This is a genomic window from Bacillus vallismortis, from assembly GCF_004116955.1.
Taxonomy (GTDB): Bacteria; Bacillota; Bacilli; order Bacillales; family Bacillaceae; genus Bacillus; species Bacillus vallismortis.
Map to the genome: position 1 here is coordinate 2359201 of NZ_CP026362.1, position 114554 is coordinate 2473754.

116 protein-coding genes and 4 pseudogenes (2 of these 120 only partly in view) are annotated in these 114554 nt (G+C 45.9%); 58 read left to right on the top strand and 62 right to left on the bottom strand.

The window, feature by feature from the left end:
- From BV11031_RS12735 to BV11031_RS12745, 3 genes are all read right to left on the bottom strand, one after another.
- On the bottom strand, positions 1–204 hold the start of the coding sequence (locus tag BV11031_RS12735; protein WP_010329314.1) for a peptidase S8. It extends 2478 nt beyond the left edge of the window; only the first 204 of its 2682 coding nucleotides appear in the window; it begins with the start codon at positions 202–204; its stop codon lies off the left edge, out of view.
- Between the two features lie 173 nt (positions 205–377).
- Positions 378–734 carry a YisL family protein gene (locus BV11031_RS12740; protein WP_010329313.1) on the bottom strand — a complete coding sequence of 119 codons (357 nt, stop codon included), beginning with the start codon at positions 732–734 and terminating at the stop codon, positions 378–380.
- A gap of 114 nt (positions 735–848) precedes the next feature.
- The gene (locus BV11031_RS12745) at positions 849–1754 is read right to left on the bottom strand and encodes a fumarylacetoacetate hydrolase family protein (protein WP_010329312.1); all 906 of its coding nucleotides are present in this window, start codon (positions 1752–1754) and stop codon (positions 849–851) included.
- A 154-nt stretch (positions 1755–1908) separates the two neighbouring features.
- Here BV11031_RS12745 and BV11031_RS12750 point away from each other — a divergent pair.
- The 8 genes and pseudogenes from BV11031_RS12750 (at position 1909) to BV11031_RS12785 (ending at position 5489) form a co-directional block, all read left to right on the top strand.
- Positions 1909–2831 (top strand): annotated as a pseudogene (locus BV11031_RS12750) (CotH kinase family protein).
- Between the two features lie 144 nt (positions 2832–2975).
- A complete protein-coding gene (locus BV11031_RS12755; protein ID WP_010329310.1) occupies positions 2976–3146 on the top strand; it encodes an aspartyl-phosphate phosphatase Spo0E family protein in 171 nt (56 codons plus the stop codon).
- 409 nt (positions 3147–3555) lie between these two features.
- Positions 3556–3777: a spore germination protein gene (locus tag BV11031_RS12760; RefSeq protein ID WP_010329309.1), complete on the top strand. Its 222-nt coding sequence runs from the start codon at positions 3556–3558 to the stop codon at positions 3775–3777.
- A 13-nt stretch (positions 3778–3790) separates the two neighbouring features.
- Positions 3791–4024, top strand: a complete 234-nt coding sequence (locus tag BV11031_RS12765; protein WP_010329308.1) for a spore germination protein GerPB — start codon at positions 3791–3793, stop codon at positions 4022–4024.
- A gap of 23 nt (positions 4025–4047) precedes the next feature.
- Entirely contained in the window at positions 4048–4665 is a 618-nt protein-coding gene (gene gerPC, locus BV11031_RS12770; RefSeq protein WP_010329307.1) for a spore germination protein GerPC, read from the top strand.
- Complete coding sequence (locus BV11031_RS12775) at positions 4662–4838, top strand: germination protein GerPD (protein ID WP_010329306.1); 177 nt, start codon at positions 4662–4664, stop codon at positions 4836–4838. Before gerPC ends, BV11031_RS12775 begins: the two co-directional genes overlap by 4 nt.
- The gene (locus tag BV11031_RS12780) at positions 4838–5239 is read left to right on the top strand and encodes a spore germination protein GerPE (RefSeq protein WP_010329305.1); all 402 of its coding nucleotides are present in this window, start codon (positions 4838–4840) and stop codon (positions 5237–5239) included. The genes BV11031_RS12775 and BV11031_RS12780 overlap by 1 nt, the downstream gene beginning before the upstream one ends.
- Positions 5240–5270: 31 nt before the next feature.
- Complete coding sequence (locus BV11031_RS12785; RefSeq protein WP_010333667.1) at positions 5271–5489, top strand: spore germination protein; 219 nt, start codon at positions 5271–5273, stop codon at positions 5487–5489.
- Positions 5490–5525: 36 nt separating this feature from the next.
- Here BV11031_RS12785 and BV11031_RS12790 read toward each other — a convergent pair whose 3' ends face one another.
- The 6 genes from BV11031_RS12790 to BV11031_RS12815 all read right to left on the bottom strand — a co-directional run bounded on the left by BV11031_RS12790 (position 5526) and on the right by BV11031_RS12815 (position 19635).
- Entirely contained in the window at positions 5526–5828 is a 303-nt protein-coding gene (locus BV11031_RS12790; protein WP_129550771.1) for an HNH nuclease-like protein HlpB, read from the bottom strand.
- A gap of 13 nt (positions 5829–5841) precedes the next feature.
- Complete coding sequence (gene sbcC / locus BV11031_RS12795; protein WP_129550772.1) at positions 5842–9234, bottom strand: exonuclease subunit SbcC; 3393 nt, start codon at positions 9232–9234, stop codon at positions 5842–5844.
- A complete protein-coding gene (sbcD, locus tag BV11031_RS12800) occupies positions 9231–10406 on the bottom strand; it encodes an exonuclease subunit SbcD (RefSeq protein WP_010329300.1) in 1176 nt (391 codons plus the stop codon). Before sbcD ends, sbcC begins: the two co-directional genes overlap by 4 nt.
- 73 nt (positions 10407–10479) lie before the next feature.
- Positions 10480–14184, bottom strand: a complete 3705-nt coding sequence (gene addA, locus BV11031_RS12805) for a helicase-exonuclease AddAB subunit AddA (protein ID WP_010329299.1) — start codon at positions 14182–14184, stop codon at positions 10480–10482.
- Entirely contained in the window at positions 14171–17671 is a 3501-nt protein-coding gene (gene addB, locus BV11031_RS12810) for a helicase-exonuclease AddAB subunit AddB (RefSeq protein ID WP_129550773.1), read from the bottom strand. The genes addA and addB overlap by 14 nt, the downstream gene beginning before the upstream one ends.
- 236 nt (positions 17672–17907) lie before the next feature.
- A complete protein-coding gene (locus tag BV11031_RS12815; protein WP_010329298.1) occupies positions 17908–19635 on the bottom strand; it encodes an SgrR family transcriptional regulator in 1728 nt (575 codons plus the stop codon).
- Between the two features lie 115 nt (positions 19636–19750).
- Here BV11031_RS12815 and BV11031_RS12820 point away from each other — a divergent pair, with 115 nt between their 5' ends.
- The 3 genes from BV11031_RS12820 to BV11031_RS12830 all read left to right on the top strand — a co-directional run bounded on the left by BV11031_RS12820 (position 19751) and on the right by BV11031_RS12830 (position 22438).
- Complete coding sequence (locus tag BV11031_RS12820; RefSeq protein WP_010329297.1) at positions 19751–20953, top strand: MDR family MFS transporter; 1203 nt, start codon at positions 19751–19753, stop codon at positions 20951–20953.
- Positions 20954–21060: 107 nt separating this feature from the next.
- A complete protein-coding gene (locus BV11031_RS12825; protein ID WP_010329296.1) occupies positions 21061–22215 on the top strand; it encodes an AbrB family transcriptional regulator in 1155 nt (384 codons plus the stop codon).
- Between the two features lie 19 nt (positions 22216–22234).
- A complete protein-coding gene (locus tag BV11031_RS12830) occupies positions 22235–22438 on the top strand; it encodes a hypothetical protein (protein WP_041952561.1) in 204 nt (67 codons plus the stop codon).
- Between the two features lie 24 nt (positions 22439–22462).
- On the opposite strand, the pseudogene BV11031_RS12835 reads toward BV11031_RS12830, so the two are convergent.
- From BV11031_RS12835 to BV11031_RS12845, 3 genes and pseudogenes are all read right to left on the bottom strand, one after another.
- Positions 22463–22546, bottom strand: a pseudogene (locus tag BV11031_RS12835) (MarR family transcriptional regulator); the annotation flags it as partial.
- Positions 22547–22621: 75 nt separating this feature from the next.
- Entirely contained in the window at positions 22622–23128 is a 507-nt protein-coding gene (gene lepB, locus BV11031_RS12840) for a signal peptidase I (RefSeq protein ID WP_010329294.1), read from the bottom strand.
- Between the two features lies 1 nt (position 23129).
- Positions 23130–23753, bottom strand: a complete 624-nt coding sequence (locus BV11031_RS12845) for a TVP38/TMEM64 family protein (RefSeq protein ID WP_082022488.1) — start codon at positions 23751–23753, stop codon at positions 23130–23132.
- A 151-nt stretch (positions 23754–23904) separates the two neighbouring features.
- On the opposite strand from BV11031_RS12845, the gene BV11031_RS12850 reads away from it, so the two are divergent.
- The 3 genes from BV11031_RS12850 (at position 23905) to BV11031_RS12860 (ending at position 26156) form a co-directional block, all read left to right on the top strand.
- On the top strand, positions 23905–24267 hold the full coding sequence (locus BV11031_RS12850; RefSeq protein ID WP_010329292.1) for a YhjD family protein: 363 nt from the start codon (positions 23905–23907) through the stop codon (positions 24265–24267).
- 222 nt (positions 24268–24489) lie between these two features.
- Positions 24490–24690, top strand: a complete 201-nt coding sequence (locus BV11031_RS12855; protein WP_010329291.1) for a DUF3311 domain-containing protein — start codon at positions 24490–24492, stop codon at positions 24688–24690.
- A complete protein-coding gene (locus BV11031_RS12860; protein ID WP_010329290.1) occupies positions 24687–26156 on the top strand; it encodes a sodium:solute symporter family protein in 1470 nt (489 codons plus the stop codon). The genes BV11031_RS12855 and BV11031_RS12860 overlap by 4 nt, the downstream gene beginning before the upstream one ends.
- Positions 26157–26202: 46 nt before the next feature.
- On the opposite strand, the gene BV11031_RS12865 is transcribed toward BV11031_RS12860, so the two are convergent.
- Positions 26203–26472: an excalibur calcium-binding domain-containing protein gene (locus BV11031_RS12865; protein WP_010329289.1), complete on the bottom strand. Its 270-nt coding sequence runs from the start codon at positions 26470–26472 to the stop codon at positions 26203–26205.
- Between the two features lie 205 nt (positions 26473–26677).
- Here BV11031_RS12865 and BV11031_RS12870 point away from each other — a divergent pair, with 205 nt between their 5' ends.
- Positions 26678–27577 carry an SDR family oxidoreductase gene (locus BV11031_RS12870; RefSeq protein WP_010329288.1) on the top strand — a complete coding sequence of 300 codons (900 nt, stop codon included), beginning with the start codon at positions 26678–26680 and terminating at the stop codon, positions 27575–27577.
- 49 nt (positions 27578–27626) lie between these two features.
- Here the strand turns inward: BV11031_RS12870 and comK are convergent, their stop codons facing one another.
- Positions 27627–28205 carry a competence transcription factor ComK gene (comK, locus tag BV11031_RS12875; protein WP_010329287.1) on the bottom strand — a complete coding sequence of 193 codons (579 nt, stop codon included), beginning with the start codon at positions 28203–28205 and terminating at the stop codon, positions 27627–27629.
- Between the two features lie 292 nt (positions 28206–28497).
- On the opposite strand from comK, the gene BV11031_RS12880 reads away from it, so the two are divergent.
- Positions 28498–28731 (top strand): IDEAL domain-containing protein, encoded by a 234-nt coding sequence (locus BV11031_RS12880; protein ID WP_010329286.1) that lies wholly within the window; start codon positions 28498–28500, stop codon positions 28729–28731.
- A 27-nt stretch (positions 28732–28758) separates the two neighbouring features.
- Here BV11031_RS12880 and BV11031_RS12885 read toward each other — a convergent pair whose 3' ends face one another.
- On the bottom strand, positions 28759–29616 hold the full coding sequence (locus BV11031_RS12885; RefSeq protein WP_010329285.1) for an SDR family oxidoreductase: 858 nt from the start codon (positions 29614–29616) through the stop codon (positions 28759–28761).
- A 111-nt stretch (positions 29617–29727) separates the two neighbouring features.
- On the opposite strand from BV11031_RS12885, the gene BV11031_RS12890 reads away from it, so the two are divergent.
- The 4 genes and pseudogenes from BV11031_RS12890 to phoE all read left to right on the top strand — a co-directional run bounded on the left by BV11031_RS12890 (position 29728) and on the right by phoE (position 33461).
- On the top strand, positions 29728–31257 hold the full coding sequence (locus tag BV11031_RS12890; protein WP_129550774.1) for an FAD-dependent oxidoreductase: 1530 nt from the start codon (positions 29728–29730) through the stop codon (positions 31255–31257).
- A gap of 254 nt (positions 31258–31511) precedes the next feature.
- Positions 31512–31889, top strand: a pseudogene (locus BV11031_RS23380) (protoglobin domain-containing protein); the annotation flags it as partial.
- A 6-nt stretch (positions 31890–31895) separates the two neighbouring features.
- Positions 31896–32693, top strand: a complete 798-nt coding sequence (locus BV11031_RS23385; protein ID WP_411813458.1) for a methyl-accepting chemotaxis protein — start codon at positions 31896–31898, stop codon at positions 32691–32693.
- 186 nt (positions 32694–32879) lie between these two features.
- Complete coding sequence (gene phoE / locus BV11031_RS12900; protein WP_010329282.1) at positions 32880–33461, top strand: phosphatase PhoE; 582 nt, start codon at positions 32880–32882, stop codon at positions 33459–33461.
- Positions 33462–33493: 32 nt separating this feature from the next.
- On the opposite strand, the gene BV11031_RS12905 is transcribed toward phoE, so the two are convergent.
- The 3 genes and pseudogenes from BV11031_RS12905 to BV11031_RS12915 form a co-directional block, all read right to left on the bottom strand.
- On the bottom strand, positions 33494–34450 hold the full coding sequence (locus BV11031_RS12905; protein ID WP_010329281.1) for an ABC transporter substrate-binding protein: 957 nt from the start codon (positions 34448–34450) through the stop codon (positions 33494–33496).
- Positions 34451–34710: 260 nt separating this feature from the next.
- The gene (locus tag BV11031_RS12910) at positions 34711–35703 is read right to left on the bottom strand and encodes an NADPH:quinone oxidoreductase family protein (protein ID WP_010329280.1); all 993 of its coding nucleotides are present in this window, start codon (positions 35701–35703) and stop codon (positions 34711–34713) included.
- Between the two features lie 71 nt (positions 35704–35774).
- Positions 35775–36229 (bottom strand): annotated as a pseudogene (locus BV11031_RS12915) (GNAT family N-acetyltransferase).
- 440 nt (positions 36230–36669) lie between these two features.
- Here BV11031_RS12915 and BV11031_RS12920 point away from each other — a divergent pair.
- Positions 36670–37815, top strand: coding sequence for a S8 family peptidase (locus BV11031_RS12920; protein WP_010329279.1), 1146 nt, complete (start codon positions 36670–36672; stop codon positions 37813–37815).
- A gap of 38 nt (positions 37816–37853) precedes the next feature.
- Here the strand turns inward: BV11031_RS12920 and BV11031_RS12925 are convergent, their stop codons facing one another.
- On the bottom strand, positions 37854–39131 hold the full coding sequence (locus tag BV11031_RS12925; RefSeq protein ID WP_010329278.1) for a M48 family metallopeptidase: 1278 nt from the start codon (positions 39129–39131) through the stop codon (positions 37854–37856).
- A 145-nt stretch (positions 39132–39276) separates the two neighbouring features.
- Here BV11031_RS12925 and BV11031_RS12930 point away from each other — a divergent pair, with 145 nt between their 5' ends.
- On the top strand, positions 39277–39672 hold the full coding sequence (locus tag BV11031_RS12930) for a YhfM domain-containing protein (RefSeq protein ID WP_010329277.1): 396 nt from the start codon (positions 39277–39279) through the stop codon (positions 39670–39672).
- A gap of 39 nt (positions 39673–39711) precedes the next feature.
- Here the strand turns inward: BV11031_RS12930 and lcfB are convergent, their stop codons facing one another.
- From lcfB to BV11031_RS12950, 4 genes are all read right to left on the bottom strand, one after another.
- A complete protein-coding gene (lcfB, locus tag BV11031_RS12935; RefSeq protein WP_010329276.1) occupies positions 39712–41253 on the bottom strand; it encodes a long-chain-fatty-acid--CoA ligase LcfB in 1542 nt (513 codons plus the stop codon).
- Between the two features lie 117 nt (positions 41254–41370).
- Positions 41371–42015: an SDR family oxidoreductase gene (locus BV11031_RS12940; RefSeq protein WP_010329275.1), complete on the bottom strand. Its 645-nt coding sequence runs from the start codon at positions 42013–42015 to the stop codon at positions 41371–41373.
- 64 nt (positions 42016–42079) lie between these two features.
- Positions 42080–43075, bottom strand: a complete 996-nt coding sequence (lplA, locus tag BV11031_RS12945) for a lipoate--protein ligase (protein ID WP_010329274.1) — start codon at positions 43073–43075, stop codon at positions 42080–42082.
- A 12-nt stretch (positions 43076–43087) separates the two neighbouring features.
- Positions 43088–43822: an MBL fold metallo-hydrolase gene (locus BV11031_RS12950; protein ID WP_010329273.1), complete on the bottom strand. Its 735-nt coding sequence runs from the start codon at positions 43820–43822 to the stop codon at positions 43088–43090.
- 157 nt (positions 43823–43979) lie between these two features.
- Here BV11031_RS12950 and yhfH point away from each other — a divergent pair, with 157 nt between their 5' ends.
- Positions 43980–44117 (top strand): protein YhfH, encoded by a 138-nt coding sequence (gene yhfH, locus BV11031_RS12955; RefSeq protein WP_010329272.1) that lies wholly within the window; start codon positions 43980–43982, stop codon positions 44115–44117.
- Positions 44118–44382: 265 nt separating this feature from the next.
- Positions 44383–45672 carry a glutamate/proton symporter GltT gene (gene gltT, locus BV11031_RS12960; RefSeq protein ID WP_010329271.1) on the top strand — a complete coding sequence of 430 codons (1290 nt, stop codon included), beginning with the start codon at positions 44383–44385 and terminating at the stop codon, positions 45670–45672.
- 36 nt (positions 45673–45708) lie between these two features.
- On the opposite strand, the gene BV11031_RS12965 is transcribed toward gltT, so the two are convergent.
- Positions 45709–46116 (bottom strand): ASCH domain-containing protein, encoded by a 408-nt coding sequence (locus BV11031_RS12965; RefSeq protein ID WP_010329270.1) that lies wholly within the window; start codon positions 46114–46116, stop codon positions 45709–45711.
- 12 nt (positions 46117–46128) lie between these two features.
- Positions 46129–47169 carry a M42 family metallopeptidase gene (locus BV11031_RS12970; protein ID WP_010329269.1) on the bottom strand — a complete coding sequence of 347 codons (1041 nt, stop codon included), beginning with the start codon at positions 47167–47169 and terminating at the stop codon, positions 46129–46131.
- Between the two features lie 138 nt (positions 47170–47307).
- Between BV11031_RS12970 and BV11031_RS12975 the strand changes: the two genes are divergently transcribed.
- A complete protein-coding gene (locus BV11031_RS12975) occupies positions 47308–47499 on the top strand; it encodes a hypothetical protein (RefSeq protein ID WP_026014476.1) in 192 nt (63 codons plus the stop codon).
- A gap of 83 nt (positions 47500–47582) precedes the next feature.
- Here BV11031_RS12975 and BV11031_RS12980 read toward each other — a convergent pair whose 3' ends face one another.
- Entirely contained in the window at positions 47583–48359 is a 777-nt protein-coding gene (locus BV11031_RS12980; RefSeq protein ID WP_010329267.1) for a YhfC family intramembrane metalloprotease, read from the bottom strand.
- 130 nt (positions 48360–48489) lie between these two features.
- On the opposite strand from BV11031_RS12980, the gene fabHB reads away from it, so the two are divergent.
- Positions 48490–49467, top strand: coding sequence for a beta-ketoacyl-ACP synthase III FabHB (fabHB, locus tag BV11031_RS12985; RefSeq protein ID WP_010329266.1), 978 nt, complete (start codon positions 48490–48492; stop codon positions 49465–49467).
- Between the two features lie 247 nt (positions 49468–49714).
- Here the strand turns inward: fabHB and BV11031_RS12990 are convergent, their stop codons facing one another.
- The 6 genes from BV11031_RS12990 to BV11031_RS13015 form a co-directional block, all read right to left on the bottom strand.
- Positions 49715–52042: a YhgE/Pip family protein gene (locus BV11031_RS12990; RefSeq protein ID WP_010329265.1), complete on the bottom strand. Its 2328-nt coding sequence runs from the start codon at positions 52040–52042 to the stop codon at positions 49715–49717.
- A gap of 70 nt (positions 52043–52112) precedes the next feature.
- On the bottom strand, positions 52113–52688 hold the full coding sequence (locus BV11031_RS12995) for a TetR/AcrR family transcriptional regulator (protein WP_010329264.1): 576 nt from the start codon (positions 52686–52688) through the stop codon (positions 52113–52115).
- Between the two features lie 145 nt (positions 52689–52833).
- Entirely contained in the window at positions 52834–54246 is a 1413-nt protein-coding gene (gene hemY / locus BV11031_RS13000; protein WP_010329263.1) for a protoporphyrinogen oxidase, read from the bottom strand.
- A gap of 14 nt (positions 54247–54260) precedes the next feature.
- The gene (gene hemH, locus BV11031_RS13005) at positions 54261–55193 is read right to left on the bottom strand and encodes a ferrochelatase (protein ID WP_010329262.1); all 933 of its coding nucleotides are present in this window, start codon (positions 55191–55193) and stop codon (positions 54261–54263) included.
- Between the two features lie 72 nt (positions 55194–55265).
- Positions 55266–56327, bottom strand: a complete 1062-nt coding sequence (gene hemE / locus BV11031_RS13010; protein ID WP_010329261.1) for a uroporphyrinogen decarboxylase — start codon at positions 56325–56327, stop codon at positions 55266–55268.
- 126 nt (positions 56328–56453) lie between these two features.
- Positions 56454–58598, bottom strand: a complete 2145-nt coding sequence (locus tag BV11031_RS13015) for a transglycosylase domain-containing protein (RefSeq protein WP_010329260.1) — start codon at positions 58596–58598, stop codon at positions 56454–56456.
- A gap of 122 nt (positions 58599–58720) precedes the next feature.
- Here BV11031_RS13015 and hmoB point away from each other — a divergent pair, with 122 nt between their 5' ends.
- From hmoB to BV11031_RS13035, 4 genes are all read left to right on the top strand, one after another.
- Positions 58721–59221: a heme-degrading oxygenase HmoB gene (gene hmoB / locus BV11031_RS13020; protein WP_010329259.1), complete on the top strand. Its 501-nt coding sequence runs from the start codon at positions 58721–58723 to the stop codon at positions 59219–59221.
- Between the two features lie 43 nt (positions 59222–59264).
- Positions 59265–59585: a hypothetical protein gene (locus BV11031_RS13025; RefSeq protein ID WP_010329258.1), complete on the top strand. Its 321-nt coding sequence runs from the start codon at positions 59265–59267 to the stop codon at positions 59583–59585.
- Positions 59586–59652: 67 nt separating this feature from the next.
- Positions 59653–61044 carry a hypothetical protein gene (locus BV11031_RS13030; protein WP_082246325.1) on the top strand — a complete coding sequence of 464 codons (1392 nt, stop codon included), beginning with the start codon at positions 59653–59655 and terminating at the stop codon, positions 61042–61044.
- Between the two features lie 67 nt (positions 61045–61111).
- Positions 61112–62302: a M20 family metallopeptidase gene (locus BV11031_RS13035; RefSeq protein ID WP_010329256.1), complete on the top strand. Its 1191-nt coding sequence runs from the start codon at positions 61112–61114 to the stop codon at positions 62300–62302.
- Positions 62303–62319: 17 nt separating this feature from the next.
- On the opposite strand, the gene BV11031_RS13040 is transcribed toward BV11031_RS13035, so the two are convergent.
- Genes BV11031_RS13040 through ecsA form a run of 3 tightly spaced genes read right to left on the bottom strand, consistent with a single transcriptional unit; the run spans position 62320 to position 65013 of the window.
- Positions 62320–63030 carry an EcsC family protein gene (locus BV11031_RS13040; protein ID WP_010329255.1) on the bottom strand — a complete coding sequence of 237 codons (711 nt, stop codon included), beginning with the start codon at positions 63028–63030 and terminating at the stop codon, positions 62320–62322.
- Positions 63031–63050: 20 nt separating this feature from the next.
- A complete protein-coding gene (locus BV11031_RS13045; RefSeq protein WP_010329254.1) occupies positions 63051–64277 on the bottom strand; it encodes an ABC transporter permease in 1227 nt (408 codons plus the stop codon).
- Entirely contained in the window at positions 64270–65013 is a 744-nt protein-coding gene (gene ecsA / locus BV11031_RS13050) for an ABC transporter ATP-binding protein EcsA (RefSeq protein WP_010329253.1), read from the bottom strand. The genes BV11031_RS13045 and ecsA overlap by 8 nt, the downstream gene beginning before the upstream one ends.
- A gap of 484 nt (positions 65014–65497) precedes the next feature.
- On the opposite strand from ecsA, the gene BV11031_RS13055 reads away from it, so the two are divergent.
- From BV11031_RS13055 to BV11031_RS13065, 3 genes are all read left to right on the top strand, one after another.
- Positions 65498–65935, top strand: a complete 438-nt coding sequence (locus tag BV11031_RS13055; protein WP_010329252.1) for an HIT family protein — start codon at positions 65498–65500, stop codon at positions 65933–65935.
- A 146-nt stretch (positions 65936–66081) separates the two neighbouring features.
- Positions 66082–67161, top strand: coding sequence for a phosphoserine transaminase (gene serC / locus BV11031_RS13060; protein ID WP_010329251.1), 1080 nt, complete (start codon positions 66082–66084; stop codon positions 67159–67161).
- Between the two features lie 123 nt (positions 67162–67284).
- Positions 67285–67803 (top strand): tryptophan transporter, encoded by a 519-nt coding sequence (locus tag BV11031_RS13065; protein ID WP_010329250.1) that lies wholly within the window; start codon positions 67285–67287, stop codon positions 67801–67803.
- Between the two features lie 73 nt (positions 67804–67876).
- Here the strand turns inward: BV11031_RS13065 and yhzF are convergent, their stop codons facing one another.
- On the bottom strand, positions 67877–68068 hold the full coding sequence (gene yhzF / locus BV11031_RS13070) for a membrane protein YhzF (RefSeq protein WP_010329249.1): 192 nt from the start codon (positions 68066–68068) through the stop codon (positions 67877–67879).
- A gap of 129 nt (positions 68069–68197) precedes the next feature.
- Here yhzF and BV11031_RS13075 point away from each other — a divergent pair, with 129 nt between their 5' ends.
- Both BV11031_RS13075 and BV11031_RS13080 read left to right on the top strand, forming a co-directional pair.
- The gene (locus tag BV11031_RS13075) at positions 68198–68554 is read left to right on the top strand and encodes a YtxH domain-containing protein (RefSeq protein WP_010329248.1); all 357 of its coding nucleotides are present in this window, start codon (positions 68198–68200) and stop codon (positions 68552–68554) included.
- Between the two features lie 178 nt (positions 68555–68732).
- A complete protein-coding gene (locus tag BV11031_RS13080) occupies positions 68733–69344 on the top strand; it encodes an HTH-type transcriptional regulator Hpr (protein WP_010329247.1) in 612 nt (203 codons plus the stop codon).
- Here the strand turns inward: BV11031_RS13080 and BV11031_RS13085 are convergent.
- Positions 69341–69682: a YhaI family protein gene (locus tag BV11031_RS13085; RefSeq protein ID WP_010329246.1), complete on the bottom strand. Its 342-nt coding sequence runs from the start codon at positions 69680–69682 to the stop codon at positions 69341–69343. The two genes, BV11031_RS13080 and BV11031_RS13085, sit on opposite strands and share 4 nt — an antisense overlap.
- A 207-nt stretch (positions 69683–69889) precedes the next feature.
- Here BV11031_RS13085 and BV11031_RS13090 point away from each other — a divergent pair, with 207 nt between their 5' ends.
- Together BV11031_RS13090 and BV11031_RS13095 are read left to right on the top strand one after the other, a co-directional pair.
- Entirely contained in the window at positions 69890–70408 is a 519-nt protein-coding gene (locus BV11031_RS13090; RefSeq protein ID WP_010329245.1) for a DUF3267 domain-containing protein, read from the top strand.
- Between the two features lie 107 nt (positions 70409–70515).
- Positions 70516–70698: a hypothetical protein gene (locus BV11031_RS13095; protein WP_082022485.1), complete on the top strand. Its 183-nt coding sequence runs from the start codon at positions 70516–70518 to the stop codon at positions 70696–70698.
- A 55-nt stretch (positions 70699–70753) separates the two neighbouring features.
- On the opposite strand, the gene yhzE2 is transcribed toward BV11031_RS13095, so the two are convergent.
- Positions 70754–70840 carry a sporulation protein YhzE2 gene (yhzE2, locus tag BV11031_RS13100; protein ID WP_003155248.1) on the bottom strand — a complete coding sequence of 29 codons (87 nt, stop codon included), beginning with the start codon at positions 70838–70840 and terminating at the stop codon, positions 70754–70756.
- Positions 70841–70963: 123 nt separating this feature from the next.
- Positions 70964–71050 (bottom strand): sporulation protein YhzE1, encoded by an 87-nt coding sequence (yhzE1, locus tag BV11031_RS13105; protein WP_003327753.1) that lies wholly within the window; start codon positions 71048–71050, stop codon positions 70964–70966.
- A 159-nt stretch (positions 71051–71209) separates the two neighbouring features.
- Here yhzE1 and BV11031_RS13110 point away from each other — a divergent pair, with 159 nt between their 5' ends.
- Complete coding sequence (locus tag BV11031_RS13110) at positions 71210–72076, top strand: peptidylprolyl isomerase PrsA (RefSeq protein ID WP_010329244.1); 867 nt, start codon at positions 71210–71212, stop codon at positions 72074–72076.
- A gap of 40 nt (positions 72077–72116) precedes the next feature.
- Here the strand turns inward: BV11031_RS13110 and yhaL are convergent, their stop codons facing one another.
- The 6 genes from yhaL to BV11031_RS13140 all read right to left on the bottom strand — a co-directional run bounded on the left by yhaL (position 72117) and on the right by BV11031_RS13140 (position 79855).
- A complete protein-coding gene (yhaL, locus tag BV11031_RS13115; protein WP_010329243.1) occupies positions 72117–72329 on the bottom strand; it encodes a sporulation protein YhaL in 213 nt (70 codons plus the stop codon).
- Positions 72330–72453: 124 nt separating this feature from the next.
- The gene (gene yhaM / locus BV11031_RS13120; protein ID WP_010329242.1) at positions 72454–73398 is read right to left on the bottom strand and encodes a 3'-5' exoribonuclease YhaM; all 945 of its coding nucleotides are present in this window, start codon (positions 73396–73398) and stop codon (positions 72454–72456) included.
- Between the two features lie 73 nt (positions 73399–73471).
- Positions 73472–76369, bottom strand: coding sequence for an ATP-binding protein (locus BV11031_RS13125; RefSeq protein WP_082246332.1), 2898 nt, complete (start codon positions 76367–76369; stop codon positions 73472–73474).
- A 4-nt stretch (positions 76370–76373) separates the two neighbouring features.
- Positions 76374–77600 (bottom strand): metallophosphoesterase family protein, encoded by a 1227-nt coding sequence (locus BV11031_RS13130; protein WP_026014475.1) that lies wholly within the window; start codon positions 77598–77600, stop codon positions 76374–76376.
- A 106-nt stretch (positions 77601–77706) separates the two neighbouring features.
- Positions 77707–78966 carry an ABC transporter permease gene (locus BV11031_RS13135; protein ID WP_010329239.1) on the bottom strand — a complete coding sequence of 420 codons (1260 nt, stop codon included), beginning with the start codon at positions 78964–78966 and terminating at the stop codon, positions 77707–77709.
- A complete protein-coding gene (locus BV11031_RS13140; RefSeq protein WP_010329238.1) occupies positions 78959–79855 on the bottom strand; it encodes an ABC transporter ATP-binding protein in 897 nt (298 codons plus the stop codon). Before BV11031_RS13140 ends, BV11031_RS13135 begins: the two co-directional genes overlap by 8 nt.
- Before the next feature lie 126 nt (positions 79856–79981).
- On the opposite strand from BV11031_RS13140, the gene BV11031_RS13145 reads away from it, so the two are divergent.
- Positions 79982–80167, top strand: coding sequence for a YhzD family protein (locus tag BV11031_RS13145; RefSeq protein ID WP_010329237.1), 186 nt, complete (start codon positions 79982–79984; stop codon positions 80165–80167).
- A gap of 20 nt (positions 80168–80187) precedes the next feature.
- On the opposite strand, the gene BV11031_RS13150 is transcribed toward BV11031_RS13145, so the two are convergent.
- Positions 80188–80955 carry an enoyl-CoA hydratase gene (locus BV11031_RS13150; protein ID WP_010329236.1) on the bottom strand — a complete coding sequence of 256 codons (768 nt, stop codon included), beginning with the start codon at positions 80953–80955 and terminating at the stop codon, positions 80188–80190.
- A gap of 187 nt (positions 80956–81142) precedes the next feature.
- Here BV11031_RS13150 and BV11031_RS13155 point away from each other — a divergent pair, with 187 nt between their 5' ends.
- From BV11031_RS13155 to khtU, 3 genes are all read left to right on the top strand, one after another.
- Complete coding sequence (locus BV11031_RS13155) at positions 81143–81460, top strand: hypothetical protein (RefSeq protein ID WP_010329235.1); 318 nt, start codon at positions 81143–81145, stop codon at positions 81458–81460.
- Between the two features lie 61 nt (positions 81461–81521).
- Entirely contained in the window at positions 81522–82019 is a 498-nt protein-coding gene (khtT, locus tag BV11031_RS13160) for a K(+)/H(+) antiporter subunit KhtT (protein WP_010329234.1), read from the top strand.
- A gap of 7 nt (positions 82020–82026) precedes the next feature.
- Complete coding sequence (gene khtU / locus BV11031_RS13165; protein WP_010329233.1) at positions 82027–83244, top strand: K(+)/H(+) antiporter subunit KhtU; 1218 nt, start codon at positions 82027–82029, stop codon at positions 83242–83244.
- Positions 83245–83465: 221 nt separating this feature from the next.
- Here khtU and BV11031_RS13170 read toward each other — a convergent pair whose 3' ends face one another.
- Together BV11031_RS13170 and BV11031_RS13175 are read right to left on the bottom strand one after the other, a co-directional pair.
- Positions 83466–84971, bottom strand: a complete 1506-nt coding sequence (locus BV11031_RS13170; protein ID WP_010329232.1) for a coproporphyrinogen III oxidase — start codon at positions 84969–84971, stop codon at positions 83466–83468.
- 111 nt (positions 84972–85082) lie between these two features.
- Positions 85083–85949, bottom strand: a complete 867-nt coding sequence (locus tag BV11031_RS13175) for a Cof-type HAD-IIB family hydrolase (RefSeq protein ID WP_010329231.1) — start codon at positions 85947–85949, stop codon at positions 85083–85085.
- Positions 85950–86436: 487 nt separating this feature from the next.
- On the opposite strand from BV11031_RS13175, the gene BV11031_RS13180 reads away from it, so the two are divergent.
- Complete coding sequence (locus BV11031_RS13180) at positions 86437–87510, top strand: DNA alkylation repair protein (RefSeq protein WP_010329230.1); 1074 nt, start codon at positions 86437–86439, stop codon at positions 87508–87510.
- A 43-nt stretch (positions 87511–87553) separates the two neighbouring features.
- On the opposite strand, the gene BV11031_RS13185 is transcribed toward BV11031_RS13180, so the two are convergent.
- Positions 87554–87907 (bottom strand): YlbF/YmcA family competence regulator, encoded by a 354-nt coding sequence (locus tag BV11031_RS13185; protein ID WP_010329229.1) that lies wholly within the window; start codon positions 87905–87907, stop codon positions 87554–87556.
- Positions 87908–87999: 92 nt separating this feature from the next.
- The gene (locus tag BV11031_RS13190) at positions 88000–89133 is read right to left on the bottom strand and encodes a DUF445 domain-containing protein (RefSeq protein ID WP_010329228.1); all 1134 of its coding nucleotides are present in this window, start codon (positions 89131–89133) and stop codon (positions 88000–88002) included.
- Between the two features lie 269 nt (positions 89134–89402).
- Between BV11031_RS13190 and spaC the strand changes: the two genes are divergently transcribed.
- The 6 genes from spaC to BV11031_RS13225 all read left to right on the top strand — a co-directional run bounded on the left by spaC (position 89403) and on the right by BV11031_RS13225 (position 93517).
- On the top strand, positions 89403–90494 hold the full coding sequence (gene spaC / locus BV11031_RS13195; RefSeq protein ID WP_010329227.1) for a spore coat associated protein SpaC: 1092 nt from the start codon (positions 89403–89405) through the stop codon (positions 90492–90494).
- Positions 90484–91845 (top strand): YheC/YheD family endospore coat-associated protein, encoded by a 1362-nt coding sequence (locus BV11031_RS13200; RefSeq protein WP_010329226.1) that lies wholly within the window; start codon positions 90484–90486, stop codon positions 91843–91845. Before spaC ends, BV11031_RS13200 begins: the two co-directional genes overlap by 11 nt.
- Positions 91846–91994: 149 nt before the next feature.
- Positions 91995–92213 carry a YheE family protein gene (locus tag BV11031_RS13210; protein ID WP_082022484.1) on the top strand — a complete coding sequence of 73 codons (219 nt, stop codon included), beginning with the start codon at positions 91995–91997 and terminating at the stop codon, positions 92211–92213.
- Positions 92214–92423: 210 nt separating this feature from the next.
- Positions 92424–92627, top strand: a complete 204-nt coding sequence (gene sspB, locus BV11031_RS13215) for a beta type acid-soluble spore protein SspB (RefSeq protein WP_010329225.1) — start codon at positions 92424–92426, stop codon at positions 92625–92627.
- Between the two features lie 105 nt (positions 92628–92732).
- Positions 92733–92858, top strand: coding sequence for a hypothetical protein (locus BV11031_RS13220; RefSeq protein WP_082022483.1), 126 nt, complete (start codon positions 92733–92735; stop codon positions 92856–92858).
- Positions 92859–92896: 38 nt separating this feature from the next.
- On the top strand, positions 92897–93517 hold the full coding sequence (locus BV11031_RS13225; RefSeq protein ID WP_010329224.1) for an NAD(P)-dependent oxidoreductase: 621 nt from the start codon (positions 92897–92899) through the stop codon (positions 93515–93517).
- A gap of 44 nt (positions 93518–93561) precedes the next feature.
- On the opposite strand, the gene bmrD is transcribed toward BV11031_RS13225, so the two are convergent.
- The 3 genes from bmrD to BV11031_RS13240 form a co-directional block, all read right to left on the bottom strand.
- A complete protein-coding gene (gene bmrD / locus BV11031_RS13230) occupies positions 93562–95583 on the bottom strand; it encodes a multidrug resistance ABC transporter ATP-binding protein/permease BmrD (RefSeq protein WP_010329223.1) in 2022 nt (673 codons plus the stop codon).
- Complete coding sequence (gene bmrC, locus BV11031_RS13235; RefSeq protein WP_010329222.1) at positions 95580–97337, bottom strand: multidrug ABC transporter ATP-binding protein BmrC; 1758 nt, start codon at positions 97335–97337, stop codon at positions 95580–95582. Before bmrC ends, bmrD begins: the two co-directional genes overlap by 4 nt.
- A 100-nt stretch (positions 97338–97437) precedes the next feature.
- Complete coding sequence (locus tag BV11031_RS13240; protein ID WP_026014474.1) at positions 97438–97623, bottom strand: hypothetical protein; 186 nt, start codon at positions 97621–97623, stop codon at positions 97438–97440.
- A 159-nt stretch (positions 97624–97782) separates the two neighbouring features.
- On the opposite strand from BV11031_RS13240, the gene BV11031_RS13245 reads away from it, so the two are divergent.
- A complete protein-coding gene (locus BV11031_RS13245; RefSeq protein WP_010329220.1) occupies positions 97783–98283 on the top strand; it encodes a universal stress protein in 501 nt (166 codons plus the stop codon).
- A gap of 124 nt (positions 98284–98407) precedes the next feature.
- On the top strand, positions 98408–99769 hold the full coding sequence (nhaC, locus tag BV11031_RS13250) for a Na+/H+ antiporter NhaC (RefSeq protein ID WP_010329219.1): 1362 nt from the start codon (positions 98408–98410) through the stop codon (positions 99767–99769).
- Between the two features lie 40 nt (positions 99770–99809).
- Here the strand turns inward: nhaC and dat are convergent, their stop codons facing one another.
- Complete coding sequence (gene dat / locus BV11031_RS13255) at positions 99810–100661, bottom strand: D-amino-acid transaminase (RefSeq protein WP_010329218.1); 852 nt, start codon at positions 100659–100661, stop codon at positions 99810–99812.
- Between the two features lie 284 nt (positions 100662–100945).
- Between dat and BV11031_RS13260 the strand changes: the two genes are divergently transcribed.
- Positions 100946–101794, top strand: a complete 849-nt coding sequence (locus BV11031_RS13260) for a polysaccharide deacetylase family protein (protein WP_010329217.1) — start codon at positions 100946–100948, stop codon at positions 101792–101794.
- Positions 101795–101819: 25 nt separating this feature from the next.
- Here the strand turns inward: BV11031_RS13260 and BV11031_RS13265 are convergent, their stop codons facing one another.
- The 3 genes from BV11031_RS13265 to BV11031_RS13275 all read right to left on the bottom strand — a co-directional run bounded on the left by BV11031_RS13265 (position 101820) and on the right by BV11031_RS13275 (position 104010).
- Complete coding sequence (locus BV11031_RS13265) at positions 101820–102563, bottom strand: NAD-dependent protein deacylase (RefSeq protein WP_010329216.1); 744 nt, start codon at positions 102561–102563, stop codon at positions 101820–101822.
- A gap of 72 nt (positions 102564–102635) precedes the next feature.
- Positions 102636–103751, bottom strand: a complete 1116-nt coding sequence (locus BV11031_RS13270; RefSeq protein ID WP_010329214.1) for a mechanosensitive ion channel family protein — start codon at positions 103749–103751, stop codon at positions 102636–102638.
- 151 nt (positions 103752–103902) lie between these two features.
- A complete protein-coding gene (locus tag BV11031_RS13275) occupies positions 103903–104010 on the bottom strand; it encodes a YhdX family protein (RefSeq protein ID WP_003224203.1) in 108 nt (35 codons plus the stop codon).
- Positions 104011–104244: 234 nt separating this feature from the next.
- Here BV11031_RS13275 and BV11031_RS13280 point away from each other — a divergent pair, with 234 nt between their 5' ends.
- Genes BV11031_RS13280 through crcB form a run of 3 tightly spaced genes read left to right on the top strand, consistent with a single transcriptional unit; the run spans position 104245 to position 105711 of the window.
- Positions 104245–104976 carry a glycerophosphodiester phosphodiesterase gene (locus tag BV11031_RS13280; RefSeq protein WP_010329213.1) on the top strand — a complete coding sequence of 244 codons (732 nt, stop codon included), beginning with the start codon at positions 104245–104247 and terminating at the stop codon, positions 104974–104976.
- Positions 104963–105358 (top strand): fluoride efflux transporter FluC, encoded by a 396-nt coding sequence (locus tag BV11031_RS13285; protein WP_010329212.1) that lies wholly within the window; start codon positions 104963–104965, stop codon positions 105356–105358. Before BV11031_RS13280 ends, BV11031_RS13285 begins: the two co-directional genes overlap by 14 nt.
- Positions 105355–105711: a fluoride efflux transporter CrcB gene (gene crcB, locus BV11031_RS13290; RefSeq protein WP_010329211.1), complete on the top strand. Its 357-nt coding sequence runs from the start codon at positions 105355–105357 to the stop codon at positions 105709–105711. The genes BV11031_RS13285 and crcB overlap by 4 nt, the downstream gene beginning before the upstream one ends.
- A gap of 13 nt (positions 105712–105724) precedes the next feature.
- Here the strand turns inward: crcB and BV11031_RS13295 are convergent, their stop codons facing one another.
- A complete protein-coding gene (locus BV11031_RS13295; protein WP_010329210.1) occupies positions 105725–107110 on the bottom strand; it encodes a hemolysin family protein in 1386 nt (461 codons plus the stop codon).
- Between the two features lie 286 nt (positions 107111–107396).
- Positions 107397–108578, bottom strand: a complete 1182-nt coding sequence (locus BV11031_RS13300) for a pyridoxal phosphate-dependent aminotransferase (RefSeq protein ID WP_010329209.1) — start codon at positions 108576–108578, stop codon at positions 107397–107399.
- A 157-nt stretch (positions 108579–108735) separates the two neighbouring features.
- On the opposite strand from BV11031_RS13300, the gene cueR reads away from it, so the two are divergent.
- From cueR to BV11031_RS13315, 3 genes are all read left to right on the top strand, one after another.
- Entirely contained in the window at positions 108736–109167 is a 432-nt protein-coding gene (cueR, locus tag BV11031_RS13305; RefSeq protein ID WP_026014473.1) for a Cu(I)-responsive transcriptional regulator, read from the top strand.
- 60 nt (positions 109168–109227) lie between these two features.
- Entirely contained in the window at positions 109228–110562 is a 1335-nt protein-coding gene (locus BV11031_RS13310) for a hemolysin family protein (RefSeq protein WP_010329207.1), read from the top strand.
- 159 nt (positions 110563–110721) lie between these two features.
- On the top strand, positions 110722–111621 hold the full coding sequence (locus tag BV11031_RS13315) for an NAD-dependent epimerase/dehydratase family protein (protein WP_010329206.1): 900 nt from the start codon (positions 110722–110724) through the stop codon (positions 111619–111621).
- Between the two features lie 19 nt (positions 111622–111640).
- Here the strand turns inward: BV11031_RS13315 and BV11031_RS13320 are convergent, their stop codons facing one another.
- The 3 genes from BV11031_RS13320 to BV11031_RS13330 form a co-directional block, all read right to left on the bottom strand.
- Positions 111641–112762: an NAD(P)/FAD-dependent oxidoreductase gene (locus tag BV11031_RS13320; protein WP_010329205.1), complete on the bottom strand. Its 1122-nt coding sequence runs from the start codon at positions 112760–112762 to the stop codon at positions 111641–111643.
- 100 nt (positions 112763–112862) lie between these two features.
- The gene (locus BV11031_RS13325; RefSeq protein WP_010329204.1) at positions 112863–113462 is read right to left on the bottom strand and encodes a 1-acylglycerol-3-phosphate O-acyltransferase; all 600 of its coding nucleotides are present in this window, start codon (positions 113460–113462) and stop codon (positions 112863–112865) included.
- Between the two features lie 132 nt (positions 113463–113594).
- Positions 113595–114554: the 3' portion of an aldo/keto reductase gene (locus tag BV11031_RS13330; RefSeq protein ID WP_010329203.1), read on the bottom strand. Its footprint extends 36 nt past the window's final position; only the last 960 of its 996 coding nucleotides appear in the window; the start codon falls outside the window, past its right edge — the gene reads right to left on this strand; it ends in the stop codon at positions 113595–113597.

Here is a 114554-nt window from a genome sequence, read left to right on the forward strand (position 1 = left end):
AATATCCGCTTTTCCCGGGGTCACTTTGTACCATTTCACCTGTTCCGGTTCCTTCATAGTGCCTGTTTGTTCTTTGCCGTTTTCCAGAGCAGCCGCCTGATCGATCGCACCGGCTGCCGCTTTGGTTCCCGGAGAAAAAAGACTGAAGATCAGTGCAAAAATGAGCACTGCGGCTACAAACGAGCTCCATTTTCTGCGTTTCATGATATCCCTCCTGTAAAATGATGAATCTTCTTGAAGGTATCACAATTTCATAGAACGAGATACCGTTCACAGGTAATTTTAAGGTTATTTTAAATGTTTTTGGGATATTAGGAAAATAGTAACAAAAACCCAGCTCCATTCATAGAGCCGGGTTCACGTTCGCACTGTTTCTATTAAAATAAGTGAAAGCCGATTGGCAAATGCAGGCCGAGCAGCACTGTCAGCACAAGGACAATGACGAAACCGATCCAGAGGCCTCCGGTTGATTTGCCTTTTTTCTTGCGGATGAGGAGCATTTCCATCAGGCCGATGGTAATAATGCCAAGAATCATTTTCCCAGCGTATTCTCCGTTCCAGTTGGCGAATTGTATAAACAGCCAAGCTCCTGTCCAAATAATTAGGATATAGAATAGCCGCAGAATCATATGGGTGATTTTGGCGCCCTTCGCACTTCTTGACGAATACAGTGAGTAGCTGACGAAAAGCAGAATCAGCGCTACCACCCATGTTGTAATATGTAAGTGTGTCATACAGGTTCCCCCTATCAGATAATTTACCCCACCTATCGTACCATGAACTTATCCTCTGCCACAAAGATGAATCACAGAAAAAACGGGCGGGTCCGCGTCCGCCCTTCTGTTGATTCAGCCGATATGATTTGACAGCGTTCCGATCGGATCAATCGTAATGTCGATTTTGTCACCTGGCCGCAAGAATTTTGGCGGCGTAAATCCCTTTCCGACGCCAGACGGCGTACCAGTGGCAATGATATCTCCCGCTTCAAGCGTCATCCCCTTGGAGAGGGTTTCAATTAATTCCGGAATGGAAAAGATCATATCGCTCGTAGAACCGGATTGGCGCAGCTCGCCGTTGACTCTTGTTTCAACCTTGAGACGCTCAGGCTCCTGAATCGATGATTGATGGACAAGGACAGGTCCCATCGGACATGTGGTATCCAGGCTTTTGCCGATAAAAAACTGCTTATGCCTTTTTTGCAGATCACGCGCCGTGATATCATTCACAATCGTATATCCGAAAATATGGTCATTGGCATTTTCTTTTGAAATGCGGGTGCCGCTTTTTCCGATGACAACAGCAAGTTCTCCTTCATAATCGAGCTGAGAAGTGACCTCTTCATGGCTGTTTACGGTATCACCATGCCCTGTAACCGTTACCGGCGATTTTGTAAACACCATCGGATGTTCCGGAATGTCAGCCTCGCTTCCCATTTCAATCGCGTGATCCCTGTAGTTTTTGCCGATGCAGATGATATTTTTTGATGGCTTAGGAATTGGTGCATGGAGCTTCACCTCAGATAAAGAATAGATAAATGATCCCAGCTCATCATTCGGTTTTTTTGCCCACTCGGCCAGCTGCCTTGCATGTGAAACGAATTTATCCCCTTCTGCGATACATTCAATCAGCGAGCCCGGAATCGTCTCTAATTCAAACAGTTTTTTTTCAGCCTTTTGCAAATCCATGATTTTCTCATCATCAATGATCAGGCCGACAAACATTCGGTTGTAAAGTTCCCCTGTCGCAAATTTCATGTTATTCCTCCATCGTCTTTTAAATCAGAATGCTCCTTCATGTATTCTCTGTCGAATGCTGAAATCCCTTTTTCTCACGACCGTTTCATTTCGTTTCAGGACGGGCTTTCAGTACATATCATGGGAATGTCGTTTTGAGGAGGAGGAAAAAGGTATGGAGAGCGTCCATTTATTTTTTCATCGGCAACAGCTTAAGGGTAAAGGTACTGCCAAGGGGCTTCTGGTGACAGACCGATCAGTTTCTCCCATTCTTCTCACACAGCGTGACAAAGCGGAAAAGACATCCTATGAAATCAGCTGGGAAAAGGCTCTGCTAGGTGAAAGCACACTTTTTTTGAATGCGGAACCAGATGATCCGTCCCTGATGCGGCGCAGGCTCGCTTATTGTTTTTTTGACGAGATCGGCATTCCCGCTCCCGCCGTCTCGTACATCTTCCTGACCATCAATGGCGAGCCAGAAGGCATTTATTTGAACATCAAGAACCGTCAGCTAGCCGGCAAGACAGGTTACCGAGTAAAGGCAGCCGATCCAAGGGTTCCGCTGTCCGTTTTTAAACATGAATCTTCCCCCTTTTTACATGATTTTTTTACGCTGATTCACACAGCTGAAGATGCCGAAATAGCTGAACACATTAAAATGTATCTCGATGTCAAATCGTTTTTTTTGTGGCTGATCGGCAACGCTTGCACCAATCAAGGCTTTTATTACACATTTTGTGTAAACGACTCCGGCCGGCTCTATGTTACCCCGCTGGAGACAAGAGCACTGGCGATACCCGTCACATTTGACGAAGATCCTCTGCTGACGAAAGGACGGTCGCTTGCGTCAAAGCTGCTTTCCATCCCCGCCTTCCGGTCGCAATATCACACATTAATGAAAAATGTGCTGAACCGGTCGTTTACCATTGAACGGCTGTCTCCTATCATCAGCAAATGGCACCTTGACATTTGTCAAAGGTCTGTTGAGGATCCTTTTATAAAAAAAGCCCCTTTCACTTCGAAAAGGAGCAGGCAAATATCCTTAGAGAAATTGAGGAGCGGCAGGACTTTTTGCAAGCACACTTAGCCAGACTATAGTCCTTCCTTATATGAAAAAAGGCCGCAGCAAAAATTGTCGCTTTTTTAGTCAAATTGACGAAAGGCAACCTTTTCAGCAAAAATAGGTTATACTAACGATATCCTCTGTTTATGAAAATAAATTCTAGAATTGGAGATAGGGCAATGAATAGTAAAATTGAAGAAATGAGAATCACACTAATTGAAACAGCACAAAAATACGGCATGAATTCAAAGGAAACGATTCAATGCAGCCAAGAGCTGGACAGTCTTCTGAATACCCGAATTAAAGAAGAAATGATTTTTGGGGGATATCCTGACAATCCCCGTATGTGAATCATTTTCTATAACGCTTGAATTCGCCGCATGCCATTCCGCTTTTTGCTCAGCACTTCTGGGATCATACCTCAGGGCGAGAATAGTCCGCCCAAAAATGAATTACCGCAGCACGACATACTCCAAAAAAAGCTTTTCTACAAGCAAAACACCAAAGAAACTAAAACAAATACACGCAGGCGGATCGCGGCACCCATCGCCGCATTTCCGCTCAGTTTGTCCATTACCCGCTTTTTTTAAAAATGAAACATAACGGCTGAAAAAATGTAAAAAGCTGATATGTCCCCTTTACATTTTCCTCACACAAATATGTGTCTGTCATAAACTATCGTGAATCGCCCAATGAAAATCAATTTCTATTTTAACTCTACCTTCATTTTTTCAATTTTACAACAAAGGATGTGCTCGTATGCCGGCCATTGTCGGAGCGTTTAAAATTAATGCGATTGGTACGAGCGGAGTCGTTCACATCGGGGACTGCATTACAATTTCTCCGCAGGCACAGGTCAGAACGTTTGCCGGTGCGGGCAGTTTTAATACCGGTGACAGCCTCAAGGTGACAAATTATAAAAACGCGACGAACGTGTATGACAGCGATGCAGTTGATCAGCCGATCGCAGGGAATGCATAAAGGAGTGTGGCCCATGAATTTCTATGTGAATCAAACGATTCAAATTAACTATCTTCGGCTCGAATCAATCAGCAACTCCTCTATTCTGCAAATCGGAAGCGCCGGATCAATCAAATCTTTGTCAAACTTGTATAATACGGGCAGTTATGTAGAACCTGCACCAGAGGTAACCGCCTTGGGGCAGCCAGTCGAATTGCAGGAGCCTGATACAGGTGCCTTGGTTCCGCTCCAGCCTCCTGGCCGTTAATCATATGAAAGAGGTGAAAGACCATGTATGATCAATCTGTTTCCTCTTACTTGCAAAACTTGAACTCCTTCGTTCAGCAGCAGGCGCTTCATATTCAGCAGCTCGAACGCCAGCTGAAAGAGTTTCAAACTGAAATGGATACAATGAAACAACGGCCGGCTACAACCATTGAGCGTGTGGAGTATAAATTTGATCAGCTGAAAATTGAGCGCCTCGACGGCACCCTAAATATCGGCTTAAATCCGGCCGACCCGAACAGCGTCCAAAATTTTGAAGTCAGCCAAACCACACCTGAAATCGGGATGATGCAGCAGGAAGAGAGCGCCCAGCTCATGCAGCAGATCCGACAAAATGTCGATATGTTTTTAACTGAAGAAATCCCAGATGTTCTGGAACAGCTTGAAAACCAATATGACAGCAGGCTTGACGATACCAACAGGCATCATGTCATTGAAGACATCAGAAAACAAATGGACAGCCGAATTCAGTATTATATGTCCCATATCAAAAAAGAAGAACACACGCCGCCTAAACAATATGCGGAACATATCGCTGAACATGTGAAGCGGGATGTCATCCGTGCTGTAGAACATTTTCTGGAGCATATCCCATCCGAAATAAAAGGAGATGAGCAAGCATGATTTTCACAGTCGTCAACCGTAATCTGGAGGTCGGGGATATCCGAATGAACGGTGTGTCCAGCTCCTCTATATTTCACATCGGAGACACTGAAGCGATCTATCTTTCTTCTATTTTCGACACTCCGCCTGAATCTCTTATTATCGGGCCGCTTGCCCCGCTGTCGCCGGCATAATGCTTAAGCGCATATCCCGCATCAGAACGATTAAATTTAACTCTCTTGGGATCGCAAGTGTGTTTCAAGTTGGCGACACAAACGAAATCGATATGAGTATAAAAGTATTCGCTGTACAACGCTCACTGCCTACGTTTTACAATAATGAAGGCTCATTCAGCAGAAAGGATTATCCGATCTTTCAGCAGCAGGCCGTGTTGCCGACTCCGGAAACAAGGGTGCAAAGCGCATTTTGCCACGAGGTGCCGATCATTCAGGTCCGCAACATCAAAATTCAAGGGGTCTCATCTTCCTCAGTCTTTCATGCGGGGGCCGTTTCCCTTGTCCGCGGCGATGCGAGAATCAAACATATCAGGCAGATTCAGTCACCTCGCTCACAATCGCCAGACAAGAGCATATAATAAACAGAGACTTCGATAAAGGGTGTCGTTTATGCCAGCAATTGTCGGGCCTATAGCTATCAATTCCATATCGGGCGGAGTCGTTAACTTTGGTGATTCCTTTTACCTTTCTCCGAAAAGCTCTTCAAAATCTGCGCTCGGTTCAGGAGCAGGGAACACGGGAGACTTCCTTCTATTAAATAATGCCGTCAATGCGACAAATTATATAGACCCCGATGTCAGCGATCAAGATATGGTTGGAAATGGATAAAAGCAGCCGCTCTGCAAACAGAGGGCTGCTTTTTCGTCATTTTTTCTTTTTTCGTTCATTCGATTTCTTTGTTTTGATCAGCTTCTCAGGCGGCTGTTTTCTGATCCATTTGACAAATCGGGCAAGCTGCGTATCGTTTCTCAGTTCATCTATTCCGTTTAAGCGAACGGCAAGCTCTTGATTGCTATATAAAGCATGAATTTGCTTATGGCAAGGAATACAGAGCATCGCTGTCGGCAGGAACGTTCCACCTTCCTCTTTCGGTGTGAGGTGGTGCTCTGTCAGCTGGACATCACTCCGGCCGCACAGCTCACATATCCCGACAGTCTGCTTTGCCATATCCGCTTCCCCCTTACATCAACTCAAGTGATACCCGTGTACCGCGGCCGGTCGGTTCAGCCGGATGAACGATCAGCTTTTTCGGAAGCCGTGCCCGCAGTTCCTGCACATGGCTGATCACACCGACAGACAGATTGTCTGACTGCATTTTTTCCAAGGCTGTCACAACCGTATCCAGCAGATCTTGATCCAGAGTGCCGAACCCTTCATCTAAGAAAAAGAACTGCAGCGGGTATTCCCCGCGAAGCTGGATCTGCGCAGACAGCGCAAGAGCGAGAGAAAGCGAGGTGAGGAACGTCTCTCCTCCAGACAAGCTGGATACTGGTCGTTTGACGCCTCCATTCGCGTCATCGCGCATCACAAATCCGCCTTCTGAATCCACTTCGATGGCATAGCGCTGTCTCGTCAGCATGCCAAGTCTTGCTGATGCGTCCCTCGCAACGCTTTCAAGCTGCTCTTCAGCTAAAAATTCGACAAAGGTATTGCCTTTAAACACTGCTTGCAGCTTGTCCAGCCTGTCGATATGCGTCTGCCATTTCTTCAATTCAGCTTCAATTTCGTTAAACCGTTTATGATGGTCGCGAATGACGGCCAGCGCTTTCGCAGCCGCGCCTTTTTCTTCTATCGCAGCGCCAAATGCGTCCTCGGCTTCTTGTAATGCTGTAACGGTTTTGCTCCATTCGCCCTCTGACAAGGCACGGTCGGCAAGTATCTCTGCTACACGTTTTAAGTTTGCGGCATTCTGCTTCCTTTTATCCATAAACTGGTCGATTCTGGTTTTTATCTTGTCAAGCTCATCGGCTGGGATAAGGCTTCGCTCCACCTCTTCAGTCCGGGTAAAGCAGGTGCTTTTCGCATGCTCAAGCCAAGCGGCTTCCGCTTTTTCCAAGCTGTCCTTCGCCTCTTTCAAGGTGAGCGCGCTTGCTGAAGCGCGGCTGTTCGCCTGATTCAGCATCGTTTGGGCGCTTTGGAGTTCTTCATATAGAGATTGCTCTTTCTCCTTTAACAGCTTTAGATCCTGCTGGACAGAGCGAAGTTTGATCTCGATTGAGTCTCCTTTTGCGTAATCTCCGAGTTCGTGCTCATAATCCGCGATCACACTTTTGATGCGTTCAGCCGCATAATGAAGCTCCAGCTTTTCCCGTTCAAGCTGGTGTCCCGACTCCCGCAGCTTTTCCTTTTGTGCTTCATGTTCTGAAAGAAACGCGATGCTCTTCTCAATTCGCTTCTCGCATTCTTCTGCAGCCCGGTCTTTTTCTTCGATGGCTTGTTGCCATTTTTCCGCTTCATCCACCGATTGATCCCCAAACGCTTCGTTAAATTGTTTCATACGGCTGTCCATTGAGGACCGAAGTTCGGCGATGATGCTTTCAATGCGGTCAGCCTCTCTTTTTTCAAAACCGATCTTTTCATTAAGCTGCTCGGCCTTTTTTAAAGACTCCTGATAGGCGCTGATCATTTGAGCCATTCGTGTTTTAACAGATAGAATATCCTGCTTGACTCGCTTCCATTCTAATTGGGCAGTTTCAAAAGCTTCATACACCGGCTGATTCTCGTAAGAAGCTGCCGCTTCAAGGTTCGATGCTTGAATCGTTTGCAAAAACGGACACTGTTCAATAAACCGCGCGGATTGTTCTTCAAGCGTGATTTTGGCTGAAAGAATCTCCTGGCTTAGAGATGCAGCTTCCGTCAAAATCACATCCGTCTGTTTGATGTCCTCTTCAAGATTGCCGTCAAGCTCATATGTTTCATGCGCTGAGGCAGATGGATCATGATAGGTTGAACCGCAGACTGGACAGGGCTTTCCAGCGGTCAGTTTTTCAGACAATTCTTTTGTAAGCAGCGCCATTCTCGCTTTTTCACGCTGCGCGTGAAGCGTTTGCTGTCTCTTTTTCCCCTGCTCTGTCATACGCGTTAACGAACGTTCCGCCTCGCACACCATATGGTACACAGTTTGTACAGCCTCATATGCCTGAATGATGTTGTTTTTTTCCGCTTCCGTCTTATGAACGAGTGTACTCTTCTCCTCATTCATCTTCTGCAGCACGAGGTTTAATGCGTCACTTCGTTTTTTCTCTTTTCTGATTTGCTCTTCAGTCTGCCTGATGCGCAATGCCATTTCTGCGGCCTGCTGGCAGCTTTTTCGCTCATCGGAAGTCACCTGCAGGGATTTGAGCTGCTGCTTCAATTCCGTCTGTCTGTTTTGCCCTCGTGACAGACGGTCTGTTACAGTCTCCAATTCATTCACGACAGATTGAAGGGACTCTTCTTTCTGCTGGAGTTCAGCCTTTTTGCGTTCTTCCTCTTGCTTGGCCTCACTCAGTTTGATTTCGATCTCCTGCAAACGGGAAAGCTGCTCCTGCTCGGTTAAAAGCTCAGGCTCTTTCTCGCTTTTATGCCTGCGCCACGCTTCATACTCTTCATGTTTTTGATGACAGAACACTGTCCGGTCTGCTAAATCCTTTTCGGCAAGCGTTTGTTCCTTTGCAGCCTTCTCCTCTTGCTGGATCGCTTCTGCGTACCGGTCCGCATAGGGCTTCAGTGCTGCGGCTGTTTCTGCTTTCAGCAGGCGTTTTTGCATGCTGTCTACGTGCGGCTGTTCTTCTTCGAGACGTCTTTTCTCTTCTTCATAAGCTGATTGTTCCTTTTGGACATTCCAAATTTCCTGATGTTCTGTAAACCGCTCTTTTGCCTGATCACGATTTTTCTTCATCGTTTCCAACTGGGCTTCGGCTTGTTCGAGAGCCTTTTCCGCCTGCTCAACCGCTTCTGAACTCGCCTCGCCGAGACCGGACTGTTCAGCAAGCATTTCATTTTTTCTCGCGTTGGCTTCCTGCGCCTGCCGTCTCAGCTTTTTCACCAGCCGGTCTCCATACTGCTCCAAATGAAATAAACGCTGAAGCATATGCCTGCGCTCCGCTCCCTTTAAAGACAGAAATTCGGCAAATTTCCCTTGAGGCAGCACCACCGCTCTTGTAAAGTCGTCGATCGTCAGCCCCAAAAGCTCCTCCACTCTTTTATTCACTTCGCCGGCCTTATCAGCCAGCACCTTATGCTCGTCTTTGATTTCGATGAAGCGGCAAAGTGCTGTTTTCACCTTCATCTCATCGGTTCTCTTAAACACGCGCTCGACTTTGTAAGAGATTTGATGGTTCGTTTGAAGCGCAAAGGTAAAGGAAACAGAAAGCGTATCTTCCGCATGGTTTAAGATGCCGTGTGTATTATTTGCCGCCCGCTCCACCTTTCCGTATAAAGCAAGCGTCATTGCGTCGAGGATAGAGGATTTGCCGCTTCCCGTCGGGCCGAAAATGCCGAAAACCCCGGCACCGGAAAGACCTTCAAAATCTATCGTCTGCTCCTCTCTAAAGCTGTGGAGCCCTTTAATGCTTAAGGCGATCGGCTTCATGTCGCATCCTCCTCTTCAACACCTGATGCCAGCTCTAAAAACAGCTTCACCATTTCTTCATCCGGCACCGCGCCGCCAGTTTGTTTTTCATAAAATGTCTTAAAGCGGTCTTCGATTGATACATGCTTGACCTCGACCCGCTCCCGGTCTTTGTTCTGTTCTTCAAAAACCGGCCTGATATGGATAAAACCCGGGTGCGCCTTCCGCAGCCTATGGATTTCTTCAAGTGACAGCTGGTCCGCCACACGGATTTCAAGGTCAATCCAGGCATTCTGGTCCCTGCCTTCATCCAGCCAGCTGTACACCTCGCTTAAGCCATTTGCCGCTTTCCACTTCACAAGCGGCTTGCCGCTCGATAATAACACCTCGTGCCAAGAGGCCTCTTCCCCCGGCTTCGCGTCCACGATCGTCACTGATTTGGCGTAGCCCGCTTCTGAAAAGCTGTAAGCGAGCGGAGAGCCTGAATAACGCGCAAGCGTCCGCGCCCGCTTGATCGTTTGCGGCCGATGCAAATGGCCGAGCGCCACATAAGCGGCATCCGCCGGCAGGCTTTCAGCAGCCACCGTATAAGCGCCGCCGACTTCAATCGGCCGCTCTGAATCCGTTTGGTTTCCGCCTGCGACATAAATATGGCTGGCGGCAACCTTCACTGCGTCGTTGCGGAACCGGCTTGTCATATGCTCAAACGCCTGCCTGATTTTCACGTCATAATGATCACGGAGCAGCTTTTCATCAAATGTATCGGAAAGCACTTCATTTAACCGCGCTTCAGATGGGTACGCCAGCGCTCCGACCGCCAAAAGCTCCCCTGCTGAAGGAACTTCAATATGAAGCGGTTCTGTCGTCGGATAGCCGATTAAATAAATGCCGTTTTCATGTGTCAGCGGTGAAGCGGCGGACAAACGGTCGGGATTATCGTGGTTTCCGGCAATGACAACGATCGGGCGCTTTCCCCTGTCGCTGAGCGCGGACAGGCTTTCATAAAACAGCTGCTCGGCTAAAGCAGGCGGGTTGACGGTATCAAACGCGTCCCCCGCCATGACAATGGCATCAACCTGCTCTTCCTTTACAATCGTATTCAATTCATCAAGCACATCGGCCTGTTCACTCAGCCTGCTTCTTCCCTCTAGCGTTTTTCCAAGATGCCAGTCCGCCGTATGTAAAATCCGCAAATGCTTTCACCTCTCTTTTTTGTATAGAAAACGAGACCCGCTCCGCCTGAATTCCCGGAGCTTACGGATCTCGTTATAATGTCAGAATGTGACCTCCGTCAAAGAAATAAAGCGCACATCCCTTTACGTTTGTGTTTGCAATTTGCTCAACTGCCTTCGTGTACAGCTGAATTTGCGTTTCATATCGTTTCTTCAAGATCGGGGCCGCCCCTTCAAAGCCGTGCTGGAATTTGCCCTCAATCCGGTCTGATTTATAGTCCAAGAGATATAAGCCGTTTTCAGTTTCATAGAAACAGTCGATAATTCCCTGCACCAAAAGCGGCTCATCCGCCTCCTGTGCATCAGGGTAGATTTCCTTGGCCGGAAGCGCCAAACTAAACGGCACTTCCCGGTCCTTCCATTTAGCGTCGATCAGCTGTCCGCCGATTTCTGTATGGAAAAATTGCACGATTTCTTCTATATCAATAGCGGCTTTTTGTTCTTCAGTGAGCAGCTCCTTTTCAAAGAGCTTATGAACCGTTTGCTCCGCTTCCTCTACTGTCGGCACATGTGTCAGCGGGATATGCTGCATCACTGTATGCATGGCCGTCCCTTTTTCGGCTGCTGTCAGGCCTTTTTTCATCATGAAAGCGGGCCGCCTGTACAGCATGCTTCCGTCAGCCGGTTTAACGGGGGCCCTGCCGCTGTATTCATCCTCGTACTCTCTTTTTCTCTTGATCTCAGAAACTGACTGCTTTGTCCGAATGTGCGTCACCTCGTGATGAGGATATGTCCAGCTCAGCTGCTCACGGGCTTTTTCATCAAACGTAAACGAGCCAGGAACTGGTTCACCACGGCGTATCGCTTCTAAACGCTCGCTTTTTTCTTCCATTCTTTCTTCCAGATCATCATCCAGCAAATCATAGGAATGGATCATACGAACGGCAAAACGAGCCGGGTGGCTTGATATGTCGGCAGGCGCTGCCATAACGTTTTCAGCCAAATCCTCTACATCTTTGTGTCTGGCAAGAGCCGGACCGATGAAATCTAAATACGTTTTTGCCTGATAACGGTCAAATTCCGGAAGAAGCCAGTCCGTTTGGGAGGCAGATGCCTGCCATTTTGCGACCTGTTTCTGATGATCCTTGCATGAGCCAATCAGAAACAGTTTTTCTTTCGCTCTCGTTAAGGCAACATAGAGAACACGCAATTCCTCTGACAATAGCTCCCTGCGCATTTTTTTCTTCATCGCAATGAGTGGCAGCGTTGGATAGGTGATGCGCAGTTGCGGATGAATATACTTCGTGCCAAACCCGAGCTCCTTGTCCAGCAGGTACGATTTGTTCAAGTCCATCATGTTGAAATTCCGGCCGAGACCTGCTGCAAACACGACGGGAAATTCGAGCCCTTTGCTGCTGTGAATCGTCATTAAGCGGACAACATCCTCCTGCTCGCTGAGCGCGCGGGCCGTACCAAGATCATCGCCCCGCTCCTGCATGCGTTCGATAAACCGCAGGAAACGAAACAGGCCGCGAAATGCCGTCGATTCATATTGGCGCGCCCGGTCATAGAGAACGCGCAAATTGGCCTGGCGCTGTTTTCCGCCCGGCATCCCGCCGATATAATCCATGTATTTCGTGTCGCGGTACACTTCCCAAATCAGTTCGGATACGGAGTGGTTTTTTGAAAAGGCGCGCCATTTTTGCAGGTGAGTGTAGAATGTTTGCAGCTTTTGATAAAGCTCGTCGTTCCGGTCGCCGGCCGCCAAGTAATCTTTCATCGCTTCATAGTACGGCGCTTTTTTATTTTCAAGCCTGATCAAAGACAGCTCGTTTTCATCCGCCCCGACAATAGGTGAGCGCAACACAGAGGCCAGCGGTATATCCTGATACGGATTATCGATCACCTTCAGCACAGAAAGCGCGACGGCGACTTCGACCGCATCATAATAACCTGACGTTAAATTGGCGTAAACCGGTATACCCTGCGCCCTCAGCTCGTCCATGATTTGCGGCGCCCACGGCATGGAACGAAGCAAAATCACGATATCGCGGTACTGAATATTGCGGTGTGTTTTCGTTTTTCCGTCATACACTTTAAATGGCGATGAAATCAGCTTGCGAATTTCCTTGGCAATCGCTTTCGCTTCAAACTGTACCGTTTCCAGCTCTTCCGCTTCCTCGTTTGCATCCGTCTCTTCGGCGTTGTCAATCAGCAGCAGCTCCGTTTCCGTCTCATCATTGTCCGGATACGCCGCGCCAAGCTTCAGTTCAGCCTGCTCATCATAATCAACCTCACCGATTTTGCCGCCCATCAGCTGTTTAAATAAAAAGTTTGTGCTGTCTAAAATATCAGTCCGGCTTCGGAAATTTTTATTCAAGTCGATTTTCCGGCCCGTGCCTTCTCCGCTTTCTGTAAACCGTTTGTATTTGGAGAGGAAAAGAAGCGGCTCCGCCAGCCTGAATCGATAAATCGACTGTTTGACATCTCCTACCATAAATAGGTTGCCTGTTTCCTCGGGTCCGCTTGTGACGAGCTGCAGGATCGATTCCTGCACTAAGTTGGTATCTTGATATTCGTCAACGAGCACCTCATGAAACTGCTCCTGATAAAATCTTGCTGCCTCGCTCGGCTTCTGTTCACCTTTATCATCCTCAGCTGTCAAAATGGATAAACAGTAATGCTCTAAATCAGAAAAATCAATGATTGATTTTTCCTGTTTCGCGGCTTCGAACCGTTTTCCAAAGTCGGTGACAAGCCGTATGAGCGTTTCAATGACAGGCTTCATCTCGGCTAAGCTTTTCAAATGCTGTTCAGGACTTCTCGTGAAGTAGTCGGTTTTAAGCTTTTCAAGCAGTTTTTTTGCACCGTTTCTCAAATCTGTCGCTTCTTCAAGGAGCGCAGGATCAAACTCGTCCCCTTTTACCGCTTTCGCGCGCTTAAAGGAGACTGCCGGCACCCGCTTATAAAGCTCATTGAAATCATCCTGGTGCTGAATCAGTTCATCAATCTGCGCGAGATCATCAAGAAAATTGTCAGCGCGCGGCGCGGGACCGCCCGGCGCTTTCGTCAGCTCAAGCGCGCGCTGGAGCTTCTCCTTCGCTCCGTTAAGCACCATCGCAATATCCTCTTTGATATATTGATAAAACGGAAGCTCCTCGATGGCGCTCTTTTCCGATACATCATACAAATGAACAAAGCTTTCCAGCCATGCCTCCGGATTTGGGTGGGAACGGGAATACTCGTACACCTGTTTGACGAGAAATTGCAGGTCCAGATCATGCCGGTCTGTCGTGTAGCGGTCAACAAGCTCAAAAAACGCTTTTTCGCCCTTTGCGTATTCGTCTTCAAACAGCTCGTCCAGCACTTCATCCCCCAAAAGTTCGCCTTCTGTTTGATCAGCAATCCGAAAGCCCGGATCAAGATCGATCAAGTAGTAATATTTCTTCAGCACTTGCAGGCAAAAGGAATGCAGTGTCGAAATGCTGGCCCTGTTTAAAAGAGACAGCTGGCGTCTGATATGCAGCGAGCCTGGCCGGTTGACAAGCTCTTTTTCCAAGGCATCCGCAATCCGGTGTTTCATCTCTGCCGCTGAGGCATTTGTAAACGTCACAACGAGAAGCCGGTCCACATCAATCGGGTTTTCCTCCGCGGTGATCTTCCGGATCATTCGTTCGACGAGCACAGCGGTTTTTCCGGAGCCCGCCGCCGCTGCCACGAGAATATCCTGGCCCGTTGAAACAATGGCATTCCATTGGTCATCTGTCCAAGTGCTGTCTGCCGGTTTAGGAATGTTCATTGCCATCCGCCTCCTTTTTTATCCACTCAAGTATCGTCTTGTCCTTTTCAGCCTTTAACGGGCGATACTCGTTTTCTTCTAATGATTCATCGAATTGGCATACTGATTTGAACGAACAGTATGTGCACGGCGTCTTGTTCTTCATTTTATACGGCTCAATGGATACGCGCCCGTCGGTGATTTGTTCGCCTGCCTCTTGGAAGGTGCGGCGCACATGCTTCGTCAACAGGTCAAACTCCTTTTCGCCGACTGCCGCTGAATCCGATCTGAGAGAGCCGTCTTTCTTCAAGCCGGCGTTGATGATATTTGACCGTCCCTCTTGAAGGGTTGTATCCATGAGGCGAACCGCTTCCTGATCGCCGAGGAGCAGGCCCTTCATCTTAAATTTCTTAAAAATCTCCTGTTCAATCTCGTCAAGCCCAAGCGGGAGATTAGATTGAATCATCGGGTCATGGATATGAAAATACAGCACTCCGGCCGGCGTCGCTCTCATGCCGAGCCAGTCGGCTGAATGTGTAATTGATAAATCAAGATACGTCAGCATTTGCAGCGCCAGTCCGTAATATACTTCCGCTAAGTCAAGGCCTTTGTCGCTAGATTTATAATCGACAATCCTTAGAAGCAAACCTTTTGAGCTTTCTGCTTTATCAACACGGTCAATTCGCCCGACGAGTTCCATCGTGCAGCCGTTTTTCAGTGTAAAGGTCAGCGGCGGAAGCGGCCCTTTTCCTCCAAAGCCCAGTTCTAGCCCGATCGGCACAAATCCGCTCGCTTTCGCATGCTCGCTTAAAATGCCGGACACGCGTGTCACAATTTTTTGCAGTTTTTCCTTCACATAATAATGCCGGTTTGAGCTGAGCAGAATTTCCTTTTGCAGTTTTGGGGCCAGCCGCTCTACCGCATCATAGGAAAACAGCTCGCATTGCTCTTTTGTTAAATCGCGCCAATCCATTTTTTGCTCGCGCAGCCTGTCTGAAATCAGCTTTAAGCTGGAATGAAACAGCTGGCCGATATCCGGTGCTTCGAGCTTGAAAAATTGCCGTTCCTTGAGATGCAGCCCGTGTGAAGCAAAATGGGAGAATGGGCACGCGTTAAAGGTTTCCATTCTCGACACACTGCCCTGAATGCGTTCGCCATAGAGCTGTCTCGACACGCTGCGTTCAAGCTGCTTTACTTCATTTCGGAAAAACAGGCTTGAGAACAGCTTTTTCGATTGCAGCCTGTCCGGCTGACTCATCAGCACATTATACGTGCTCCACCAGACGTCGCTGATGTTGTATTCCCGCGTCCATAATCTGAGCTGGCTCGCGGTAAAGGACTGTGCCACACTTTTATTGACGACGTACTTAAGCTGTTCCTCATCGCTGACCTGTTCAGGTTCATTTGTCAACAGGCGCTCCATGTGCTGAGGAAACAGTTCTTCCAGCCGCTTAATGACAATCGACGGCAAAAGCGTTTTTCCTTCCGCATCGGCAATCGGATACGATACGTAAAGCCGGTCAGACGGACTGGAAAACGCCATATAAATGAGGAAATGCTCATCAAGGAGACGTTCCCGGCCACCCGAGGAAAGCTCAATCCCTATGTTTTTCAGCCATTCCCGGTCATCATCCGACAGCACCCCGTTTTCATCAGGGCGTGCCGGCAGAACGCCATCGTTTGCCCCCAGCACAAAGGTGCAGGAGGTGCCGTACATTCTGGACAAATCCATATTGCCGACAAACACCTGGTCAAGCGCAGGCGGAATAAGAGAAAATGTAAGCGACTCTGCGCCTGCTTCCATCATTTGCTGAAACAAATCAAGGGAAATCTCATCATCCCCCATCATTTCAACAAACTCTTCAAGCAGCTGAATGACGGCATCCCACGCCTGCTGATGCTGCTGCGCTTCAATGATTCTGCCGTCTTCTTCAGCACGCTGTCTTTCCTGATCCAGCTTCAGCGGCACATCCGTCTCTTCTAAATAGCGGTAGAGTGCCTCCGCCTTCTCCCGAACCGTCTTTGCTTTTTTCATTCGTTTTTGAAGCTGAAAAAGCGGCGGAACAATCCAGTCGCGTGTGTCATTCAGCATGTTTTCCATTTCGATTTCCTGATCGGTTTGCGCAAAATCATCATCCAATGACACAAAACGTCTGTAATGGAAACGGTCGCCCTTTGTCCAGCGATCGCCTTTAATCCCGTAGGCGATACAGTAATTTTCAAGCTGATCAACCTGTTCCCTCACCTTCGTTTTCGGCTCGTTAAGCGGGAATAGCAGTTCGGTTTTCACGCAGCGAAACACCGCTTCATACCGCCAATTCCCTTTCAGAACATCAATGCTCGACCGGATAAATTCGATTAACGGATGGTTCAGCATGGATGCTTTTCCGTCAATGAAATAAGGAATCTCGTAATCCGCGAAAACTTCCTTTACCATATCCTTGTAGTCTTCCGGCTGGCGCGCAAGAATTGCTATATCCTTATAGCGATACCCCTTCTCTCTGACAAGCGCGTGAATTTCCCGGGCAATGCCTTCCAGCTCAGCTCGTCTGTTTGCGGCCTGCATGACCGTAAAAGCCTCTTGTTTTTCGGCGTACGGAATGGCCGGGCGCGCTTCATACTGCGCCTCCAAATGCGCCAGTTCCGGTGTGCGCTCATGCCGCTGAGTCCCGCTTAGCTCTTTATACGCAATGTCCAGATTCAGTTCCTTCGCCTTCTGATGCAGGCGGTAATAGGTTTTTCCCGTCATTCTGAACAATTCCAGTTCATGCGGCTCCCGCTCGTATGACGGCTTGTCCGCTGTGAGCGAAAACGTGATGTGCTCTGCATGAACCATCAGCTGCTCCAACACCCTGAATTCCTGCGGTGTAAACTGATAAAAGCCGTCCACGTAGATATGCGCGCCTTTTACATCTTCAGACAGCGGGATATGCTCTGCCAGCAATGTCAAATAATCTTCAGAGTGAAGATATTGCTCTGAAAGGCTTTTTTCCATCTGCTGGTACAAAATTGATAGGTCATGAAGTTTTTCAGATAAAACACGTTCTCCGCGATACTCGGAAACCGTTCCGCTTTCCGCCATCCGGCGGATATCCTCCGGCTCCAGACAGTAACGCTTAAACTCGGTCAACATCCGTTCAACCTGTGCGGTAAATCCGCTTTTGTCACTCGCTTTTTGATAGACTTTGAACTCCTGTTTATGCTCCTCAATGAGCTTCCGCAGGAGCATCTGTACGCCTGTGCTCGTAAGAAACGGCCTGCTCATTCCCCCTGTATGCTGGAGGACGCGCCAGGCCAAACGTGAAAAGCTGAATACTTGAGCACGTATCATTCCGCCCATATCAGGCGTTTTAGCAAGCTCGTATTCCATTAAAAACGTCATTTGATCCGGGACTAGAAAAATGATTGGTTTCCCGAATGGAGCCCGGCGCAGTTCATCCTGTATGCTGTCGATGATCAGCTTCGTTTTTCCACTCCCGGACCTGCCTACTAAAAACTCTGCTCCCAAATTAGAAGACCCCTCTCTTTTTATCTCTCTATATTTTATCGAATGTTGACGAAAATGACCAATCTGATTTATTGGTAAAAACGGCCTTTTCGCATAGAAAAAGCTGATTGTTTCCCCGGTCAAACTTACCCGCCGCGGCGCAATCAGAAAACAGATTGAAGACACCAGGCGTCGTCAAGGCCGCAGCATGCAAGTCGTCCTAAAAGACAAAGAGGGTTCAAGAAAGAGCCCTCTTTTCACTTAGACAGCCACACGGCGTACAAATCAATCCATCCCTCTTCATCAAGCATCAGGCCTTTCACATTCTCGCTTGATGTCACCCGCAGCACATTTTGATACAGCGGAATCGCATGAAATTCCTGTATAAGCTGGCGGTCAATGTCCTGCAGCATATGGATTCTCGAACAACGGTCAGGCACCGAAAAAAAGCGTTCTATCATTTCTTTGCATATCTGTTTCATTTTTTCAGAGAGATGCTGGCACAAAAAACTGTTCTCAGACAGCAGCAAATGCAGAAAACCAAACTCACTGTCTTGATAAAACGTCGCGCTGTCATGGATGATATCCGCCTGCTGCACGATGTCGGGCCGGCGCAGATCAGCAGAATCACAGAATTGAAGTGTAAGCCTGATGCCATGTCGGGCGCAAACATTTTGAATCCATTCGGCGTCCTCACGATGATCCGCTTCCGAAAAGGTACACAGCACAAGCGGTTCCCCCTCGTATCCGCTCTGCTTCAGCAATTCAGAAGGTGAGAGGCCTTCCCAGTCAAAGGGACTCGAATGCAAAAAAGACGAAACCGGAATCTTGCGGTGCCCTCCCGCTTCACAGACGAGCCGCTCAGAGGAAATCAGCAGGCGGAGCGCTTTTCTAAAGCTTTGATGCGAAAGAGGCCCCTTCTTTTTCAGATTGAGCGACAAGTATTGGACATGCCGCTCGTCAAAAACAGTTTGCTTCTCAGGCCAAGCTTGTGTTTCTTGAATGGTAAAACCGTTCATCTCTCCGGCTTGTTCAGAAAACACAAACTCCACTCGATCCAAAAAGGGCCGTCCCTTGAAGTAGCGCTCATTGGCTTCAAGCACCAGCATCCTGTCTTGATGCTGCATCACCCGAAAAGGCCCTGTTCCATTGATCCCGCCGCCCTGTTCCGCCGGCAGAATGGACAGCCGTTCATCACAAAGAGCATACGGCAAAAGCGCGTTCGGCTTATCAAGCATGAGCTCCACACAATAAGGGCCTTTTTCTGAGACTTGTTTCACACCGTGTAACAGCCACTTATACGGGTTGTCAGCCTGTGTCAAAAAGCGCTGAAATGTAAACGCAACATCCCGCGCTGTCAACGGCTGCCCGTTATGAAAAAACACGCCCTTTCGAAGAAAAAATCTCCATCGTTTTTCCCCTGCCTTTTCCCATCCATGAACCAAATGGGGCTTTGGCTCCTGTACAGCCGGATCAAAAGTGAGCAGTGTATCAAATATTTGTTTGACAAAATGCCCCTCTGACCGCAAAAAGATGCGGCACGGGTCCAGGCTGCTGACAGCTTCAGGAGCGATGAACAGCCGGAGCACATCTTTTTCTCCATCCCCGCCGGTCTCTGTCACAAAGCCGAACACCTCGGAAAACCACCTGTCATATTCGTTTTGAAGCCCGGGAAAGGAGGAGTGATACTGCTGAATCAGTTCCTTCGCCTTTTTTAGCTTGCCAGCCATTGTATATTCCTTTGCGGTTTGAAAAAGCAGTTCCTCAGGCCGTCGCAGAAACGCGATTTGGGATTTGCGGCCGCGTCCCGCTCCGCTTTCTCGTTCAATCCAATTCTTCTTCTCCAGCTTGTGTAATATAAGCTTTGCATTTCTTTCTGTACAGCATAGACTGTCAGCCATCTCAGTGAGCGTCATTTCATTCATTTGCCCATATGCAGCGTGTCCAGTTTTTACAAGTGCCACGTAGTGGTCGATCAGCTTCAATCCCCGCACACCTCCCGACAAAAGGGGAAACTTTTTCTCTTCTTTTCTTCACTTTTTGGGGCGCCTTCCCTTCTATACACTACTACTATATCAAAACGCGAAAGGCGGCGAACACATGTTATCCAGCTTTCAATCTATTAAATCGAGATACACCGCTCCCGTTTGGCTCCGCTTTTTCGGTGAGATGCTGACAAGCCTGACAGGTGCAATGATGGGCCCTTTTATGGTGCTGTATTTGCATGAACAATTAAACGGGAGTGTCATGATTCCCATGTTGATCATCAGCCTTCAGCCATTTGCCGATATTTGCCTGACGCTCGTTGCAGGACGGGTGACGGACCGGCTTGGGCGGCGCACCGCGATCCTGATCGCATTGCTTCTGCAATCAGCCGCCATGACGGGGTTTGTGTTTGCTGAGCATGCGTATGTTTTCGCCACTCTCTATGTCATGAATGGCATCGGGAGATCATTGTACATTCCAGCCTCCCGCGCCCAAATTGCCGAAAGCACGCCGGAAAGCAGACGTTCAGAAGTGTTTGCGGTCATCAATGTGATCTATTCAGCCGGCCTGACGGCAGGGCCTGTGCTGGGAGTGCTGCTGTACAATCATAACCCCATGTGGATATTCGCTTTAGATGCCGCGGCATTGTTCATCTATTTTCTGATCGCCGCATTGAAACTGCCGGAAACAAAGCCGACCATAACAGCTGGTGCATCGGCGTTTTCCGCGAGCTTTACGATATACAGGCCTGTACTGCTTCTTTTGCTGCTTTCTCTCCCCATCAGCATGTTATATGCGCAAACAGAAACAACTTACAGGCTGTTCAGCAAAAACATGTTTTCCGACTATCTATCCATGCTAACCATTTATTCGGCGGCCAAAGCTCTATTCAGCTTTGTTCTCCAAGTTCCCCTTGTCAAAGGAACCGAAAAGCTTTCAATGAAAACGATCCTTTTGATTACTTATATTTGTTATTCCCTTGCAGCCGCCGGCTTCGCAAGCTCAACCTCCGTGACAATGCTTTTGGTGACGGCAGCTGTGATGACGGTTGGCGAAAGCATCGGATTAACCCACATCCAGACGTTTATTTCAAAATTGGCACCGCCTCATCTGCTCGGCCGATTTTATGCGGTATACGGCCTGCATTGGGATATCTCCCGCTCAATCGGCCCCCTGGCAGGAGGGCTGATCCTGACTTCGTTTGGCGGAGAAGTGATTTTTTACACTCTGGCCGTGTGTTTGCTGGCAACAGGTTTATGCCTGACTTACACAATAGAGAGGCTCGAGCAGAAGGCCATAAGAAAAGCGAATGGATAATAGAAAATAATTCATCATTTCTTTATCAACAAAAATATACTATAGTAATCATACATTCACTACATGAACCATCGGAGTGTTACGCGAAAAGGAAGAAGGGTTTTACATTGAAGAAAGACGAAAATCTCCTCAAAGATCTATGGTTTATCGCAATCAGTGCAGCCGGGGGGTTTATGCTTTCATTAACCGGAATATCGATCGGATGGATGATCGGAACGCTAATTGTCGCCTGCTGCCTTGCCATGATACGGCCGGCATGGCTGATGATGGCTCCGGACCAAAAAGGAATTAACCGCCGCTGGCTCGCCCTCGGACAGGTGATTCTCGGCATCGAATTGGGCCAAAAGCTGAATGTATCCGTTCTCTCTGTCCTCAAAGACCATTGGTTTTCAGTCGGCGTTATGCTGATATTGTCTATCCTTATGGCCATGCTGTCGGGATATGTGCTTTGGCGTTTCAGCAAAACGGATATGATGACAAGCTTCGTCGGCACAGCTCCCGGCGGGCTGTCCGCCATGCCCAGCATCGCACAGGAGGTCGGCGCCAATACCGCCATTGTCAGCCTCGTTCAAATGATGCGTGTGCTGCTCGTTGTGCTATCCATCCCGTTTTTGGTCATCCTCATCTATACAAAACAAGATCATTCCGCAAGTGCCGCAGCAGAAACGCTTTCCTCGGCAACGACGGATTTTAGGCTAGCTCCCGTTTTGTGGACCGCCGTTCTGATTCTCGCTGCCTGGGGCGCCTGCAAAGCTGCGAAATATTTAAAATTTCCGGCGCCATGGCTGCTCGGCAGCATGCTCGGTGTGGCACTTGTACATGTTGGCGGCGCTGCGGTGACAGGGCACGATTTGACGGCGTGGTGGCCGTCACAAGCCAATCATGTGTCGCAAGTATTTCTCGGGGCAACGATTGGCTCTAAGATGTATAAAAGCATGTTTGCCGGCGTCACCCGCATCATTATCGTCGGGTTTGTCTCGTCCGTCGGTTTAATTGCAGCTATGTTTTTGAGCGCCGTGATCGTTTCCAAGCTGACAGGCATCTCGCTCATCACTTCTGTTCTGGCATTTGCCCCCGGCGGCATTGCAGAAATGGCGACGACATCTGTTACCTTGCATGCCGATTCCACCTTTGTCGTTGCGGTTCAGGTCATACGCGTCATCCTTGTCATTGCCCTCTTGCCGCCGTTTTATCGTCTGCTTTACCATCTCCATGGTGAAAAAAAAGGCAAAGAAGGCTCGATCAGCGGCAGTAATGCCTAATTGGAAAAACCATCCTCCCATGCTACACTTTAATGGGGAAGGAGTGACTTTTTTGCTGCGCAACAATCCCGAGAAGGCAATGCACTTATATTATGGAATATGTTTAGCCATCTGGCTGATTTATAATGTGGTGACATCCGGCTCCCCTGGACTGCCGCTTATCATTTTAGCCGGAGGAAATTTGATTTACCTGACAATCTTGAAAAAGAAAGAAGAAACGTGAAAAAAACACGCGCCCTGTGCGTGTTTTTTTGTCGCTGAGCTGTGTCCTGTGAAGGAAGCCTGCGCCGAGTAATTTTGTGCTGATGCGCGATACTGTTGCTTTTGTTGTTCATTCTAGATTTTTTCTCAACACTTTTATCCAAACCAGAAACAAAAAAAGACGCCTCTTCAATTGGCGTCTTCGTTATTCATCATCGGAAATCACACCGACAATCTTTTTTTCTCTAATCGGCCCAAAGTGCCGGCTGTCGAAGCTGTATATGCGATTATCTCCAACGACAAAATATTGTCCTTTCGGCACCTTGCTTGTTCCTGTCACATCTTTCAACGTAAAATCACCCGTTACATGGCTTCCGGCAGAAACAGATTTCAAATGCTTCAAAAATGGCTCAGCAACCTGTTTTCCGTCCACATACAGCTGATCATCTTTATATTTAATCGATTCACCGGGCAGGCCGATCACCCGTTTAATCAGCACTTTTTGATCAGGGCCTTTAAAAAGGACGATATCAAAACGATGGATGGTTTTAAATCGGTGCGAGAATTTATTGACCAACAGCTCGTTCCCTTCCTGAAAGGTCGGGTTCATACTGACGCCTTCCACCTTGTAATCAATAAAGACGGCATTTTTCACCTGAATCGCGAGAACGACGGAAACTACACCGGCAAGAAACCAAAACCGTTTTTTCATGTTACTGTCTCCCTCCATCATGCTCACGCTGACTGGCTCTCACATGCAGATACCGCTCTACCTTTTTGCCGACATACCATAAAACAGCGATAACCAATACGGCAATGACCGTTCGAATCGGCTGTGTGATCAGCGCGTGCAGATCATATCCGATAAAGCTGATCATAAAAATCATGACAAGCTTCCCCGAGGCTGCCGCTAAAATAAACGGCCACGTTCCGATCCTTGACAAACCGGCAACAACATTCACCGCGGCTGACGGTGTAAATGGAAAACAAAGCAGAAGAAACATAGGGCCGAATCCGTGCCTCTCCACCCATAACATTAGCTTTCTAACCGACGGATGGCTGCGGATAAATCCAAGCAACCTTCTTTGCCCGTATTGACGGACAATCAAAAATACAAGTATAGATCCAGCCGTTGATCCGGCCCAGGACAAGATAAATCCTTCCCACAGGCCAAACGAGTTCGTATTCGCCACCACAAACACGATCAGCGGCAAAAACGGGAGAAATGCTTCAACTAAAGGAAGCAGCACAGCAATGAGCGGACCGAAAGCCCTATAGCTTTGAAATAATTCAGTTAGGTTTTCTTGTGTAAAATAGGATAAAAAATGATCCAACATTTATACTCCTTACCGGGTTTGTCTATCCTTATTCTACACATTATCAGCAAAAAACTAAAAAGTTTTGGCGATTTTTCTGTATTGAAACATTTCATCAGCCGATATAGAATAAAACAGGAACAAACGTTCCTATCAGAAAGAAGGAGTCAGCATGCCGAATCTGCAAGAGGAAATATACGATTTCATTGAACGAGCTCTCTTTTTGCCCATGGCTATAACGATCTTAAATCGTGATCTCGCCGGAATTGAGCAAAGCACATTAAAATTGAAGCTTCCTTATAAACAGCTTATCAGCGAATCATTAAAAATAGCACAAAAGGATTTGATTGAGGTTAGAAAAGAGCTGAGGAAAAGAAACATTACAATCCACGAGGCGGAACGTGATGAGGCCTTTACGCTTTATGTATTTGTGATTGATGGTTATGAAGAAAAGCACCGTTATTTTAATCCTAGAATCCGTGAACAGGTTAGCGAATTATTAACGTTTTATCTATTTGCGCCGGACAGGCCATGAGTCTTTTGAATCATTCTGCACTCCTCTGAGTCTGTCCCTTCCCTTTTCGGGCAATTCCAACAATAAAATTCAGACAATTCACACTATACAAACAAAATGATTTTATTTATAATTCGAACCACAGCCTTTCACCCCAAAAAATGACATGCGCCCCATATTTGCGACATCACTTTCAGTACGCTCGGGCTTGCACACCCCACCCTAAAACAGAAGGAGGATTCTATGAAACTGATTCACGTTCTCGCCGCTTTGCCCTTTATCGGAATTTTGCTCGGCATCCCTTTTGTTAATAGAGTGACTCCCTATGTGTTCGGCATGCCGTTTATTCTTGCCTATATCGTGATGTGGGCTCTTTTAACCTCTGCGTTGATGGCGCTTGTATATGTCCTCGACAACGAAAATAAAAAGGGGGAAGCGGAATGAATCCAGCTCTCATCATCATTTTCGGCGTCCTGCTCTTGAGCATTTTTCTCGGCATACGCGCCCAAAAAGGGAAAGACATGAACCTTGAGCAGTGGACGGTAGGGGGCCGCGGCTTCGGAACCGTGTTCGTCTTTTTATTGATGGCAGGAGAAATTTATACCACATTTACATTTCTCGGCGGAAGCGGCTGGGCCTACGGGAAAGGCGGACCGGCCTTTTACATCATCGCCTACGGCTGTCTGGCTTACATCCTTTCTTATTGGCTCCTGCCGGCGGTTTGGACGTACGCGAAACAACATAAGCTGATGTCACAGTCTGATTTTTTCACCAAAAAATATAATAGTCCGCTGCTTGGCGTGCTCGTTTCATTGGTTGGCATCGCCGCTCTCATTCCGTATCTTGTGCTGCAGCTGAAAGGCCTCGGGCTGATTGTATCGGAAACATCGTACGGCAAAATCTCTCCGGCCGCCGCCATTTGGATTGGCGCCATTTCGATCACGGTTTATGTTATGGTATCCGGCATTCACGGGTCTGCTTGGATATCAGTTGTCAAAGACATCATGATTTTGGTTGTCGTTTTGTTTTTAGGTGTCTATCTGCCAATTCATTACTACGGCGGTTTTCAAGACATGTTTCAGCAGATTGAAACGGCGAAGCCGGGCTTGCTTACGCTTCCCGAAACAGGGCAAAGCACGGCGTGGTTCAGTTCAACCGTACTCTTGACAGCACTCGGGTTTTATATGTGGCCTCATACGTTTTCCGCTTCGTATTCAGCCGAAAACCCGAAAGTCTTTCGCAAAAATGCCATCATCATGCCTCTATACCAGCTGATCTTGCTCTTCGTCCTTTTCGTCGGCTTTGCGGCTATCCTGCAAGTTCCTGATCTGAAAGGCGCAGACGGAGATCTATCGCTCTTGAGACTGTCTTTGCAAACCTTTGACCCTTGGTTTGTCGGGATCATCGGCGCTGCCGGACTGCTGACCGCGCTTGTCCCAGGGTCTATGATCTTAATGTCCGCCTCCACGCTGTTTGCAAAAAATGTGTACAAAGTGTTCGCGCCCCGCACAACAGAACAGCAAATATCAGCGCTTGCTAAGTTTTTAGTGCCGGTAATCGCGCTGATTTCAGTTTATTTTACGTTCAAAGGCGGAAATACCATCGTTACACTGCTATTGATGGGCTACAGCCTTGTCACACAACTGTTTCCCGCACTGCTGTTCAGCCTGTTCAAGCATCATATGGTGACGAAGCAAGGAGCCTTCGCCGGCATCATTGCAGGTGTCGGAGCGGTTTCTTATATTACATTGACAGAAACGACGATCGGCACTTTATTTCCGGCGCTGCCGCAGGCCGCAAAAGATGTAAATGTCGGCATAATCGCCTTGTTGCTGAACATTGCGGTCATGGCAGCAGTAAGCTTTGTGACAAGAAAAGAGAAAAGCACCGCGGCTGATCAGGCGGCATAATCAATAAAAGCAAAAGCAATCTGGCTGTCAGATTGCTTTTGCTTGTTTAACGTTCGCAGGCGATATAATCTTTGTCGCGGTCTTTCTTTTTATTGGCATCATAAAGCGCCTTAGATACGTAAGGCTTGTACTTCGTTTTTCCGCCTTTATTTTTCACCTTCGACGAGCGGGCCACCCCGCCTTTGTATACTTTGTTTAACTCCTTGCAATTCTTATAGACCTTCACCTTTGTTTTGGCTTCCGCCACATGGCCGGCTCCGCATGAAAAACCGAAAACGAGACCGAGTGACAGCATAACCGCCGCCATTTTTTTCATGACGATACACTCCCCTTATATCCAATATTTAGTTTTTTATAGCTAGATTTCATCATAATTCATACGGTTTTATTTAACAAGATCAATATGGAAGAAGGGCTTGTTTTTTCAAGCCTTTCACGTCAAACTGCCAAAACATGTTTTTCTGAAAATGCTCAGGGGTACACATACGAATGTACACCAAACAAAAAAAGGAGTGTTGATGATGTCTGATTCAAATCTTAGCAATCCTTCAACAGCATTTTTTCATGATGAATTCCCTGAACAATATCAAGAGCCGCCCGGCCTGCAGCAGAACATGAAGCCCGTGCCTGATTGCGGAGAAAAAAGCTACAAAGGATCGGGTAAACTAACCGGACGAAAAGCGCTTGTCACCGGAGGCGATTCCGGTATCGGCCGGGCTGCCGCGATTGCATATGCCCGGGAAGGCGCCGATGTGGCCATTAACTATTTACCCGCGGAACAGCCTGATGCTGAAGAAGTGAAAGAACTAATAGAAGCAGAAGGCCGAAAAGCAGTGCTGATTCCCGGAGACTTGAGCGACGAATCCTTCTGCCAGGATTTAGTCAAACAGGCGCATCAGGAACTCGGCGGTCTGGATGTGTTAGCGCTGGTTGCCGGCAAACAGCAAGCCGTCGAAAACATCGAAGATCTGCCTACCGAACAAATGTATAAAACATTTGAAGTCAACGTCTTTTCCCTTTACTGGGTTGTAAAAGCGGCGCTTCCGTTGTTGCCGGAGGGCGCATCCATTATTACGACCACCTCAGTTGAGGGCTACAACCCGAGCCCGATGCTATTGGATTACGCAGCAACGAAAAATGCCATTATCGGCTTTACAGTCGGCCTGGGAAAACAGCTGGCTTCAAGGGGCATCAGAGTGAATTCAGTAGCGCCTGGCCCTATTTGGACGCCGCTGCAAATTTCCGGCGGACAGCCGACGGAAAACATTCCGAAATTTGGCCAAGGGACGCCCCCAGCCCCATTAAATCGCGCTGGGCAGCCAGTGGAATTGGCCGATGTTTATGTATTCTTAGCTTCAGAGAATGCAAGTTATGTGACATCTCAGGTATATGGCATCACCGGAGGAATTCCGACAGCCTAAAGCAGGTAGAGAAAGGAGCTGCCCTTATCGGCCAGCTCCTTTCTATTTTCTAATACCGCTCCCCCAACTCCCGCAAAATAAAATCATAAATCATCTTCGTCCGCTCTTCCTTCGGGTACAGCATAAATTCCTGCCGTTTCGGCACGCGGTGTTCGACTCTGTCTTGGAATTTGGTTCTGAGCCATGCTGTCCGGTACACCTGGTTCTCGAACGAATTACAGGAGATCGGCAGCTCCATCGTTTTCCCGTTCGAAAACGTCACTTCCGTATCGTCGAATTCAGTCGGTTTGAATTCTTTCACATGCACATGGGAAATCCAGCCGCATTGGGGTCTTGTCGAAGAAAGTGTAGGGAATAAAAAGATTTGGTTCGAAGGGTCCACCATGATCGGCGGTTTGTGTGAAATTTTTGTTACTTCATAAGTTCCAGCTTTTCTTCCCGCATAGCTTGATCCAAAAAACCGGCAGCTTCTGTCGACAATTTGCAGCGGTTTCATGCTGACGTAAAACACGCAGTCTTTTTCAATAATTTTGGAACAGATTTTGCCGTCGACTTCTTCTGGCAGCACAGCAATTGTTGCGCCGTTCACTTCATACGATTCTAAAGGTGCGTCTGTTTTCTGACTCATATTATGGCCTCCATCCTTTTTCTGCAAAATTTATACTAATAATCTATCATCTGTTTTTATAAAACGACAGTTTTTTTTACCAAATAAGCTAAAATCATCTTTTAATGATATTTATTAGTACTAAATGACTAGTAATAAACCGATTTTACATGTGTAAGATCTACCGATTGACGGCATTTTGCAGGATATGTCGATAGATTGCCAAGCATTAGTTGTCTAAAAATTATAAAAATTTATTGATTTTTTCGACCGTTATCCATATACTATAAAAAAGGCATTGGGGGGATTCTTTATGAAAGAGAAAAAATCGTACACTGAGCTCATGAAGTCCCGCAACACGCAAAAAACAAAAGAATTTGATGTCACAATGGCGGATGTCTATATTCAAATGGTGCTTGATGAATCCTTATATAAGCGTCGGCTGGCTATGCTGACGGACCAAATCAACAAAGCCTTGGACGAAAAAGATAAAGATGCGTTTCTTACGCTCTCTAAAGAATATTCAGCGCTCAAGCAGAGCGAATAAGCCAATCCTCACGGGATTGGCTTTTTATTACCCATTCACAATTGTTCCGCCATTGACGTGAATCGTCTGTCCCGTCACATAGGTGGAATCGTCACTGGCAAGGTATAAATAGCTTGGCGCCACTTCCACCGGCTGTCCCGGGCGTTCCATCGGCACATCTGAACCAAACACTTCCACTTCCTTTGCGGAAAAGCTGGCGGGGATAAGCGGTGTCCAAATAGGGCCCGGCGCTACTGCATTGACTCGTATGCCCTGCTGAACAAGCGACTGGGAAAGGGACCTTGTAAAGGTAACGATCGCGCCTTTAGTCGCTGAATAATCGATCAGCTTTTTATTGCCTTTATAAGCGGTAATTGAAGCGGTATTAATGATAGAACTTCCCTTTTTCAAATGAGGCAGCACCGCCTTTGTTAAGTAAAACATAGAGAAAATGTTCGTTTGGAAGGTTCTGACCAGCTGGTGGCTAGTGATTTTTTCAATGCCGGGCTGGACATGCTGCTCAGCTGCATTGTTGACCAATATATCAATCGATGGAAACGCTTGGCTTGCCTGCATGACCACATCATTGCAAAACGCTTCATCCCCGATATCTCCCGCAATCAGCAGGCATTTTACCCCTTCCTTTTCAACATACTGCTTTGTTTCCTCGGCGTCCTGGTGCTCATTCAAATATACAATGACCACATTAGCCCCTTCTTTTGCGAATAGCACCGATACAGCGCGTCCGATTCCGCTGTCTCCTCCGGTTATGATAGCGGTTTTGCCCTCTAATTTTCTCGCTTTCTTCGGCTTATCAAAAACCGGACGCGGATCCATAAGATATTCTAAGCCCGGCTGCTGGTTCTGGTGCTGAGGCGGCAATGTTTTCTTTTTTTGATTCGCCAATGAAATCACTCCTTTTCAACCCTATTATGTTATGAACAATGCCTGCTTCCTATGTATGAAAAGATAGAATATGGAAAAATTAAGAATAAATCAGATTGGAGGTATCATGGCTTGTCTAATCCATATTTTGCAAAAGAAGCACCTGAAACATACTGGAAAACATCAACTGACCTGCCTTCTTTTCCGGCGCTTCAAGAGGATACGGAATGTGACGTCACTATTATCGGAGGCGGGATTACGGGAATCACAACGGCGTATGAACTCACGAAGAGAGGCTTCCGTGTCGTATTGATTGAAGCCAATCAGGTTCTCAACGGTACCACTGCCCATACAACCGCTAAAATTACCGCCCAGCATGACATGATATATGATGAGTTTATCCGCAATTTCGGATTGAATCATGCAAGGCTTTATTATGAAGCCAATCAAAACGCAATAGATTACATAAAAGGCATTGTGGATGAACATCAAATTGATTGCGAATGGACTGAACAAGATGCATACCTTTACACAGCAAAAGAAAACGCTGTGAAAAAAATCCGGACTGAACATGAGGCGTACACAAAGCTTGGCATTGAAAGAGACCTTATCAAGGACCTTCCGATTCCTTTAGGTTCTAAGCTGGCGCTTGTCATGAAGAATCAAGCCCAATTTCATCCGCTGCAATACTTAAAAGCGCTTCTGGAGCAGATCGTTCAAAAAGGCGGACGGATTTATGAAGAAACCGTTGCGCTTGATGTCAAAAAAGGCGAAAGGCCTGAAGTGGTAACCAAAAGCCGGCACGCCATTAAGAGCCGCTTTGTCATATGCTGTTCCCACTTCCCATTTTATGACGGAGGCGGATTATATTCTGCGAGAATGTACGCTGACAGATCCTATGTCCTCGCCATCAAGCCGAAGATCGACTATCCCGAGGGCATGTATTTGAGTATCGATCAGCCGTCAGTGGCGCTCCGCTATACCCTTGTAAACGGAGAAAAACTGATTCTCTTCAGCGGAGAAGGCCATAAAACCGGCCAGGGAAAAGACATGTCGGCACATTACGAATCACTGAGAAAAGCGGCAGAAAGCACGATCGGCATCGAAAGCATCCCTTATTATTGGTCCACCCAGGATCTTGTGACAATCGACAAAATACCGTTTATCGGGCCGATGTCGGAACAGGAGGACAATATTCTTGTAGCGACCGGGTTCAAAAAATGGGGCATGACGTCATCAGGTGTTGCGGCCACTCTATTGTCAGACCTTGTGGAGAAAAAAGACAATCCATACGAAAGCATTTTCACGCCGTCCCGTTTCCACCTAAACCCCGGACTGCAGAAAGTGATCTCTTATAATGCCGATGTCGCCAAGCATTTTATTAAAGGAAAGCTCGAAAAGCCTGACGTCCAGTTTGAAGAGATCGCGCCGGGTGAAGGAAAAGCCGTCACCATCAACGGCAGACGCGCAGGGGCATTCAGAGATGAAACAGGCTGCCTCCATCTCGTCGATACGACGTGCACCCATTTAGGCTGTGAGGTCGAGTGGAACGACGGCGAGCATACATGGGATTGTCCGTGCCATGGATCGCGCTTTAAGCCAACAGGAGAAATTGTTGAAGGTCCAGCCATCAAACCATTAAAACAAATAGACCTTGATTAAACCGTTCATTTTAGTGAACGGTTTTTTAAATATTTTTCATTTGCATCTTCATTCATGTTTCTCTTGGCCGATAAAAAAGAAAAAGGCTTAAAAAGCCAAAAAATGAAAATTATATTTTCCCAAGGGGGATCATTGTATTGTTATTTAAAAAAGAGAGAAAACAAGAAACAGCTTATTTTTCTGAGTCAAACGGACAGCAAAAAAACCGCGTTCAGCTCACAAACAAACATGCGGATGTCAAAAAACAGCTCAACATGGTCAGATTAGGAGATGCCGAGCTTCATGTTTTAGAGCAGCTTCAGCCATTAATCCAAGAAAACATCGCATACATCGTCGATGCGTTTTATAAAAACCTTGACCACGAAAGCTCTTTAATGGACATCATTCAAGACCACAGCTCAGTTGACCGCTTAAAACAAACGCTAAAACGGCATATTCAGGAAATGTTTGCAGGCGTAATCGATGATGAATTCATTGAAAAGCGAAACCGAATCGCCTCCATTCATTTAAGAATCGGCCTTCAGCCGAAATGGTATATGGGCGCCTTTCAAGAACTGCTTCTGTCAATGATTAACATTTACGAAGCGTCTATTACAAACCACCAAGAACTGCTGAAAGCAATTAAAGCGACAACCAAAATCTTGAACTTGGAACAGCAGCTTGTTCTTGAAGCGTTTCAAAGCGAGTATAACCAAACCCGAGATGAACAAGAGGAAAAGACAAACCTTTTGCATCAAAAAATTCAAGAAACCTCTGGATCGATTGCAAATCTGTTTTCAGAAACGAGCAGATCTGTTCAAGAGCTTGTGGATAAATCTGAAGGCATTTCTGAAGCATCCAAAGCAGGTACAGTGACATCCAGCACCGTTGAAGAAAAGTCGATCGGCGGAAAAAAAGAGCTTGAAACCCAGCAAAAACAGATGAACAAAATTGACACGAGCCTTGTCCAAATCGAAAAAGAAATGGTGAAGCTCGATGAAATCGCACAGCAAATTGAAAAAATCTTCGGCATCGTCACAGGCATTGCTGAACAAACAAACCTTCTCTCGCTCAATGCTTCGATTGAATCCGCCCGCGCCGGTGAACATGGCAAAGGCTTCGCCGTAGTGGCCAATGAAGTGCGGAAACTTTCTGAGGACACGAAAAAAACCGTCTCGACCGTGTCTGAGCTCGTGAACAATACGAATACACAGATCAACATCGTCTCAAAGCATATCAAAGACGTGAATGGGCTGGTCAGCGAGAGCAAAGAAAAAATGACGCAAATTAACCGCTTATTCGATGAAATCGTCCACAGCATGAAAGTCAGCAAAGAGCAATCAGGCAAAATCGACGTCGATTTGCAGGCCTTTCTCGGAGGGCTTCAGGAAGTCAGCCGCGCCGTTTCTCACGTGGCCGCCTCTGTTGATTCGCTTGTTATTCTGACAGAAGAATAAACATCAAAACCGGTCTGCCGCGCAGCCGGTTTTTTTCTATAAACCGCATCATTGTCTGCCGCTGCGGCCATCGCCGCGGAATCGGTCTTGCTTTATGGTGTATCATGATGGCATAGGCTTTTTCATAGGATGAGCGCTTTTGATTTAGTATAATAGTGATATGACCAAAGTCAGGAAGGGGATTTTATGACAGCCGTTTGCTTAGTAAGACATGGAGAAACCGATTGGAACCTACAGCAAAAATGCCAAGGCAAAACCGATATCCCGCTGAATGCGACAGGTGAACGCCAAGCAAAAGAAACCGGAGAATATGTGAAGGATTTTTCGTGGGATGTCATCGTGACGAGCCCGCTGAAAAGAGCGAAAAGAACCGCGGAAATCATTAATGAATATCTGCATCTTCCGATTGTCGAAATGGATGATTTTAAAGAGCGCGATTACGGCGACGCGGAGGGCATGCTGCTAGAAGAACGGAAAAGGCGCTATCCGGACAACATCTATCCGAATATGGAAACATTAGAAGAACTCACTGACAGGCTGATGGGCGGTTTGGTCAAAGTAAATCACGCGTATCCAAACCAAAAGGTGTTAATCGTCGCGCACGGCGCAGCGATTCACGCACTTCTGACGGAAATATCCGGCGGTGATCCCGAGCTGCGGAGCACGCGCCTCGTCAACGCCTGCCTCAGCAACATTGAATTTGCAGAAGAGAAATGGCGGATTAAAGACTATAACATCAACAGCCACTTATCCGGCTTTATCAAATAAGAAAAAGACAGGCCGGCGCCTGTCTTTTCCTTTTATCGCATCTCATGCTGAAGCTCATCCAAAATGGCATCCGCTCCGTCCACACTGCGGCGCAAAGACCACACGGCGCGGTCCACGTGGTACACATGGCCGTTTTTCACTGCCTTCAGCTTCTTCCAAAGCACATTCTTTTCGATCGGGCGTTTGCCGTCTGCGTCAATGTCATCTGTTTTTCCTGTCATCAAAATGATGACATCCGGATCTGTCTTCAGCAGCTGCTCAAGTGTCATTTTCATATTCACTGAATCGCCGCCATTGCTAGATTCATTGTTATCTGACGTGCTGATCGCATATTGATAGCCGACCTGTGTTAAAAGTCTGGATGTAAAGAAATTTTCATCTCTGGCCATAATCGTATCGTTCGTATTTCCAATTAAAAGCACGGTCTTGCCTTTAGCACTGATTTCCCGTTTTGTCTCATTCAGTTTTTCCTCATGCACCGTCAGCTTTTTCTCCATTTCCTTTTCCTTGCCGACCGCTTTTGCAATCGTAAGTGAAACGTCAATGGTATCTTGGTAATCAGCGTTTACATTGTCAAGCGCGATCGTGGGCGCTATTTTTTTCAGCTGGTCGTATATCTTCTTATGACGGGTCGTGTCGGCAATAATGAGATCGGGTTTTAATGAAGCGATTTTTTCCATGCTTGGCTGTGAGCGAGTGCCGACAGATGTGTAGCCTTCTATATTCTTCAGGACTTCCTCGTTAATCAACTGCTTCGCTTTATTGTCATCCGCCACCCCGACAGGTGTTATGCCAAGATCAAGAAGCGTGTCGATAAAACCAAGCTCAAGAACAACAACCCGCTTCGGATGCTCTGGCACATTTGTCTTTCCTAAATCGTGTGTTACCGCCACGTTATGTCCTTTGCTGTTTTGATTGCCGCTTGACGAGCAGGCCGCCGTTAAAACAAATAGAAGCAAAACTGTAAGCATAATCAGTGCTCTTTTCATATAGTCAAGTCTCTCCTGTATGTAGTTTCTAAGAATAAGATATCCAAGTAATAGTATAGCACGCAATGAGAATCATTATCACTAACTTTTTTAAATTGAGGAGAGAACGTTCAGCTTCCATGTTCACTGTCATGTAGCAGCACGATAATTGAAAGAGGAGAAAAAGGTATGGATGAAAATCAACTGCAGTACACCAGATGAACATCATGTACACAAAAAAGCTTGCAGAATAGTCTAGCTTTCTCTGCAAGCTGATTCAGTTAAAGCTTCACAATGATTCTTCCTTGAATGCGGTTTTGCAAAATATCATGCAGCGCAGCCGGCGCTTCTTCCAACGATACTTCCCTATCCACAATGGTCAGCAGCTGATCAGGTTTTAGATCAGAAGACATACGCTCCCACACAGCGGCTCTGACATCCATCGGGCAGTACACTGAATCGATTCCGAGCAGGCTGCCCCCGCGAAGAATAAATGGATACACCGTTGCAGGAACTTCTCCCCCGCCCGTTAAGCCGCTGACTGCAACAGATCCGCCATATTGGATTTTGCTTAAAAGCGAGGCAAGCTGTTTCCCGCCGACAGGATCAACCGCTCCCTGCCATTGCTGCTTGGACAGCGCCTTAAGCGTTCCGTCATAGACATCTTCCCTGCTGATCACTTCGCTTGCCCCGAGCTTCTTCAAATAATCAGCCGCCTCCCGGTTTCCGGTGCTTGCCGCCACATCATAGCCCCGCTTGTTCAGCATCGATATGGCAATTCCGCCGACACCGCCGGTTGCCCCTGTGACTAGCACACTCCCTTTTTCCGGAGACAGGCCGTTCTGTTCAAGCCGATGCACCGATAATGCCGCAGTAAATCCCGCCGTTCCGTACACCATCGCTTCTTTCAATGACAGATTCCGGGGTAAAGGCACAAGCCAGTCACCAGGAACTGAAGCATATTCACTTAACCCGCCATCGCGGGAGACACCGAGCTCATAGCTTGTCGCAATTACCTCATCCCCCTCGGCAAAACGCGGATCATTGGAAGAGACAACTGTACCCGCTGCGTCAATGCCCAAGATAAGCGGATACTCTCTGACGATATTGCCGCCTGCTTTTCCGGCCAGGCCATCTTTATAATTGATGCCGGAATAAGCAATTTTAATCAGGACACCGTCTTTCGGCAAATCCTCTGTTGACATGGTTTTCACATGGACTGAAACATCATTGTCATGTTTCTCTGCCATCAATGCTTGAAATAACGTTGACATTCGGCACACTCCTTTTCGTTTATATGGTAACCGAAGAACATTCAAAAAACCAAATCATCAGGCTTCCATTTTCATTTCGCCGGCACATTGAGGCGATAATGGGCAAATGCCATTTCCTCTTCATAGCCGTTTTGCTCATATAAGCTCCTTGCCGTCCGGTTGTGGTGTTCCGTCTGAAGCGATAAACGGTTTGCCCCGTTTTCCGCAGCAAAATCCTTTGCGGCAGACAGCAGCTGCCCGCCGGCTCCCTTTGTCCGCGCATGGGGAGCGACAAATAAGTCATTTACTATGTACATGCTTTTCATAGCCACAGAAGAAAACGTTGGCTAGAGCTGGGTAAATCCTATGAATTGAATTCTCCATTTTCTTCCGCTATCAAAATAATAGGCTCATCATTTTCCAGACACGCTTTCAAAAAAGCCTCTGCCCCTTTCAGATCGGACGCCTGTTTATAAAATTCCCGGTACTTGTTAAACAGCGGCGCAATGGCTGCTGCATCTGATGTCTTTGCTTGGCGAATGTTCAACTCATTTCTTTCTTCCTCTCTATAATCGTTTCATTCTATCTTTAGTAGAATTTTCTGCAAAGTTCATTTTTCAGAATACTTTTATCAGCATACCCAGAAAAAATATCACAATAATATCCATTGATCTTCCAAAAACATATGCAGGTCATACGAACGAATTTTTCCGACAGGAATTTGCAAAGACTCAGGAGCATTTAACTGAAAAAGCAAAGCATTTCAGCATAATGAACATTTACTCATGTCTATTTTCGTTCTTTTCTGTAAGAAATTAGTTATTTCGAGACTCTATAGAAATGGAGAGAGATGATATACCTAAATAGAGATAAAATCATCGCAAAAAAATAGGTCTACTAAAATATGATTGCATCTATTACAATAAATTTACAGAATAGTCTTTTAAATAAGTCTAGTCTGAATTTTACAAAAGGAGAGGGTAAAGAGTGAGAAACAAAAAATTGTGGATCAGCTTGTTGTTTGCGTTCACGTTAATCTTCACGATGGCATTCAGCAACATGTCTGCGCAGGCTGCCGGAAAAAGCAGTACAGAAAAGAAGTACATTGTCGGATTTAAACAGACAATGAGTGTCATGAGTTCCGCCAAGAAAAAGGATGTTATTTCTGAGAAAGGCGGAAAAGTCCAAAAGCAGTTTAAGTATGTTAACGCAGCAGCAGCAACATTGGATGCAAAAGCAGTAAAAGAATTGAAACAAGATCCGAGCGTTGCATATGTGGAAGAAGACCATATTGCACATCAATATGCGCAATCTGTCCCTTACGGCATTTCTCAAATTAAAGCGCCGGCTCTTCACTCTCAAGGCTACACAGGTTCTAACGTAAAAGTAGCCGTAATTGACAGCGGAATTGACTCTTCTCATCCTGACTTAAACGTCAGAGGCGGAGCAAGCTTCGTACCTTCTGAAACAAACCCATACCAAGATGGCAGTTCTCACGGCACACATGTAGCCGGTACGGTTGCCGCACTTAATAACTCAATCGGTGTTTTGGGCGTAGCGCCAAACGCATCGTTATATGCAGTAAAAGTTCTTGATTCAACAGGAAACGGCCAATACAGCTGGATTATTAACGGCATTGAGTGGGCCATTTCCAACAAAATGGACGTGATCAATATGAGCCTTGGCGGACCATCTGGTTCTACAGCGCTGAAATCAGTCGTTGATAGAGCCGTAGCCAGCGGCATCGTCGTTGTTGCTGCAGCCGGAAATGAAGGCACTTCCGGAAGCTCAAGCACAATCGGCTATCCTGCAAAATATCCATCTACCATTGCAGTAGGTGCGGTAAACAGCAGCAACCAAAGAGGTTCATTCTCAAGCGTAGGCCCTGAGCTTGATGTGATGGCTCCTGGCGTGTCCATCCAAAGCACACTTCCTGGAGGCACTTACGGGTCTTACAACGGAACATCAATGGCGACTCCTCACGTTGCCGGAGCAGCCGCGTTAATTCTTTCTAAACACCCGACTTGGACAAACACGCAAGTCCGTAATCGTTTAGAGAGCACTACAACATACCTTGGAAGCTCTTTCTATTATGGAAAAGGGTTAATCAATGTCCAAGCAGCTGCACAATAATATCAAAAAGAAGCAGGTTCCTCCATACCTGCTTCTTTTTATTTGTCATGATCCGCTTCTCTTGCATTCTCTTCTTTTTCCGCGTGTTGAATCCGTTCCATGATTGAAGGATGGCTGCCTCTGAACATTTTCACAAGCACCGGTGGATCAACCTGGCTCAGTCCCGTCACGGCCAAATCCTGAAACGTTTTGACAGCGGCTTCCCTGTTCTCCGTCAGCTCGATCCCATACCGGTCAGCCTGATTTTCTTGATAACGTGAGACCGCATGAGAAAAAGGCGTGACCGCAAAGCTCAACACAGACACCAAAAGCAATAACAGCGGCAGCGCTGCAAGGTCATGCCGTCCCTCTACATGAAACATGCTGCGGGTTAAGCGGACCATCCGCTTATAAAGCTTATCAATGACATAAAATCCAGCGAGCGACACGAGCAAATAGCCAGCCAGTCCGATATAGACGTGCTTCATGACATAATGGCCCATTTCGTGAGCCATAATAAAGAGAATTTCTGAATCATCAAGCTTGTTCAGCGTCGTATCCCACAATACAATCCGTTTGTTGGCTCCGATTCCTGTGACATAGGCATTAAGCGCATTTGTTTTTTCAGACATATTCACTTCATATACATGATCAGCCGGAATCTCGGCTTCTTCTGCCAGCTCTAAAATTTTGCTTTCAAGCTCTTTGTTTTTCAGCGGATAAAAATCATTATATAAAGGATCGATAATGACCGGCTGAATAAAAAACAGAAACAGCGAAAACGGCACAGTTAACAGCCAAGCATATAACCACCATTTTTTTTCATGCCTTTTAATCAGCCAATAAAAAGCGAGAACGCAAAGTGTAAAGATCGGAAAGCTGATCCAAAAGTCTATGACCTGATCCTTAGCCCAGCTGGCCGCTGCCTGCGTGGAAATGTCGTAGTCAAGTGATACTTTATAGCCGATCCAATCTAAAGGCAGCGTCACCAACGTTGTGATCAGCGAAAGCACAAACACAAAACCAATGATCTGCAAAAAACGAAAAGGCACGGCGGCTTCCATCCATCCTTTGATTTTCTTGGAAGCGCCGCTGACCAGCAATACAAAGAACAGAAACCAATCAAGAGGAATCCCGATAAAAAACAAAAAATGTTTTACATTCGAATACTGCTCGGCCACTGCCAATTCAGACGGCTTCATGAAAGAAGCCGGATCAGCCTGCGTCCCTTTCACGGCCTCCGGCACTGCGGAATCACCGGACAGGAAAAAATACCAATAAAAAAACAGTCCGTACAGCACGTAAGCAAGCCCTGCCGCCGCAATCCACTTGCGCATAACGCCTCACTCCTCACATCAACCGGTTACTTCTATTGTAATCATAAATTCAAATTCTTAGAACCAAGCTGTATGCCGTACTTTTCCTCCCTTTTAAGCATGGAAAGCCCAATCAATGGGAAAACTAGAGTTTGGAGTGATGCAAATGAAAAAAATCATGGCAGCCATCGTGGTTATCGGCCTTGTGTTTCTCACATTTTTCTATCTTTACAGCCGGTCAGGCGATGTGTATCAATCTGTAGACGCGGATTTGATCACGCTCTCTTCAAGCGGCCGGGAAGATATCGAAATCGAAAAAAGGCAGAACGTTAAAGATATGCTCGACATTATGAATCAGGGAAAACAGCTGAAGACAGAAAAGACATCAACCCCTGATTACGAAGGGACAATCAAGTTTCATAAAGACCGGTACGACTCATTCAGGCTATGGGTTGACGGCAGCCAGCAAGCCGTTTATTTGAAGGATGGCACATACTACAAATTAAGCAAAAGAGACACAAAGGCGCTGCTGAACATTGTGAAAAAAGAAGCAAAGGATTGAAAATGAAAAAGCGAAGCCTCGCCGCTTCGCTTTTTCGTATTATTGGGGCAAAATATCTCTTAGCGCCCGCCTGAGCATTTTCCCCGTCGCGTTTTTCGGAATGTCGTCAAGAAACGTTATGGCGGCAGGCCGTTTATATTTTGCCAGATGTGTTTCACAGTGCTGCATGATGTCCGCTTCTGTTACGCCAGAACGTTTCGGTACAATATACCCCTTTACCGCTTCCCCGCTTTGAGGATCCGGCACCCCGATGACAACAGCCTCCTTGACATCAGGGTGGCGGTACAGCACTTCCTCCACCTCACGAGGATACACGTTATATCCTCCCACAATGATCATGTCTTTTTTCCGGTCAACGATGTAAAAATAGCCGTCCTCATCCCGTCTCGCCAAATCCCCCGTATAAAGCCACCCGTCTTTTAACGCATGCTTTGTTTCCATCGGCATTTTATAATAGCCCTTCATCACATTGGGGCCTTTTACGATCAATTCACCGACCTCGTGATCGGGCAGCTCGCGCCCGAGTGGATCTACAACCTTGTTTTGGACATGTAAGATACTTGTCCCGATGGAGCCCGGCTTTCTGCCTCTGTCAAACGGGTTAAAGCATGTGACGGGCGAGGCTTCCGAGAGCCCGTAGCCTTCCAAAATGGTCACGCCGAATTTTTCTTCAAACGCCGTCAGCAGCGCGACTGGCATGGCAGCCCCTCCCGAAATGCACAGCCGGATGGAAGTAAAATCATCTGTTTTGCCGTTTTCATGCTGAAACAAGTAATTATACATCGTAGGCACACCGGCAAAAATGGTCGCCTGCCTCTCTTTCACAAGCTGAAATACAGATGCCGGACTGAATTGAGGTTCAATCAGGACTGTTGCGCCGCTCATCAGCGGGGCATTCATGCAGACCGTTAAACAAAACACATGGAACATCGGAAGAGCGCAGACGACATTGTCCTTCTCATCCATTCCCAAATAGCCGGCGACATCGTTGGCATTGCTGTACAAATTCTGATGGGTCAGCATCGCGCCTTTTGGTTTTCCGGTTGTTCCTGATGTGTATAAAATAACCGCGGTATCATCAGGGACCAGCTTCGGGCTTTGTCTAGCGGCAAATGTCGGACGCGCTATTTTTGCAAACGTTGTCATTTTCATTCTGACCTCTGGGTCTGAAGCTTCCGGCTCGGACTCTCCCGTTTGGCATAAAATGACGAGCTCCACCTTCGGCAGCGATTCATGCATGCTTTCATACAGCGGCAAAAGCTGATCTACACCCACGATCGCTTTTACATCGCCATTTGTCAGCATATAACCGATTTCTGTCGGCGTATACATCGGATTGATGGGCACGGCCACAATCCCGGCCTTTAACGCACCAAAAAACGCGATGATAAAATCCGGCGAATTGCCAAGCAGCAAAGCAAGGTGGTCCCCTTTCTCCATACCGGCTTCCTGAAGGCCGTCCGCAAATCGCTGAATGCTTTCATTCAGCTCCTGATACGTCATCATACGATCCTTAAACCTGCATGCGATGCTGTCGGGCTTCTTAGATGCTGTCTCTTCCAATTTCGAAACGAGATTCATTCTCCCACCCCTTAAAGTGAATGAACAGTCATTCATTATTGAAGATAAGCTTTCCTCTTCATTATAGAGAAACAGAAAAAAACACTCAAGAGCAAAAAGCCCCGAGTGTCAGTACTGTTATAGTTTCTTTAATGCTTCGGCAATCGGCGTATCTCCTTCTGTCAGATCAAAGGCCCGATTTTCCGTATTGGTTTCATCTAAAGAGGCAATGACTGTTTTCGCCACGTCCTCACGAGAAATGAATCCCCGCTCCAAATCGGCGGCCGCTGAAACAGTTCCTGTCCCAGGCTCATTGCGAAGGCCTCCCGGACGGATAATCGTATAGGTTAAACCGCTTGCTTCCAGAATTTTATCAGCATAATGCTTAGCCGCATAATAAGGTTTAAGTGATTCATTCCAATTTTCACGGTTGTGGGCTTGCAGGGCGCTAACCATGATAAACCGCTTGATGCCCGCGATATCCGCAGCTTCAATGGCTTTTGCCGCTCCGTCCAGATCCACCAGCAGCGTTTTATCATAGCCTGTGCTGCCGCCGGAACCCGCTGTGAAAATAATCGCGTCGCAGTCTTTCGCCGCGGCGGCGATTTCTTCTGGGCTGCCTTCCAGATTCGCAAGCACAGCTTCTGCACCGGCAGCTTCAAGAGACGCTTTCTGTTCTTCTTTTCTGACCATCGCTCTGACAGAATGATCAGGATTGTCTCGGAATAAAGAAACGAGTCTTTGTCCGATTTGTCCGTTCGCTCCGATTAACAACACTTTCATGTGAATCCCTCCTGCCACCTTTATTTCAAAAACACAACCGCTCTTTCAAACAATGTGTTTGGCCTTAATAAATCAGATCAAGGAAATCCTCTTTCGTAATGTTCCCAAAGTAATGCTTGAGATTCACATCTTCCAGCACATCAGCAATGACGCTGCGTTCATATTGTTTTCCGACCAGCAGGTTTTCGATTTCAGATACATCACCGACACCGAAGAAGTCTCCGAAGATTTTGCAGTCCTCAATTTTGCCTTTCTTGACTTCCAAGCGCAAATCAATCGACCCGATCGGATAACGTTTTGAATGATTAAGGTTAAATTTCGGCGAGCGGCCGTAGTTCCAATCCCAATTCTGATAACGCTCTTTCGAAATTTGATGAATGACCTCCCAATCTTTTTCCGTCAGCTTATACTCTGGCACGTTTTGGATGTCATTTGTATTAAAAATATACCGAAGCAAATGGCTGCGGAATTCCTCGGTGGTCATTTTCTCATGAAGAAACTCACTGATGTTTGCCACGCGGCTTCTGATCGATTTGATGCCTTTTGATTCAATTTTATCCTTTTTCACCTTTAATGCTGACACAACATGATCAATGGCTGAATCAAACATGAGGGTGCCGTGGCTGAAAATGCGTCCTTTTGTCGAAAATTGGGCGTTTCCGGATATTTTCCGACCATCCACTACAATGTCGTTGCGGCCGCTCAATTCCGCTTCAACCCCAAGCTGATGTAACGCCTGGATCACCGGCTCAGTGAACTTTTTGAAGTTATGAAAGCTGTTTCCGTCGTCCTTTGTAATAAAGCTGAAGTTCAAATTCCCCAGATCATGATAAACAGCGCCCCCGCCTGATAAACGGCGGACAACGGTAATCCCGTTTTCCTCTACATATTTTGTATTGATTTCCTCGATTGTATTTTGGTTTTTCCCAATGATAATAGACGGCTGATTCACATAAAAAAGCAAATACTGTTGTTCAGGGTCTAAATGCTTTACACAGTACTCCTCGATAGCAAGGTTGATCTGCGGATCATTCATATTTTGATTGTCGATAAATAACATGGTGCTCCTCCTTTATCCTTCCCACACAAAACCTGATTTCACAATATTCACTTCGCCGTTAAAAACGGTTTTCGCTTCTTTGCGAAGATTGTCATGAACGCCGAAATGAGGCAAATGCGTCAGCAGCAGTTCTCGCGCTCCCGCTTCTTTTGCAATTCGCCCGGCTTCCAGGCTGTTCATATGGCCTGCGCTTGTCCCGTCTTGATCAGCATAAAAATTACATTCAGAGATCAATAAATCGGCATTTTCCGAAAATGGGATAAATGAATCCTGGTAGCTGGAATCAGCGGTATAAACGACAGTATGGCTGCCGTCAGTAATGCGCATGGCATAGCACGTCACCGGGTGAATCGTTTTTAAAAAGGTGATCGTAAACGGACCGGCAGTCAGCGGCTGGTTTGGCTGATAGGCAATCCCTTTCGTATGTGTTTTATATGTAAGCTTTTGAAACTGTTCTATATCAGCATCATGTCCGTAAATCGGGAGCGTATGCTCTCCTTTGCCGAGAAATGAACCGACCTGCTTGGCAAATTGCAGCGGCCCGATGTCTGCGCTATGGTCATGGTGGTAATGAGACAGAATCACCGCGTCCAGCTTTTCCGCCGGCACATAGTTAAACAGCTTGGATAATACGGCACTGCCGCAATCAACAAGCAAAGAGTGATCACCTGACTGAAACAAATAGCCCGACGTCGCTTCATTGGCGGCCGGAAAACCGCCATAGCATCCGATAACTGTAACTTTCATCATGTCCTCCTCTTTTCCCTAAAAAATTGATCCTCCTTCAATATACCCATTTTTCTTTAAAAAAGCATGTTTTAAACATTGTATCAAAACAGTTATTGATTTTTTCAATCTGTTATATTACAATGAAATCACTACAAAGGGGAAAGAGGGATTGGTTATGCTTGGGAAAATCACAGATTTTTTTAGAAACCTGCCTTCGAAAAAGTGCGCGGAATGCGGAAAAAAAATAGAAGAGCAGCATGAGTGTTATGGCAATACCTGCAATGACTGTATAAAAGTAAACGATTTATCATGAGGCGAAAATCCCGCGCAGCACGCGCGGGATTTTCTTTTAATTCATAATTCTTTATATCGAGATAATAGTCAGTTTAGGTCAAAGATCACCTGTTTTTAGAGAATTATGGTGATTACAGTCCCAGTTTACAATATTATTTATTTTCTAAATATAATTTACTATAGACGAATTCATTTCATATCTATTATAATTTGATCTAATAGTGAGATTAAATATATGTCGATTCATGATATATGTTGATACTTTGTTTTTTGGGAGGTAATCTATGAAAAGAATGAAGTTTGGATTAGCCACACAAATATTCGTTGGACTTATTCTAGGTGTCATTGCAGGCGTTATTTGGTACGGCAACCCAGCATTGCCTACTTACCTGCAGCCAGTCGGGGATCTCTTTTTACGATTAATCAAAATGATAGTGATTCCTATTGTTGTCTCCAGCTTAATCATCGGTGTAGCCGGAGCAGGAAATGGAAAGCAAGTTGGTAAATTAGGCTTCAGAACGATTCTGTACTTCGAAATCATTACGACTTTTGCCATCATTCTCGGACTCGCACTTGCAAACATCTTCCACCCGGGTACAGGAGTTAATATACACGAAGCTCAAAAATCAGACATCAGTCAATATGTCGAAACTGAAAAAGAGCAAAGTAATAAAACAGTAGCTGAAACGTTCTTACATATTGTACCGACAAACTTCTTCCAATCCTTGGTTGAAGGAGATCTTCTTGCCATCATTTGCTTTACGGTGCTATTTGCATTGGGTATTTCCGCGATCGGCGAAAGAGGAAAGCCTGTATTAGCCTTTTTTGAAGGTGTATCCCATGCCATGTTCCACGTTGTAAATCTCGTGATGAAAGTGGCTCCATTCGGTGTTTTCGCGCTTATCGGAGTGACTGTGTCTAAATTCGGGCTCGGTTCCCTTCTTTCTCTCGGAAAGCTTGTCGGATTGGTGTATGTCGCACTTGCTTTCTTCTTAATTGTCGTGTTTGGGATTGTCGCAAAAATTGCCGGCATCAACATTTTCAAATTCCTTGCTTACATGAAGGACGAAATCTTACTGGCGTTCAGTACGTCCAGCTCTGAAACCGTTCTTCCGCGCATCATGGAAAAAATGGAGAAAATCGGCTGCCCGAAAGGCATTGTGTCATTTGTCATTCCAATCGGATATACGTTTAACTTAGACGGTTCCGTTCTCTATCAATCGATTGCCGCGCTGTTTTTGGCACAGGTATACGGTATTGATTTGACGATTTGGCACCAAATTACGCTTGTCCTCGTCCTCATGGTCACATCTAAAGGGATGGCTGCCGTGCCCGGTACATCTTTTGTCGTCTTGCTGGCGACACTTGGCACGATCGGCGTTCCGGCTGAAGGACTTGCCTTTATTGCCGGCGTAGACCGGATCATGGACATGGCACGCACAGTTGTCAACCTGACTGGTAACGCACTAGCTGCCGTTGTGATGTCTAAATGGGAAGGCATGTTTAATCCTGCGAAAGCAGAAACCGTCATGTCCCAAGCAAAAACAGATCAAAACGCAACCATTTCCGGTTAATGAAAAGCCTGCGGGGTTCGTGCCCCGCAGGCTTTTTTAATCATGAACAAGCTTAAACAGCTCTGTAATCAAAACGGTATCCTCATTCAGCTCTAGTTCACCGTTTTGGATCAGCTCCGCCCACGCCATCAGATGGTCTTTCTGAAACTCCTCAATTCGCTCTTCATTTCCCTCTCCTTTGACTAACCTCATATCAGGCGCTCCAAAGGTCGTTTCAAATATATCTGTCACTTTTATATTGCATCTCGGATTGCCATCCTTATCATAAACGGTCACAAGCTGCCCCGCTGTTTGATACACTTCACTCAATTCATCTTTGGAATATAATGATTTCGGCGCGCACGTGGCTGTTTTTTCGCCGGTTAGGATTTGCTGAATCAGCTGTTCCCCCAAGCCGTCATCACCCTCCCAGCCAAATGTGCTTTTCAGCTCATAAATCTTCATTCGCCCTCCCCCTTACACCATTTCTGACTGTACATAGTAATACAGAAGCTTGGCCGTATGGCGAAGAGATGATTGATGAGTGCGTTCAAACGCATGCGAGGCGTCAATTCCCGGCCCGATCAGGCCATGTACAATATCATGCCCGGATTTAATCGCCGCTGACGCATCCGACCCATAGTATGGATAAATATCAAGCTTATAGTCGATATGATGCTTCTCGGCTAAATGGACTAAATGTTTTCTCAGCTGATAATGGTACGGCCCGCTCGCATCCTTCACACAGATGGATACTGTATATTCATCTGTCGCCTGTCCGTCACCGATAGCCCCCATGTCAACCGCCAAATATTCGACTGTTTCAGGAGGAATATTCGAGTTGCCGCCGTACCCAATTTCTTCATTATTTGAAATCAGAAAATGAGTTGTATACGGAAGCTCAATATCTTCTGTTTGAATGTGATGGATTAAGCGCAGCAATAAAGCAACGCTCGCTTTGTCATCCAAGTGGCGCGATTTAATAAATCCGCTTGATGTGATCTCGACGCGGGGATCAAACGACACAAAATCTCCCACGCCAATGCCGAGCTCTTCTGTATCTTTCCGGCAGTGAACAGGCTCATCCAGGCGGATCTCCATATTCTCTTGATTCCGTTCAGCTTTTCCTGCATCCTTGTAAACGTGTACAGACGTTTGATGCATTAAAATGGTGCCTGTATACGTTTTTCCCGAGGCGGTCTCAATTTGGCAATACTCCCCCTCAATCGAGTTGTAGCGGAAACCGCCGATCAAATCGATTGCCAGCCGGCCGTCAGCTTTAATTTCTTTCACCATGGCGCCGAGCGTGTCAACGTGCGCCGTCAGCATGCGGTGCCGGGATGTGTCGCGGCCTGGAAGGGTGGCAATTAAGCCGCCCTTATGATTCCGAACCGTTTCTACCTTCCATTCTCTTAAAAGGTTTTCAATATAATTGATCACCTCATATGTATTTCCTGTGGGACTTGGGATTGATACGAGTTCTTTAATGAGCTCCATCGTTTTACGTACGGACGTCATCGGGCATTCCTCCTTTTAGATTCTTATTTAAAATATACTCTTTTCCTGAGGGACCCGTCCAATCTTTTCCTATGAATCTCTCATATGCTGTAGAGAGCATGGGAATAGGAGGGATATCTATGTGCTGTCGTCATTCACATGAACGGAAACATCATTGTCACGATTGGTTTGATGCGTTTTGGTTCTTTGACGAGTGGTTCGATAAAGATTTCCACGGCCATTGCAAGAAAAAGAAAGAATGCCATGACCCTTGCGAGAAGAAGAAAAAGAAACACGATTGTTTCTCTTGTAAAAAACACAGACACTGTTGCTGCCATTGGTAAAGACTGAATCAGAAATATTCTGTTAACCCATGCTTCAGGTATATTTCTATCTGCATTTTTCCAAGCGGGCTTTGCTGCTGCTTGGACTTTTTATTGAAACAGCCTTTTTGCTTTCACGATCCAATAGACTGATACGGCAGCTATAAGAGCAATAATGATTTCAACAACAGCGGCATGTTCAATGATTCTTTTTTGGTATAAAACCGCCGGTACATTAAAGAGCGCATGGAAAAGGATAGAAAACAGCAAAAACTGCGGCCGGCGGCTTTTAACCGCATACAGGACAAGCAGGGACAACCCGATTTGGACAGCAATCGCACTGATTCTTTCTATTCCGCCCAGCAGCCATTCATACGAAGGCGTATGCAGCAGCTGTTCCTGAATCGGCAGAAGCGCCTGCTTGATATCATCATTGATGAAAAGCTGTTCAAATGTTCCGCTATTGATCGCAACTGCATAGACAATAAGTGAGATAGAGGACAAGCCTGTTATCAGTATGGCCTCAAGCCCGCCATGGCCTGCTCCGAAAGCCAGTCCATCCGCCCAAAAATAATGGCGCTTCATCAAAAAACGCATCATGATATACCTTCCGCATTCCTCAAAGATTCCGGCCATCAAGCAACCGTAAATGCCATACCACAATGGATTTCGCATAGCTTCTTTTGTCACTTCATTCACTTGTAGCACATAAACATGAACGCCGCCCTCCAACAGCTGAGCAAAAACAAAAAACGTGAGGGCGCCGATAAAAAACACCTTTAGCGAAGAGCCGTACTGACGCTTAAACCATACGATCAGTCCGATCGGCAACAAAAACGCAATAGCCCCCGATACTGCCATAAAGACTACTGCATCTTGACTGACCATTGTTCAGCCTCCTTTTTCTCATTTATAGATTCTTTATTTCACTTTTTCTCTTTTTTTACGGAAAATCCTCCTTTTTTAGTACCAGATACTAATATCTAGTGTTATAATCTGATCACAAGGAGTGATTCATATGTCAAAAGCAAACATTACAGCTATCGGCACCTATGCACCGAGCAGGCGCTTAACCAATGCTGACTTAGAAAAGATCGTTGACACGTCAGATGAATGGATTGTTCAGCGCACAGGAATGAGAGAACGCCGAATAGCCGATGAGCAGCAGTTCACCTCTGATTTATGCATCGAAGCGGTGAAGGATCTTAAGAGCCGTTATGAAGGGACACTTGATAATGTCGATATGATCCTCGTTGCCACAACAACATCTGACTATGCCTTCCCGAGCACGGCATGCCGCGTGCAGGAATATTTCGGCTGGGAACACACAGGCGCCCTGGATATTAATGCGACGTGCGCCGGGCTGACATACGGCCTTCATTTGGCTAATGGATTGATCACATCCGGCCTTCATCAAAAAATTCTCGTCATCGCCGGAGAAACACTATCAAAAGTAACAGGTTATACCGATCGAACGACATGCGTACTGTTTGGCGACGCGGCGGGTGCGCTGTTAGTTGAACGAGTTGAAGAAACGTCTGGGTTTCTTGCATCTGTCCAAGGAACAAGCGGGAACGGCAGAGATATCTTGTATCGTGCCGGGCTGCGGAATGAACTGAATGGAGTTCCACTTGCCGATTCCGGAAAAATGGTCCAAAATGGCCGTGAAGTGTATAAATGGGCAGTGAGAACCGTTCCCCACGAATTTGAACGCCTTTTGCAGCAGGCAGGTCTGACAAGCGGCGAGCTGGATTGGTTTGTCCCTCACAGCGCCAACTTGCGCATGATCGAATCAATTTGTGAAAAAACACCGTTCCCGATCGAAAAAACACTCACCAGTGTCGAATATTTCGGAAACACGTCTTCTGTTTCAATTGTTTTGGCACTTGATCTCGCAGTGAAAGCCGGTAAGCTGAAAAAAGATCAAACCGTGATGCTGTTTGGATTTGGCGGCGGATTAACCTATACAGGATTACTTGTCAAATGGGGCATGTAATAAAAAAAGAACTTGTTTCGAGGAAACAAGTTCTTTCAGATTGTAGACAAAGACCTAAAACGGTTTTCGTTTTAGGTCTTTGTCATCTTTTCAGCGTGATTGAAAACCCTTGAAGTCTAGGAAGGACGAGCATCGGAGCACAGCGAATGTTGGAATTCGTGAGCACCGACGCGCAGGACTGACAACGAATGCGAGGGTTTGTCGACACGCTGAAAGAACTTGTTTCGAGGAAACAAGTTCTTTTTCATTATGAAGCCGGCTGTTCTTCTGAAGTTTCTTCCTTCCGGCTTAACATGACAAAATAAGTAATGCTCAGCAAAATCATAACGAGGGCGATGCCGATTAAGACGCCGGCCATCTGCCACATGTAGCCAAAATCCCCGTTTGAAATGACCGCTCTGAATCCGTTAATGCTGTAGGTCATCGGCAATACGCCGTGAATGACTTGATAGAAATTCGGAAGCAATTCTAACGGGAAGGTTCCTCCGCTCGCTCCCAGCTGCAGCACTAAAATAATGACTGCGATAAATCGCCCCGGATTACCCATCGTTGTGGCCAAAAATTGAATCATTGCCAGGAATGCGAGACTCGTAATCATCGTAAACACGTAAAATCTCCACGTGCTCTCAACCTCGAGGCCGATTCCGAGCAAAAGAACCGTCGCCACAATGACCGATTGAATGATTCCAACGAGCATCATGACATTAAATTTGCTGAAGAACCACTCAAAGCCGTTTCTCGGACGTCCTGATGCTTCCTTCAGCGGGAAGACCACCGTGAGCATGATGCCGCCGACATACAAGCCCATAGACAGAATATAGGGTGTCAGCCCTGTACCGTAGTTAGGAACGGAATGAATGGCGTTGTCATCGGTTTTAACCGGATCAGCAAACATGCCGTATGTTTGATCGTCAGCATCGATATCACCTGTTTGATCTGCCGCGTCCTTCAGTTTACTAGACAGCTCTCCTGTGCCGTCCAACAGCTTGCCTAAACCTGTATCAAGAGATTCAGATCCGTCTGCGATTTTTGATGATCCGTTTTGGACTTGTTTAGAGCCGTCTAATAGTTTCAGCAAGCCGCCGGATACTTGGCTGCTTCCTGTCACCAATTGCTCTGAACCCGCTTTTGCTTTTGCAAACTGCTTATTATATTCACCAATACCGGCTGTCAGTTTATTTTGGCCATCTGTCAGCTGCTGTGAAGCCGTGTGTATCTTCTCAGCTCCCTCAGTTAATTTGTCAATCGCATCTTGAGTCGCTTTTGCGCCGTTATATAGCTTAGATGTAGCTTCCGGCATAGCTTTCAGCTGCGCCACCTGCGTTTTCACATCTTCCAGAGAGCTTTTCATCGCTGAGATGTCCGGCAGCTGATCAGTTGAAGGCATTTGGCTTAAGATTTGATCAAAATTAGGCGCATCCACCTGCGGAAGCTGTTTCTCAACAGAATGGATCAGCTGGCTTTTCTGTTCCGCTGTTAAAAAATCGCTTGAGTTGATGAGATTTTTAAATGCCTGATCACGGTTTTTCAAGCTGTTTTCAAAGTCGGTCAGCTGTTTATGGAATTCCTTCATCGCTGTTTCTGAATTTTCCAGGTTGTTCACTGCGGTTTCAAGCTTCGTTAAATCGAGCGCATTGATGATCTTTTCCGCTTTTGCTGCCTTCTCAGAACCTTCTTGGACTTTACTGTTGAGCTGATCCAGCCCGTTTGTGAGATTAGGCAACCCTTGCTGCACGTTTTGAAGGCCGCCAAGCAGTTCATTCATCTTGCCCGTCAGCTCGCCTGATCCTGCCGCAAGCTTCCCTGAGTTTTCATAAATCGTATTGCTGCTGTCCTGGAATTTTCCAAGCGAGCTGTCAAGCGATTGGATGCCGCTTGTCACCTGTGCCGCTCCATCTGCGAGCTGCGCCGTTTTATCACTGATGGTAGCGGTGCTTTCCTTCAGCTTCTCCAGATTTTCTTTCAGCTGGGCGCTTCCGTTTTTCGCATCCTTCGTGCCGTCATCAATTTTTTTCGCGCCGCTGCTCGCGTCGCTCAAACCTTTTGCTAGATCTTTAAAGTTATCAAAAATAACTTTCGTATATTGCTCGGTCACTTCTTTAGAAACAGAGGCTTTTAGTTTATCAATCGCTTTTTCACCGATCGTCGCCCCTACATAGTTCGAACCGGCATTCGTATGGTATTTCAGATCCAGCTTTTTCGGATTTTTGTCCAATACCGTGCTGGCATTCTTAGAGAAATCCTCGGGAATCTCGACAACCAAATAGTATTTTTGATTTAATAAGTCCTTTAACGATTGGTCGAGATCACTGGAAAAATGCCATTCAAAGTTGTCATTGTCCTTTAATTCTTCGACCAGATCATCACCAATTTGGAGTTTTTCTCCTTCATAGGTTGCCCCTTTGTCTTGGTTGACGACAACGACAGGGAGCTGGTCAACTGTGCCGTATGGGTCCCAATAAGCCTTTAAGAACACACCGCTGTAAATAAGCGGGACAAACAAAATGGCAATGATGGGAATTAATAATTTTTTACTCGTTACGATGTCTTTCCACTGACTTCGTATTGTGTTCATCCTGATGCCTCCATTCTAAAACTGACTCATCATAAAAAATGGTCATTTTCTTACAAAAAGAAAGGATTATCTAGTTGGCTGACAATCCTTTCACAACATACAATTCAAGCAGTTCCGCAATTGTCTGTTTATCAAGCGGGGGATGTTGTTTTTCCCAATCAAAAATGAGTGCGATATAAAGCTTCAGCATCACGAAAGCTGTCAGCTCAGGGTCGCATGGCTTGATTGCACCGCTTTTGATCCCGTTTTCTATCTTATCTTTCATATAAGAGAGAATACCCCGCTCCATTTTTTGGATTACATCCTGAACGGCCATTGTACCAATTTCAGCGTTTTCTTGGAAAATCTTGATCGTCAGCTGATGTGTTTTCCTGAATTCAAGAATAGCAAACAGCGCTCTGTGCACATTTTCATGGAACGGAAGATCCGGCTCCATCGCTTCGTCCGCTTTCTGCTTCATTTCCTTCAATAAAGTTGTGAAAATCTCGTCAAACAGCTCTTCTTTGTTTTTGAAAAAGGTATAAATGGTTCCCTTCCCCACATTCGCAAGCTTTGCCACTAGGTCCATTGTCGTCGCTTTATAACCGAACTGCGTGAAAGACTTTGTGGCAGCCTCTAAAATGAGCTTTTTTCGATCTATTGACATTGTCTATCACCTCGAAACTGACCATTTGAACATTTTAGTCATTAAGTACATATGCAAATGTATCATAACCCGCTGATCAATTCAATCATTTTTTACACAATATTGACATCGCCCGCCAAAAAACCCTCCGCCGCAGCGGAGGGTTTTAGCTGAATAAATAGGTGAGCGCGTCAGACACGGCGGCTTTTCCTTGATCGATGCAGTCTGGTATTCCGACACCTTCAAAAGAAGCACCTGTCATATAGACACCCGGATATGCGGTGGCCAGTTCTTCGCGAAGCTCTTTGATGCGCTGTTTATGGCCGACATGGTACTGCGGCATGCTTTCATGCCAGCGGGTGACACATGTCATTTCCGGCTCCCCATTTATGTTCATGACTTTCTTTAAGTCTTCTAACACAATGTTGATAATGTCGGTATCCGAGAGATCAACAATGGATTCGTCCCCGGCTTTCCCCACATAGGCCCGAAGCAGCGTTTTGCCTTCCGGCGCTGCGTGCGGCCATTTTTTGTTCGTCCACGTACAGGCTGTGATCGCGAAATCACTGTTTCTTGAAATCACAAAGCCCGTACCCTCATGCTCCATTTGGACGGCGCCTTCAGGGAAGCCCAAGGCGACATTTGCCACGGATGTGGAGTGCATATGTTTCAAATTGGAAATAGAAGAAAGCTCTGAAAGCATTCCTGCAGCCGCTTTATGCGGAGCAGTCACAATCACTGATTCAGCATCAAGTGTGACGCCGTTATCCAGCTCGAGCGAGTAGCCAGTGCCGCCGCGGCCGATCTTCATCACTTTTGTGCCTTTGACTATCTTCGTCAGCTTTAATTGCTTTTCGATCTCTTCGACAAGGGTCTGCAAACCGGTTGACAGGGTTTGAAACTGCCCTTGTTTTTTAGCCGTCAGCTGCTGGCCGGAGCCCTGAGGACGTGTTTTTTTCATGCCGAGAATCAAGCTTCTGTGCTTTTGTTCCGTCTCGTAAAATTGCGGGAATGTCGACATCAGGCTGAGCTTATCAATGTCGCCTGCATAGATGCCTGATAGAAGCGGCTCAATTAAATTCTCTACCACTTCATCCCCAACACGTCTGCGGAAAAATTCTCCCAATGACTGGTCGTCTTTTGATTTGCTGGCGGGCAAGATGAAATCCATCGCGGCTCTTGCCTTCCCAGACACAGAAAACAGGCCGGTTGAAACGAACGGCGCGATTTTTGTCGGTATCCCCATCACGGCGCCCTTCGGCATCGGATGCAGGGTGCGGTTTACAAGCACATAGGATTGTCCGGTTGCATTGTTGACAAGCAAATGTTCAAGCCCTAGATCTTTGACAAGCTGCGGAGCGCTTTTCTTTCGTTCCAGAAATGAGTCAGGCCCTCGTTCGATGATATAGCCGTCTTTGTTGACAGTCTGGATTTTCCCGCCGACTCTCGGACTCGCCTCAACAAGCGTCAGCTCAATCGGCAGATCTTTTTCTTTGATTTCTTTTTCCATATAGAAGGCGGCGGCTAAACCGGTAATGCCGCCGCCGATGATGACTACATGTTTTTTGCCGTCACTCATGTTCATCGCCTTCTTTAACGTCCTAATTTTTTTAATACAACTGTTGCTAAAGCATCAATAAATTCCGGCTTGGCATTCGGCATTTCCGGCCGGTAGTAGCTTGCGCCGATATCGTCAGTGACCACTTTGCATTCATAATCATTATCGTATAGCACTTCTAAATGGTCTGCCACAAATCCGACAGGGACATACACAAATGCCTGATATCCTTTTTGTTCGAATAAATCACGTGTTAAATCCTGTACATCAGGCCCGAGCCAAGGATCAGGCGTGTTCCCTTCGCTTTGCCAGCCGACAGCATATTCGGAAACGCCTGCGCCTTCAGCAATCAATTTCGCCGATTCATGAAGCTGATCCGGGTACGGGTCTCCAAATTCTTTGATTTTTTCCGGCAGACTGTGCGCGGATACGATAAGCATCGCGTTTTCTTTTTCATTCTCAGGCATTGAGGCATATGTTTCCTTCACTTGGTCAACCCAGTATTTCACGAACTTCGGTTCATCGTACCAGCTTTCAACAGACATAATTGTTAAGCCGCCAAGTTTTTCAGCTTCTTCTTTGGCACGTTTGTTGTAGGACTGCACGCTGAACGTGGAGAAATGCGGTGCCAGCACGATGCTGACCGCTTCTGTTATGCCGTCCTTATGCATCTCTGCCACAGCATCTTCAATAAACGGCTCGATATGCTTCAGTCCGATATACGCTTTAAACGTAATCTCGTCCTGAATCTCATTTAAGTGCTGTTCAAGCTGATGCGCTTGTTCTTCTGTGATTTTGGCAAGCGGTGAAATGCCGCCAATTGCTTCATATCTGTCTTTCAAATCTTGAAGCATCTCAGGTTCAGGCTTTCTGCCTCTTCTAATATGTGTATAATAACGTTCAATATCTTCTTCTTTATAAGGCGTGCCGTACGCCATAACGAGAAGCCCCATTTTCTTTCTACTCACTGTTTACACCCTCTTTAATTAATCTGCTACTAACATTTTGACAGGATATCATTCAGATACCAAAAGATACGCTTAGGAATATTGACTCGTTTTTTGGTTTTGTGAATATTTATGGACAAATGCTGTCAGTTTTTTCAAAACCTCAGGACTGACGTCAGGAAATACCCCGTGTCCAAGGTTGAAAATGAAACTGTCCGATTTCATGCCTTGATCCAGTATTTCCATCGTTTTCTTCTCAATAACTTCCCATGGCGCAAGCAAAATGGACGGGTCCAGATTGCCCTGCACTGTTTTCGTGATGCCTTTTGCTCTGGCTTCATCAATGCCGAGTCTCCAATCAAGCCCGACAACATCGAGAGGAAGGTCATGCCAATCCCCTGCCAGATGGCTGGCGCCGACACCAAACATGATCAGCGGCACATTCTCCTCTCGAAGATCTGAAAAGATCCGGCTCATCACGGGTTTGATGTATGTTCTGTAGTCCGCTTGATTCAGCGCGCCGACCCACGAATCAAAGATTTGAATCGCTTTTGCGCCTGCCTTAATCTGCGCTTTCACATACACGATGACCATATCGGCGAGCTTATTCATCAACAGGTTCCATGCATCTGGCATGCTGTACATGAAGGCTTTTGTTTTATTATAGTTTTTCGACGGACCGCCTTCGATCATGTAGCTGGCAAGCGTAAAAGGCGCACCTGAGAAACCGATGAGCGGGACGTTCAGCTGCTCATTGACAAGCAGTTTAATCGTCTCTAGCACGTACGGCACGTCCTGTTCCGGATCAATCTGGCCCAGTTTTTCAATGTCCGCCAGAGACTGGATCGGCTGATCAATCACAGGCCCGATCCCGTTTTTGATTTCAACATCCACTCCGATTGACGGCAGCGGCGTCATGATATCCTTATAAAGGATTGCGGCATCGACTCCGTATTGCTCAACCGGCAGTCTTGTGACATATGCACAAAGTTCGGGCTGATGGGTAATCTCGAACAATCCGTATTTTTCCTTCAGCTTACGGTACTCAGGCTGTGAGCGCCCTGCTTGTCTCATATACCATACAGGCGTGTGGTCCGCTTTTTCTCCCCGTGCAGCTTTTAAAAACGTTTCGTTAAACGTTTCTCGTTTACTCATCTGATTTCCACCTTTCATCCTGCAACCATACGTTCGTGTTTCTTGACCATTACACTATACCTCGTTTTGGGCAAATGGTATAGAAATGAGGCTCAAAGTTCAAAAAATCGCCGAATTCCAATTCCATTAAGAGGAAAACAATTTCGGCCGAACGTAATCGGTTCCTTCCCCTTCTCTTTTTGTCTGTGTATTATAAGGCACAATTTTATAAGAAGCGCCTGAAAACAAGTTGGCATAAGGGATTTCATAGCTGCCCTTTCCTTCAACTGAATCAAGAAGCGTCTCCGCGCCATCCTTATTAACATAAATTCTGTATACCGTCCGATCATCCTTTTGCGCATCCCATTTTAATTCAATGGTAAACAGCCCCGCGGCTTTGAATGTGTAATCCGCTGTCAATGTTTTGACAGGCTCCAGCTTAATCGGGCTTTCCAGTTCTTTGACGTTTTTAGGCTTCGTAAATACTTCACCGGTTTCTCCAGCTTGTGTCAAAATATCTTTATACAATCTCGTCGGATACGCGCTCCCGCCTTTTAAATAATGGTCATGGTCCGTTTTGTCATAGCCCATCCAGACAGCCCCGGTTCGTTTCGGCGTATAGCCGGCAAACCAGGCATCCTTCGTCGCGCCGGAGACACCTGTATAAGAAGTAGAACCTGTTTTCCCCGCCAGGTCGCCGTGATAAGTTCCTGACGTAGCCGTTCCCTCTTTGACCACCTGCTGCAGCATTCTCGTCATATTCCAGGAGGTCTGCTTGCTGAATACCCGCTTTCCTTCTTCTTTATGGTCAGCTATCGTTTCTCCGTCTTCATCCTCTATGCTGGAAATAAAATACGGCTCAGTATACATTCCATTCGCGGCAAACGTATGAAACGCACCGGCAAGCTGGAGCGGTGAAACGCCTTTTTGCAAACCGCCGAGTGCAAGGGCAAGCCCTTCATCAGGGATATCGATGCCATTTGCTTTCAAATAAGATTTTCCCGTTTCGACTCCGATCTCATGCAGCGTCCAGACAGCCGGCGCGTTTTTGCTGTATGTGATGGCGTCAGACATGGTCACTTCGCCCTCATACCGGCTGTCATAGTTTTTCGGCGTATAATCTCCGTATGATTGCAGCTCATCCTTCAATAGAGAATATGGCTTGAATTTCTTTTCCTGCATCGCAGGTCCGTATACCGCAAGCGGCTTAAATGTGGAACCCGGCTGGCGTGCAGCTGTGACGCGGTTATATCCTTTGGATGTGTATTCCCTTCCGCCGATCGCCGCTTCCACACCGCCTGTCTTATTATTGATAAAGACGGCGCTTCCTTCAGCATTCTGGTCTGTTCCGGGATAATAGTTTCCCTGCTTCATCACCTGATAAGCCGTCTTCTGAAGCTTCGAATCAAGCGGCACCTTGATCGTGTATCCGCCTTGAAGAAGCTGCTCTCCGGAAATCGAATACTTGTCCTCCGCTTCTTCAATCACCAGATCAATATAGCTGTCAAACCAAGGGGTTTCCGACTGTTTCTTCACGTTCAGTCCGAGCGTCCGGCCCTGCGCGCTGACAGCCTCTTTCGCACTGATGTAGCCTTGGTCATTCATCATGCCGAGAATTGTATCACGCCGCTCCTTGCTTTTATCAGGGTGCAAAACAGGAGAATACGTGGAAGGCGCCTTCGGAATAGCCGCCAACACCGCGCCTTCGGATACAGTTAAATCTTGTACTTCTTTATTGAAGTAATAATGGGACGCCGCTTGTATGCCGTAGACCCCATGCCCGAAGTAGAGCTGGTTCAAATACATTTCCAGCAGCTTGTCCTTGCTGTAATCCCGTTCAAGATTGATCGCAATGATCACTTCTTTTGTTTTTCTTAAAAACGTTTTGTCGTGTGTCAGAAAAATATTTTTGGCAAGCTGCTGGGTGATCGTGCTTCCGCCTTCCACCTTTCCGCCTGCTAGGATATCGCGGTACACCGCCCTTCCGACAGATTTCGCATCAATGCCGTGATGCTCATAAAACCTTTTATCCTCAACAGCGATAAACGCTTCTCTGACCTGCTCCGGAATCTCATTGATCGAGACCGGCTCACGATTTTCTGTATACAGGCTGGCAACCTCAACTCCGTCTTGATCGACAATTTTTGAAGAGGCATGAAGAATCAGCTTCTTTTCATCTATAACATAATGCCCGAGAAAAATAATTGAAATATATCCTATTAAAGCGAGAAAAGCAGTTAACACTAAAATAATCATGGGTATAAATAGTTTCTTTTTCTTCACCTTAAACATGAACTCACCTCGCCTTTCTAAAAGGTAGTATGGGAAAAATTGTTTGGAATTATGTTCAAAGCACTCGCCAATAGAAACTTATACCATTGTTTTGATATACTAGCAAGCAGGAGGTGGCTTGTATGAAGGTATATATTACATATGGGACAGCCGATTTTTTAAAAACGATCGTAAAGAATCATCCCTCGGAACATATCCTTTTGATGCAGGGGCAGGAAAACGCGATTTTGATCCACGAAACAAACGGAGATACCGTTTTTCAGGCTCCCCATGCTTATGAAGTGATTGACAAAGCCGGCGAGATGAAAAACCCGGGTTTTGCCGTCTTGAACAATATTGCTGTCACTCAGGAAGGGCGTCCGCTGTTTGAAAACAGATTTAAAAACAGAGCGGGAAAAGTCGAAAATGAGCCCGGTTTTGAAGCAATTCGTGTGCTCCGTCCGCTTGACAGTGATACGTACGTCATTCTGACCTTGTGGGAAACAGAAAGAGCCTTTCAGGACTGGCAACAGTCAGGCTCATACAAAGAAGCCCACAAAAAACGCGGCACGTCTGCCGGTATTGACACAACGTCGATCTTCTCCCGGCCTTCGTATGTCACCACATATTTCGCTGTCGAATAGCTGCCGGCATGTCCGGCAGCTTTTTTATTGGGAGGAAAGCAAAATGAACTATACTTGCCCAGTCTGCGGCTTTCATGGACTGACTGAACCGGCATATGATAAGCAAGGGCATCATTCTTATGAAATTTGCCCATGCTGCGGTTTCCAGTTCGGATTTGACGATTATGAGATGCAGCGGGAGGATGGTTCCTATTTAGAGCCATCGGAAAGCATCATCGCCTACAGAAAGAATTGGCTTGCTGATGGCGCCGTAATTTTTTCTCCTGATAGCTTTCCGAAGCATCAGCAAAAAGCGAATAGAGTGTTAAAACAGCAGTTGCTTGAGCAGCTCAAACAAATCAATGTTCATGATCTCCCCTCATAACCCCGCCTTCTGTCCCGCACCTTCCGCCCGCCTATGAATAATCTGTAGGAAGCGGAAGGAGTGATCAATGATGGAAGTCGGGATTTTGCCTGTCCACGTTCTTTATGTGATTTTTATCGGGGCGATTATCCTATTTATGCTGCTGCGGAAAGATACGACCTTTATTTCCTTATTCGGCATATTTATGATATCGCTATGGTCCAGCCATTCACTTTCAGCTTCTGTCAGCAGTTTATTCCATAGCCTTATCTACGCGGCCGGTGAACTGCTGCCCACGATTTTCATCATTTGTTTTATCGTCTCGATGAGTGATTTGTTAACAAAAACAGGGATAAATAAAGCGATGATCTCCCCTTTTGCAAGCCTTGTGAAAGGACCTGTAACAGCCTACTGGCTGATTGGCAGCCTAATGTTCACCATTTCTCTCTTCTTCTGGCCCTCTCCGGGTGTCGCTTTAATCGGCGCCGTCCTGCTCCCGGCGGCAGCCCGTGCCGGGTTGCCGCCAATCGCCGCCGCCATGGCCATAAATTTATTCGGGCACGGTTTTGCTCTGTCCGGAGACTTTGTCATTCAGGCGGCACCGAAGCTGACAGCCGATGCGGCAGGCATTCCAGTCGGTGATGTCATCTCAGCGAGTATTCCCCTTGTGCTGATTATGGGCGTGACCACTACAACTGCAGCTTTTATCATGATTCAGCGCGAACGCAAAAAACAGCTGGGTCCGACTTCTATTTCCCCCGGACGTTCCGAAGAACAAGACACCTCGATGTACTTGCCAAAACGTCTGCGGTCCATATTGGCTTTTTTGATTCCGCTTGTCTTTCTTGGCGATATCGCCTGCATGCTTCTGGTTGACTTGCAGGGAAATGAGGCGACCGCGTTAATCGGCGGGACTGCGATCTGCATCCTCCTGACCGTCCATTTTCTCGTGTATAAACAACAAGGGCTTGAAAAAATCACCGGTTATTTTATTGATGGGTTCCAGTTCGGCTTTAAGGTTTTCGGTCCCGTCATTCCGATTGCCGCTTTCTTTTACCTTGGCGACTCAGGCTTTGAAAGCATACTGGGCACTGCACTCCCTACAAGTTCCCACGGTATTGTCAATGATCTCGGTTATGCTTTGTCCCACATGATGCCTATGTCAAAGGAGCTTGCCGCTGTTGCTTTAACTGCCGTTGGAGCAATAACCGGTCTCGACGGATCAGGGTTTTCAGGCATTTCTCTAGCCGGCTCTATCGCCAGCCTCTTTTCGTCCGCTCTTCATGCTGATCCAGCCATTCTGACAGCACTCGGACAAATATCTGCCATCTGGGTGGGCGGCGGAACACTGGTCCCATGGGCGCTGATTCCCGCCGCGGCCATTTGCAAAGTTGATCCTTTTGAGCTTGCCAGAAAAAACTTCATTCCCGTCGCAATTGGCCTTTCAGTGACAACCATCGCAGCCATTGCATTGCTTTGAAACCAAGTTGAAATATTCAGACTTTTTCTATACAATCATGGAAAAGCAGAAAAAGGGGGAAGCGGTTTTGTCTATATCCACACTGCAGAAAGAAATAAACAAACAGCTCGACGGCTGTTTTGAAGAAATGGTCGAGATCAGGCGCCATTTTCATATGTATCCTGAGCTCTCGTTTCAAGAAGAAAAAACCGCCGCATTTATTGCGTCCTATTATGAATCATTAGGAGTCCCGATCCGTACGAACGTTGGCGGCAGAGGGGTTTTGGCATATGTAGAAGGAAGCGAACCCGGCCCTACCGTGGCGTTGCGGGCCGACTTTGACGCCCTTCCCATTCAAGATGAAAAAGATGTTCCTTACGCCTCCAAAGTGCCAGGTGTCATGCATGCATGCGGCCATGACGGCCATACGGCGGCTCTTCTCGCAGTGGCGAAGGTCCTTCACCAAAATAGGCATGAGCTGAAGGGAACATTTGTGATGATCCACCAGCATGCGGAAGAATATCATCCGGGAGGCGCAAAGCCAATGATTGATGACGGCTGTCTCGACAACGCGGATGTGATATTCGGCACGCATCTTTGGGCGACTGAGAAGCTCGGAACCATTCTCTGCCGCCCCGGCGCCGTGATGGCGGCGGCAGACCGATTTACGATCAACATTTATGGGAAGGGCGGCCATGGCGCTCACCCGCAAGATACAAAAGACGCCGTCCTGATCGGCTCGCAGATTGTTTCCTCTTTGCAGCACATTGTCAGCCGCAAAGTCAATCCGATTCAGTCCGCCGTCATTTCGGTTGGCTCTTTCATCGCCGACAATCCGTTTAATGTTATCGCAGACCAAGCAACACTCATCGGCACAGCGCGTTCGTTTGACGACAATGTCCGCAGCATGCTGGAGAAAGAAATTGAAGCCGTTGTTAAAGGGGTGTGCAGCATGCACGGCGCGTCCTATGAGTACAATTATGAACGAGGCTATCCGGCAGTTGTGAACCATCCTGCCGAAACGAGCCACCTAGCCAACATCGCCAAAAACATAGAGGGCGTTCAGCAGGTCATTGACGGTGAACCGCAAATGGGTGGTGAGGATTTTGCTTATTACTTACAAAACGTCAAAGGGACTTTTTTCTTTACAGGAGCCGCCCCTGAACAGCCGGAGCGCGTCTATTCCCATCATCATCCGAATTTCGATATCAATGAAAAAGCAATGCTAACAGCAGCAAAGGTGCTTGCAGGTGCCGCGATCACCTATTATAAGCTATAAAAAAACAGCCGGCTTGTTTAGTCTCCGGCTGTTTCCTTTATCATTCTCAGATGAAAAACGTGTCTTGCCGTCTCCCCAAGCTGAGAAAGCAGCTTATAATTGGCAATTCCGCCGACTGCCGCACCTACTCCGGGCAAAAGCTGCAAAAGCTTTATGACGTCGATATAATCGCGATATTCCTGCTGAAACACTCTCCAGTCGATACTTTTTTTCTCCGTCTCCCAATTGTCGATGACAGCAAACAGCGATTTGCGGCAGTCATCACTCGAAAACGCAAGCTGAAACACAAGAAGCAAAAACATTCTTTCCTGTGCATCCTTCACATCAAAGCCGTAAATGGAGGATAAGGTAAATAAACACTTCATCTTAATAGAAAGCAGCAGCGGAAAATCGGCCATCCCTAAAAAAATACCGCCCGCACCGGTGCCGACCCCCTCAGCAGCCGCCACTTTTTGATAGGAAGCAATCGTTTTTTTCGCCAGTTCATTTTTTTCACTGAGCGAAAGTGCGCTTGTATCCTTCTTATAGGTAATGATATTGGAGCCGGCCATCGTCGCTTCTACCATTTTTTTCACACTCTCGGTAACGACCGTATGGATTTTTTCAGGAATCCGCTCATTCACCTTCGTTTGTATACGCTTCGAAAAGCGCTCAAACATGGAATCCTTACGCAAAAAATGCATTTTCCATTGAAGGGCTTCCTGGATCAGAAGCTGATTGTCTGTCATTCGACTACCCCTTTTTATACTCACAGCTTTCCATGTTTTTTCAGTCTAGTTGTCATATAAGACGGCAGGATAACAAAGATCAGGATGGCAGAACCGATCAGCGCGTACAGAAAACCTGTCAAGCCGGCAGCGTAGGCAGAAGCCGCAGACATTAGCAGCGCTTGTACGCTAAGTGCTGTTTTCAATAAAGAGAAATAGCTTTTCCGCTTCGTTTCTTTTTTCACAGGGTAAAGCTCTTGAAGCGCCAAATGGTCAAAATGGCCGAACAGCGGCAGAAGCTGAACACCCGTAATGAAAATGGCAAACACAATCAGAACACCTGCTATGAGCGGGCTTGCCGATACATACATAATGATCAGCGCGAAAATGACCGTCAATCTGACGAGGATGCCCAAATAATCACTTGAACGCAAAAAAGCGCGGGTGAACATGTAGGCAAACGTTTTGCGCTGTTCAAACGGCACGAGACGCAGCAAAAAGTCGAGATACGCCCTGCGTTTCGCTTGCTTTCGTAAATGCGGCACATCAGTGAACAGGTTGGCAATCCGATAGAATCGCTGTTTCCGTTTCAATTCGGACTCAATATGGCTCTCCCATTTAAACGTTTTCTGTTTTGCTGCCGAAGACATATACAGATATAGAGCTGCCATAATGACATAAACCACAAGCGCATACATATAAACAGACTGGAAAACGAAATAAAGAACAAGTGTATTCGCCGCAAAGCGAATGATGACATCCATCCGTTTCATGCCTCGGTCATTTTGGAAGGTCGCACGCCATTCCATCACCTGATTCCACGCTTTCAGCAGCAAAAGCTGGACGAAGACTGCCGCATACGATGCGAGCGAAGCCCCCGGTGCGACAGCGAAATAAAGCGGCATCGCAACGATGCTCAGTGCAATCAGCGGAAACAGCTGAGACACATAACTATAAACAAACGCCTGCTTCAAGTAAGGCTCCATTTTGGATTCCAGCGGCAATAAGAAGACAAGGTCAGCCTCCTTTAAAAGCGTCCGTACATAAGAGCTCGTCAACACGAGCGAAAACAGCACGGCCAGCACCCAGAAGGACGGGAATTGAGCAGGAATGTCCCGTATCCATTTGCTGTACCAGCTTGCGGCGCCAGCTAGAAAAAAGATCAAAACAATGACCAAGTGATCATTGAGCATATATTTCATATACATCCTTGTTTCTTTCATATGCTCCTGCAGCCGCGACTGCCAAATATCTAGCATATTATTCATGGCCAGCGTCTTCCTTCGTAAGCTCAAGGTACAAATCGTCCAGCGCCGCGTCCTTCATTCCAAACTGCTCTCTCAGTTCGGACAGCGTGCCGCGCGCCCGCACCTCGCCGTTATGTAAAATAATAAACGAATCGCAATAGCGCTCAGCCGTTGCCAAAATATGTGTTGACATCAGGACGCTTGCCCCGCTTTTTTTCGCTTCATTCATCCGCTCAAGCAGCGCGTTTATCGCAAGCGGATCAAGCCCTAGAAAAGGCTCATCGATGATGTAGAGCGCAGGCTCTGCCAAAAATGCGCACATGATCATCACCTTCTGCTTCATTCCTTTAGAGAAATGAGCCGGGAACCACTTCAGCCTCTTTTCCATTCGGAATTCCTTTAAAAGCGGCGGCAGCCTTTTCTCCATTGTTTCTTTTGAGATACCGTATGCCATGGCTGTTAATTCAAGATGTTCCATTAGCGTCAGCTCTTCATATAAAACGGGTGTTTCAGGTATATAAGTGAATTGTGAACGGTAGCCTTCCGGATCCTCAGCAAAGGTTTTCCCATTTAATTCGATTGATCCTTTATGCGGGTCCATCAGCCCGATGATATGTCTGATTGTTGTACTTTTGCCAGCACCGTTCAGCCCGATTAAGCCGACAATTTGATTTGGTTCAAGGGTAAATGATACACGTTTCAAAACCGGATTTCTTGTATATCCGCCGGTTAAGTCTTTTACCGATAGCAGAGACATAATTTCTCCCCTTATATTGTTTTTCTTCATAGTACCAAAAACAAAGCCTGATTTGAAACAATTCCCTTTTTACAAATCGTGAATTTGCTGTCATAAAGAGACAGGTTTCTGGACATGATAATAGTTGTAGAGGAAAAGCATATCAACTGAAAAATGAGGTGTTTGTCAAAGACGTCTTAGATACAGTTGGATAGAAAATAAACATGTCCAATGCTCAAACCATTTCTCTTCACTGAACTTGATGAATTCTTCTATGAAGCAAATTGTCAAATGAGGTGTTTATCGCAGGAATCGTTAAGCATTAACAAGTCTTCATTTTATCGACAAATGAGGTGCTTACCAAAGGCATATCACATTTTCTTCACATAAGCTCTTCCTCTGCATTCAGGGTGAACGCTCGCCGTTCATCCTGTTTTCTATTTTCTGCATTTCTGTGGTACGATGAGTGTATACATACGAAACAATTTCATAAGGAGGAACCCTCATGCATTGTGAAGAGAATTGCATCTTTTGTAAAATTATCGCCGGCGATATCCCGTCCGCAAAGGTGTATGAAGATGAGCATGTACTGGCTTTTCTTGATATCAGCCAAGTGACTAAGGGTCATACGCTTGTCATTCCAAAAACACATATTGAAAATGTGTATGAGTTTACCGACGAATTAGCAAAACAATATTTTCACGCTGTTCCGAAAATCGCCCGCGCTATTCGGGATGAATTCGAACCGATCGGCTTAAATACGCTGAATAATAACGGCGAAAAAGCCGGACAATCTGTTTTCCATTACCATATGCATATTATCCCGCGCTACGGAAAAGGAGACGGATTCGGAGCGGTTTGGAAAACACACGCTGAAGACTACAAACCGGAGGATCTGCAGAGCATCTCTTCCTCTATCGCGAAACGCCTGGCCTCATCATAAGATGAGGTTATTTTATTTGTGAACATTTCGCAAACACCTGTCAATTTCTTTTGATTATTCTAATTTTTTATCAAAAAACTGAATTTTTGTGATAGGATAATTGTATTATTTTATACATTAACGTGGAAAACAGGGAGAGGATCATGATGGAACGTACAACGAATTTTAACGCAGGTCCTGCAGCGCTGCCATTGGAAGTTCTGCAAAAAGCACAGAACGAATTTATTGATTTTAACAACTCCGGCATGTCTGTTATGGAGCTTTCCCACCGCAGCAAAGAGTATGAAGCGGTGCACCAAAAAGCGAAAAGCCTTTTAATCGAACTGATGGGCATCCCGGAAGATTACGATATTTTGTTTCTTCAAGGCGGGGCAAGCCTTCAATTCTCAATGCTTCCGATGAACTTTTTAACACCTGAAAAAACCGCGCATTTTGTGATGACCGGGGCTTGGTCCGAAAAAGCCCTCGCTGAAGCAAAGCTGTTTGGGAACACCTCTGTGACAGCTACAAGTGAAGCAGACAATTACAGCTTTATTCCTGAAGTTGACCTTACAGATATAAAAGACGGCGCGTATGTACATATCACGTCCAACAATACGATTTTCGGCACACAGTGGCAGGATTTCCCGAATTCCCCAATCCCGCTCGTCGCCGACATGTCCAGCGATATTCTAAGCAGAAAAATCGACGTGTCCAAGTTTGACGTGATCTACGGAGGCGCCCAAAAGAACCTTGGCCCTTCCGGTGTGACTGTTGTCATCATGAAAAAAACGTGGCTAGAAAAAGAAAATGCGAACGTTCCAAAAATCCTGACGTATTCAACGCATGTCAAAGCGGATTCACTTTACAACACGCCGCCGACATTTGCGATTTACATGCTGAGCCTTGTTTTGGAATGGCTGAAAGAAAACGGCGGTGTAGAAGCTGCTGAACAGCGTAATGAACAAAAAGCGCAGGTTCTCTACAGCTGTATTGATGAAAGCAACGGATTCTATAAAGGGCATGCCAGAAAGGACAGCCGCTCACGCATGAATGTTACCTTCACGCTTCGTAAAGACGAATTAACGAAAACTTTCGTTCAGGAAGCAAAAGAAGCAAAAATGATCGGCCTCGGCGGACACCGTTCAGTAGGAGGCTGCCGCGCTTCCATTTATAATGCTGTGTCCCTAGAAGACTGTGAAAAATTAGCTGCGTTCATGAAGAAATTCCAGCAGGAAAATGAGTAAAAGGTCTGGCTATGCAAACCGTTCGTTTGGTATACTGTTTGCATAATACATTCTTTAAGCCTTCGCAATAAATGACGAGCATATTATTGGAGGGCAAAAAGCTTAGCAGAGGAGAGCATAGATATGAAAACAAAAGAGTTAGTTATTATGGCTCTGTTTGCCGCAATCGGCGCAGCGCTTCATTCCATTATTCCGCCTTTTTTAGGCGGCATGAAACCAGATATGATGTTAGTCATGATGTTCCTGGGCGTCCTTCTGTTCCCGCGGGTGCAAAATGTACTCACTATCGGGATTGTCACCGGAATCATTTCCGCGCTTACAACCGCATTTCCAGCCGGACAGATTCCCAACATCATCGATAAACCCGTGTCCGCGTTTTTGTTCTTCACCCTGTTTCTCTTGTGCAGAAAGAGCCAGAAAACAGGTGCAGCCGCTGTGCTGACAGCGATCGGGACCATCTTATCGGGAATTGTTTTTTTATCATCAGCTTTTTTGATTGTCGGTTTGCCTGGCGGTTTTGCCGCATTGTTCGCGGCTGTTGTTCTGCCGGCCGCTGTACTGAATACAATCGCACTGATCGTGATTTATCCGATAGTACAATCCATTTTAAGACGTTCGAGCTTTATGGAAGCTGCTGAATAATTGTCACCCAAAACCTCTTCCGCTTCCGGGAGAGGTTTTTTTCGACAGAGAGTCCGCAGCACGTCAGCATGTTTTAAGCAAAGAGTTTTGTGAAAAAGATAAGACATAGTGTAAAGGCGGTTCCGGTTGAACAAACGAGCGCTTTCTGCCGGATGACCTTCTTGGGCGGATAAGAAGCAGCCTGGCTGAGGAGTCTGAGATAGTAAACAGCGCCCGAAGCGAAGGCAAGGGTGATGCAGGATAACACAATCGTAAAGACAGACAACCTTCTCCCTCCTTTTCACTTAAAAAATATGCTAAAATAAAGCAAGCTATGTATAGAAGTTCAAGCTTTCAACAAAAATGAAACATACTGAATGAATCCTATTTCCAAGAAAAAGACGGGGTGATTGTAATGGCGGACGGACGTTCTCTGCTAACAGGACTATTCGTAGGCGGCATTATCGGAGGGGCAGCAGTTCTTCTTACTGCACCTTCTTCAGGAGCGCAGCTGCGTGAAAAAATGAAAACCAATTATGATTCTTTCGAGGAAACAATCAAACGCTTAAAATCGGACGGGCTTGCGTTAAAAGACCAACTGATCAAAGCGGCAAAAGAAAGCACAGATGTCATTAAAGATGTGAGCGGCGAGCTCCAAACGTCAATTAAAAAATGGCAGGAAGAGATCAAACCTCATCAGCAGGATCTGCAAAAAGAAATCGCTGATATTGAAGAAAAGATCAAACAGCTGGAGAAAACCTTACAAAACTAATATCCTATTCAAAAGAAAAAAATGCGGGCCAAAATGGGCCCCGCATTTTTTTTTTGCCTAAAAAGCCTCTCATAGCAATGGATGGAGAATTTATTAAAAAATTCTTACATTTTCATCTTTATTAATCTTTATTTTATTGGCATAATAGAGAAAAAGAAAAAGAGAAGCAGGTGACGTAATGAATCGAGTGGAACCGCCCTATGATGTGAAAGAGGCTCTGGTCTTTACCCAGAAAATGGCTCAGCTTAGCAAGGCTCTTTGGAAATCGATCGAGAAGGATTGGCAGCAATGGCTTAAACCGTATGACCTGAATATTAATGAGCATCATATTTTATGGATTGCGTACCAATTGAATGGAGCTTCCATTTCTGAAATCGCGAAATTCGGCGTCATGCACGTATCAACCGCATTCAACTTTTCAAAAAAGCTGGAAGAGAGAGGATATTTAAGGTTCTCCAAACGGCTGAATGATAAACGGAACACATACGTCCAATTGACTGAGGAAGGAACTGAGGTATTCTGGAGCTTGCTTGAGGAATTTGATCCGACTCGCAACGCGGTTTTTAAAGGGTCACAGCCACTTTATCATTTATTCGGAAAATTCCCTGAAGTGGCAGAACTGATGTGTATGATACGCCATATCTACGGCGATGATTTTATGGAAATTTTCGAAACGTCACTCACCAATATTGACCATGACTTTGAAAGCGAAAACGGAAAACTGAAGAAAAAAGCAAAGGACAGTGCTGCGGATGAACCGGCAGAAGAGCTCGAACCTGTAAACAGTTAATCAAAGTGCTTCATGATGCCGATAAAGACTTCCATCAGCTCTTGATAAAGCCCCTGCTCGTACAGGGCAAAAATCGTTTCATGAACATCTAATTTTTCATTCAGCTGTCCGGCAAAAAGCGCAAGGAGCTTATCGAAGGTTACAAACCCTTGCGCTTTTTGTGCTGCCAGCTCTTCTGACAATTCAACGCATATCCTTAACACCTCTTCCCCTTCTTCCCTGCTCAGCCCTTTGTCAATGAGAAGCGCATAGAAAGGGTACCTGTCCATATCTACTGTTTTCACTAATAATTGTATGTAATATTCTAATCGCTCAATGCGATGATCCATCGAATCCATCCACACCACTTCTTTCTATCTTTAATCTTATTTTAGCTGATAATTCACTGAGAAGAAAGTTCTAACCCTATATTTCGCTGTTTGTTTGCCTATTTCAAAAAAATACCTTCCGGATGATTTTTTTTCTTAAAAAAGCATTGATTTTTTCTCATAGGAGGAGTAAATTATTTTGAGATTCTATTCAAGATGTATGGAAGGATGACTTTAATGAATTGCTGGAAGACCATAAATCTCATGAAGGATTATGGCGCCGTTCGCCTCATACTAATTGCTGTATGTTTTATGATTTTTGTTTTTATATCGACCTTTTTAGCATTTGAGCTGCTTCGCCCCGGCACCAGCTTAAGCGATGAATATGTAGCTTTATTCGGCGGTTTGCTCGTCGTTATTTTATTTGTACATAAAGTCATCCATGTCCTGCCGATCATCTGCAAAAAAAGAAAATTAGATAAAAAGTTTACCATCTTGCGCATGCCCGCATGGAAACGGATACCAAAAACGACAATGCTGATTTCACTCGTAAGCCCGTTCTTGCTGATAACGCCTGTATTGTTTTACGCCGCGCTGGCTTTTCCGAATCACGCTCATTATTTCTGTATGATTTCGGGCATCCATGCCGGCTACTGTCTGCCTGATTTCTTGCTGGCCCTCAAGCTCATACAAGCGCCGAAAGCCGCTTTCATTGATCAGGAAGCAGATGGCTTGGATATTCTTGTTGAAAAGTAGCCAAACCTTGTCGCTAGCGGCGATTTTTCAATTTGCATTCTATCTTTTTTAATAAATATTTGGTAATGTAATATGGGACAGTTCAGAGAGAGGGGGAATCTCCCATCATTTTATTCTATTTTATCGTGGCTGCCGTGTTTATTTTATATTTCATAAACAGGCTCACCAATACATTATGCCTTGTCAGAGAGATTCCTGAAGAACGGCAGGATAAGGTATTCCGTTTTATCAATATATCTATATTAATTTTACTGATCTCTTCATTCGTCGAGATCTCCTTTACTGTGTAATTATGTATGAAAAAAAGCATAGCTGCTGATTTTGCAGCTATGCTTTTTATTTTGATTAGTACAGCCAAGAAGCGCCGATGATAATCAATAAAATAAATAACACAACCAATAAAGCGAAACCGCCTGCAAATACTTCACCCATCTTAAAAAGCACCTCCTGTAAAAAGCTTTATTTTCCAATTACATCTTATGCAATTCACGATTGAAACGATTAGGCGCTAGGAAAATAAAGGATCGCTTATCTTGCAAGCGATCCCTGGGCTGCTTAGTAGATGTATGCTGCACCTACGATGATAAGCAAAATGAACAGTACGACAAGCAATGCGAAACCGTTAGAGTATCCTCCGCTCATGTTACATACCTCCTTTTCTTGATCAATATATAAGTATGCCGTCAGCAAAAGTTTGACTAGACGAATGCCCGTTATTTAAAATCTTTTTACAGGTAGCTACAATGTGTTATGATACGCTTAGGTAATTTAATTTGGAATGATTAGGAGTGTTTGAAAACAATGAAAAAAATCACAATAGCAGCTATCACCGCGACAAGCATCCTCGCTCTCAGTGCTTGCAGCGGCGGCGACAAAGAAGTCATCGCAAAAACAGACGCAGGCGATGTAACGAAAGGCGAGCTCTACACAAATATGAAGAAAACAGCTGGTGCAAGCGTCCTGACACAGCTGGTGCAAGAAAAAGTATTAGACGAGAAATATAAAGTAACAGATAAAGAAATTGACAAAAAGCTGAAAGAATACAAAACACAGCTTGGCGATCAATATACTGCTCTTGAAGAACAATATGGAAAGAATTACCTTAAAGAGCAGGTAAAATATGAATTGCTTACACAAAAAGCGGCTAAAGATAAAATCAAAGTAACAGATGCTGATACGAAAGAGTACTGGGAAGGCTTAAAAGACAAAATCCGCGCAAGCCACATCCTAGTCGCTGATAAAAAGACAGCTGAAGAAGTAGAGAAAAAGCTGAAAAAAGGCGAGAAATTTGAAGACCTTGCAAAAGAATATTCTACAGACACTGCTTCATCTTCTCAAGGCGGCGACCTTGGCTGGTTCGCAAAAGATGGTATGGTGGAAGAATTCAGCAAAGCTGCATTTAAACTAAAAACAGATGAAGTCAGTGATCCTGTCAAATCACAATACGGCTATCACATTATTAAAAAGACAGAAGAACGCGGCAAATACGATGACATGAAAAAAGAACTGAAATCTGAAGTTCTTGAACAAAAGCTAAATGACAACGCAGCCGTTCAGGAAGCTGTTCAAAAAGTCATGAAGAAAGCTGACATTGAAGTAAAAGATAAAGATCTGAAAGACACATTTAAAACATCTTCAGAAAGCGACAGCACTTCTAGTTCTAAATAATAAAAAAAGCTGTGCAGACTCATTGAGCTGCACAGCTTTTTTATGCGATGGAATGGTTTTGATTTTCGTCTTCAGTCTGCTGAGAACTGCGGCGCTCTCTCTCCTTTTCCATCCTCTCCATATATATCTGCCCTTCTTTTTCAATAAAGGACTGATCTGCTTTTTCTTCCTCTTTGGCTGCCGCCACAAGTTTATATGCACTGAAAATGATGCCTACAATACAAAGATACACCCACCACGGAAAAAATAACACGGGCTTCTCCCCCTTTTGCATAGATTCTTTATTCTTAAATCTATGCGGGAATGAGACGAGTTATGAGCGGCAAACGCGCATAAAAAAGGACTGACCTGAATGATTCAGCATCAGTCCTTTTTGGTTATTTATGAAAAGTCGGTTTGTAAAAGGAACGGTTTTCCAGCGCGAATACACGTTCAGTGTACTCACCCGGCTTCACGCGCTCGAGCGCTCTGTCCATCATATTCATTTTTGCATCCAGGTTGTCTATATAGTGCAGGATTTCCGCTTCTTTCACCATCGGCGGTTTCGGGCTGCCCCATTCCGCTTTGCCGTGGTGGCTCAAAATCAAGTGCTGAAGAATTAACACCTCTTCAGAATCGATTTGAAGCTCCTCAGCCGCTTTTGACAGCTCTGTGACCATAATCGAAATATGGCCGAGCAAATTGCCTTCGACCGTATACGACGTGGAAACAGGGCCGGACAGCTCTTTCACTTTTCCGAGATCATGCAGGATCACGCCGGCATAGAGCAGATCACGGTCAAGAGACGGATATAAATCCGCAATCGATTTCGCCAGATTCAGCATCGAGACAACATGATACGCTAAACCTGAAACAAACTCATGGTGGTTTTTCGTAGCCGCTGGATAATCCATAAACTCTGCTTCGTGTTTTTTGACTAAAAACCTTGTGATCCGCTGGATATTCGGATTTTTCATTTCAAATATATATTGAGTGATGGTATCCATCATTTCATTTTTCGGAATCGGCGCGGTTTCTAAAAAATCATCAATACTGACGTTTTCATGCTCGCCCGCCGGCCTGATATTTCTCAGCTTCAGCTGGGTGCGCCCGCGGTAATGGTGGACATCCCCCACGACCTTCACAATCGTCTGCGGCGCATAGGTCACTTCGTCACTTTGCTTGGCATCCCACAGCTTCGCTTCAATATCGCCTGACTGATCTTGCAGCATCAGCGTTAAAAACGGTTTCCCGTTGCTGGCAATCCCTTTCGTCAAGGATTTAATCAATAGATATTGGTCCACCTGTTCGCCAACCTCATGTAGCATAATCCCTTTAGCCATTCTATTAAAGCTCCCTCCGTATCTTACATAATATCAGTATATCACATACCGATTGACAGCTATAGAACCTCTTTTATAGCCCCAAATCAATGATTTGGCTGCTTTGAAACGCATTCTTTACATGCTCATGGCATGTAAAATACAAAATTTGCCTTCCTCCTATAGATAAATCATATAAAACATCTACTACACGTTTGAGCCTTTCCTGATCAAAATGAACAAAGCTGTCATCAAGCTGGAACGGGAGCATTGCCTCATCCTGACGCGTAACCGCCAAAGCAAATCGGATCGCTGTATACAATTGCTCACACGTTCCCTGCGACAGCTCTTCCGCATGATAGACAGTGCCATCACTATGCGTGACCATCATGGAATCATCGGTTTCAGAAAAATAGATCGTTCGGTAGCTTCCGTCAGTCAGCGGTCGGACAAATTCTCCCGCCGTCTCCAGAAGGCGCGGGAGCTCGACTTTTTTATGCCGCTCCAATTTGTTTCGGATCACTTGTTTGATCATTTGGATTGAAGACCATTTTTTAGCTGTGTCTTTCACACGTTCTTTTTGCATTTCCATTTGCAGCTTGAGATCTGAAACCAATCCTGAGGCCTCTAATTGTTCTTGTTTAACGAAGAGCATTGCGGCCTGACTGCGAAGCTGCTCGATCTCTTCAGTCAGCTGCGCTGTTCTTTCACTCTCAATGATTTGCTTGCTTTTCAATTCAGAAAGTGTATGGGAAGCCGCCAGTTCAAGCTCCTCCGGGTGTCCGCCTTGAAGCTGCGCGTTTACGTGATGGAGCTTGTTCTCTGTCTCCTTCAATTGCCTGCTGATATCAGCTAAAGCACAAAACTCATTTCTGTCTTTCGCACCCGCCGCGGAAAATAACTGTTCGATCCGCGTTTGAAAATACTGTGTTTCTTGTTCAAGCTCCAGCAGCTGCTCCCTTGCATAATGACTATCTGTTTCCATTCCCTTTTTCTGCTTCTCAATTTCTTTTTCACGTTCAACATTGTTCCGCAATGTATGTAGAGCGTCCGAGATGGAGATATGCTCACTTTGATCAGCAGGAAGAAGCTTATTGACCCGCTCCTCAAAGATTCGACGGTGCTTTTTCAGCCTGCCTGCTTCAATTGTCAGCTCATGCTTTTTCTTCACTTCTTTTTTGACATCCTTCATCAAATTGTATGCATCAAGCAAAAAAGACGGATCTTCCTTGAATCTGAGCTCCTTCATAAAACGCTCGACCTGAGCAAAGGACGGGGCCATATCGGCTTCCCACTGTTCAAACTGCTGGATAACCCTTTCATAAGCCGCCTCTTTTTGCTGGAGCACTGCCCGCTGTGTGATGAGATGCTGTTTATTTCGGTCATCCTCCCATAACGCTTCTCTAAGCGCTTCGGCTTCTGCCGGCGGCATATCCGTCATTGGCTGTCCATTCTCCCGGCTGTTTCGGGAAGACGTTGTTTGTTTACCTGATACAAGCCAATACGCAATAAGTGCAGCGCCGATGCAGATGGCGGGAATCCATTGCTGCAGCAGCAGAAAGAGAACAATGAACAACATACCAGCTGCCATGACAGTCTTTTTTTGTTTTACCTGCTGCCTTTCAACATACTTCAGCTGTTCTCGCAGTTTCGCTTGCTCCTGATGATGCCCCTGTGCTTCATCATATGCTTTTAGGGCGGCTTCTTTCTCTTTTCTATCGCTGTTTTCTAGGATGGCGGATGAAGCGGCATGAACGGCCTTTTCCGCATCCTCCAGCTCTTGGCGGGCAAGCTCAAACGTCTCATCAAGCTGCCGTTTTCTGTCTCTTGCCTGCACATATTGCTGCACCGCCTGCTGAAGCTGCCATTCATAGTCATATGACGTGTTCATATTCAGAAGCTCATTTTCATCCGTTTGATTGAGCTGTTCCAGTCCGGCCGCTGTCTGTGCGGACGACTGGCGCAGCTGTGCCTGAATGGCGGCGAGCTGTTCTCCGTAGGATTGATACAGATGGAACGCTGCCGAAAGTTCTTGTATCAGCGCTTCTTTCGCCAACATTTCTTGATCTGGGTTAAGCTTTTGCATCTGTTTGTCCAGTTCCGCCATCTTCACCCGAAGCGCCTCAAGCTGCGCGGATTTCGGGTGAAGGTGGGATTCATATTTTTCCAGCTGATGCAGTCCGTCAGCAGGAAATTGTCCTGCCTGCTCCGGATATTGTGCCATCGCCTGTTCGAGAGCCGCTTTTTCAGCTAGCAACGGTTTCAGCTCAACCGCTCCCTCAATGGTTCGGATATGTCCTGCCGCTTCTTTCAATTCGGTTTCTGCAGCTGCAAGACGGGATTCGAGCGTTCTTTTTTTCTCAAGGAGCTGATGATAGCCCGCTTCCTCTGCTTCAGCCTGTTTTAGCTTCGCTGCCAGCTGCTTAAGCGTTTCCAGCTCCTGATTTAATTGGGGATTCCGCCCGTTTGGTTTATAGAGCCTTTCGCTTTCCTTTGTCAGCTTTGAATCAAGCTTCGATACGGCTTCAGCGCCAAACAAGCTGGAAAACAGCAAAAACTCCCCAATCTTGTCCCGATTAAAAGCGTGAATTTCCTGCAGCCCGAATACATCAAACGAATAAATGGCTTTGTACAGCGCCCTGTCCGTGCCTTGAAACAGCTGCTTTAAAACATCTCCCTGCTTCACTTCGCCCTTTTCTGTGTACACTCTTAGCTTTTCGGCGGTCCCTTTCGTCCTTTCGATCTTCAACAGCCCAAATTCTGGATGTTCAGCTTCAAGAAAACCACCGTAGACACCGCCTGTTTTCGGTTCATATTTTTTCGTTTTCGGAAAACCAAACAGCATGCTTTCAATAAATGACATGATCGTCGTTTTTCCTGCCTCATTTAATCCGTAGATTAATTGGACAGGTGAGGCGGAAAAGTGAAAGGTGCGGTTGGAAAATTTCCCGTATTGGTAGATATGTAAAGATTTAATTCGCAAAGCGTTCACCGCCTCATGTTTCAAGCACCTTAAGCTGTCTTTTCAATAAAATCTGTGCCTGCTCTTTTATTTCCTTTACCTCCTCTTGGCTAAACCGGTCCGCATGCCTTCTATACACAGGATGCCGCTCAAGCCCTTCCAGCACAGCTGACAGATCGCCGCGGTCAATATCTGCAAATAAACCGCCAAAAAAAGGATCAAGGTTTGTAAGGTTTGTTTCATGTTCTGTTTCGTCTTCCAATGAGAACGGCCAAATGAAGTGTTCCTCCTCGGCCTCTTGCTCCTGAAACGCTTCAAGAAGCTCATCCAAAGTGCCTCTTGGCGCCTCCAGCAGCCATTGCGGCGCGGTCCCTTGCAATACAAGCCTGACACAAACAGGGCTGCCCTTTGTCCGCAGCTTCGAAAACGCGTCTTCAACCATTTGGAAAAGGACGGTCATATTCTTGGCCTCCGTCACATCAACTGCCGCTTTTTCCCACAGGACATCGTGCGCTTTCTGAAAGTCATACGATATGTCTCCGTTTGCCACACGAACGAGATAATAGCCTTTATCCCCGGTCTCCTTCATATGGCGTGCTTGCGTGTTTCCCGGATAGATGACCGCGGGGTGCTCGGCAGAAAGAATCTGGCGTTTATGAATATGGCCAAGCGCCCAATAATCCATTCCGCTCTTCACGAGATCGTCATGTGTAAACGGGCAATACGGATCATGTCCTTCAGCTCCTGATAGCGTACCGTGAAGCATACCGATATGAAAAGGCGCGTCAGTCGACCTCCGATAGCGGGCGGCTTGGTTTTCCGTCACGGCTCTTTCCTGATAACTAAAGCCGTAAATGCTCGCTAAGCGCCTGCCTTCTTTATAAAACGATTTTTCTTCAGGAACAGCCGACGAAAAGATGTGGACATTCTCAGGCCATTCAATCGGCGTCCACTCCCCGCCCAGATGATCGTGGTTCCCAAAGATCACATAAACTGAAATCCCGCTTTCTCTCAGTCTCTCAAACTGTTTCTTCAAAAAGAGCTGCGCCTTTAAGCTTCGATTGGCTTCATCAAACAAATCCCCCGCAAGCAAAATGAAATCAACGTTTTCTCTCACTGCGGCGTCCATGATATGTCTCACGCTTGCAAACGTGCTTTCTTTAATCCGGGCAAAAATCGGTTCCGGCAGATGCGATATTCCGTAAAACGGGCTGTCGAGATGAAGATCTGCCGCATGAATAAAGGTTAGATCAGTCAACATTCTGCTCCTTTCCAGGATGAAGTACCCTTATTTTAGCACCGAATTCTTACGAATGCACGTTCTGTCAAAAAAGAAACAGCCTGAGGATTCCCAGGCTGTTTTTCAATCAATTTTTCGCTAAACGAAGCGCTTGTTTGATTGCTTTGAATGCGCTTGAATTGCTGTAAACCAACACACCGCCTTTGTAAATTCTGGCGCCGATGACGGCCAGTATGACGATGGTAAGCAATGTGATTCCAATTCCAGTAGCTGCCTGCCAAAACGGAATATCAAGCATCCCAACGCGCAAAAACATAATCATTGGCGTAAAGAAAGGAATAAACGAGGTTACCGTAATAAATCCTGCGTCAGGTGTACTCAAGCCAAACATCGCGATCATAAAACCGGCGACAACCAAAAGCGTCATCGGCGTGATCGTTTGCTGCACGTCCTCTATTCTGCTGACGACACTGCCAAGAAATGCGGCGAGTGTCGCGTATAAAAAGTATCCGAGCAAAAAGAAAATCACAGCATAGACGACAGTGGTTGCGGAAACGTCGGTCAGATTAAGAAAACCGCCGACAGATGAAGCTGTTTCACCCGTTTTGTTCAGCTTAAGCGACAGAGAGCCGACAGCAATAATGACAGCAAGCTGCGTGATTCCGACAAGCCCGATGCCAAGCAGCTTTGCAAACATCTGCTGGATCGGCGGCATGCTTGAGATCAATATTTCCATGACGCGCGAGGATTTTTCGGTTGCGACCTCCATCGCAATCATGCTGGCATACATAATGACTGAGAAATAAATGACAAACAGCATAATGTAAACAAGCCCTACTGTCTGGCCAAGCTCTTCCTCAGACTTCGCCCCTTCTTTCAGTACCTCCTGCCCGACAGCAACAGGCGCATAAAGGCTGCTGATCGTTTCCTGCGAAACGCCGAGCTCCGCTGTTCCGACAGCTGTTTTGGTTTGCGTCAGCGCCTGCTGCAACGTTTGATACGTGCTATCATCAGAAATCGTTAACGCTTTATACGTTCCTGAAATGGCCCCTTTTTCATCTCGTTTGATGATCAGCATGCCATCAAGCGTTTCATCTTTGACTTGCTTTGTGACCTCGTCAGCGGATTGCTTCGACTGCTTCACATCAAGATCACCGTTTGTATCCACCGCTTTCAGCTGCCTCGAGAAAATTGGATATAATTCGTTTGTTTCATCAACAACAGCGATTTTTTCTTTCGCATCATCACCTTGAAAAGAAGAAATGATCGACTCCAGATTCGTTACAACTAATACAAGCAGTACCGTAATGACAGTCGAGATAATAAAAGATTTTGACATTATCTTATTTTTATATGTATGAGAAAGCATGATCCAAAATTTATTCATAGACAGCCCCCACCTTTTCTATAAAAATATCATGCAGTGACGGCTCTTCAAGCTCAAACTTTCTGATAAACCCTTTTCCTTGGAGCATGGCAAAGATCTCTTGAGACATGTCTTCATTAGCGATCTGCAGCTTGACGCCGCCAGCCGTTTCCTTCCATTGGAGAATGCCTTCATGAGACTGCAAAAAACGCAGATCGTCATCGGAGTGAATGGTAACATTCTTTTTTCCGAAGGAACGCTTGATCTCCTTCAGTTTGCCTTGCACAACCGGCCTTCCTTTCTGCAGGATGCAAAGGTTCTCACAAAGCTCCTCCACATGCTCCATCCGGTGGCTGGAAAATAAAATAGAAACACCGCTGTTTTTCAGAGAAATCACAGCCTCTTTTAACAGCTCAACATTGACAGGGTCCAGACCGCTGAACGGTTCATCAAGAATCAATAGCTCCGGCTTATGCAAAACAGCCGAAATGAATTGGATTTTTTGCTGGTTTCCCTTCGAAAGCTCTTCCACCTTCTTGTTCTCGTAATCTGTTATATTGAATCGTTCAAGCCATGTGCCAAGCTCTCTAACAGCCTCCTGCTTCTCCATTCCTTTTAATCTGGCAAGGTAGACAAGCTGATCCTTTACCTTCATTTTCGGATAAAGGCCCCGTTCTTCCGGCAAATAACCGATTTTGTTGCTGATATTGTAATTCACAGGACGGCCTTTCCAGCTGATTGAGCCCTCCGTAATGCTTAATAAACCAAGAATCATGCGAAACGTCGTCGTTTTACCCGCTCCGTTTGCGCCTAGAAGACCGAACATTTGCTGTTCCGGAATGTCTAAGTTCAGTCCGTCAACAGCTTTATCAGCTCCAAATGTCTTTGTTACGTGATCAATCTTAAGCACCGTATCTCCTCCTTCCTTGACCCATTATATACTAGTTTTGGATCAAATTTAATAAAGGATTTTCATTTCCTTATTAGAATATAAATGTAGATAGATTGATAAACCTTAAAATGGAGGGGAGACCTGATGGCTGATTATTTCCTTACAGCTTTTGATCCTTCTGGGGAAATACTGATGAACGAGCAGTTCGAGGCGGAAAATGAGGAAGCGGCTAAATGGCGTGGTGAAGCCTTGTTGAAAGAAAAAGACCTTTACAGTCATACCCATCGTGTGGTCAATGCAGCCGGAAAGCTGATTTTGTTTCAAAGATGATCAGCTTTCCGGCTGATCTGTTACGTTTGAAACCTCGGCTCTCGTTTTTCCAAAAAGGCACGGATTCCTTCCTGATGATCCTTGGTTCTTCTCATTTTCTCTTGAGCGCTGCGTTCAAGGGCAAGCACCATTTTCAGTTCTTCACGCTGGAGGCTTTGAAAAATCGCTTTCGTTTCGATCATCGCCAATAAAGGTGAGGCCAACAGGGTTTCGATAAATGGTCTTGCACCTTCCGCAGGGTCTCCGGCAAATGTTCCGTCAAGGAGCCCCATATCGGCGGCTTCCGCGGCGGAACATTTTTTCCCGCTCCAAATCAGCTTTTTCGCCTTCGCTTCCCCTATTCTTTTCTTCAGCAAATAATGCCCTCCGCCGTCTGGAACAAGCCCAATGCCGATAAAATTCATCGCGAGAACGGCGTTTTTTTCCGCGAGCACAATATCAGCGCAGAGCGCCAAACTCAAGCCCAGTCCCGCAGCAGCGCCGTGAATAGCTGCAATTGTCACTTTCTTCATCTGATATAACGACAGCGTGACAGCTTCAATCGTATCCATCAGCCGCTTAAATTGATCAGGGTCATGCTCTGATGTCATCATCCGGATATCTCCGCCGGCCGAAAAACCTTTTCCGCTTCCTCTCAGAAGGACGATGAACGCCTCACTTTCAGCCGCCTTTTCAACCGCCTCTTTCAGTTCAGACAGCATCTGTTCATTCAAGGCATGGTGGGCATCAGGGCGATTCAGGATAATCTCCGCAACGGCTCCATTCACTTCATACTGAATAAACTCCATATGAAACACCTCCATGTATGCGTTTGCTTTTTTCTTTCTCTTATATACATTCCCCGCCATCCTCAAATAAACCTTTTTATTTTTCAAGATCAATAGATACTGAAAAACGCATATTATTTGAGTGGAAACATAAAGTTTTATATAGTGAAAGAAAGGATATGAGTATGAGAAAAGGAGGAGGGGAAGCATGGATAAATTGATAGTCAGTTTACTGTTAAGTTTATTTGTGGTGTACTTTCCCCCTTCGGACGTGGTTCTGCCTTCCCAGCTTGAAGAAACCACCGACAGCTATGTGCCTATGTCCTCATATCCTCAGGAAACTCAGTCGGCCAAAACGCCTTCGCCGGGCAGCCTGTCCATTGCAGAGCTGAACAAAGAGTACAGTCCGCTGGCGCATTCTATCAGGCAGCTGTCTGTGAAGCCTCTTGACGAACCGCTGATAAACAGGCTGGAAAAGGTTTGCGCCGTCCCTGTCAAATACCAGTCTAATTACCTCCGAATATAAATGATCAAGTTTTGTTTGTAACAGACCCACTTGGCCAACACTACATTCGGAGGGATTTTCATTGAATATTAAAGAAAACGATCTGCCGGGCATCGGCAAAAAATTTGAAATCGAAACGAGAAGCCACGAAAAGATGACCATTATCATTCACGATGACGGAAGAAGAGAAATTTATCGCTTTCATGACCGCGACCCGGATGAGCTTCTTTCCAATATCTCATTGGATGATTCTGAAGCAAGGCAAGTTGCCGCTATTCTAGGTGGCATGGTCTATAAACCGCAAACACTGGAGTCCATCGAAATGGCTTTCAGCGATCTCATTATTGAATGGTTTAAAGTCGAAAAAGGCGCCAAATCGATCGGACGCACACTCGGGGAGCTTGATATCCGCCAGAATTGCGATGTCACTGTCATCGCCATCATCAAGCACAGCCAGGAAAAGCTTTTGCACCCCGGAGCCGATTCGGTTATTGAAGAAAATGACACCCTTGTCCTCTCAGGTGAAAGAAAGCATCTGAAGAAGCTGATTCACGATTTTCTTTCTGGAGAGGGCGTGTGAACGGCCGATGGACCATCTTATATTTGAAGTCGGGACAGCGCTTGTGCTTGTGGCGATTGCCAGTGTGATCGCCAATAAAATTAAATTTTCGATTATTCCGTTTCTGATTGTGCTGGGCATGCTGCTTGGACCGCATGCGCCCAAAGCGGGGATTATTGACCTTACATTTATAGAAAGCAGTGAAATCATCGCGTTTTTCGGGCGAATGGGCGTGCTGTTCCTGCTGTTCTATCTCGGACTCGAATTCTCCGTCGGAAAGTTGGTTAAGTCGGGAAAATCAATCGCGGTCGGCGGAACGATTTATATCTTGATCAATTTCAGCCTCGGACTGCTTTACGGGTTTATCACCGGGTTCTCTTTTCTGGAAGTCCTCGTCCTCGCAGGCGTTATTACGATCTCATCAAGTGCGATTGTCGCAAAAGTGCTCGTCGATTTAAAAAGAACGGCCAATCCGGAAACCGAGCTGATCCTCGGCATCATTATGTTTGAAGATATCTTCCTTGCCGTATATTTGTCCGTTGTTTCCGGCCTTGTGTTAGGTGATGCGACATCAGTCGGGAGTGCGCTCTTGTCCATTTTGATCGCCTTTGGTTATATGCTGCTGTTTTTTATCGCAGCAAGAAAGCTCCCGCCGCTGTTGAATAAACTGTTGGACATTCGCTCAAACGAAGTGTTTATTATCGTCATTTTCGCCGCGCTCTTTTTTATCGCCGGGTTTTCAGAGACGATTCATGTAGCGGAAGCGATCGGCGCGCTGCTGCTCGGATTGGTTTTTTCGGAAACAGAGCATTCTGATCGAATTGAGCATCTTGTCGTTCCGTTTCGTGACTTCTTCGGCGCGATGTTCTTTTTCAGCTTCGGCCTCAGCATTGACCCGTTTTCGCTTGGTGACGCGGTTTGGCTTGCATTGGGTGCAGTGATTCTGACCATTCTCGGAAACTTTATCGCCGGAATGGTTGCCGGACGACGCGCAGGGCTTTCTCATAAGGCTTCGTCCAATATCGGACTGACGATCGTATCACGGGGAGAGTTTTCGATTATCGTTGCGAACCTCGGGATAGCCGGCGGCCTGTCAGCCACATTAAAGCCGTTTGCCGCCTTATATGTCCTCATTCTGGCGATTTTGGGACCGCTTTTAACAAAGGAATCAAAACGAATCTACCGCCTGCTGAACAAAGTATTTAAATGGAAGCCCGATGTTCAGCCTGCAAGAAAACGGGGATAAAAAAAGCAGCACTGTGATCAGTGCTGTCTTCAGATTGTAGACAAAGTCCTAAAACGGTTTTTGTTTTAGGACTTTGTCACCTTTTCAGCGTGATTGAAAACCCTTGAAGTCTAGGAAGGACGAGCATTGGAGCGGAGCGAATGTTATGATTCGTGAGCACCAACGCGCAGGACTGACAACGAATGCGAGGGTTTGTCGACACGCTGAAAGCAGCACTGTGATCAGTGCTGCTTTGTCGTTTTCACAAAAATCTGCTCTAAATAGTTGATTTTTTCCTCCGTGTAGTGCTCAAATCGCTCATTGTACGATTTCGGATCTTTCGGATTGGCAAAGTGCGTGATCTTCCCTGTATCGCGGTCAATAAATTTACTTGCCGCGCCGCAGCCGATTCCGATAATCGTCTGCACCTCTTCCATAATCATGATGTTGTAGATGCTTTCTTGTCCCGGCAAAGAGTATCCGACGTTTTCAAGGTTTCCAAGGATGTTTTTCTGGCGGTATAAATAATAAGGCATGTATCCATGTTTTTTCGTCCAGGCTACCGCGTCATCCATCATTTGAGAAACCTCTTCCCTGCCGGCGACCTTGTACTTATGCTTGTTTCTCGTCATTTCTGACGCCCGTTTAAAGGAAAGCGTATGAACGGTAAGAGATTCCGGCATCAGCTTTTCCGTTTCTGCAAGGCTGTGTCTGAACTCCTTCACGCCTTCTCCAGGCAATCCGATAATCAAGTCCATGTTGATATTATTCATGCCGTGCCGGCGGGACAGATGATATTTCTCAATGGTCTCTTCAACCGTATGATGCCGTCCGATCGCCTTTAGCGTTTCGTTTTCATAGGATTGCGGATTGATGCTGATTCGGTCAATGTCATATTTGTTTAAAACGGCGAGCTTTTCTTCTGTAATCGTGTCAGGGCGGCCAGCTTCCACCGTAATCTCGCGAATGTGTTTCACATCCGGGAAGGAGCGGACCATTTCTTCATACAGCAGATCCATTTCCTCCGCTGTAATGCTTGTCGGCGTCCCGCCGCCAAAATAAATGGTTGTCACCTTCACATTATGCTTCTTCAGCCATTCACCGATTTTCTGCATTTCGTAATGCAGCCCCCATAAGAATGAGCCGACTCTGCCCGCCTGCCCTTGGATGGCATACGCAGGAAATGTGCAATACGCGCATTTTGTCGGACAAAACGGAATGCCAATATAAATACTGACTTCATCTTTCACTTGATACAAATCCGGCACTGCCGCCAGCTGCCGGTCAACAATGTCCTGCATTAATTCGATTTTCTCATCGTGAATTAAATAGTCTTTTCTCAATTCTGCATGCGCTTGCTCCTTCGGCATTCCGCTTTGCAGCTTTTTATGAAGCAGCTTTGTCGGCCGGATTCCTGTAAGGATTCCCCACTTTTGCGTGATGCCCGTGTGCGCTTGAAGAAGGTTGAGATATACATACGAAATCGTGTTTTTCACTTGCTTAAAAACTTCTTTTTCATTCATGTCGGGAGAGAAAGATTTTGTATGCTGTTCCGTGATGCCAGTTTCCTTCACCTCTCCCGAAACCGTCACACGCTCTTCCGTTTGTAAGCAGTCTAAAGAAATGACAACATCTGCGTGCTCCTCTCCGCCGTACACAAGCTCGCACTCTTCATAAAACAAATTTACAATATTTTGCAGAGGCCGATGCAGGCGGTCATCATGTATGCCTTCTATTTTAATTTGCAACTTCATCACCTAATTTATCAAATTCAAAACTTTCTTTAGTGTACAGAAATAAACCGCTAAAATCAATCCGGCAAAAAAGCCGCCGCACCTGTCAGGGCGCGAGCGGCTTTTTTACACACGTTTCATGTGGAACTTATCAAGAAATCCTTTTCGCTGCTGCATTCGGAAGTATTCCTTCATCATGTAAGCGACACCTTGCTCATCATTGGACCTTGTGACCCAATCGGCCTTTCTCTTGATCTCCGGAGCGGCGTTCCCCATCGCTACCCCAAGACCTGCAAGTTCAATCATCGGAAGATCGTCATACTGGTGCCCAATGACCACGACATCATCCATGGTCAGCCCAAGTTCAGAAGCGACAAGGGCCAGGCCCGCTTCCTTCGAGACACCTTTCGGGACGATATTCAGCTTCTCGTCACTTACACGGATGACGTCAACCGCCGAAAAAGCTTTCGTAATCGTTTCTGTCATATCATGCTGAATATCGTGCTCCGTATACACCTCGATGACAGGCGCACTCACCGGCTCATCCATGAGAAGATCGCTTAATGATTCAACAAACTGGACGGGATAAAAGATCGGATCAGAGGGATGAATAAGTGCTTTCCCCAATAAATTAGAATTCACCTTTTTCTTGTTTCCAATGGAATACTTCTCGTGAAGAAGCCGAATATTGCATTGATAGCTCTCCAGCACTTGAACAATATTAAAGGTATGATCATCAGAAATTCTTTTTTCGAAAAACGGGGCGTCTATTTTCTCAGCGATGTATGCTCCGCTATGGGTGATCAGCTTGGCATCCAGCTTAAGCGATTTCGCTATTTTCTGTGCTGAACGAAAATGTCGGTTGGTCACGAGTGTGACGTAAATCCCTTTTTTCTTTACATATTCTATCGCGTCTTTCGTTGCCTGATGAATCTTTCCGTTCGACCGAAGCAGCGCTCCATCTATGTTTAAGGCAAGCAATTGTTTTGACACAGAGATGTCCCCCTCCTTGATGACTGTACTTGTGTATAAGATATGACCCTGTCTCTGTGTTTAGAACAACCTTTTCCGCCCAAGCAAAAAAAGCCTGGCTCAGCAGACTTTATGTATGGCATGATGATAGGATACGATCGAAGCTGCCATTCTCCCTAATATCGTTATTTCGATTTACGAAAAATCATGTATCAGGAACCCCTTGTTTGACCAATGACGCGCTCCGAACACTTACTCTCTGTTGCTTATCCCCTCTATATAACGGCATGATATGCGACCGTATCCAATTGAAATCAGGTAAGTGTAGGCGCTTTCAATGCCATTATCTCAGTTTTTCTTGCTGATGACAAGGGTTTTTTTAACTAAAAAAAGTAACCAAATGATGTATACTAAGGTAGGATTTGTTGTTAATTTTTGGAGCTATCTACTTGATGCAGAACATATATTCTCGTACGATATAAACAATAAATGAAAAAGCGGTGATCAGATGGCTGATTTAAAAGAAATTTACAATGAAAAACTGATATCTCAATTGATACACCATATAAAGGCATCTTGCCCTGGTTTTCATCAAGGCCGCTTCGAGGAACAGTTGCTGAAGGAAGACTGGCCTGAACTCGCTTTAAAAGAGCGGATGCGCCGCATTACAGCTTCCTTATACGAAACACTGCCAAAACCGTACAATGAAGCACTCGCTATTTTACGGGATGCAGCCCCTCATTTTAAAGGGCTCAGCGGCATTCTATTCCCTGATTATGTGGAACAGTATGGGTTAGCGCATTGGGACGAATCCATAAAGGCATTGGAATACTTTACACAATATTCTACCTCAGAATTTGCTGTAAGGCCTTTTTTGCTTTTAGATCAAGAAAAAATGATTGCGCAATTGCTAAAATGGTCTGAGCATGAAAATGAACACGTGAGAAGACTAGCGAGCGAAGGAAGCAGACCCCGGCTGCCGTGGGGAAAAACGATACCCGCTTTGAAATTGGACCCTTCCCCCGTTCTGCCGATCCTTGAGAAGCTGATGCAGGACGAGTCCTTGTATGTGAGGAAAAGCGTGGCCAACAACCTTAACGATATATCAAAAACGCACCCTCACTTGCTGAGAAAAGTCGCTGACCAATGGTACGGAACACATCGCTATGCCGATTGGATCATCAAACACGCCTATCGGACCTTATTAAAAAAGGGTGATCAACAGGCCTTAGCGCTTTTTGGTTATGAAAATGCTGATTTGATAGAATTACATGATTTCACATGCCAATCCAGCCGTATAGCCATTGGCGAAAGCCTTGAATTTTCTTTCTCTATTCATTCAGACAGGGATCAAAAAGTAAGAATTGAATACGCAATTGATTTTGTAAAAGCAAGAGGCCAGCGTCATCAAAAAGTATTTAAAATATCAGAAACAACCATAAGAAAAAACGAAACGAAGTCATACACAAAAGTTCATTCCTTTAGGGATCTAACCACCAGAAAACATTACAAAGGAATTCATACATTATCAGTAATCATCAATGGAGAGGCAAAAGATTCATTGGATTTCCAAGTTTGCTGACTGCATAAAAAATCCCTTCTTTTCCAAGAAGGGATTTTGCTGATTAGCCTTCGACACTGCCGTAAAGCTCTTCCAAAGGCTTCATAATGATTTTGTTCAATTCGCCGATCAGCATGCTCATGCGCTGCTCCGCTTCCATCAGCTGGGAAATTTTTTCGTGCTGCTGTACAAGCGCAACTGTTTTTTGAGCCTGCGTTACTTCTTCTTCTGTAATTTCTTCTCCTGCCATTTGTTTTTGCTGGAGTCTAAGCTGCACATCACGGAAGTTTTCAAACATGCGCTTTGCAGATTCATCTGCGTTTACTTCATCATAAAGGTTTTTTAAACGGGTGAACTCTTCGCTCCCGCGTAATGATTTTTCCAGGTCATATGCTACATCATAAAAATTAACAGCCATTGTAAATAGCTCCTTTCATCATTGCCATTTGACATACCACTCCACTATAACAGACTATGGAGCTCCTTTCATTAATCAAGGACCATTTCTTCTTAAAAAAGGGTGACAAACAACGCTTGAACCGCACCTATGATTCCGCCGAGAAGGCCTCCTAAATAGGTAATCATTTTAAATTCTTTTTTTGAAATGGACAGCACCATTTCTTCAAGACGCTGTACCGGGAATTGATCCACCTGCTCCTTGACGATTTCCTCAAGGCGCATCCGTTTTAAGACGCTTTCAAGATTGGCTGAAACGCCTTCAAGCAATTTGTCTAACAGTGCCGGCAGCATTTGCTGGGTCAATTCAGATTCATACCGGAGAGTAAGCGTTCCGATCGTCTTATCGAAGAAAGGGGCAGTCGAAAATGTTTGCAGCACTCTTCGTTTCAGGCTGAAAATGAGCGCCTTGGCATTCCATTTTTCATCTGCTTCATAAAACGTATACTCCTTCAGCTTGCCCCATTCGTTTTTCAAAAGGTCAGAAAGCAGCCTTTTTGTCTCGTCATTCCGCAAAAACTTCAGCAGCTCCGGCAACACGCGATCCGCGAGGCTGGTATTGCCCAAAAACATTTGCACCATGCTTCCAAGCATGCCGCGCTCTTTTAAAAAGTCATCAATCATATGGCCGAGACGGATTTTCCCTTCATCACTTTCAAAATAATTGATGCCGCGTGACAATATATATTCTGAAATCATCGGAATCTTTTCCTCAAGCTTTTCCTGCACTTCCAAAGGCACCAGCTCTTTTAACGATCGGTGTTCGTATTGGCGGAAAAGCTCATTCAGCTTATCATCCGTCCAGCTGCTGATCCATGCGTCTGCCGCTTCATCGGGACGCTTGATCCCGGCTCTTTCAAGCGCTTCTTTTACTGTCATTTCAGAAAGTGACAGCTTTTGAATCAGCTGTTCACCGACTTGAAGAGCCTGCTTTTTGGCTGTATCAGAGACGAGCCGCTTTTTAATGCCTTCAGGGGTTAAGAGATGATTGACGACCATCAGTCCCATTTGTTTTGCAAGCTCATCCCGTCTTCTCGGAATCAGTCCAGGAGTAAAAGGGACTCGTTTCCCAAACAAATAGTGCGCTTTATATGGCCTAAATAGCATTTGAATTGCTAAATGATTCGTCACCGCGCCAATGGCAGCGCCGATCACGATCATAAAAATAAAGGTTCCTGCAATACCCATTCCTATTCATCTTCCTCCATCTGTGCTTCATCTTTTTTCATATTGTTCATCATGTACCTATTCGTATTATAGAGGCTGATGCAATCACTTAGCAAACGAGGAGACAAATTCCTATTGTCAGAAAATCAGCTTGTCTATCTGGAATAGGGCAAGGTGAAGAATCGTAATCTGTAAAGTAGAATACCGTCAGCTGCGTTCGTCCTGAATGTTTTTACCGCAAAGCTGCTGACACCCGCCGGCAGCTTTTGAATAAAAGGGGGAGTCTCATCATGATAACACTCGGTTTTATGTCCTTATCCCGCCAGCATGAAGCGGATTATTCCGCAGAATTGGCCAAAAGAGCACCCGAATTCGGCATACGATTCATCCGGTTTACACCGTTCGATATTTCACCTGACACGTTGCGTGTCAAAGCCTCGGTCTATCATTCGGCCAGCAGCACTTGGAACGAAACTGAATTAGCCATTCCAGAATATATTTATGACCGCTGTTTTTACGGCAAGGATTCACAATCCCAAAAAGCAAAGCCGATCGTTGAATGGCTCAAAAAATATCCGAAAACAGAATTCATCGGCCGGGGGCTTCCTGATAAATGGACTGTCCTTCATGATTTGCAGCAGCACGCTGTGATCAATCCTTATATTCCGGAGACGATGAAGGTGAGCCGCTATGAGCAAATCCATTCCTTTTTATCCAAGGATAAAGCCTGCATCCTAAAACCGGCGTTCGGCGCAGGAGGCAGAGGCGTTATTCTATTGGCGCTCGGCAAGAAACACATAACCGCCACGTATCACATCGGAAAGGATAAGCAGACAAAAACCTTTTCCAACCATGCTTCTTTTAAAACATGGTGCAAAAAAGTGCTACAGCATCACTATTTGCTTCAGCCTTATTTAAATATTCAAGATAAAGAGCAATACCCATGTGATATCCGCCTGTTCATGGAAAAAAACGAAGCAGGTGAATGGAATACAGTGGGAAAGGCCGTGAGACGCGGATATAAACACGGGCTGCTAGCCAATTTGTCAGGCGGGTCTGATGTACTTACATTCGATTCTTGGTTTGAAGGTATACCGAAAAAACAGCAAGTGGTCTTACTTGATGACGTGTTCTCGATTACCCAGTCGGTTCCTTATTATCTTGATGAGCGCTATGGGCCTCTGTTTGAACTAGGCCTCGATATATGCCTTGCGAAGGACGGGAGGATCTGGATATTGGATATTAATTCCAAACCGGGCAGAAAGTCAATTTTGCGAGTCTCTCCCGAGCAAAAAGAACAAATGTACACTTGTCCCCTAAAGCGCTGCCAATATCTGTTTTCTGAGCAAAGCCGGAAAGGAGTTCTTCCGCGTGAATCATAAACGGTTTTTGATCGGCATAGACAAAACCAGTGAAAACACCTTAATTTTGCCCTTTTCGCTGAAAAGAGACGGTCTCTTGCATGCCGCGTTCGGAACGAAGGTTGTCAGATGCCACGTTTCTTACAGACGGCATTTAGAACAAACCGTCCTTCTCTCTGAAAATCTGTTTCACGAGCTTTTTCTTCCCCATCGAAGCAGAGCTGACATTCTGATTCATGATCATACGGTACATATCGGGCCGTTAATCGGCATCTTTACGGCAGGGTTTACCGTATCACTTGAACGCCCATTTAAGGATCGCTCCCTCTTTTTTTCAAAGCTTCTCACATTACACGAGCAAGCAGGAGGCTACTGCTTCGTGTTTGGCGCTCACCAAATCAATTGGGAGGAAGGTACGATTGAGGGGCTCCTTTACAGGGAAAACGGCTGGGAGAAAAAAGTCGTCCCGCTGCCGAACGTCGTTTATGACCGTTTGCCAAACCGAAAAATTGAAGATTCGCTTCTCTTGCAACATACAAAAAAGAGACTCATCGATGAATACCAGATTCCATGGTTTAATAAAACGTTTTTTAATAAATGGAGCGTTCATCAATTGCTCGAAAAAGATCCGAGAACAGCCCCTTTTCTGCCGAAATCCGCGCTGGCACCGTCTGAGGAGCGGATCGATGAGCTTTGTGACGCATACAAAAAAGTTTATATAAAACCGGCCAACGGAGCACTCGGAACCGGCATTTACCAGCTGACAAAAACAGGCGATGGCCTGACGGTGAAACATACGAATGATGCTAAAACGTTTTCTTCAGTTGAATATTCCGATGCCGCTTCATTTCTGAAAGAATTTCAAAAACAGCACAATCTGTCCGATTTTCTCATTCAGCAAGGTGTCGATTTGATTAAGTTTCAAGGCAAACCAGCGGATTTCCGTGTCCATACCAATAAAAACAGAAAAGGAAAATGGACCGTGACAGCAATCGCCGTGAAAATTTCCGGAGAAAACAGCATTACAACACATCTTTCTAATGGCGGAATCGTCAAAACACTTGCAGAAGTATACGGTAATCCCGCTGAAAGAATTGAGGTCATTAAAAAGCTTTCTGCTGCAGCACTGACAGCAAGCCATGTGCTTCACGACCATATCGAAGGGTTGATCGGGGAGATCGGTTTCGATTTTGGCATAGATCAGAACGGTAAAGTATGGATGTTTGAAGCGAATTCACGTCCGGGTCGCAGTATTTTTTCTCATCCGAATTTGCATCATGTTGATTCTCTGACAAAACGAAGAAGCTTTGAATACGCGTCATATCTATCCGAGAAGGCGATTATCTCCCCTGAAGCGCTATGGCCTTCGTAATCTGCCCGCTTTTTTGATAAGCGGGCTTTTCTTTATCCGTCGCTGGGACAAACTGCTTCACAATTAGGCCTACAATGATGTTCTGAAACAGTGGTACAATAAAAATAATTCGTTCGTCACCAGGTCATTTGATATCAATAGTAAGGAGCGTGGCCGCCATGATTTCTCATTTCAGCTGGAAACCGTTGTTCCAAAAAGAAAAGCTGCCCGGATGGAGAATTTCGTTTTATTATAAAGGAACCCATTATGAAGGCATCTATCATAAAAGCGGTGAAATTGAATGGGGAGATTTGTTTCCCGCCCGCGCTGATGAGCCTGCTCTTACAAACGAAATACATGAACTGATGCTTTTTCATATTTATGACTAGCTTAGCCTGGACGGCTAAGCTTTTTTTATGCCTTCTCAACATTTACCACTCAATTTTCCGCATGCGTCCTCGGCCATTTTAACATAATACTAGTAACAAGCCGGCAAAGCATTGGGTTACGCCGAGGCGGCAGTGACACCCGAGACGGGTCCACAGACTGGTGCAACTCCAGTTAACCCAACCATACTAAACAAAAAGGAGATTTTACACATGGCTAACCAAAACTCTTCAAATCAATTATTAGTTCCTGGCGCAGCTCAGGCTATCGATCAAATGAAACTTGAAATCGCTTCTGAGTTCGGCGTTAACCTTGGAGCGGATACAACTTCCCGCGCTAACGGTTCTGTCGGTGGAGAAATCACTAAGCGTTTAGTCTCTTTTGCTCAGCAGCATATGGGCGGCAGCGAACAATAACAACTCAATATCTGGCTATAGAGGGCGCGGTTTCCGCGCTCTCTTTCTATTTGTCACCCTTTTTTCCCGCTTCACATATCCTAGAAAAAAAGGGAGGGAATGAGGGTGGCATTCATCGCCTTTGTGAATTGGGAGCTGGTTCAGTTCGTCAGTATATCCATGCTTCATGAATATGTTTCCCATCGTTCTGCCTATATGTACAGGTATTCTTTCCCGCGCTGTTCAAACTGAAAGCATCCTTTTATAATGAGGGGCAAGGAGGTTTTTTGATGAGAATCGCTTTATTAGGAGCCAGCGGGCGCGTCGGACAAGCTTTTTTGAAACAAGCGGCCGCAGATGGACAATTTGATATGTACGCTCTACTCAGAGCTCAGCAATCTGGGCTTCCCCTTCCAGAAGACCGGCTCGTCATGGGAAATGCGCGCCGCCGGGAAGATGTGGAAAAAGTTGTGAAGGATGCTGAAATCGTGATCAGCTGTCTCGGCACGGATGGTGATGATACCTTGTCTGTAGCGATGGCAAATATAATCGCCATTATGAAAGAACAGCATATCAAACGGGTGATTACGATCGGTACCGCAGGCATTCTTAATTCCCGATATGAACCGGGAAAGTACCGGTTTGAAACAAGTGAATCAAAACGAAAGCTAACCCGAGCAGCCAAGGAGCATGCAAAAGTATACGAAATGCTAAAAGAATCATCTTTAGACTGGACAATCATCTGCCCCACTTACCTCCCGGACGGAGCAGCAACCGGCGAGTACCGTGTGGAGCGTAACGTTTTGCCGGAGGGCGGCACAAGCATTACGGTCGGCGATACAGCTGATTTTTTATATCATGAGCTCATTACAGGCGAGTATGCCGGATATCGTGCCGGACTGGCCTATTAACTACATAACAACCCCAAAACACGATTGTTTTGGGGTTGTGAGCATTATGCGATGGAATGTTTCTTGCCTTTTTGCAGCTCATACATTTGATAGTATTGTCCTTTGACCGCCATTAATTCCTCATGGTTCCCTCTCTCAACAATTTCTCCTTTATCAAGGACCAAAATCTGATCTGCGTTTCTGATTGTTGAAAGCCGATGGGCGATGACGAAAGTGGTGCGTCCTTGTTTTACGACATCGAGCGCCTTCTGGATCACGGCCTCTGTCTCTGTATCAATATGCGCCGTAGCTTCATCTAAGATCAAAATAGCGGGATCAAAGGCCAGAGCTCTTGCGAAAGATATTAATTGCCGCTCTCCAGAAGATAGCGTGCTCCCTTTTTCAATCACCGGTTCATTGATGCCTTGGGGCAGCTTTTCCAAAAGGCTCTCGGCCCCGACTTGCCGCAGCGCTTTTTTGATCTTTTCATCGGTCATGTTTTCATCATCAAGGCTTACGTTAGAACCGATCGTGCCCGAGAATAGGTAAGGGTCCTGAAGGACAATGCCCATGTGGGATCTGAGTTCCTGTCTTGACATGTTGTAAATGCTTTTTCCATCAATCAGAACATCCCCTTTTTGCGCATCATAAAAACGAAACAAAAGATTCAAAATCGAGCTTTTTCCTGATCCTGTATGGCCAACGAGCGCTACAGTTTCGCCTTTTTGTGCGGTAAAGGAAATATGTTTTAATACCTCTTCACCGTCATGATATGCAAATGACACATTACGAAATTCAACCCGTCCCAGAGCACGCTCCTTTGCAGGCTCACCTGCTTCTTCCGTATTCTTTTCTTCAAGCAGTTCGAAAACACGCCCGGCGGAAACCCGTGCCAGCTCCAGCTTTGAAAACTGGTTGACGATGCCTGTGATCGGCTGAAATAACCGGTTTAAATAATCAACAAACGCGTACAGCACGCCGACAGAAACAATTCCAGCCGCATTCAGGCTCGCACCGCCAAAGTGCCAGATCAGACTGACAAACGCAAGGTTTCGGATCACATTGACAAGGTTATGGGACATTAAGGAGTTTAAATTCAGCATCCTGTTTTGAAAATAAAAATGAGATTCATTTAATTTCTCAAATTCTCTCATCGTTTCCTTCTGGTGGCGGAAAGCCTGAATAATGGTCATGCCTTGAATGGACTCATTCATCTTTGCGTTAATGTCACTGTTGATCGAGCGGATTTTTCGATTGTAATAAGACGCGTATTTTCGGTAGATAACTGACCACAGACAGATGATCGGCACAATGGCCAGGCACACTAACGCGAGCTTCACATCAAGCAGAAACAAAGCTGCGAATATGCCGACCATATAGATTCCGCTTGTCACAAATGTTGACAGCACTGTGACATATAAATCCCTGACGGCTTCCGTATCATTGGTAATCCGCGCAACCACTTTGCCTGCGGGAAGGTTATCAAAATAGCGTATCGGCATTTTCTGTATATGCGAAAACACGTCCTGCCTCATCCTCTGAATAATCCGATTGGCGCTCATCTGCAGCAAATAATGCTGTCCGTATTGAAAAAATACAGAAAAGACGAGCAAGCCTCCATAAAGACAGATCAGAACCATCATTCCTCTTATTTCCGGCTGATAGAACTGGAAAACTTCCTCTTTTGTCAGCTTTTCGGCAGCATATGTCCGGCTCTTGTTTCCGTTTGTGATTGTCAGCTTTCCGTCAGAAACCGTTCTGTTCCCGTCAAAGCTGACAGCCTGATCAACAAAATAGAACGCCATCCCCACTTGATAAATATGCGCTTCTTTTTCTTGAGAAACAGGTTCCTGCATACGGTCCTCTCTTACATAAGAGGTGCCGTGAAACTGAACGGCGTTTTTATCTTTTTCCGCAGCTTCATACCAAGTTTTCTCAATACCGAGGATATGATCGTCAATCATTTTTTTGCCGATAAACGGCCCAGTCAGTTCTGCTCCTACGGCGACAGCTAGCAAAAAGACGGCTATGATCAGCAATTTCCGATAAAGGAGTGCGTATCTCCATAACGTTTTTCCTGTTTTCATGCCCCTGCTCCCCCTTCTTCCGCAGTGAACAGCTGCTGTCTTTCATATTGTTCCCGGTACCACCCATTATTGGCCATCAGCTCTTGATGGGTGCCTCTCTCAGCAATCACGCCGCCGTCCATCACAAGGATCAAGTCAGCATGCTCTACCGCGGATAAACGGTGCGTCAAAATAAATGTTGTTTTTCCTTTGCGGTTTTCTTTGATATTGCTGATAATCGTCGCCTCTGTTTTGGCATCCACAGCAGAAAGCGAATCATCCAGGATCAAAATCTCCGGATTCGCCATAAGGGCTCTCGCAATCGAAATTCTTTGTTTCTGCCCGCCGGACAGCGCCACGCCTTTTTCGCCGACCATTGTCTCCAAGCCGGACGGAAGCATGTGCACATCCTTTTCAAAATGTGCTTCGGCAATGGCTTGCCGAACCTCTTCATCACTCGCATCCTGTTTTCCGTATAGAATATTTTCTTTTACCGTCCGCGAGAACAGCAAATGATCCTGCGGCACATATCCAATCCACCCGCGTAGCCGGTCAAGAGGGATCTGCTGAATTGGTATGCCTGAGAACGTGATGCTCCCTTTGCCTGCGGGATACTGGCGCAAAAGCTGCTTAATAATCGTCGTTTTTCCGCTCCCGGTTTTCCCGGCAATCCCGACAGTCTGCCCTTTTTGCACCGCAAACGAAACATCTTGAATATTGCTGCTTGTTGAGCTTGGATATGTAAAGCTGACATGGCTGAAAACAATATCTCCAGGCTCTTTCAGTTCAGCGGGCTGCTTTGGATCTGTCACGTCCGGCTCATAAGAAAGAGTTTCATTCACCCTGTCTAATGACGCATTGCCGCGTTGCATCACATTAATGAGTTCACTGATTGCAAACATCGGCCAAATCATCATGCCGAGATAAACGTTAAAGGAAACAAGCTCGCCAAGCGTCAGTTCATTCCGAAACACAAGAAACGCTCCATAACCGAGCCCGATCAGATAGCTGACGCCGACAAGCAGCTTCACTGTCGGCTCAAACAGCGCATCTATAAATGCCACTTTCATATTTTTCTGGTAAACATCAGCGGTCATTTCATGAAACCGGCGGACATCGTTTGTTTCCTGCACATACGCGCGAATCACCCGCACGCCTGAAACAGATTCAAGCACCTTGTCATTCAGCGCCCCGAACGCATTTTGGGCCTCCGTAAACCGCTCATGAATTTTACTTCCGTATAGACTGATGGCAATCGCCATAATAGGAAGCGGGAGAATGGCGGCAAAGGTCAGCTTCCAGCTGATCAGAAATCCCATCGTCAAAAAGATCGTCATCATAAACATCGTAGAATCGACTAATGTCAAGATGCCAAACCCCGTCGTTAAACTGACAGCCTGAAGGTCATTTGTCCCCCGCGCCATCAAATCGCCTGTCCGGTTCTTTTCATAAAACGGCGGAGACATGGCTAGCAGATGCCCCATCAGCTTCGTACGAAGAATTCTCTCCATCAGATTCGCTCCGCCAAACAGCTGGTGCATCCAAAAATAAGACATGATATACACGACCGCCGTCAGCACAATAAAGATACCGATATAAAACAGCAGCCCATCCGCAGTAAACGCCCCAGATTTCATATCATCTATGGCGTTTCCCAAGAGCTTCGGCGGAAACATTTCAATGACATTGACTCCTAATAAGAGCACAATCGCAATCGTATAGCGCAGCCAGTATGCTTTAAAAAACCAGCCAAGCTTTTTCAATACTGAGAACATCAATCCTCATCTCCTTTATCTCATCAGCCGCCTTCTATTTTTTCCTTGCTTCCTTTTTCGTTCAGTTTGGTACAAGTTGGTCTTGTCTCTGTATTTTTCTTCACATCCCATACACCTGTCCTTCCTTGATTTTGTATATAAAAAAGGCATGAAGCGTCAGCTCCATGCCTTTTTTAACCAATATGTTATGCACAGCGCTTTTCAGCGCGCGGCTAGACTTAAAAAACCGTTCAATCAAACAGAACATGGGGTTTGCCGCGCCAATATGAAGCTGTTTTGTAAACACGCAAATTCCTTGGCATAGCAAACCCTCCTTCCATTTTTCGTCTTTTTTTCATCATATAAACAAAACCTTTTTTTGTCAATCATTTCTTCATAAGGAAAAGGTTAATTGTACTTGGATCCGGGTATTGTCTTGTAAGACGTTTTTGAAAGGGTGAGAATGATGTTTCATGCTGAACGTATTATCGTTGCGTTTGACGGAAGTGAAAACAGTAAGAGGGCGCTTCAGACAGCCATTGACCTTGCTAAAACCGTAAATGCCACCATTACCATCGCCCATTCACATGATGTGAAGGACACTCAGACCATCATCGACCCGCCAAGGCCTGAAGCGGGAGCAAGCTATATTGGCGGTGGCATGACGAATGTTCCTGATCCTCTTATATCAGATGTCGCACCAACTCAGCCAGTCATCTACGAAGACCGTACGGAAGAAGTCATCGCCGAAGCCAGAATGATGCTCAATGACCAGCAGGCCGATGGAGATATTGATATAGTAGAAGGCGATGCGGCAGAGTCCATTATTGAGCATGCAAACCGCATTTCCGCCGATTTGATCGTAACCGGAAGCAGAGACCAAAACAAGCTGAAAAAGTTATTATTTGGAAGTGTGAGCGAAAAACTTTCAGCGAAATCAGATATACCCGTCCTGATTGTAAAGTGAGCACGCCCTGTGCTCACTTTTTTAAATTCAAAATTGTGAAAAAACATAGATTTTCGTTTTTTTCTGTTATAATGCTTTCGTGCCCAAAAGCACAAAAGCATTAAAGATCATATGGGGTGTTATTTTGGATTCTCAAAAAAAGCTGACGTTTCCGTTAGCCGTCGGTTTATTTATATTGATGTTAGGCATTATTATTTCTTGCTTGTTTTTGCTTCATATAGAACCGCATATCCCGCTGTTTCTATGTGTTATTACCCTTTCAGCAGCCGGTTTATGGTGCGGGTTCCCTTGGAAGACCCTAGAAAAAGGAATGGCCGATGGGATCAAGAACGGCGTACAGCCGATTATCGTTCTGGCGCTGATCGGTATCTTAATCGGCGCTTGGATGTACAGCGGCGCCATACCGTCCGTGACAGTTTATGTCCTGTCCTTTATTGAACCCAGCCATCTTCTTTTGACTGCTTTGTTTTCCTGCATGATCATCAGCACGCTTGTCGGCTCAAGCCTGACAACTGTGAGCACGATTGGAGTCGCACTGATCGGCGTGGCGAGCGCGGCCGGTGTTCCGCTTGAATGGGTGGCAGGTGCGGTCATATGCGGCGCATGCTTCGGTGATAAAATGTCGCCGATGTCGGATACAACCAATTTTGCCGCCGGTATAGGCGAAATACCGATTTTTGAACACATTCGCCATATGATGGGCACTACTATTCCGGCTTTGCTTATCACCGTCGTGCTGTTTTACTTTCTCGGTTTATCAGTATCCGCGGACACTGCTTCTACCGATGATATTCAACATGTCATAACCGGAATCAAGGATGCTGCGAATGTGACGCCATGGGCGCTTCTTTCACCGCTCTTAGTCGTTTTGCTGGCGGTTAAGCGTGTCCCCGTCATTCCCGTTCTGACTGCCGGAATTATTTCCTCGGGAATGTTAACGGCTATATTTGTCCCTGACAGCAGCATACAAGGGTTTATGACAGCTTTGCAACATGGCACGGCGTTCGAAACTGACAATGAGGCTGCCGCTAAAATCATCAACAGAGGCGGACTGCAATCCATGATGGGCTCAGTTTCGCTCATTATCATCGCTTTTGCACTCGGCGGATTGATGGAGAAAATCGGATTGATTTCCGCGCTGTTGGAGGGTGTCATGAAAGGCATCCGCTCAAAAGGCCAGCTGATTGCGGCAACTGTCTGTTCAAGCATCGGCGTCAATTTGGCAACCGGTGAACAATATTTATCGATACTAATACCGGGACAATCATTTAAAACCTTATACGACAAACAAAACATCCAGCGAAAATTTCTTTCCAGATCCTTAGAGGACGGCGGGACATTAATGAATCCGTTGATCCCTTGGGGCGTATGCGGAGCCTTTATGGCAAGCGCGCTTGGCGTTCCCGTCATAGACTATATCCCGTTTGCATTCTTCCTTTATATATCTCCGATGCTCTCAATTCTGGTTGGATTTATTAAAAAATAAAAAGAGCCCAGCTTGCAAAAAGCGGGCTCTTTTTTATGCTTCATTCCGGAATGATCTCTGCCTGCTGAATGCTTTCTTGAAAAGCAGCCTGAAGCTGTTTTGTCACCGGTCCGGGTATGCCGCTTCCGACCGATTCTCCATCGAGCGCCACAACCGGAATGATCTCTGCCGTCGTTGATGAAATAAAGATCTCTTCCGCCTGTTTCAGTTCTTCCTCACTGACAGGCGTCTCATCAAACTTGATGCCGTTCTTTTCAATCAGCCCTAAAATATTCATCCGTGTAATGCCATTAAGAATGAGCCTGTTAGCCGGATGCGTTCGCACCGTCCCGTTGATAACGGCGTAAACGTTAGAGGATGTACCTTCCGTAACAACACCGTCTCTAATTAAAATGGCCTCAAATGCTCCCGCTTCATAGGCCTTTTGCTTCGTCATGACATTATACAGTAAATTCAGACTTTTAATGTCACATCTCAGCCAGCGAAGATCCTCATCTGTAATGGCTGCCACTCCGTATGCCTGTTCTTGCTGGGGTTTTTTCACAGAAAATGTGTAAGCAGTCGTCTGCGGCTCAAGTCCAGCTTCATACTGATGCTTTCGCGGCGCCACACCTCTTGTCGTCTGAATGTATACCGCTCCCTCACTGACCGCATTCTCCTGTACAAGCTTTTGCAGGTCCCACTCGAGGTCTTCTCTACTAAACGGCAATGATATTCCAATTTCAGCCGCACTTCTGAAAAAACGCTCAGCATGCTCACGCAAGCCGAACAAAACTCCTTTGTACACCCTGATAACCTCATAGATCCCATCGCCAAACTGATAACCGCGATCTTCCAAATCGATCGAAGCTTCGCTGCGCCCAACCAGCTGGCCATTGACTAAAACCTTCATAAAAGCACTCCCTTTGCGAGATTTCCCTGGTGTTTTTCAAGCTGCCATTGTCACTTATTCTACCATATTGGATGAGCTGAAAAACAGAAAGATCAAGAGATCTATAGCGGGAAGGCGTTTAATTTTTCCTTAAAATCTGACATTTCGACAATTTTTCTATGTTCTTTCCATTTTTGTTCCTGTATACTTGATTGGTAATACATAGGTTGTAAACATATGGCATCTTTCTAAACTGCCTGTTGTACAGCGATATGTAGAGATTTTATGCCAACGGAGAGATTGTTATGCGACAAACGAGAGGAGACACTTCTCCATCTGCAGTTTCGCTTGCTTTTAAATTTGCAAGTTTAGCAGTTTTATGTGTACTGCTTTTGATGATGGTGATGTTGGGTTATTCCAACAGCTCAACGAAATCAAAGGAAGTCACTGTCACAACAAACGGCCAGCTTCGCAATGAGAAGGAAAGCTTGAAGCTGAAAAGCGACTCCCCCGATCTGCTGATCAAACATCTGCAGACGAAACAGAACATGGGAGACAAAACGGTTTACCTAACCTTCGATGACGGCCCGTCAGCCTATACAAACCGCTTGCTCGACGTACTGAAACAAGCTGATGTCAAAGCGACATTTTTTATGCTGTCACCGCGGATGATTGAATTCAAACAAGCTGTGAAAAGGTCGGAGAAGGAAGGCCATGCACTCGGTTTACACGGCGTCACCCATAATAACAAATTATTCTATCAAACACCGACATCTCCGTTAAAGGAAATGCAGGCGGCGCGTGATACGCTGCAAGACATTACAGGATATAAAACCGATCTTGTCAGAACGCCATACGGCAGCAAGCCGTCACTGACCGCCTCACAAGTCCGCAATCTTGAGAAAGGCGGTTTTGTGTACTGGGATTGGACCATTGACAGCATGGACTGGAAATACCGGAATTCAAAATATGTGACGGCCGTACTACAGCAGCTGGAGAATATGGAACATAGCCATTCAAGCAGGCCATATGTCATTCTCATGCATGATCTTCCGGCTACTGTGAACGCGCTGCCGGCATTAATCCATAAGCTAAAAGAAAAAGGCTATTCCTTTGGAGTGTTAGAGGACACAATGGTTCCTGTTCACGAATAAAAAAGTGAGGCGCGATTATGCGGCCTCACTTTTTTATTCCCAAACTTCGGGCAAACTCTCCAATTTTTTTATGAATGACCATGTCAAACAAGCTGTCGCAATACGTCGGCTCTAGGTTAATAATGACTTTCTTCATGCCGGGAATCCGGCTTGCGTCCTCAGGCACAAACCTTGCCGGAGCGACTTCGAGAGACGTGCCGATGACCAATAAAAGATCTGCTTGATCCAGCTTTTCATAAAGGGTCTCAAAGTGCAAGACGGCATCGCCAAAGAGAACCACATCGGTTTTTAATACCGTTCCGCAAATCCCACCATCTTTTCCGGCCGCCGTACACTCCGGCACCTCCCGCTCTAGCAAATGAGGCAACTCATACTGTGCGCCGCATGCCGGGCAGGCTCCTGTCTGAATAGAACCATGCAATTCGTACACATGTCTGCTTCCGGCTTTTTTATGAAGTCCATCAATGTTTTGCGTAAAGATATCGACCTGCTTCCCTTGCTTCTCCAGCTCAGCTAAAAGCAAGTGCCCTTCATTCGGTTCAAAGCTGCCGCTCATTTTCATCTGGAACAATTCTTTAAATTTGGGCCAAAACAGACGCGGGTGGCTCAAAAAATACTCAAGGCTCATCGCTTCCATTCTTGAGGCATCCTCCGTCCAAATCCCCCCTGCTGAACGAAAGTCGGGAATTCCTGATTCAGTGCTCATTCCAGCTCCGGTCAGCACGACAATTCGCTGTGCTTCATTTAGAATATGTTTGAATGCTTCCAACTCAACACCGCCTTTTTCTCTTATTTTACCACGAAAAAAACTCCGCCTCTGTCAGACGAAGTCTTTCCCTTTTTAAGCCCGTTCCTTTTCTTCTTTACTACCATTCACTTGGAACGGATCATTTTGATGTTTTTGCTTTACAAAAACCATTTGGCCGGGATATGCGAACTCGACGCCTTCTGCGGCGAGGATTTCAATGATTTTATAGTTAATATCCTCTCTAACATCGAGGTTTTCAGCCCAAACCGCTGTTTTTGTATAGAAGTTGAAAAATAAATTGTAGTAGCTGTCGGCAAACGTATCAAAGTTGACCATGATCGTTTCATTATCAACGCCCTCATGTTCTAAAAGCATGGTTCTGAGAGAACGAATGGAGCGATCGAGGTTCTCAATCGGCGTTGCGTAAGACACATGGATGGAAAACGTGATCTGGCGTTTGGTCATTCTTGTCCAGTTCGTGATCGCTTCCATCGACAGCGTAGAGTTCGGCACCGTTACAAGCGCCCCCTGTGCGGTTCTGAATCTCGTGCTTCTGAAGGTAATATCCTCTACTGAGCCCGTTACCGTCGACGTCTCCACCCAGTCACCGATGGTAAACGGCTTTTCGGTAATAATAATGATTCCGCCGAAGAAGTTGCTGATGGTATCCTTCGCTGCAAGCGCAAAAGCAAGTCCGCCAAGTCCGAGGCCTGCCACAAATCCATTGACATCATAATTGAATTCCTGAGCGATCACACTGACACTGAGCGCAATGATGACAAAACGAAGCAATTTGGACAAAAACGGCGCCAGAATGTCATCCATGTCCAGCTCGAAGCGCTGATTCACCTTATGGAAGATAAACGACGACGCTGCGGTCAAATTACAAAGCCCCCAGCACAAAAGCGCCACAATCAGTGAGCGGTATATGTTGCTGATGAGAGGCATTTGTTCGTCTAAAAACGGTGAATACCGGATCGCTAAAAACAGCCCTAATGCCACAAAAAACCATCTGGCCGGCTTTTCAAATGCCACAACCACCTGTTTGAAAATTTCTGTTTTCCGCCGATTCGTGAGATTAAAAAGCAACTGAAAGAAATATCTTGTAAACAGTTTTCTAAGTATAAGAAACACCAGCAAAATCGCTAAGCTGATGCCGATTTGTATCATTTTATCGAGTGTGAAGTATTGCTGCAGATCATCTAGCATAAGAGTCTCCCTTCTATTTAAATCAAATGTTTATTATACTAAAAGATTCGTAAAGATGCTCATCTAAATGTCTATTTTTCAGCACAAAACCCCGGCATTCCGCCGGGGTCATTTCTCAAATGATCTATTCAGCCAGATTCAATAGGGACAGTCACTTACTTTTTTTCGTTTGTGTCTGATCAAGGAGAGTTGCTTTTTGCATTTCAGCGTCCGTTTCGGCTTTAATTCTTTCCTCCACTCTGATTCTCCCTTTTCCCATGATCTCGCCTCCTTTTTTGCTATTATAAAGTAACAGAGTGTTTTGTGAAGATGTCGAAAGCCCCAAATTCTTGACGAAAAAGGTTCTGATACGCTGAGTGTCTTTTTTTTAGTTATACGCGATTTCCAGCCCGGACCATTCCGATATGGCAGAAAAAATTCACCAGTTTGTATCGCCGCGCATATATGGATTTGATACAATAACAGAAATGCCCATATGAGGAGCTGACTTAGCGTGTACACCATTGCCCACCGCGGAGCATCAGGTTACGCTCCGGAAAATACGTTTGCCGCATTTGACCTCGCGGCGGAAATGAATGCAGATATGATCGAACTGGATGTCCAGCTTACAAAAGACAGGCAGATTGTTGTGATACACGATGACAGGGTTGACCGAACAACAAACGGATCGGGTTTTGTTAAGGATTTTACATTGGAGGAATTGAGAAAGCTAGATGCAGGGAGCTGGTACGGCCCCGCTTTTCAGGGAGAGCGCATTCCAACCTTGGAAGAGGTCCTCAAGCGCTATCACAAAAAAATCGGCCTACTAATTGAATTAAAAGGCCATCCATCTCAAATCGGAATTGAAAAAGAAGCGGGACAGCTGTTACGGCAATTTTCTTTTTCTGTCGATAATATTGTTCAATCCTTTCAGTTCCGCTCCGTCCAGAGGTTCCGTGAGCTTTATCCATCATTTCCGACAGCAGTTATTACAAGGCCCAACTTTGGCATGCTGCCCAGAAATCAGCTGAAGGCCTGCCAATCTATCGCAAACTATGTCAATATTAAATACACAAGACTCAATCGTCTGATGATCGCTTCTGCCCATAAACATGGCTTAAAAGTATTTGCATGGACTGTTAAAAACCAAAAAACAGCAGCGAAATTACAAGCCATGGGCGTGGACGGTATCGTAACAGACTACCCGGATTTCATCAAAAAGGATGGCAAATATGAAAATGTATAGCGCGGTTTTTATCGGAGGCGCGCTTGGCGCCCTTCTCCGGTACGGAATAAACATGTGGATACAGACCGATCAGTTCCCGGCAGCAACCTGGCTCGAAAACGCGGCAGGCAGCCTTCTATTAGGCATTCTGACCGGTTTTTTTATGATCAGGGCAAAACGGCCTCTGCTGTCGGCTTTTATAGGCACTGGCTTTTGCGGCGGCTTTACAACAATGTCCACATTTTCTAAAGAAACGGTGATGCTTTTACAAGCACAATCCTCACTGGCTATTTTGTATGCGGCGGTATCATTGACAGCAGGAATCGTTCTTGCGCTGATCGGCGTACTGGCGGGACGGCGCATAGCCGGCAACCAGCAAAGAAAGGAGATGCGGGAAAATTGACACTGGCGGGTATTTTGATAGCGGGCGGCCTTGGCGCGATGCTGCGCTTTTGGCTTGGCAATGTCGTCACCGCCAAAACCAAAGGTCTTAGCCTGCCCATTGGCATACTAACAATTAATATTCTGGGAGCTCTTGGGCTGGGAATGTTTACAGGGCTTCACATCGCCCATGATTCGGCCTCCCTCATCATGGGCACGGGATTTTTCGGCGCCTTTACAACCTTTTCCACTTTCAGCGTTGAAAGTGTGCAGCTCCTGCTGGCCAAACGCGTTATGGAAAGCATCCTGTACATCACCCTAACGCTTTGCGGGTCAATGTTGGCGTTTTGGTGCGGCTGGACAATTGCAACGTAAAAAAACCTTGAGCTTATTTCTCGCTCAAGGTCGCACTGTTCAGCATCACAGGCTCGGGCAGCGGCAGCGTGTGGTGCGCCGTAACCCCGGTTGTGCTGCCGGCTTCTTCTTTTATCTCAATTTGTTTGATTAATCGGCCGTCCATCTTCAGCACTCTTATTGTATAGGAACCGATGCGGATGGATTCACCGGTCTCAATATCGATGTTTTCTTTCAATATCAGCCCGCCGATCGTATCGACGTCTTCTTGAATCGATGCGCCGAGAAGGCTGTTCACCTCATCAATCCGAACCTTACCGTCCATGACATAATGGCACTCGCCAAGGTTTTGGATCAGCGGCTGTTCATCCTCATCAAATTCATCTCGGATCTCGCCGACAATTTCTTCAAGAATATCCTCTGTGGTCACAAGCCCCGAGGTTCCTCCGTATTCATCCGACAATATGGCCATATGAATGCGTTCACGCTGCATTTTAATCAGCAAGTCATGAACCGGGATGGTTTCAATCACTTCGATTACAGGCCGTACATACGGATGGATCGTCATCTTCATTCGTTCCTCTTCTGTCATAAACAGCAAATCAGAAAACAAATGCTTCGTATTGACCAAACCGATGACACTGTCTTTGTCCCCATCTGTAACAGGCCAGCGCGTGTATTTTTCCTTCAGCATGGCTTCAAGCATCTCTGCCATCGTCATCTCTGTTGACACAGCGGCTATTTCCTTCCGCGGTATCATAATTTCTTTGGCGATCCGATTATCAAATTCAAAAATCTTATTTACATATTTATATTCAGACGGATTAATCTCTCCGTTTTTCAAACTCTCAGACAACAGCATTCTGAGTTCTTCCTCAGAATGGGAACCATCATGCTCTGACGCAGGCTTTAAACCGAACATGCCGCATAAAAGCCGCGCAGACCCATTGAGGATCCAAATAAACGGAAACAGGAGCAAATAAAATAAACGCAATGGACCCGCTATCAGCAAGGTCAGCTGCTCTGCCTTTTGAATCGCGACCGTTTTCGGGGCCAGTTCGCCCACAACAACGTGCAAGAACGTGATCATGCCGTACGCAACCGCAAAAGAGGCCGCATGAGAAACCGATTCCGGCAGGCCGAGCGGTTCAAACAATGGATGCAGCAGCCGTTCAAATGCCGGCTCCCCCAGCACGCCGAGTCCGATTGATGTCAATGTAATGCCCAGCTGGGATGCGGATAAATATTCATCCAAATCTGTAATGACACGCTTTGCGAGTATCGCCCGTTTGTTTCCTTCCGTGATAAGCTGATCAATTCTGGATCTCCTTACTCTAACAATTGCAAACTCGCTTGCAACGAAAAACGCGGTTAAAGCAATGAGCACACCAATTAAAATCAGACTGTCAATATCGTCCATTTAACCTTATCCTCTCATAAAAGGATAAGGAGTCACCTCCTGATATAATCATTTTTCCTTAACATTGAGGTACGCGGTGTATTGTTGCCTAAGCAGAGGGCCCCATCATACCACCTCCAAGTCAAAGTTTGATTATAAATTGTATATTTTATTGTAACACAACTCATTCCAAAAATGATTTTTAATTTTTAGACTTTTACTGCAGGTGCAGGCTTTCATCGCAGGCACAGCCTGTCATCATGTTGTGAATATGAAAACAGAAAACAGCATTCAAAGCCGTTTTCGTTTAAGCAAAATCTTTATATAAGGAAACGAAAATGTCCCGTGAGTTTTTGATCTGCTCGATCGGCACACTGAAGGATAAACGGAAGTGCCCTTTTATTCCAAACCCGCTGCTGGGCACGATTAGTAATTTGTATTTTTGAGCGGCATGCACACAAAATGCAACTTCGTCTTCTATTGGCGATTTAGGAAAAACGAAGAAACCGCCCTTCGGCATTTCGAATTCAAAACCGGCTTCCTTCAAAATGCCAACCATTAAATCCCTGCGCGCTTTATAAGTGCTAGCGTCTACCCTAACATCATCCATTCTTGCCACAGCCCGCTGCATCATGACTGGCGCATTCACAAACCCAAGTGTGCGATTACAATACACAAAAGCGTTGATCAAAAGGCCAGAATCAGGCATCTTGCTGTCCAAACCAATATACCCGAGCCGCTCCCCCGCTATGCCGAGATCCTTACTGAATGAGCTCGCCAAAATCACACGGTGGTACGATTGAAACGGATTTGCAAGCTCTGCATCATAGATTAATTGACTATATGGTTCATCAAAGAGCACATAAATCGTTTGGCCGTTCTTCCCTTCTATTTCTTTTAATAAAGCACCTAAATCATCTATATTTTTCTGGCTGAGTACAGTTCCTGTCGGGTTATGAGGTGTATTGAGGATCAGCCCTTTCGTCTTGGGGGTGATCGATTGCCTGACCGCTTCTATATCAATTTCAAATCTGGGCGTTAATGGGCAGCTGACAGCCTTTCCCCCATAGTTCTCAATATACAATTTATACTCGGCAAAATAAGGCGCGAGAATAATAACCTCTTCCCCCGGATTTACAATGCTTTTTAACGCGACATTCAAGGCGCCGCCCGCGCCCACCGTCATGACGACGCGTTCCGCCGCGAACTCCGCTTCAAAACGGGACCCCAGAAATTGCGCGACTTTCTCTCTCGCTGCCGGAAGCCCTTGGTTTTGTATGTATCCATGATTGCCTTTTTCAACTTCTTCTCGCAACGCTCTCTTAAAAGCTTCAGGCGGTTCCACAATCGGGTTGCCAAGCGAAAAATCAAAGACCTGATCATCCCCGAACTCTTTCTTCAGTCTTGCACCTTCATCAAACAGCTTGCGAATCCATGACCCTTTATGTAAGTTTTCTTCAATTTCCCGGGATAACCCAGCCAATTTCATCTGTCCCTTCCACGTGAAAAGTTTTGAAAATTCTTTCTTTACATGTTACTTCAATAAAATGAAGAATTCCACAACTTCCAGTGCTAATCTAGGGAAAAACAATAAACTTGTGCAAAACACCGTTCATATATTAAACTATTCTCATAACTATAACGTGATGGTTGGGAGGGATATAGATGGGGCTGAGACTTATCGCATCAGTGAACTAGCAAAACTTGCGGGAGTAACGAAACGAACAGTTGATTATTATACAAATATCGGTCTGCTTACGCCGGCCAGATCCTTTTCAAATTACCGTTACTACGATGAAAACGCACTCAAACGACTCATATTTATTGTAGATTGCAAGAAGCAGCGATTGGCCCTGTCCGATATTAAAGATCGACTGGAGAACCAGTTTCCCTCTTCAGCTAAACTTGATGATGAAATTGGTAAACTGGCATTGGAAATTGATCATATGAATCAAAATATCTCCGGAATCTTGCATCGGTTTGAACGGCTGAAGCCCGAGGATCGTGACAAGCTGAAGAACAAGCTCCCACCCGAAAAGCTCGCCGTGTTCCAATCATTTATGCTGCTGTTACGTTAAAACCATTTTATCTAACAGGAGGTGTTACCTTCATTCTCAATGCTAGAGTGAAGGTTCTAATTGGACATAGTGAATTTGATTTTAGTTGCTGTTTTAATCGCCCTGACGGCATTTTTCGTGGCATCTGAGTTTGCCATTATCAGAATCAGAGGCTCACGAATCGATCAGCTGATCGCGGAAGGAAATAAAGCAGCAATAGCCGCAAAAAAAGTGACCACGCATCTTGATGAATATTTATCTGCGTGTCAACTCGGAATTACATTGACTTCCATTGGATTAGGGGTTTTAGGCGAGTCCACAATTGAAAGGCTGCTTCACCCGCTTTTCGTACAATTGAATGTGCCAGGTTCCCTTTCACATGTCATATCGTTTATTTTTGCGTATGCCATTATCACGTTCCTGCACGTTGTTGTCGGAGAACTCGCGCCTAAGACAGTCGCCATCCAAAAGGCGGAAGCAGTGTCTATGCTGTTTGCGAAACCGCTGATTTGGTTTTACCGCATTATGTTCCCGTTCATTTGGCTTTTGAACAATTCCGCACGGTTATTGACAAAAGCATTTGGCCTGGAAACTGTTTCAGAAAATGAACTGGCTCACTCTGAAGAAGAGTTGCGAATCATACTGTCTGAAAGCTATAAAAGCGGTGAAATTAACCAGTCAGAGTTTAAATATGTGAATAAAATCTTTGAATTTGACGACAGGCTCGCGAAAGAAATTATGATTCCGCGGACTGAAATTGTCAGTCTTCCGCATGATATCAAGATTTCTGAAATGATGGACATCATTCAGATTGAAAAATATACCCGCTACCCTGTAGAAGAGGGCGATAAGGATAACATTATCGGGGTCATTAATATTAAGGAAGTGCTGACCGCCTGCATCAGCGGCGAGGTATCTGTTGATTCCACCATTTCTCAATTCGTCAACCCGATCATTCATGTCATTGAATCCGCGCCGATCCAAGATCTGCTTGTCAAAATGCAAAAAGACAGGGTCCACATGGCCATCCTGTCCGATGAATACGGCGGGACTGCCGGACTCGTGACGGTTGAAGACATCATCGAAGAGATCGTCGGCGAAATCCGCGACGAATTTGATATTGATGAAATTAACGAAATCCGTAAAATCGGCGAAGGCCATTATATTCTTGACGGAAAAGTGTTAATCGACCAAGTAAACGACCTGCTCGGCATTCATTTAGAGAACGAAGAAGTCGATACGATCGGCGGCTGGTTCCTTACCCAAAAATACGATGTTGAAAAAGATGATTCTATCATCGAAGAAGGCTGCGAATTCATTATTAATGAAATTGACGGCCACCACGTCGCTTATATTGAAGTCAAAAAGCTTGCGGCAGAAGAGCTGGTTGAAGCTGGAGAATCGAAAGAGGCTTAATTTGTAAAGACACCTTTTATGGAGGTGTCTTTTTTATTATGCTTTGTTTTCCCCTTCCCATTCTTCATCAACAAAAACTGCTGCTAATAAAACGGTAATCCTCGGGAAGTCTAATCAAGGGGCTCGATCTTATTTACAACAAGAAAAAGGAGTGAAAACATGAAAGTAGTGGTAACTGGAGCAGCAGGGAAAATAGGGCGGTGGGCCGTCAGAACATTATTGGAGGCCGGCCACGATGTGACAGCATCAGATAGAGTATTAGCAGAGGAATCAGCATCAAAAACATTTATCCAGGCCGATTTGCGGGATTACGGCCAAGTATGCCAGCTTATTATGGGCTGTGACGCTGTAGTCCACCTCGGGAATATTCCGACCGATGTCAGAAATCCCTCCCAGGCGATATTTGAAAATAATATGCTTGTCAACTTCAATATTCTGGAGGCTTGCAAAGATTTTAAAGTGCGTAAGCTTGTATGGGCTTCGAGCGAGACGGTGCTGGGATATCCGTTTGTGCCGAAAGAGCTCAGTTACCTTCCTGTAGACGAAGAGCATCCAACCATTGTCAAGTCGTCTTATGCAATGGCAAAGCGCCTGACCGAGATCCTTTCAGATATGTTTTCAAAGCTGATGAATACACAAATTGTCACCCTCCGCTTTGCAAATATATATGAACCTGATGAGTATGAAAAAATTCCTGGCATGCATTGGAACGAAAAGCAAAAGGATATTCAAAAGAAAAATGCATGGGCATATTGCGATGTGAGAGATGCGGCGCACGCTTGCTTGCTTGCAATCGAAAAAAACAATATCGGCAATGAGGTCTTCCACATTACGGCGCCGGATACCATCATGAAAGAACCGAGTGAAGACTTGGTAAAACGGTTTTTCCCGGAAGTCTCTTTAAAGCGGGATGTAAAAGGATATGAAACACTAATGGCAATCGATAAAGCGAAAAAGATCCTAGGATATGAACCCCGTTATACATGGCGGTCTGTATTAAACAATGACGGCTCACTTAAAGCGCTGCCAGAGGATCAGCTTTCATTATCCAAAATCTAAAACAAAAAGCAGCAGATAGTCAATGAACTTCTGCTGCTTTTTGTATATCATAATCTTCTACATCAATGTCTACATCCATTCTGAGAGCCAGCTTCGCCAACTGCTGCCCCATATAAGGCCCCATTGTCAAACCAGACGATCCAAGGCCATTTGCGGCTATGATCCCGTCCCAGCCGGGAAGAGGTCCGATCACAGGCACGTCCCCCGGTGTAAAAGGGCGCAAACCGACTCTTGCCTCTTGAAAGGTGCTGTTTGCTAAACCAGGGGCCATTTCCAATCCTTTGTTCAACAATTCCTGCAGCCCGCCGGCCGTGATCCGTACATCATGCCCTTCTATATCTTCCCGAGTCGCTCCGATGGCCATTCTCTTGTCAGCATAAGCTAACAGATATTCCTTAGAAGGCGGCATAATAGCAGGCCAGCTGTCCATATGGTTTGCGTCCGGAATCTGAACGTATATGATCTGCGCTTTTTGCACACTCACTTTAAAGCGAATGCCTAAAGGCGCCAGTAATTGGTCTGCCCATACGCCGGCACAAACAATCACCTCGTCAGCAGCATAACTTTCATCGCCAACGGTTACGCCTGTCACTCGTTTCGCATGATATTGAAGCTTGGCATCACCTGTTAAAACAACGGCTCCCATTCTTTGAGCAGCACGCAATAATGCATCTCTCAGCATCTCGCCATCCACTCGGGCGGCTCCGCTTATATGAATGGAATGGTACCGTTTAGCCAGCAAGGGAAACATGCCGGCGGTCTGGATTTCAGAAAGAAAAGAAATGTCTCCGATTTCCGGGGCGTATTGTTTCCGCTCTTGCACCCGTTTTTCAATCTTTTCAATCTTTTCTTTCTCGTGATGAATACTAAGAGCACCAACAGGAGCATAACCTGTTTCTATCTCGCCTTCTTTTCTAAGCCCCTCTATGAAACCGGGGTAAAAGTGCGCTCCTGCCTTTGCCAGCTTGTACCACGCCGGATTTTGCCTCGGTGACAGCCATGGACAAATAATGCCTTTCGCTGCATGGGTGGCCCGTCCCTTATCCTTTCGGTCTATCACAAGCACCTCGGCCCCCATTTTGGCTAATTGATATGCTGTTGACGCTCCTAGAATTCCAGCGCCTACTACGATCATTTTCATCTTTTTCTGTAACCTTTCCCAATAATCAATTCCTTATGTAGTATAGCTAAGCCAAGGAACTTATAAACAATAGGGAAGTCGCGAATTTAGCACTGATGGATTATAGCTGCTCCAGCTTGTTTTCAAGCTCTTTAATACTGTTATTTAAAGCCTCTGTCATGGCTGCAAGTCTTTCCTTTGAGGGCAGATGGGCAAAATCAGCCTGCTGTAGGGGTTCACCGATAATGAGCTTCATTTTGCCTTTTTTGAATAATTCCTTTCCGCTTGAAGGCCCTTTATATGCAGCGGGAACAAGCGGCGCTTTCCCCATTTGCGCAATTGTCACCGCGCCTCTTTTTAAAGGCACGTCCTCAGAAGTTCGTGTTCCGCTCGGGAAAATACCGACGATCTCCCCTTCTTTCAGCAGCTTAATCGGTGTTTTAATGCTGCTTGGCCCGGGATTTTCACGATCTACCGGAAAAGCATGAATTTTCTTCAAAAACGAACCGATCCATTTATGTTGAAAAAGCTCTTTTTTCGCCATGTAGTGTATTTGATAAGGAAGAATCCCGACTCCGAGTGTGATCACATCAACCCAGCCGGAGTGTGTACACGCGATGACAAAACCTGAATCGGCCGGAAGGTTTTCTTTGTTATACACCTTCACTCCTCCGCGAAGAGAAAGAATAACTTTTAAAGCATTTGCACAAAACTTATACATATCGCACTTCCTTTGTCGTATTCATGATTCTTTCTGCTATCTATTATAACAACATTTTTTATTACCTGGTACTAATTTTTAAGATTTCCTCCTTGTAAACGCAAAAAGCTGAGGATTCACCCTCAGCTTTTGTTATATTTCCTCCCTGGTCGGCGGTGCCATAAACTCCGGCCCGACCGGGTCTGATATCGTATGTTTCAATATGGCATTGATGTCTTTATGATCTTCACTTGTCAGCGTCCAGTCTGTCATCTCTGATACCGCTTCAAGCTGCTCAGGTTTTCTTGCCCCCCAAAGAGTGATATCCGCTCCCGGCTGATCTAAGATCCATCTAACGGCTAAGTGAATCACTGATTTTCCATAATGCGCCTTGGCCAGCTCATCCAATTGATGAACAGCAGAAAGATATTCTTTAAAACGGGGATGCTGGAATTTCGGATCATGATTTCGGAGATCATCGCCCTCAAACGTGTAATCTTTTGTCATTTTACCTGTGAGCAGCCCTCTGCATAAACTGCCGTATAATAACGTTGTGATTTGTTTATCTTTCACATATGGCAGAACATTTTCTTCAATTTCTCTTTCAAACAGATTATATGGAGGCTGAATGGCATGAAGCGGCGCAATGGCGCGAAATGTATCCATTTGTTCAATTGAAAAGTTACTGACACCAATCGCCCGGATTTTGCCGGCGTCATATAGTTCCTTCATGACTTCCGCCGTTTCTTCAATTGGCACAAGCGGGTCTGGCCAATGCACCTGATAAAGATCAATATAATCTGTTTGAAGCCGCTTCAAAGAAGCCTCGACTTCCTCAATGATTCTCGCTCTGTTCGCATGGCGGAAGAGCTGGTTGTTTTTCCAGTCGAGAGCCGTTTTCGTTGCGACAATCACCTGATCTCTTTTGCCGTGCTCCTTGATCGCCTTCCCTACAATTTCCTCGGACTGCCCGAAGCCATAGGCCGGAGCGGTGTCAATCAGTGTGATCCCCTGCTCAAGAGCGGCGCGGATGGTTTTGATCGATTGTTTTTCGTCAGTGCCTCCCCACATGGTTCCGCCAATCGCCCATGTGCCTAGGCCGATTCTAGAGGC

Excerpts from the sequence above, each read along its gene's own strand:
- BV11031_RS12740 (WP_010329313.1), bottom strand. The coding sequence starts at position 734 with ATGACACACTTACATATTACAACATGGGTGGTAGCGCTGATTCTGCTT.
- BV11031_RS12745 (WP_010329312.1), bottom strand. The coding sequence starts at position 1,754 with ATGAAATTTGCGACAGGGGAACTTTACAACCGAATGTTTGTCGGCCTG.
- BV11031_RS12755 (WP_010329310.1), top strand. The coding sequence starts at position 2,976 with ATGAATAGTAAAATTGAAGAAATGAGAATCACACTAATTGAAACAGCA.
- BV11031_RS12760 (WP_010329309.1), top strand. The coding sequence starts at position 3,556 with ATGCCGGCCATTGTCGGAGCGTTTAAAATTAATGCGATTGGTACGAGC.
- BV11031_RS12765 (WP_010329308.1), top strand. The coding sequence starts at position 3,791 with ATGAATTTCTATGTGAATCAAACGATTCAAATTAACTATCTTCGGCTC.
- gerPC (WP_010329307.1), top strand. The coding sequence starts at position 4,048 with ATGTATGATCAATCTGTTTCCTCTTACTTGCAAAACTTGAACTCCTTC.
- BV11031_RS12775 (WP_010329306.1), top strand. The coding sequence starts at position 4,662 with ATGATTTTCACAGTCGTCAACCGTAATCTGGAGGTCGGGGATATCCGA.
- BV11031_RS12780 (WP_010329305.1), top strand. The coding sequence starts at position 4,838 with ATGCTTAAGCGCATATCCCGCATCAGAACGATTAAATTTAACTCTCTT.
- BV11031_RS12785 (WP_010333667.1), top strand. The coding sequence starts at position 5,271 with ATGCCAGCAATTGTCGGGCCTATAGCTATCAATTCCATATCGGGCGGA.
- BV11031_RS12790 (WP_129550771.1), bottom strand. The coding sequence starts at position 5,828 with ATGGCAAAGCAGACTGTCGGGATATGTGAGCTGTGCGGCCGGAGTGAT.
- sbcC (WP_129550772.1), bottom strand. The coding sequence starts at position 9,234 with ATGAAGCCGATCGCCTTAAGCATTAAAGGGCTCCACAGCTTTAGAGAG.
- addA (WP_010329299.1), bottom strand. The coding sequence starts at position 14,184 with ATGAACATTCCTAAACCGGCAGACAGCACTTGGACAGATGACCAATGG.
- BV11031_RS12820 (WP_010329297.1), top strand. The coding sequence starts at position 19,751 with ATGTTATCCAGCTTTCAATCTATTAAATCGAGATACACCGCTCCCGTT.
- BV11031_RS12830 (WP_041952561.1), top strand. The coding sequence starts at position 22,235 with ATGCTACACTTTAATGGGGAAGGAGTGACTTTTTTGCTGCGCAACAAT.
- lepB (WP_010329294.1), bottom strand. The coding sequence starts at position 23,128 with ATGAAAAAACGGTTTTGGTTTCTTGCCGGTGTAGTTTCCGTCGTTCTC.
- BV11031_RS12845 (WP_082022488.1), bottom strand. The coding sequence starts at position 23,753 with ATGTTGGATCATTTTTTATCCTATTTTACACAAGAAAACCTAACTGAA.
- BV11031_RS12850 (WP_010329292.1), top strand. The coding sequence starts at position 23,905 with ATGCCGAATCTGCAAGAGGAAATATACGATTTCATTGAACGAGCTCTC.
- BV11031_RS12855 (WP_010329291.1), top strand. The coding sequence starts at position 24,490 with ATGAAACTGATTCACGTTCTCGCCGCTTTGCCCTTTATCGGAATTTTG.
- BV11031_RS12860 (WP_010329290.1), top strand. The coding sequence starts at position 24,687 with ATGAATCCAGCTCTCATCATCATTTTCGGCGTCCTGCTCTTGAGCATT.
- BV11031_RS12865 (WP_010329289.1), bottom strand. The coding sequence starts at position 26,472 with ATGAAAAAAATGGCGGCGGTTATGCTGTCACTCGGTCTCGTTTTCGGT.
- BV11031_RS12870 (WP_010329288.1), top strand. The coding sequence starts at position 26,678 with ATGTCTGATTCAAATCTTAGCAATCCTTCAACAGCATTTTTTCATGAT.
- comK (WP_010329287.1), bottom strand. The coding sequence starts at position 28,205 with ATGAGTCAGAAAACAGACGCACCTTTAGAATCGTATGAAGTGAACGGC.
- BV11031_RS12880 (WP_010329286.1), top strand. The coding sequence starts at position 28,498 with ATGAAAGAGAAAAAATCGTACACTGAGCTCATGAAGTCCCGCAACACG.
- phoE (WP_010329282.1), top strand. The coding sequence starts at position 32,880 with ATGACAGCCGTTTGCTTAGTAAGACATGGAGAAACCGATTGGAACCTA.
- BV11031_RS12905 (WP_010329281.1), bottom strand. The coding sequence starts at position 34,450 with ATGAAAAGAGCACTGATTATGCTTACAGTTTTGCTTCTATTTGTTTTA.
- BV11031_RS12910 (WP_010329280.1), bottom strand. The coding sequence starts at position 35,703 with ATGTCAACGTTATTTCAAGCATTGATGGCAGAGAAACATGACAATGAT.
- BV11031_RS12925 (WP_010329278.1), bottom strand. The coding sequence starts at position 39,131 with ATGCGCAAGTGGATTGCGGCGGCAGGGCTTGCTTACGTGCTGTACGGA.
- BV11031_RS12930 (WP_010329277.1), top strand. The coding sequence starts at position 39,277 with ATGAAAAAAATCATGGCAGCCATCGTGGTTATCGGCCTTGTGTTTCTC.
- lcfB (WP_010329276.1), bottom strand. The coding sequence starts at position 41,253 with ATGAATCTCGTTTCGAAATTGGAAGAGACAGCATCTAAGAAGCCCGAC.
- BV11031_RS12940 (WP_010329275.1), bottom strand. The coding sequence starts at position 42,015 with ATGAAAGTGTTGTTAATCGGAGCGAACGGACAAATCGGACAAAGACTC.
- lplA (WP_010329274.1), bottom strand. The coding sequence starts at position 43,075 with ATGTTATTTATCGACAATCAAAATATGAATGATCCGCAGATCAACCTT.
- BV11031_RS12950 (WP_010329273.1), bottom strand. The coding sequence starts at position 43,822 with ATGAAAGTTACAGTTATCGGATGCTATGGCGGTTTTCCGGCCGCCAAT.
- yhfH (WP_010329272.1), top strand. The coding sequence starts at position 43,980 with ATGCTTGGGAAAATCACAGATTTTTTTAGAAACCTGCCTTCGAAAAAG.
- gltT (WP_010329271.1), top strand. The coding sequence starts at position 44,383 with ATGAAAAGAATGAAGTTTGGATTAGCCACACAAATATTCGTTGGACTT.
- BV11031_RS12965 (WP_010329270.1), bottom strand. The coding sequence starts at position 46,116 with ATGAAGATTTATGAGCTGAAAAGCACATTTGGCTGGGAGGGTGATGAC.
- BV11031_RS12970 (WP_010329269.1), bottom strand. The coding sequence starts at position 47,169 with ATGACGTCCGTACGTAAAACGATGGAGCTCATTAAAGAACTCGTATCA.
- BV11031_RS12975 (WP_026014476.1), top strand. The coding sequence starts at position 47,308 with ATGAACGGAAACATCATTGTCACGATTGGTTTGATGCGTTTTGGTTCT.
- BV11031_RS12980 (WP_010329267.1), bottom strand. The coding sequence starts at position 48,359 with ATGGTCAGTCAAGATGCAGTAGTCTTTATGGCAGTATCGGGGGCTATT.
- fabHB (WP_010329266.1), top strand. The coding sequence starts at position 48,490 with ATGTCAAAAGCAAACATTACAGCTATCGGCACCTATGCACCGAGCAGG.
- BV11031_RS12990 (WP_010329265.1), bottom strand. The coding sequence starts at position 52,042 with ATGAACACAATACGAAGTCAGTGGAAAGACATCGTAACGAGTAAAAAA.
- BV11031_RS12995 (WP_010329264.1), bottom strand. The coding sequence starts at position 52,688 with ATGTCAATAGATCGAAAAAAGCTCATTTTAGAGGCTGCCACAAAGTCT.
- hemY (WP_010329263.1), bottom strand. The coding sequence starts at position 54,246 with ATGAGTGACGGCAAAAAACATGTAGTCATCATCGGCGGCGGCATTACC.
- hemE (WP_010329261.1), bottom strand. The coding sequence starts at position 56,327 with ATGAGTAAACGAGAAACGTTTAACGAAACGTTTTTAAAAGCTGCACGG.
- BV11031_RS13015 (WP_010329260.1), bottom strand. The coding sequence starts at position 58,598 with ATGTTTAAGGTGAAGAAAAAGAAACTATTTATACCCATGATTATTTTA.
- hmoB (WP_010329259.1), top strand. The coding sequence starts at position 58,721 with ATGAAGGTATATATTACATATGGGACAGCCGATTTTTTAAAAACGATC.
- BV11031_RS13025 (WP_010329258.1), top strand. The coding sequence starts at position 59,265 with ATGAACTATACTTGCCCAGTCTGCGGCTTTCATGGACTGACTGAACCG.
- BV11031_RS13030 (WP_082246325.1), top strand. The coding sequence starts at position 59,653 with ATGATGGAAGTCGGGATTTTGCCTGTCCACGTTCTTTATGTGATTTTT.
- BV11031_RS13040 (WP_010329255.1), bottom strand. The coding sequence starts at position 63,030 with ATGACAGACAATCAGCTTCTGATCCAGGAAGCCCTTCAATGGAAAATG.
- BV11031_RS13045 (WP_010329254.1), bottom strand. The coding sequence starts at position 64,277 with ATGAATAATATGCTAGATATTTGGCAGTCGCGGCTGCAGGAGCATATG.
- ecsA (WP_010329253.1), bottom strand. The coding sequence starts at position 65,013 with ATGTCTCTGCTATCGGTAAAAGACTTAACCGGCGGATATACAAGAAAT.
- BV11031_RS13055 (WP_010329252.1), top strand. The coding sequence starts at position 65,498 with ATGCATTGTGAAGAGAATTGCATCTTTTGTAAAATTATCGCCGGCGAT.
- serC (WP_010329251.1), top strand. The coding sequence starts at position 66,082 with ATGGAACGTACAACGAATTTTAACGCAGGTCCTGCAGCGCTGCCATTG.
- BV11031_RS13065 (WP_010329250.1), top strand. The coding sequence starts at position 67,285 with ATGAAAACAAAAGAGTTAGTTATTATGGCTCTGTTTGCCGCAATCGGC.
- BV11031_RS13075 (WP_010329248.1), top strand. The coding sequence starts at position 68,198 with ATGGCGGACGGACGTTCTCTGCTAACAGGACTATTCGTAGGCGGCATT.
- BV11031_RS13080 (WP_010329247.1), top strand. The coding sequence starts at position 68,733 with ATGAATCGAGTGGAACCGCCCTATGATGTGAAAGAGGCTCTGGTCTTT.
- BV11031_RS13085 (WP_010329246.1), bottom strand. The coding sequence starts at position 69,682 with ATGGATTCGATGGATCATCGCATTGAGCGATTAGAATATTACATACAA.
- BV11031_RS13090 (WP_010329245.1), top strand. The coding sequence starts at position 69,890 with ATGAATTGCTGGAAGACCATAAATCTCATGAAGGATTATGGCGCCGTT.
- yhzE2 (WP_003155248.1), bottom strand. The coding sequence starts at position 70,840 with ATGGGTGAAGTATTTGCAGGCGGTTTCGCTTTATTGGTTGTGTTATTT.
- yhzE1 (WP_003327753.1), bottom strand. The coding sequence starts at position 71,050 with ATGAGCGGAGGATACTCTAACGGTTTCGCATTGCTTGTCGTACTGTTC.
- BV11031_RS13110 (WP_010329244.1), top strand. The coding sequence starts at position 71,210 with ATGAAAAAAATCACAATAGCAGCTATCACCGCGACAAGCATCCTCGCT.
- yhaM (WP_010329242.1), bottom strand. The coding sequence starts at position 73,398 with ATGGCTAAAGGGATTATGCTACATGAGGTTGGCGAACAGGTGGACCAA.
- BV11031_RS13130 (WP_026014475.1), bottom strand. The coding sequence starts at position 77,600 with ATGTTGACTGATCTAACCTTTATTCATGCGGCAGATCTTCATCTCGAC.
- BV11031_RS13135 (WP_010329239.1), bottom strand. The coding sequence starts at position 78,966 with ATGAATAAATTTTGGATCATGCTTTCTCATACATATAAAAATAAGATA.
- BV11031_RS13145 (WP_010329237.1), top strand. The coding sequence starts at position 79,982 with ATGGCTGATTATTTCCTTACAGCTTTTGATCCTTCTGGGGAAATACTG.
- BV11031_RS13150 (WP_010329236.1), bottom strand. The coding sequence starts at position 80,955 with ATGGAGTTTATTCAGTATGAAGTGAATGGAGCCGTTGCGGAGATTATC.
- BV11031_RS13155 (WP_010329235.1), top strand. The coding sequence starts at position 81,143 with ATGGATAAATTGATAGTCAGTTTACTGTTAAGTTTATTTGTGGTGTAC.
- khtU (WP_010329233.1), top strand. The coding sequence starts at position 82,027 with ATGGACCATCTTATATTTGAAGTCGGGACAGCGCTTGTGCTTGTGGCG.
- BV11031_RS13180 (WP_010329230.1), top strand. The coding sequence starts at position 86,437 with ATGGCTGATTTAAAAGAAATTTACAATGAAAAACTGATATCTCAATTG.
- BV11031_RS13185 (WP_010329229.1), bottom strand. The coding sequence starts at position 87,907 with ATGGCTGTTAATTTTTATGATGTAGCATATGACCTGGAAAAATCATTA.
- BV11031_RS13190 (WP_010329228.1), bottom strand. The coding sequence starts at position 89,133 with ATGGGTATTGCAGGAACCTTTATTTTTATGATCGTGATCGGCGCTGCC.
- spaC (WP_010329227.1), top strand. The coding sequence starts at position 89,403 with ATGATAACACTCGGTTTTATGTCCTTATCCCGCCAGCATGAAGCGGAT.
- sspB (WP_010329225.1), top strand. The coding sequence starts at position 92,424 with ATGGCTAACCAAAACTCTTCAAATCAATTATTAGTTCCTGGCGCAGCT.
- BV11031_RS13225 (WP_010329224.1), top strand. The coding sequence starts at position 92,897 with ATGAGAATCGCTTTATTAGGAGCCAGCGGGCGCGTCGGACAAGCTTTT.
- bmrD (WP_010329223.1), bottom strand. The coding sequence starts at position 95,583 with ATGAAAACAGGAAAAACGTTATGGAGATACGCACTCCTTTATCGGAAA.
- bmrC (WP_010329222.1), bottom strand. The coding sequence starts at position 97,337 with ATGTTCTCAGTATTGAAAAAGCTTGGCTGGTTTTTTAAAGCATACTGG.
- BV11031_RS13245 (WP_010329220.1), top strand. The coding sequence starts at position 97,783 with ATGTTTCATGCTGAACGTATTATCGTTGCGTTTGACGGAAGTGAAAAC.
- dat (WP_010329218.1), bottom strand. The coding sequence starts at position 100,661 with ATGAAGGTTTTAGTCAATGGCCAGCTGGTTGGGCGCAGCGAAGCTTCG.
- BV11031_RS13260 (WP_010329217.1), top strand. The coding sequence starts at position 100,946 with ATGCGACAAACGAGAGGAGACACTTCTCCATCTGCAGTTTCGCTTGCT.
- BV11031_RS13270 (WP_010329214.1), bottom strand. The coding sequence starts at position 103,751 with ATGCTAGATGATCTGCAGCAATACTTCACACTCGATAAAATGATACAA.
- BV11031_RS13275 (WP_003224203.1), bottom strand. The coding sequence starts at position 104,010 with ATGGGAAAAGGGAGAATCAGAGTGGAGGAAAGAATTAAAGCCGAAACG.
- BV11031_RS13285 (WP_010329212.1), top strand. The coding sequence starts at position 104,963 with ATGAAAATGTATAGCGCGGTTTTTATCGGAGGCGCGCTTGGCGCCCTT.
- BV11031_RS13295 (WP_010329210.1), bottom strand. The coding sequence starts at position 107,110 with ATGGACGATATTGACAGTCTGATTTTAATTGGTGTGCTCATTGCTTTA.
- BV11031_RS13300 (WP_010329209.1), bottom strand. The coding sequence starts at position 108,578 with ATGAAATTGGCTGGGTTATCCCGGGAAATTGAAGAAAACTTACATAAA.
- cueR (WP_026014473.1), top strand. The coding sequence starts at position 108,736 with ATGGTTGGGAGGGATATAGATGGGGCTGAGACTTATCGCATCAGTGAA.
- BV11031_RS13315 (WP_010329206.1), top strand. The coding sequence starts at position 110,722 with ATGAAAGTAGTGGTAACTGGAGCAGCAGGGAAAATAGGGCGGTGGGCC.
- BV11031_RS13320 (WP_010329205.1), bottom strand. The coding sequence starts at position 112,762 with ATGAAAATGATCGTAGTAGGCGCTGGAATTCTAGGAGCGTCAACAGCA.
- BV11031_RS13325 (WP_010329204.1), bottom strand. The coding sequence starts at position 113,462 with ATGTATAAGTTTTGTGCAAATGCTTTAAAAGTTATTCTTTCTCTTCGC.